At 56.7% G+C, this 115,343-nt stretch carries 93 protein-coding genes, 2 tRNA genes and 1 pseudogene (1 of these 96 running past the window's edge); 34 read left to right on the forward strand and 62 right to left on the reverse strand.

The features are described 5' to 3' along the window. Positions 1–363: 363 nt before the first annotated feature. The 15 genes from D7X94_RS02525 (at position 364) to D7X94_RS02595 (ending at position 11,187) form a co-directional block, all read left to right on the forward strand. A complete protein-coding gene (locus D7X94_RS02525; RefSeq protein ID WP_120426126.1) occupies positions 364–798 on the forward strand; it encodes a hypothetical protein in 435 nt (144 codons plus the stop codon). A 119-nt stretch (positions 799–917) separates the two neighbouring features. Beyond that, on the forward strand, positions 918–1,700 hold the full coding sequence (locus tag D7X94_RS02530; protein WP_120426127.1) for a nucleoside phosphorylase: 783 nt from the start codon (positions 918–920) through the stop codon (positions 1,698–1,700). 123 nt (positions 1,701–1,823) lie between these two features. Then, entirely contained in the window at positions 1,824–2,441 is a 618-nt protein-coding gene (locus tag D7X94_RS02535) for a cytidylate kinase-like family protein (RefSeq protein WP_120426128.1), read from the forward strand. Positions 2,442–2,446: 5 nt separating this feature from the next. Continuing rightward, complete coding sequence (locus D7X94_RS02540) at positions 2,447–3,526, forward strand: FAD:protein FMN transferase (RefSeq protein WP_120426129.1); 1,080 nt, start codon at positions 2,447–2,449, stop codon at positions 3,524–3,526. 38 nt (positions 3,527–3,564) lie between these two features. Continuing rightward, complete coding sequence (locus D7X94_RS02545; protein WP_158590860.1) at positions 3,565–3,966, forward strand: NusG domain II-containing protein; 402 nt, start codon at positions 3,565–3,567, stop codon at positions 3,964–3,966. Positions 3,967–4,023: 57 nt separating this feature from the next. Beyond that, positions 4,024–4,539, forward strand: coding sequence for a Gx transporter family protein (locus D7X94_RS02550; RefSeq protein WP_120426131.1), 516 nt, complete (start codon positions 4,024–4,026; stop codon positions 4,537–4,539). Between the two features lie 315 nt (positions 4,540–4,854). Continuing rightward, on the forward strand, positions 4,855–5,205 hold the full coding sequence (locus tag D7X94_RS02555; RefSeq protein WP_120426132.1) for an ArsR/SmtB family transcription factor: 351 nt from the start codon (positions 4,855–4,857) through the stop codon (positions 5,203–5,205). 14 nt (positions 5,206–5,219) lie between these two features. Next, positions 5,220–5,699, forward strand: a complete 480-nt coding sequence (locus D7X94_RS02560; RefSeq protein ID WP_199714992.1) for a GNAT family N-acetyltransferase — start codon at positions 5,220–5,222, stop codon at positions 5,697–5,699. 129 nt (positions 5,700–5,828) lie between these two features. Then, positions 5,829–6,041, forward strand: a complete 213-nt coding sequence (locus D7X94_RS02565) for a hypothetical protein (protein WP_147401645.1) — start codon at positions 5,829–5,831, stop codon at positions 6,039–6,041. Positions 6,042–6,114: 73 nt separating this feature from the next. Beyond that, positions 6,115–6,333: a cation transporter gene (locus D7X94_RS02570; RefSeq protein WP_120426135.1), complete on the forward strand. Its 219-nt coding sequence runs from the start codon at positions 6,115–6,117 to the stop codon at positions 6,331–6,333. Next, positions 6,330–6,707: a class I SAM-dependent methyltransferase gene (locus tag D7X94_RS02575; RefSeq protein WP_120426136.1), complete on the forward strand. Its 378-nt coding sequence runs from the start codon at positions 6,330–6,332 to the stop codon at positions 6,705–6,707. Before D7X94_RS02570 ends, D7X94_RS02575 begins: the two co-directional genes overlap by 4 nt. Before the next feature lie 3 nt (positions 6,708–6,710). After that, positions 6,711–6,938, forward strand: coding sequence for a hypothetical protein (locus D7X94_RS02580; RefSeq protein ID WP_120426137.1), 228 nt, complete (start codon positions 6,711–6,713; stop codon positions 6,936–6,938). Between the two features lie 24 nt (positions 6,939–6,962). After that, entirely contained in the window at positions 6,963–8,816 is a 1,854-nt protein-coding gene (locus tag D7X94_RS02585; protein WP_120426138.1) for a heavy metal translocating P-type ATPase, read from the forward strand. A 284-nt stretch (positions 8,817–9,100) separates the two neighbouring features. Beyond that, complete coding sequence (locus D7X94_RS02590; RefSeq protein ID WP_120426139.1) at positions 9,101–9,658, forward strand: RNA polymerase sigma factor; 558 nt, start codon at positions 9,101–9,103, stop codon at positions 9,656–9,658. Continuing rightward, positions 9,655–11,187, forward strand: coding sequence for a serpin family protein (locus tag D7X94_RS02595; protein WP_120426140.1), 1,533 nt, complete (start codon positions 9,655–9,657; stop codon positions 11,185–11,187). The genes D7X94_RS02590 and D7X94_RS02595 overlap by 4 nt, the downstream gene beginning before the upstream one ends. A gap of 170 nt (positions 11,188–11,357) precedes the next feature. On the opposite strand, the gene D7X94_RS02600 is transcribed toward D7X94_RS02595, so the two are convergent. Next, positions 11,358–13,208, reverse strand: a complete 1,851-nt coding sequence (locus tag D7X94_RS02600) for an S-layer homology domain-containing protein (RefSeq protein ID WP_120426141.1) — start codon at positions 13,206–13,208, stop codon at positions 11,358–11,360. A gap of 199 nt (positions 13,209–13,407) precedes the next feature. Here D7X94_RS02600 and D7X94_RS02605 point away from each other — a divergent pair, with 199 nt between their 5' ends. Both D7X94_RS02605 and D7X94_RS02610 read left to right on the forward strand, forming a co-directional pair. Further along, a complete protein-coding gene (locus tag D7X94_RS02605; RefSeq protein ID WP_120426142.1) occupies positions 13,408–14,256 on the forward strand; it encodes a sugar phosphate isomerase/epimerase family protein in 849 nt (282 codons plus the stop codon). Beyond that, positions 14,253–15,269: a Gfo/Idh/MocA family protein gene (locus tag D7X94_RS02610; RefSeq protein ID WP_120426143.1), complete on the forward strand. Its 1,017-nt coding sequence runs from the start codon at positions 14,253–14,255 to the stop codon at positions 15,267–15,269. The genes D7X94_RS02605 and D7X94_RS02610 overlap by 4 nt, the downstream gene beginning before the upstream one ends. Positions 15,270–15,464: 195 nt before the next feature. Here the strand turns inward: D7X94_RS02610 and D7X94_RS02615 are convergent, their stop codons facing one another. From D7X94_RS02615 to D7X94_RS02635, 5 genes are all read right to left on the reverse strand, one after another. Beyond that, entirely contained in the window at positions 15,465–17,285 is a 1,821-nt protein-coding gene (locus tag D7X94_RS02615; protein WP_120426144.1) for a S1C family serine protease, read from the reverse strand. Then, on the reverse strand, positions 17,278–18,819 hold the full coding sequence (locus D7X94_RS02620) for a HAMP domain-containing sensor histidine kinase (protein WP_120426145.1): 1,542 nt from the start codon (positions 18,817–18,819) through the stop codon (positions 17,278–17,280). The genes D7X94_RS02615 and D7X94_RS02620 overlap by 8 nt, the downstream gene beginning before the upstream one ends. Before the next feature lie 7 nt (positions 18,820–18,826). Further along, positions 18,827–19,522: a response regulator transcription factor gene (locus D7X94_RS02625; RefSeq protein ID WP_120426146.1), complete on the reverse strand. Its 696-nt coding sequence runs from the start codon at positions 19,520–19,522 to the stop codon at positions 18,827–18,829. A 156-nt stretch (positions 19,523–19,678) separates the two neighbouring features. Beyond that, entirely contained in the window at positions 19,679–20,491 is an 813-nt protein-coding gene (locus tag D7X94_RS02630) for a hypothetical protein (protein WP_120426147.1), read from the reverse strand. Then, positions 20,488–21,033, reverse strand: coding sequence for an RNA polymerase sigma factor (locus tag D7X94_RS02635; protein WP_120426148.1), 546 nt, complete (start codon positions 21,031–21,033; stop codon positions 20,488–20,490). The genes D7X94_RS02630 and D7X94_RS02635 overlap by 4 nt, the downstream gene beginning before the upstream one ends. A gap of 412 nt (positions 21,034–21,445) precedes the next feature. Here D7X94_RS02635 and D7X94_RS02640 point away from each other — a divergent pair, with 412 nt between their 5' ends. After that, positions 21,446–22,903: a sodium:solute symporter family protein gene (locus D7X94_RS02640; RefSeq protein ID WP_120426149.1), complete on the forward strand. Its 1,458-nt coding sequence runs from the start codon at positions 21,446–21,448 to the stop codon at positions 22,901–22,903. Between the two features lie 592 nt (positions 22,904–23,495). On the opposite strand, the gene D7X94_RS02645 is transcribed toward D7X94_RS02640, so the two are convergent. The 13 genes from D7X94_RS02645 to D7X94_RS02705 form a co-directional block, all read right to left on the reverse strand. Continuing rightward, positions 23,496–25,184: an extracellular solute-binding protein gene (locus tag D7X94_RS02645; protein ID WP_120426150.1), complete on the reverse strand. Its 1,689-nt coding sequence runs from the start codon at positions 25,182–25,184 to the stop codon at positions 23,496–23,498. Between the two features lie 417 nt (positions 25,185–25,601). Then, the gene (locus tag D7X94_RS02650; protein ID WP_120426151.1) at positions 25,602–26,531 is read right to left on the reverse strand and encodes a carbohydrate ABC transporter permease; all 930 of its coding nucleotides are present in this window, start codon (positions 26,529–26,531) and stop codon (positions 25,602–25,604) included. Positions 26,532–26,543: 12 nt separating this feature from the next. After that, entirely contained in the window at positions 26,544–27,494 is a 951-nt protein-coding gene (locus D7X94_RS02655) for an ABC transporter permease (protein ID WP_120426152.1), read from the reverse strand. A 310-nt stretch (positions 27,495–27,804) separates the two neighbouring features. After that, positions 27,805–28,797, reverse strand: a complete 993-nt coding sequence (locus D7X94_RS02660; RefSeq protein ID WP_158590861.1) for a helix-turn-helix transcriptional regulator — start codon at positions 28,795–28,797, stop codon at positions 27,805–27,807. Positions 28,798–29,215: 418 nt separating this feature from the next. Then, positions 29,216–31,384, reverse strand: a complete 2,169-nt coding sequence (locus D7X94_RS02665; RefSeq protein WP_120426154.1) for a Tex family protein — start codon at positions 31,382–31,384, stop codon at positions 29,216–29,218. A 487-nt stretch (positions 31,385–31,871) separates the two neighbouring features. Next, positions 31,872–33,320, reverse strand: a complete 1,449-nt coding sequence (locus D7X94_RS02670) for a rhamnulokinase (RefSeq protein WP_120426155.1) — start codon at positions 33,318–33,320, stop codon at positions 31,872–31,874. 113 nt (positions 33,321–33,433) lie between these two features. Further along, positions 33,434–34,402, reverse strand: coding sequence for a Gfo/Idh/MocA family protein (locus tag D7X94_RS02675; protein WP_158590862.1), 969 nt, complete (start codon positions 34,400–34,402; stop codon positions 33,434–33,436). 767 nt (positions 34,403–35,169) lie between these two features. Continuing rightward, a complete protein-coding gene (locus D7X94_RS02680) occupies positions 35,170–36,576 on the reverse strand; it encodes an MATE family efflux transporter (protein ID WP_120426157.1) in 1,407 nt (468 codons plus the stop codon). 334 nt (positions 36,577–36,910) lie between these two features. Continuing rightward, complete coding sequence (locus tag D7X94_RS02685) at positions 36,911–37,456, reverse strand: GNAT family N-acetyltransferase (RefSeq protein WP_120426158.1); 546 nt, start codon at positions 37,454–37,456, stop codon at positions 36,911–36,913. Between the two features lie 82 nt (positions 37,457–37,538). Continuing rightward, the gene (locus D7X94_RS02690) at positions 37,539–38,915 is read right to left on the reverse strand and encodes an NCS2 family permease (protein WP_120426159.1); all 1,377 of its coding nucleotides are present in this window, start codon (positions 38,913–38,915) and stop codon (positions 37,539–37,541) included. Between the two features lie 259 nt (positions 38,916–39,174). Next, positions 39,175–41,274, reverse strand: a complete 2,100-nt coding sequence (locus D7X94_RS02695; protein WP_158590863.1) for a ComEC/Rec2 family competence protein — start codon at positions 41,272–41,274, stop codon at positions 39,175–39,177. Between the two features lie 153 nt (positions 41,275–41,427). Continuing rightward, positions 41,428–41,964 (reverse strand): phosphoribosyltransferase family protein, encoded by a 537-nt coding sequence (locus D7X94_RS02700; RefSeq protein ID WP_120426161.1) that lies wholly within the window; start codon positions 41,962–41,964, stop codon positions 41,428–41,430. A gap of 103 nt (positions 41,965–42,067) precedes the next feature. Next, on the reverse strand, positions 42,068–45,814 hold the full coding sequence (locus tag D7X94_RS02705; protein WP_120426162.1) for a phosphoribosylformylglycinamidine synthase: 3,747 nt from the start codon (positions 45,812–45,814) through the stop codon (positions 42,068–42,070). Positions 45,815–46,183: 369 nt separating this feature from the next. On the opposite strand from D7X94_RS02705, the gene D7X94_RS02710 reads away from it, so the two are divergent. Next, a complete protein-coding gene (locus tag D7X94_RS02710; protein WP_158590864.1) occupies positions 46,184–47,437 on the forward strand; it encodes a glycosyltransferase family 2 protein in 1,254 nt (417 codons plus the stop codon). Positions 47,438–47,662: 225 nt separating this feature from the next. Here the strand turns inward: D7X94_RS02710 and D7X94_RS02715 are convergent, their stop codons facing one another. After that, entirely contained in the window at positions 47,663–48,322 is a 660-nt protein-coding gene (locus D7X94_RS02715) for a DUF2461 domain-containing protein (protein ID WP_120426164.1), read from the reverse strand. 302 nt (positions 48,323–48,624) lie between these two features. Here D7X94_RS02715 and D7X94_RS02720 point away from each other — a divergent pair, with 302 nt between their 5' ends. Further along, positions 48,625–51,207 (forward strand): FAD-dependent oxidoreductase, encoded by a 2,583-nt coding sequence (locus tag D7X94_RS02720; protein ID WP_120426165.1) that lies wholly within the window; start codon positions 48,625–48,627, stop codon positions 51,205–51,207. A gap of 484 nt (positions 51,208–51,691) precedes the next feature. On the opposite strand, the gene D7X94_RS02730 is transcribed toward D7X94_RS02720, so the two are convergent. Further along, positions 51,692–51,958: a helix-turn-helix domain-containing protein gene (locus tag D7X94_RS02730; RefSeq protein WP_120426167.1), complete on the reverse strand. Its 267-nt coding sequence runs from the start codon at positions 51,956–51,958 to the stop codon at positions 51,692–51,694. A 325-nt stretch (positions 51,959–52,283) separates the two neighbouring features. Then, complete coding sequence (locus D7X94_RS02735; protein ID WP_120426168.1) at positions 52,284–53,390, reverse strand: GDSL-type esterase/lipase family protein; 1,107 nt, start codon at positions 53,388–53,390, stop codon at positions 52,284–52,286. A 319-nt stretch (positions 53,391–53,709) separates the two neighbouring features. Here D7X94_RS02735 and D7X94_RS02740 point away from each other — a divergent pair, with 319 nt between their 5' ends. Together D7X94_RS02740 and feoB are read left to right on the forward strand one after the other, a co-directional pair. Beyond that, complete coding sequence (locus tag D7X94_RS02740) at positions 53,710–53,943, forward strand: FeoA family protein (RefSeq protein ID WP_120426169.1); 234 nt, start codon at positions 53,710–53,712, stop codon at positions 53,941–53,943. Further along, a complete protein-coding gene (gene feoB / locus D7X94_RS02745; protein ID WP_120426170.1) occupies positions 53,933–56,026 on the forward strand; it encodes a ferrous iron transport protein B in 2,094 nt (697 codons plus the stop codon). The genes D7X94_RS02740 and feoB overlap by 11 nt, the downstream gene beginning before the upstream one ends. A gap of 104 nt (positions 56,027–56,130) precedes the next feature. Here the strand turns inward: feoB and D7X94_RS02750 are convergent, their stop codons facing one another. The 11 genes from D7X94_RS02750 to D7X94_RS02800 all read right to left on the reverse strand — a co-directional run bounded on the left by D7X94_RS02750 (position 56,131) and on the right by D7X94_RS02800 (position 67,875). Beyond that, entirely contained in the window at positions 56,131–57,036 is a 906-nt protein-coding gene (locus D7X94_RS02750; RefSeq protein ID WP_147401646.1) for a hypothetical protein, read from the reverse strand. Positions 57,037–57,209: 173 nt separating this feature from the next. Further along, on the reverse strand, positions 57,210–57,413 hold the full coding sequence (locus D7X94_RS18290) for a hypothetical protein (protein ID WP_158590865.1): 204 nt from the start codon (positions 57,411–57,413) through the stop codon (positions 57,210–57,212). A 43-nt stretch (positions 57,414–57,456) separates the two neighbouring features. Further along, the gene (locus D7X94_RS02760) at positions 57,457–58,734 is read right to left on the reverse strand and encodes a methionine gamma-lyase family protein (protein ID WP_120426172.1); all 1,278 of its coding nucleotides are present in this window, start codon (positions 58,732–58,734) and stop codon (positions 57,457–57,459) included. Between the two features lie 464 nt (positions 58,735–59,198). Beyond that, a complete protein-coding gene (locus D7X94_RS02765; protein WP_120426173.1) occupies positions 59,199–59,981 on the reverse strand; it encodes a GNAT family N-acetyltransferase in 783 nt (260 codons plus the stop codon). Positions 59,982–60,042: 61 nt separating this feature from the next. Further along, positions 60,043–60,291: a preprotein translocase subunit SecG gene (gene secG / locus D7X94_RS02770; RefSeq protein ID WP_120426174.1), complete on the reverse strand. Its 249-nt coding sequence runs from the start codon at positions 60,289–60,291 to the stop codon at positions 60,043–60,045. A 350-nt stretch (positions 60,292–60,641) separates the two neighbouring features. Beyond that, positions 60,642–63,296, reverse strand: a complete 2,655-nt coding sequence (locus D7X94_RS02775) for a hybrid sensor histidine kinase/response regulator (RefSeq protein WP_120426255.1) — start codon at positions 63,294–63,296, stop codon at positions 60,642–60,644. 74 nt (positions 63,297–63,370) lie between these two features. Next, complete coding sequence (locus D7X94_RS02780) at positions 63,371–63,727, reverse strand: Hpt domain-containing protein (protein ID WP_120426175.1); 357 nt, start codon at positions 63,725–63,727, stop codon at positions 63,371–63,373. A gap of 355 nt (positions 63,728–64,082) precedes the next feature. Further along, a complete protein-coding gene (locus tag D7X94_RS02785; RefSeq protein ID WP_120426176.1) occupies positions 64,083–66,197 on the reverse strand; it encodes a diguanylate cyclase in 2,115 nt (704 codons plus the stop codon). Positions 66,198–66,409: 212 nt separating this feature from the next. After that, the gene (locus D7X94_RS02790) at positions 66,410–67,039 is read right to left on the reverse strand and encodes a hypothetical protein (RefSeq protein WP_147401647.1); all 630 of its coding nucleotides are present in this window, start codon (positions 67,037–67,039) and stop codon (positions 66,410–66,412) included. Positions 67,040–67,249: 210 nt separating this feature from the next. Then, the gene (locus D7X94_RS02795) at positions 67,250–67,492 is read right to left on the reverse strand and encodes a helix-turn-helix domain-containing protein (protein ID WP_120426178.1); all 243 of its coding nucleotides are present in this window, start codon (positions 67,490–67,492) and stop codon (positions 67,250–67,252) included. A gap of 140 nt (positions 67,493–67,632) precedes the next feature. Continuing rightward, positions 67,633–67,875, reverse strand: a complete 243-nt coding sequence (locus tag D7X94_RS02800; protein ID WP_120426179.1) for a helix-turn-helix domain-containing protein — start codon at positions 67,873–67,875, stop codon at positions 67,633–67,635. A gap of 170 nt (positions 67,876–68,045) precedes the next feature. Between D7X94_RS02800 and D7X94_RS02805 the strand changes: the two genes are divergently transcribed. Further along, complete coding sequence (locus D7X94_RS02805; RefSeq protein WP_120426180.1) at positions 68,046–68,312, forward strand: helix-turn-helix domain-containing protein; 267 nt, start codon at positions 68,046–68,048, stop codon at positions 68,310–68,312. Positions 68,313–68,353: 41 nt separating this feature from the next. On the opposite strand, the gene D7X94_RS02810 is transcribed toward D7X94_RS02805, so the two are convergent. Continuing rightward, complete coding sequence (locus D7X94_RS02810) at positions 68,354–69,205, reverse strand: hypothetical protein (protein ID WP_120426181.1); 852 nt, start codon at positions 69,203–69,205, stop codon at positions 68,354–68,356. A gap of 585 nt (positions 69,206–69,790) precedes the next feature. After that, a complete protein-coding gene (locus D7X94_RS02815; protein WP_120426182.1) occupies positions 69,791–70,492 on the reverse strand; it encodes a hypothetical protein in 702 nt (233 codons plus the stop codon). A gap of 765 nt (positions 70,493–71,257) precedes the next feature. On the opposite strand from D7X94_RS02815, the gene D7X94_RS02820 reads away from it, so the two are divergent. The 5 genes from D7X94_RS02820 (at position 71,258) to rhaD (ending at position 77,549) form a co-directional block, all read left to right on the forward strand. Further along, positions 71,258–72,832, forward strand: a complete 1,575-nt coding sequence (locus D7X94_RS02820; protein WP_120426183.1) for a glycoside hydrolase family 43 protein — start codon at positions 71,258–71,260, stop codon at positions 72,830–72,832. 63 nt (positions 72,833–72,895) lie between these two features. Next, positions 72,896–73,927, forward strand: a complete 1,032-nt coding sequence (locus tag D7X94_RS02825) for a 3-deoxy-7-phosphoheptulonate synthase (protein ID WP_120426184.1) — start codon at positions 72,896–72,898, stop codon at positions 73,925–73,927. A gap of 213 nt (positions 73,928–74,140) precedes the next feature. Next, a complete protein-coding gene (gene fucO, locus D7X94_RS02830) occupies positions 74,141–75,289 on the forward strand; it encodes a lactaldehyde reductase (protein WP_120426185.1) in 1,149 nt (382 codons plus the stop codon). Between the two features lie 10 nt (positions 75,290–75,299). Beyond that, the gene (locus tag D7X94_RS02835) at positions 75,300–76,718 is read left to right on the forward strand and encodes an arabinose isomerase (RefSeq protein WP_120426186.1); all 1,419 of its coding nucleotides are present in this window, start codon (positions 75,300–75,302) and stop codon (positions 76,716–76,718) included. Between the two features lie 18 nt (positions 76,719–76,736). Continuing rightward, positions 76,737–77,549, forward strand: coding sequence for a rhamnulose-1-phosphate aldolase (gene rhaD / locus D7X94_RS02840; RefSeq protein ID WP_120426187.1), 813 nt, complete (start codon positions 76,737–76,739; stop codon positions 77,547–77,549). Between the two features lie 335 nt (positions 77,550–77,884). Here the strand turns inward: rhaD and D7X94_RS02845 are convergent, their stop codons facing one another. From D7X94_RS02845 to alr, 12 genes and pseudogenes are all read right to left on the reverse strand, one after another. Continuing rightward, positions 77,885–80,614, reverse strand: coding sequence for a transglutaminase-like domain-containing protein (locus D7X94_RS02845; protein WP_120426188.1), 2,730 nt, complete (start codon positions 80,612–80,614; stop codon positions 77,885–77,887). Between the two features lie 45 nt (positions 80,615–80,659). Further along, positions 80,660–81,820 carry a DUF58 domain-containing protein gene (locus D7X94_RS02850; protein ID WP_120426189.1) on the reverse strand — a complete coding sequence of 387 codons (1,161 nt, stop codon included), beginning with the start codon at positions 81,818–81,820 and terminating at the stop codon, positions 80,660–80,662. Positions 81,821–81,847: 27 nt separating this feature from the next. After that, complete coding sequence (locus D7X94_RS02855; RefSeq protein WP_120426256.1) at positions 81,848–82,786, reverse strand: AAA family ATPase; 939 nt, start codon at positions 82,784–82,786, stop codon at positions 81,848–81,850. 218 nt (positions 82,787–83,004) lie between these two features. Then, positions 83,005–83,080: transfer RNA gene (locus D7X94_RS02860), tRNA-Gly, on the reverse strand. Between the two features lie 219 nt (positions 83,081–83,299). Beyond that, positions 83,300–83,446: a hypothetical protein gene (locus tag D7X94_RS18295; RefSeq protein WP_158590866.1), complete on the reverse strand. Its 147-nt coding sequence runs from the start codon at positions 83,444–83,446 to the stop codon at positions 83,300–83,302. A gap of 419 nt (positions 83,447–83,865) precedes the next feature. Continuing rightward, positions 83,866–83,947, reverse strand: a tRNA-Tyr gene (locus D7X94_RS18300). A gap of 114 nt (positions 83,948–84,061) precedes the next feature. Next, positions 84,062–85,642, reverse strand: coding sequence for an asparagine synthase B (gene asnB, locus D7X94_RS02870; RefSeq protein ID WP_120426191.1), 1,581 nt, complete (start codon positions 85,640–85,642; stop codon positions 84,062–84,064). A 38-nt stretch (positions 85,643–85,680) separates the two neighbouring features. Next, positions 85,681–85,818 carry a hypothetical protein gene (locus tag D7X94_RS18305; protein WP_158590867.1) on the reverse strand — a complete coding sequence of 46 codons (138 nt, stop codon included), beginning with the start codon at positions 85,816–85,818 and terminating at the stop codon, positions 85,681–85,683. Between the two features lie 106 nt (positions 85,819–85,924). Then, on the reverse strand, positions 85,925–87,601 hold the full coding sequence (locus tag D7X94_RS02875; RefSeq protein WP_120426192.1) for an ammonium transporter: 1,677 nt from the start codon (positions 87,599–87,601) through the stop codon (positions 85,925–85,927). A 496-nt stretch (positions 87,602–88,097) separates the two neighbouring features. After that, positions 88,098–88,281, reverse strand: a pseudogene (locus tag D7X94_RS19760) (hypothetical protein); the annotation flags it as partial. A gap of 594 nt (positions 88,282–88,875) precedes the next feature. Then, positions 88,876–89,352, reverse strand: coding sequence for an NUDIX domain-containing protein (locus D7X94_RS02890; RefSeq protein ID WP_120426194.1), 477 nt, complete (start codon positions 89,350–89,352; stop codon positions 88,876–88,878). 13 nt (positions 89,353–89,365) lie between these two features. Next, entirely contained in the window at positions 89,366–90,553 is a 1,188-nt protein-coding gene (alr, locus tag D7X94_RS02895; protein WP_120426195.1) for an alanine racemase, read from the reverse strand. Positions 90,554–91,018: 465 nt separating this feature from the next. On the opposite strand from alr, the gene D7X94_RS02900 reads away from it, so the two are divergent. From D7X94_RS02900 to D7X94_RS02920, 5 genes are all read left to right on the forward strand, one after another. Then, positions 91,019–91,843, forward strand: a complete 825-nt coding sequence (locus D7X94_RS02900) for a Nif3-like dinuclear metal center hexameric protein (protein ID WP_120426196.1) — start codon at positions 91,019–91,021, stop codon at positions 91,841–91,843. Between the two features lie 3 nt (positions 91,844–91,846). Then, a complete protein-coding gene (locus D7X94_RS02905) occupies positions 91,847–92,260 on the forward strand; it encodes an MmcQ/YjbR family DNA-binding protein (RefSeq protein ID WP_120426197.1) in 414 nt (137 codons plus the stop codon). Further along, positions 92,257–93,600, forward strand: a complete 1,344-nt coding sequence (locus D7X94_RS02910) for an MATE family efflux transporter (RefSeq protein ID WP_120426198.1) — start codon at positions 92,257–92,259, stop codon at positions 93,598–93,600. Before D7X94_RS02905 ends, D7X94_RS02910 begins: the two co-directional genes overlap by 4 nt. A 476-nt stretch (positions 93,601–94,076) precedes the next feature. Continuing rightward, positions 94,077–94,592 (forward strand): hypothetical protein, encoded by a 516-nt coding sequence (locus tag D7X94_RS02915; protein ID WP_120426199.1) that lies wholly within the window; start codon positions 94,077–94,079, stop codon positions 94,590–94,592. A gap of 424 nt (positions 94,593–95,016) precedes the next feature. Continuing rightward, positions 95,017–96,615: a xylulokinase gene (locus D7X94_RS02920; RefSeq protein ID WP_120426200.1), complete on the forward strand. Its 1,599-nt coding sequence runs from the start codon at positions 95,017–95,019 to the stop codon at positions 96,613–96,615. A gap of 421 nt (positions 96,616–97,036) precedes the next feature. Here the strand turns inward: D7X94_RS02920 and D7X94_RS18845 are convergent, their stop codons facing one another. Beyond that, the gene (locus D7X94_RS18845) at positions 97,037–97,252 is read right to left on the reverse strand and encodes a hypothetical protein (RefSeq protein ID WP_207667175.1); all 216 of its coding nucleotides are present in this window, start codon (positions 97,250–97,252) and stop codon (positions 97,037–97,039) included. A gap of 126 nt (positions 97,253–97,378) precedes the next feature. Between D7X94_RS18845 and D7X94_RS02930 the strand changes: the two genes are divergently transcribed. Next, positions 97,379–97,633, forward strand: a complete 255-nt coding sequence (locus tag D7X94_RS02930) for a sporulation transcriptional regulator SpoIIID (RefSeq protein WP_120426201.1) — start codon at positions 97,379–97,381, stop codon at positions 97,631–97,633. Positions 97,634–97,705: 72 nt separating this feature from the next. Here D7X94_RS02930 and D7X94_RS02935 read toward each other — a convergent pair whose 3' ends face one another. From D7X94_RS02935 to D7X94_RS03000, 14 genes are all read right to left on the reverse strand, one after another. Beyond that, positions 97,706–98,179 carry an S-layer homology domain-containing protein gene (locus tag D7X94_RS02935; RefSeq protein ID WP_158590868.1) on the reverse strand — a complete coding sequence of 158 codons (474 nt, stop codon included), beginning with the start codon at positions 98,177–98,179 and terminating at the stop codon, positions 97,706–97,708. Beyond that, positions 98,130–99,134: a leucine-rich repeat domain-containing protein gene (locus D7X94_RS02940; RefSeq protein ID WP_120426203.1), complete on the reverse strand. Its 1,005-nt coding sequence runs from the start codon at positions 99,132–99,134 to the stop codon at positions 98,130–98,132. The genes D7X94_RS02935 and D7X94_RS02940 overlap by 50 nt, the downstream gene beginning before the upstream one ends. A gap of 401 nt (positions 99,135–99,535) precedes the next feature. Continuing rightward, on the reverse strand, positions 99,536–100,450 hold the full coding sequence (locus tag D7X94_RS02945) for an AEC family transporter (RefSeq protein ID WP_158590869.1): 915 nt from the start codon (positions 100,448–100,450) through the stop codon (positions 99,536–99,538). 17 nt (positions 100,451–100,467) lie between these two features. Further along, positions 100,468–102,033, reverse strand: a complete 1,566-nt coding sequence (locus D7X94_RS02950) for a lipopolysaccharide biosynthesis protein (protein WP_120426205.1) — start codon at positions 102,031–102,033, stop codon at positions 100,468–100,470. A gap of 17 nt (positions 102,034–102,050) precedes the next feature. Then, entirely contained in the window at positions 102,051–103,370 is a 1,320-nt protein-coding gene (locus D7X94_RS02955; RefSeq protein ID WP_158590870.1) for a DUF4832 domain-containing protein, read from the reverse strand. Positions 103,371–103,470: 100 nt separating this feature from the next. Further along, entirely contained in the window at positions 103,471–105,744 is a 2,274-nt protein-coding gene (locus D7X94_RS02960; protein ID WP_120426207.1) for a hypothetical protein, read from the reverse strand. Positions 105,745–105,759: 15 nt separating this feature from the next. Further along, positions 105,760–106,533: a glycosyltransferase family 2 protein gene (locus tag D7X94_RS02965; RefSeq protein ID WP_120426208.1), complete on the reverse strand. Its 774-nt coding sequence runs from the start codon at positions 106,531–106,533 to the stop codon at positions 105,760–105,762. Between the two features lie 14 nt (positions 106,534–106,547). Next, positions 106,548–107,747: a glycosyltransferase gene (locus D7X94_RS02970; RefSeq protein WP_120426209.1), complete on the reverse strand. Its 1,200-nt coding sequence runs from the start codon at positions 107,745–107,747 to the stop codon at positions 106,548–106,550. Then, on the reverse strand, positions 107,722–108,159 hold the full coding sequence (locus D7X94_RS02975; protein WP_158590871.1) for a DUF2304 family protein: 438 nt from the start codon (positions 108,157–108,159) through the stop codon (positions 107,722–107,724). Before D7X94_RS02975 ends, D7X94_RS02970 begins: the two co-directional genes overlap by 26 nt. 21 nt (positions 108,160–108,180) lie before the next feature. After that, positions 108,181–109,629: an exopolysaccharide Pel transporter PelG gene (gene pelG / locus D7X94_RS02980; protein WP_120426211.1), complete on the reverse strand. Its 1,449-nt coding sequence runs from the start codon at positions 109,627–109,629 to the stop codon at positions 108,181–108,183. After that, positions 109,630–111,087 carry a GT4 family glycosyltransferase PelF gene (pelF, locus tag D7X94_RS02985; RefSeq protein ID WP_120426212.1) on the reverse strand — a complete coding sequence of 486 codons (1,458 nt, stop codon included), beginning with the start codon at positions 111,085–111,087 and terminating at the stop codon, positions 109,630–109,632. A gap of 14 nt (positions 111,088–111,101) precedes the next feature. Beyond that, entirely contained in the window at positions 111,102–112,910 is a 1,809-nt protein-coding gene (locus D7X94_RS02990; protein WP_120426213.1) for a DUF2194 domain-containing protein, read from the reverse strand. An 11-nt stretch (positions 112,911–112,921) separates the two neighbouring features. Next, on the reverse strand, positions 112,922–113,926 hold the full coding sequence (locus D7X94_RS02995; RefSeq protein WP_120426214.1) for a hypothetical protein: 1,005 nt from the start codon (positions 113,924–113,926) through the stop codon (positions 112,922–112,924). Then, positions 113,923–115,343, reverse strand: partial view of an NAD-dependent epimerase/dehydratase family protein gene (locus D7X94_RS03000; protein ID WP_120426215.1) — the 3' portion only. The gene runs 757 nt beyond the window's last position; only the last 1,421 of its 2,178 coding nucleotides appear in the window; the start codon falls outside the window, past its right edge; it ends in the stop codon at positions 113,923–113,925. The genes D7X94_RS02995 and D7X94_RS03000 overlap by 4 nt, the downstream gene beginning before the upstream one ends.

The following is a 115,343-nucleotide window of genomic DNA, read 5'->3' on the forward strand; positions in this document are numbered from 1 at the left end:
CTTGGTCTGCAATACTTGGCTTTGCCAAGTATCCGGCAGAGCGCTCACCTCCTCGACCCCCGCCACTTTTGAAAAAGTGGACAAAACTTTTACCCTGGTTGGCTTTACGCACTCAGCTAACCAGCGTAAAAGTTTCGTAGACTTCGCTCTGCGAAGTCTTAGCTTTCTTCAAAAGCTCGCAGGGTGTGCCTTAGCAGCGTCCCACGACTTTGCCATAGTCGGCGTCTCTGTGCCGACGAAGGCTTTCCATCACTCCCCAAAATTCACCATTTCCCACCTTACTGTTCTTGACACGCCCCTTCTCTTGTGATATGATATATATGCTCCGAAAAGATCATGTATATCATATAAGGAGGAGCTATCATGAAAGTATACAGCAGCAATCTCACGGAAAAAGTCTCTGTGAACATCAACACCTCCACCCTGGCGGCCATGGACCTGCTAGTGGACAACGGCTATTATTCCAACCGCAGCGATTTTATCAACCAAGCTCTTCGAGAGGCCATCCAGCGCAATGAGCCCAATATCCAGCGCTGCTCGGAGGAGGCGGGCCGCAAGCTCTCCTGTGGGGAGTGGTTTATGGGTGTGCGGGTACTCACCTTGCAAGAGGTAGAGGAATACCTGGTTCAGGGCCGCTCTGTAAGCATCACAGGATACGGTGTGCTGTGTGTGGGAAACGACATCCCGGCGGAAAAGCTCTTCCAGGCGGTAAGCTCCATCCAGGTCCGGGGCAAGGTGGCGGCTTGCCAGCCTATCTTGGAGCACTATAGCAAGCTAAGCGCACTTGAGAATCGCTAAATATCATTTTTCAAGCTGGGCGGATTAAGAGGTGGCATTCCTCCTATTTGGTTTAAAAAAGAGGTAGAATCCCCTTTTAAACTGCGTTAACTATACGGCCTGACCAAAGGAGGTATCATATGCAATGGTTTTACCAGGATGACCGCACCCTGCCGGTCTTTACGGCAGAACAGCACATCAACAGCAAGCACGTTTCCAGCCCGGGGATCCACCTGCCGGAGCGGGCCGTGACTTTCTGCCTGGGCCGGGGCCTTCCCCTTCTTGAGGAGCGGTTTGACACCCGCCTACTGATGAAACGTCTGCCCGGGTTTATCACCCATTCTCCTGTTCTGGAAATCCTGGGCCGGGAAGGCGTTTGCTTTCTGGATGGCGGACGGGGAGCGCCCCAGGCCGCCTGCACAGTAGAAACTCTCCATGCCATGGGGGTCAAGGAAATTCTGGTGGCAGGGCTATGCGGCGCTTTTGGAGAGGATATCGTGGTGGGAGACGTCCTCCTTCCAGAGCGGCTTCTCTGCGAGGAGGGGGCATCCCGCCATTATTTCCCGAACCCGGAATTCATCTGCCCTAATCCAGTCTTCTCGTCGGAAACCGCCGTCAAAGCCCTGGCCCGCCGGGGCTTCTCCGTAAAGCGCCGGGATACCGTTACCACCGACGCCCCCTACCGCCAAACCTACTATAAGGAGGCCCTCTGGCGGGAAAAGGGATGCGCGGGAGTGGATATGGAGACCTCCGCTATGGCCAGCCTGTGCAATTACTATGGTATGGGGTGCACGGTGCTGCTCATGGCCTCGGATAAGCACCCTCTGGCTCCGGATTCCCCTCCATGGAAATGGGGAGACGAGAACTTTGCCCACCGGCAGGATGACTTTATAATGGCTTGTGCCGAGTTGTCCTTCTCATAGATTTTCCGAAATTCCAGTTGACTTTTTCCGAAAAATAGGCTATAGTATATATAGGGAAATTATCTAGATTTCGCCTGAAATTTCCTCAGATTACTATACTATTGATATAAAGGAGGATTTTCTATGTTGCCTGTCATCACGATTTCCCGTCAATTTGGTAGCGGAGGCCATGAAGTGGGCGAAAAACTTGCCCGCCAGCTGGATGTACCCTTCTATGACAAGGCCCTGATTGCCATGGCGGCCAAGCAGAGCGGCCTCTCGGAGGAGGTGTTCGCTCACGCCGATGAAAAGGCTACCAGCAGCCTGCTCTATTCCATGGTTATGGGCAGCTACTCCTTTGGGGCCCGGGTCCCCGGCATCAACGAAATGCCCATCAACGACAAGCTGTTTATAATCCAATCCGACATTATCAAGAAAGCCGCCTCAGAGGGCCCGTGTGTGGTGGTGGGCCGTTGCGCGGACTACATCCTGCGGGAGCATGACAACTGTCTGAATGTGTTCGTCCATGCCAACAAGGAAACCCGCATCCGTCGCTCCATCGCCAAAAAGGACTGCGAGGAGAAAAAGGCGGCTGATTTTGTTACCAAAAAAGACAAGCAACGGGCCAATTACTATAATTTCTACTCCAATAAGCGGTGGGACGATCTGCAAAATTACGATATCACCATCGATACTTCCCGCTTTACCCTGGACGAAGCGGTGGAGCTGCTGATTGACGCCGCCAGGAAGCTGGATAAATAGGGCCCATGGCACAAAAAATAAAAGAAGCGAAGAAGGCCCGCCTGCCGGTCGGCAAGCGGGCCGGATATTTTTCCCTATGTCTAGGCGCCGCCCTCCTTTTGATCTTCTGGATAAATGCCCTACTTCATCATGCCGGAGAAAGTCAGCCCTATGAACTGACTACCTTTTCTATGGGAAGCTACGTCCGGCAGACCGTCTGGGGAACCCAGGAGGAGCAGGCGGCAAAGCTGGCGGTGCAGGCTGTAGACAGCCTGGAGTGGGAGATCTCCTGGCGGGACGCTCCCGAACTGGGCGGAGAAGGACGGTCCATCCTCCGGCTGAATCAATCTGCGGGAAGGGACGGCGCCACGATTTCCCCCGCCACAGGAGAATTACTGGAAACCGCCCTTGCCCTATGTGAAACCAGTTGCGGGGCCTTTGACATTACCCTGGGTCCGCTGACAAGGCTCTGGGACTTTGACGGCAGCCCTCGTCTGCCAAAACAGGAGGAACTGACGCGGGCCTTGGCGCTAACCGGCTGGCAGGACGTGTTGCTGGACGGAACCCGCGCCCGCCTGGCCCGACCGGGCATGGCGATAGATCTGGGGGCCATTGGCAAGGGCGCAGCCTGCGACAGGGCGGTGGATGTATATAGGCAGAACGACGTGACCGGCGCAGTTGTGGCCGTAGGGGGCAGCATAGGCCTCTATGGAAAAAAGCCTCAAGGGCAGTCTTGGCGGGTAAGCGTGCGGAACCCGGAGGGCGAGGGCAGTCTCGGCACGCTGGAGCTGGAAAGCGGTTTTGTGTCTACTTCCGGCAGCTATGAAAAATTCTTTCAACAGGATGGCAAAACCTACTGCCACCTGCTAGACCCCCGCACCGGCTATCCGGCAGAAAGCGGGCTGATCTCGGTTACAGTCTGGCATCCAGAGTCCGGGGCCCTCAGTGACGGCCTGTCCACCGCCTGCTTTGTGTTAGGACTAGAGGAAAGCCTTTCGCTGCTTCGGGAATACCAGGCTCAAGGGGTTTTTGTGGACCAGGACGGCACGGTTACGGTCACGGAGGGCTTCGAGGACCGTTTCATCCGGAACAACAGCGGGGACTAAGGCAAAAGCCACCTTGACTGGCAAAGATGGTGAAGAGATTGAATACAAAAGAAGTGCGGCTCTTCTCTCGACAGGAATGGCCCTTTTTCGTAATTATTGTTTTGGTAGCGGCGGGAATTTTCGCGCTTCAGTCTCAAGCCCCCAAAGGTATAATGGCAGTGGTGGAGGTGGAAGGACAAACAACGGTCCGGAGAGATCTGGCCCAAGTAGAGGGCGCAGAGTCCCTCCCCATCGCCGGGGCAGACGGCATCGCCCTCACAGTGGAGTTCAGTCGGGAAGGCGCCCGGGTGCTTTCCTCCACTTGTCCAGATAAAACCTGCCAGCGGACAGGCTTGCTCAGCCGTGCCGGAGAAAGCGCGGTCTGTCTGCCCGGAAGAGTAGTTCTCCGGCTGGAAGGAAAAGAGGACCGCTCCTTAGAAGCCGACGCGGTGACAGGCTGAGCGTGCGGACTGGCACGCTCAGCCGAAAATCCATTATTACATTAAAAGGAGGGGCCTATGGGAAAGTCCGGACGGATCGCACTCAGCGGAATGCTGGCCGCACTGGCTCTGGCCCTTTCCTTTCTGGAAGGACTTCTTCCCCCCCTTCCCGGTATGCCCCCGGGAGCAAAAATGGGTCTTTCCAACATTGCTGTCATGTATGCGGCGGGAAGCATCGGCCTACCCTGCGCTTTAGGCCTAGCTCTGGTAAAAGGAATCTTTGCCCTGCTCACTCGGGGATTTACCGCCGGACTTATGAGCCTTTCCGGAGGGCTTGTCAGCACTCTATGTATGTGGTTGCTCTTGAAAAAAAGCCCTGCCAGCCTCTCTCTCACTGGGGTATGCGGAGCCTTGACCCATAATTTCGCCCAGCTGGTTGTCGCTTACTGGATCACCGTTACTTCGGTGACCCTATATGTGCCGTTTCTGTTGATCTTCAGCCTGCTTACCGGCATACTTACCGGAAGTGTGCTAAAATTGACTTTGCCGCTACTGGAAAAGCTCAATATCGCAAACGCAGTCCAAAAGAGGTAAGTTCCCTCTTTTGAACCAGGGGACATAGCCGCCCAGCTTGAAAATCGATATATACCGATTTTCAAGTGCGTTTACTATAAAATCGCGAAATACCAATTTTAAAGCGCGCTTGTTATACCCTATCTTCTGGGAAAACAGGAATGCCCTTTCGAGGGGTTCCTGTTTTTTTATGGACCTTTTTTGCCCCCTGCTCTGCAACGGGCAAAAAAAGCCAAAAAATTTGCCGTTTCATTTCTAATCTTTCCCTTGACATTTTCCGTTTTTCATCATATAATACATATGAACAATCGCTCATATGAAAGGCTGATCGATACTATGGAACAGCAAACCACTGGATATATCCACGTACACGAAGAAACGGTACACCGGGTTAACGAAATCATGCCCGGCGAAGAAGAGCTCTTTGACTTGGCAGAGCTCTTCAAGATCTTTGGAGACTCCACCCGCATCCGCATCCTCTACGTGCTGTTTGAGTCAGATATGTGCGTGTGCGGCATCGCGGAGCTGCTGGGCATGACCCAGTCCGCCATTTCCCACCAGCTCCAAGTGCTGAAAAAGGCCAAGCTGGTGAAATACCGCCGGGAGGGCAAGACCATCTTCTACTCCCTGGCCGACGGCCATGTCCGGACCATTCTGGACCAGGGCATGGAGCACATCACAGAATGAAGGGAGCACTGCTTTTGGAACACACACAGGATATCTTTCTGGAGCATTTTCAGGACCCACGATTTCAGAAGGCCTTCCAGCAATATTTCTCCTTTCTGGGGGTGAAGGTCCGGGACTGGGAGGGGCTGTTCCGGGAAATGGACCAAGATGGCCGGGGAAACCGAGCTTATTTGCGCCTGAACGCTGCCGGAGAGACCGTCGGGTTCATCCAGTTCTGCCCCATGGAGCTCAGCGGCTGGTTCTTCCAGAAAAGGCTGGGGTTCATCCGGGAGTTCTGGGTCGCCCCCGCCTGCCAGGGACAGGGCCACGGCTCGGCCCTGCTGGCTTTGGCGGAGGGATGGTTCCGGGAACAGGGCTTCTCCGGGAGCATCCTCACCACCGACACCGCCCCGGGCTTTTATGAAAAACACGGCTACCGGCTGGATCCGGGATTTACCGCCAAAAATGGCGACCCGGCCTATGTCAAAGACCTTGGGAACGCTCTGACCCCTTAAGACCTTGGAGGCTCTGCCTCCAAACCTCCGCCACCTTTGAAAAGGTGGACGAAACTTTTACCCACTCCTCGCTTTGCTCGTCGTGAACGTTTTTAAAGTTTTTTGCTCAGCTGACCAGGGTAAAAGTTTTTGATCAAACTTTTTTCAAAAAGTTTGCGTGGTGTGGAGCAGAGCTCCACGGTCTTGCCCTTGACCTTAACACCTGAGAAGCGCATTTTTGCGGGTGAATTTGCGCATGAAATGCGCAAAGAGGGGGCTTTTTACAAGAGAAAAAGCCCCCTGGAAACCGGAACCAGCTATCTGAGCGCACAGGCGTACCAGCCAAAAGGCGCTCTCAGCTAGCTGGAATCTGGACGCGCCCACGGGCCCTCTTAGCCCCCACTTCAAAAAAACATACAGAAAGGACTTGATCTCTATGACAAAACGTTTCAAGCTCATCGACCTGGACTGCGCCAACTGCGCCGCGAAAATGGAGAACGCCATCAAAAAAATCGACGGGGTGGAGGACGCCGCCGTCAGCTTTCTGACCCAGAAGCTCACCGTCCAGGCGGAGGAGGACCGCTTTGAGGAGATCATGGATCAGGTGGTCAAGGCCTGCCGCAAGGTGGAGCCCGACTGCCGGATCGTAAGATGAACGGCTTTTGGGACCGGGTATCCGGAGTATATGACCTCATTCGGCTGACGAACCGCCGGGCGAACCTTGCCATGGAACAGGAGACGGCCCTGTGGGTGCCGCCGGGAAGCCGGGTGCTGGACTGCGCGGCGGGGACTGTCGCTCTGTCCCTGGCGGCGGCAAAGCGGGCCGGGTATGTACTCTGCACCGACCTCTCCGCCGCCATGCTGGCCCGGGCGAAAAGCAAGACAAAGCGGGCGGGTATGGCGAACATGGGATTTGCCCGGCGTGAGATCTTCGCCCCGCCGTCGGAGAAACCCTTCGATGCCGTTATCGCCGGGAACGTTCTGCACCTGCTTGAAGAGCCCGAGAGGGCTCTTCACTGCTTGCTATGATGCGTGGGCCCCGGCGGGCGGCTGATCCTGCCCACATACTTGCAGGGCGAGACCGGACTTGGCTTCAAAGCGGCCATCGGGGCCTATCAGGCCCTAGGGTTCCGGACCAGAGAGAGGTATACCCTTGAGGGCTACCGGACGCTTCTGGAGAGCTGCGGGGCGGAGGTGCTCTGCCTGAAGCGGCTGGAAGGACGGCTGCCGGTGGCATTTGGGGTGCTGAAAAGGCTTTGAAAATGGGAAAGAGGGTTTCTAATTATGACGAAAAAACAAAAGCTCATGCTCCTGCGGATTCTGCTCAGCGCCGGGCTGCTGGCCGCCGCTGTTCTGATCCCCTATCACGGTCCCTGGCGGTTCCTGCTCTTTCTGCCCGCCTATTTCACCATCGGCTGGGACGTGCTCTGGCGGGCCACCGTGAATATCGCCCACGGGCAGGTGTTCGATGAAAACTTCCTCATGGCCCTGGCCACGGTGGGGGCCTTCTGCACCGGCTTCTTCGGGGAGGGCGAGTACCCCGAGGCCGTGTTCGTCATGCTCTTCTATCAGGTGGGAGAGCTGTTCCAGGGCTATGCCGTGGGCAAATCCCGGAAATCCATCGCCTCCCTCATGGACCTGCGCCCGGACTACGCCAATGTGGAGCGGGAGGGCCAGCTGGTCCAGGCGGACCCGGAGGACGTGGCCGTTGGGGACGTGATCACCGTGAAGCCCGGGGAGAAGGTCCCCCTGGACGGCCGGATCATCCAGGGCAGCACCACCCTGAACACCGCCGCCCTCACCGGGGAGTCCCTGCCCCGGTCCGTTGGAGTAGGGGACAACGTTCCCAGCGGCTGCGTGAATCTGTCCGGACTGATCCGCCTGGAAGTGAAAAAAGCCTTTGAGGAGTCCACTGTGGCTAAGATACTTGACCTGGTGGAAAACGCCGCCAGCAAGAAGGCCCAGGCGGAAAATTTCATCACTCGCTTTGCCCGGTACTACACGCCGGTTGTGGTTCTGTCCGCCGTGGCTCTGGCTGTGCTTCCCCCTCTGTTTCTGGGGGGCTGGGCCGATTGGCTCCGGCGTGCCCTTACCTTCCTTGTGGTGTCCTGCCCCTGCGCCCTGGTGATTTCCGTGCCTCTGAGCTTCTTTGGAGGAATCGGTGGCGCGTCCCGGCAGGGGATCCTCATCAAGGGCGGCAACTATATGGAGGCCCTGGCGGCGGCAGGCACGGTGGTGTTCGACAAAACCGGCACTCTCACCCAAGGCGTGTTCCAGGTGACAGAGCTGCATCCCGACGAAATCTCAGAATCCCAACTGCTAGAGTTGGCTGCTCTGGCTGAAAGTTACTCCGACCACCCCATCTCCCGCTCCCTGCGGGAGGCCTGGGGGCAGGAGCTGGATTCCAGCCGGGTGTCCCAGGCGGAGGAGCTGTCTGGCCGGGGCGTCCGGGTGCGGATAGATGGCAAAACTGTCTGCGCCGGAAACCGGAAGCTCATGAAGGAGGCCGGTGTCTCCTGCCCGGCGGACCCCGCCTCCGGCACGGTGGTCCATGTGGCGGTGGAGGGCCGCTACGCCGGGCACATTGTCATCGCTGACCGGCTGAAGCCTGACGCCAAGGAGGCTGTCTCCCGGCTGAACGCCTGGGGGATTCAGACTGTGATGCTCACCGGGGACTCCAAGGCCGCCGGGGAGGCCGCTGCCAGGGAGCTGGGCATCCGGCAGGTATGGACAGGGCTCATGCCTGGAGATAAGGTGGACAAAGTAGAGGCGCTCCTTGCCGCCCAGACGGGAAAGTCCAGGCTGGCCTTCGTGGGGGACGGCATCAACGACGCCCCGGTACTCTCCCGGGCGGACGTGGGCATTGCCATGGGGGCGCTGGGCTCCGATGCTGCCATCGAGGCGGCGGACGTGGTCCTGATGGACGACAGACCCTCCAAGCTGGCCCAGGCCATCCGAATTTCCCGGCGCACGCTGGGTATCGTCCGGCAGAACATTGTGTTCGCTTTGGGGGTGAAGGCGGCAGTGCTGGTTCTCAGTGCTCTGGGCCTGACGGGAATGTGGCTGGCGGTTTTCGCCGACGTGGGCGTGATGATTCTGGCGGTGCTGAACGCCTCCCGGGCGCTGCGCCTGGGGTAGGTCGTGAGGCTCCACCTCACACCCCGCCGCCTTTGAGAAAGGAAAGACTTCGTTTCACGAAGTCTACGAATCTTTTACCCTGGCTGGCTAAGCACGTCAAAGCTGACCAGGGTAAAAGTTTTTGATCCAAACTTTTTACAAAAAGTTTGGTGGGTTCTTAGGGCGAAGCCCTAAGCCGCCGGAGGCCAAACACTTTCCTTTTGCGAGAAATTTTTCTTCTTCCCGCAATATTCCGGCAAAAACGGCGACTATCCCTATAGAAGGGCCTTTGGGGAGGGTGGAGAATGGAGGACGAACGGATCATTCAGCTCTACAACCAGCGGGACGAGGGGGCGGTCCAGGCCACCAGGGAGAAATACGGGGGCCTCTGCTTCCGCATCGCCCTCAACCTGCTCAGCGTGCGGGAGGACGCGGAGGAGTGCGTCAACGACGTCTACTTCGCCGCCTGGAGGCAGATTCCGCCCCTGCTGCCCGCTTCCCTGGGGGCCTTTCTGGGCCGGGTCACCCGGAATCTGGCCATCAGCCGCTACCGGGCCTCCACCGCCCAAAAACGGGACCGGGGCGTGGGCCTGCTCCTCTCCGAGCTGGAGGAATGCCTGCCCGACGGGAACAGCTTGGACGCCCAGGTGGACTCCCGGGCCCTCTCCCGGCTGGTCTCCCGCTGGCTGGACACCCTCTCCCCCGAGGATCGGACCCTGTTCGTCCGCCGGTACTGGTACGGGGACAGCCTCCCGGAGATCTCCCGCCAGACCGGAACCGCCCCCGAAGCCCTCTCCCAGCGGACCTTCCGGCTTCGGAAAAAGCTGAAGCAACAGCTTACAAAGGAGGGATATTCCCCATGAAACCAGAGGATATTTTTGACGCCATCACCCACATTCGGGACGGCCAGACCCAACTGGAGGAGCCGCCCCGAAAAAAGCGCCGCTGGCCCTGGATTGCCGCCGCAGCGGCGCTGGCCCTCACGGCCGGGATCTTCCTGCTGAACCGTACCCCCGTCCCCTTGCACACCGGAACCGCCCAGCTGGCCTCTGCCCGCTACCCGGAAGCCGACAGCCGGATGGAGGACATCCACTATACCCTCTTTGAGAGGGAGCTGGGCCCCTTCGGGGATGAAAGCGCCTCCCCCAGCCCGGACCAGGATGACGGCAGCGCCTACTACAGCGCCCGGCGGCTTCTGAAAAACTGGGACGAAGCCCTCCCCCTCTTCCAGCAGTTCTGCAAAAGCAGCGCCCGGGAGTTCCTCTCCGCCGGAGACCCCGGGGACGCGCTGGAGGCGGTGGAATCCGTCCAGAATCCCAACAGAATCTACTCCCCCCTGAACCTCTACCTAGCCCTGAGCATGGCGGCGGAGATCACAGAGGGGGACACCCGCCAGCAGATTCTGGACCTGCTCCAGAGCTCCGGCATGGAGGAGCTGCGGGACCAGACCAAGGGCCTCTGGACCCTGTGCTGCCAGGAACAGGATGGCGCCTACTGCCGGGCCTACAACTCCCTATGGCTGAGCAACCGGGTGGACTACCAGCAGCCCACCCTGGACCTGCTGGCGGAGGAGCACTTCGCCGACAGCTTCCGGGGGAGCCCGGGCACGCAGGAATACGACCAGCTCCTGCAGAACTGGGTGAACGAGCACACCGGGGGCCTTTTGGAGGAGCAGGCCGGCGGGCTGCACATGGACGAGGACATGGCCGTCACCCTGATGAGCACCCTGGAATACTACTCCCCCTGGAGTATGCCCTTTAACTCGGAGGGGAACACCCAGGCAGTTTTCCACAGCCCGGACGGGGACGTGAAGCAGGAGTTCATGAATTCCACTGGCACGAACACCTACTACCGGGGCGAACATTTCGGGGCGACGGCCAAGTCTTTGAACCATCCGGAGCAGATGGTTTTCATCCTGCCGGACGAGGGCTATTCCCCAGAGGATCTTCTCGCGGAGGACAGCGACCTGTGGGATTTCCTGGACGCCGTGGGCCGGGAAACCGCCGCCCCTTGGCATGAGCACTGGGAGAACAACGAATGGGTGAAGCTCCACCTCAGCGTGCCCAAGTTCGACGTCTCCTCCAACCTGGACCTGACCGGCGGACTGAAGGCCCTGGGCGTCACCCGAGCCTTTGATCTGGAGGAGAGCGACTTCTCCCCCCTCACCACCCGGTACCCAGTGGCCATCAACAAGGCCAGCCACGCCTGCCGGGTGATGATCGACGAGGAGGGCTGCACCGGGGCCAGCTTTGTGGAGCTGGGAGCATTTTGCGGCGCGGAGGAGAAGGAGCCCCGGGACCTGTATTTCACCCTGGACCGGCCCTTCCTGTTCGTGATTTACAACCGCTATGTGCCCCTGTATATGGGCGTGGTGAACCAGCCGTATAGTTAATTAAGTTCAAAAGAATCTTTTTGAACTAGGCGGCAGAGCCGCCGAACTTAAGAACCGGCTTTGTCAGTTCTTAAGCTAGTTTACTATAAACGCGGGGAGGCAAAATTAACTATAGCAAAAAAGGATCCGGCTCTGAAGCCAGATCCTTTTTTGGTAATTCCAGGAAATCTTTAATGGCAGCCCCGCTCCCGGCAGAGATAGTAGGCTGTGGGATCGGTAGGATCCCAGCTGTGGCCGGCGGGGAGCTTCAGCCCGGCGGGCTTGGAGAGGGGTCCGCTGGTTTCCGTAGGTGAGATATATACATGGGTGCCCAAAGCGCAGTTATCGTAGATCCACTTGGAATCTTCACAGTTCAGGCGGATGCATCCCAACGAACGGGTAGTTCCCAAATTATTGTACTCGTTCACCCACATGGTATAATTATTCTTCCAGTCGTTGGGCACCGAATGGAACAGATAGCTGTCCTGAATCTGGGTGCACCACTGGGCCCAGCTGCCGCCCACCATCTGTAGCCAGCGGTAACGGGCGGGAGTATAGAAATTGCCGGTGGGAGTCGGGTTGCCGCAGGACACCAGCATAGAGCGCACAGGAATGTTATACTTGCCGTCGTCCCCCTTGGCGAAGATAATCAGGTAGTTGGCGGGCTTGTATACTTTGATATAGTAAGGGCCCTTCACTACGCCCAGGCCGGAGATATCGTTCTGGAGCTCGCCATTTTTAAAGTACCGTTTCCAGCTCCCCTGCATGAAGAATCCTGTAGCCGCCGCGCCGGTGGAGTCGAACTGATACTTCTTGCCGTCAATGGTCTGGGCTCCCCGGAGGAATTTGCCATTCTTGCCCACGTAATAGCGTTTGCCGCTGTCCTTCACCCAACCGGTCTTGATGGGCCGGGTATCTTTTGTATAGCTGGTCCACTGCTCACCGCCCGCCTCCAAGAAAGTATAGCTATGGGCGGTAGAGGCCTCCACAATGTGTCCATAGGCCCAATTCTCGGGAAACACATCATAGAAATTGGTAACACCGGTCTTGGACTTTACTCCCGCCTCCGGCGTTCTGCCCAGCATACAGTTGAGGATCTTCACCGCCTGAGCCCGGGTGAGCTTCTCTGAAGGATTGAAATTGCCCTCAGGATCGCCGGAAATCCATCCCTTGGCAGCAGCGAAAGCCACATAAGGCTCCTCCCAGGAGCCGGGCTTCACATCCGGGAAGGGGCAGGAACACTCCTCCATCTCCGCACAGGAAACCGCCATCTTGATGAATTCCGCCTTGGTGATCTTCTGGTTGGGCCGGAATGTGCCATCGTCATAGCCCTTTGCCAGGCCCACGCCGCAGATAGTCCCAATAGCCTCCGCATACCACTCATCAGGCTTCACGTCGGAGAACTCCGCCTCCATCTGGTTCTTCTCCCGCAGCAGGTTATAAAAGAGCTTCACCGCTTCTGCCCGGGTCACCTGGCCCTCGGGCTTGAACATTCCGTTAGAATAGCCGCCGATATAGGCGCCGTGAGTGTCCGTGTCGAAAAGAACGGAAAGCTCCTTCCTCCACTTGGCAGTAAACACCGTGTCCTGGGTGAAGGCCATTTCCTCCAGATTCTCTACCGGCTGACCGTCCTCGTCCAGCCAGCTCTCCAGAACGATGCCCTTCCACCGGAAGCTCTTCCCGTTTGGAATATCATCCGGCTGAAGGGTTTCCCCATAAGGCACGGTGGTGCTCACGTCCGTGTCTTCGTCGAGCACAAACTGTACGGTTACTTCCTCCGGGTGGGGTTCGGGACTTTCGCCGGGCTCAGGCGTGCCGTCCGGATCTGGGGTAACGTCAGGCTGGGGAGTCGCGGCTTCATCACTGTCCGAACCGGCATCTGTCTCCCCGCTGTCAGGGAAAAAAGCGGTATCTTCTCCTGAAACGGGCTCGTCCGCGCTGGAAGCCGGCATGGCCAAACAACCAGTCATCAGCAGGCAGCACAGCAAAAGGGAAAGAATTTGCCGGAATTTGGAATGGGGCCTGAAAGCGGGCGTTCTCATTGTATCATTGCTCCTTACTCGTTAGTCTCAAGGGCCTCCATATATACGGAAGCCAATTGGTATAATTATACTATATATTATAAAAAAAGGGAAGGGACTGGAAAGCATTTTTTAAAAAAGTATGGTTGACTTTCCCCCCTCATTTGCTATAATGAACTCAGAAATCCCTTTATTTCATGAATTCATCAGGAGGATCGTTATGGGCCACATCATTATCACCGGTTTTTCCGACGAGATCGCTCCCGGTTTTGACGCCCAGTTGGAAGCCCTTCGGGAGTTCGGCCTTGATCATTTGGAGCTCCGTGCCGCCGATGGCATCAATGTCTCCGACTTCTCTTTGGAAAAGCTCTTGGAAGTAAAAGAAAAGCTCCATGCCGCAGGGATGGCTGTATCGTCCATCGGGTCGCCCATCGGCAAAATCTCCATTGAGGAGCCCTTTGCCCCCCATATGGAAAAACTCAAGCGCACCCTGGAAATCCAGAAGGGGCTGGAGGCCCCCTATCTGCGCCTATTCAGCTTCTATATACCCCAGGGCCAGGACCCAGCCCAGTACCGTTCCCAGGTATTGGAACGGCTCAGCGCCATGGCGGAGGAGGCCCGCCGGTGGGATTCAGTCCTGCTCCACGAAAACGAAAAGGGTATCTATGGCGATACCGCTCCCCGCTGCCTGGATCTGATGGAACAGCTTTCCGGCCCCAACTTCCGGGCCGTGTTTGACTTCGCCAACTTCGTGGAGGTAGGCCAACCTACCCCGGAGGCTTTCCAGATGCTCCGTCCCTACATCGAATACATCCATGTGAAGGACGCCACCGCCGAAAAGAAAATTGTTCCCGCGGGTCAGGGTGTGGGCCAGGTGAAAGAGCTCCTCTTCCAGCTGTTTTCCGGCGGCTGGAAAGGCTATCTCTCTCTGGAGCCCCATCTCACCGACTTTTCCGGCCTGTCCGCGCTGGAGCAGGGCCCCCGGAAGCGGGATTCCGCCCTGGACGGCAAGAGCGCCTGGGCGCTGGCTCTGACCGCGCTGAGAGAAATTTTGGAGGAATTAGAATGAAAAGACTTTGCTGCGCAATCGTGGGCTGCGGGGGCATTGCCCAGCGCCACGGACAGGTGCTGCAAGGGCTGGAGGTTGCCCAGCTTCTGGCTTGTGCGGACATCCTTCCGGAGCGTGCCCAGGCCCTTCGGGAAAAATACTGTGAACCCAGCGCGCGGGCTTACCCCAGCCTGGAGGAGCTTCTGGACCAGGAGGAAATCGATGTGCTCCATATCTGCACCCCCCATTATCTCCACGTTCCCATGGCACAGGCTGCGGCCAGCCGGGGCGTCCATGTGTTTATGGAAAAGCCCCCGGTAATCGACCTCGGCCAGTGGGAGGCCCTACAGGCCCTTCAGGGGCAGGTACGGGTGGGGGTGTGTTTCCAGAACCGGTACAACCCCAGCGTGGCCTTCTGCCGGAAGCTCCTGGCCGAGGGGAAGCCTGGGAAGATTCTGGGGGCCCGGGCCTTTGTCACCTGGCACAGAGAGGCACCCTATTATGTAGAAAGCGGCTGGCGGGGATTCCTGGATACCGAGGGCGGCGGCGTGCTCATCAATCAGGCCGTCCACACCCTGGACCTGCTCACCCAGTTTCTGGGCCACGGGCGAGTGCTGGGAGCCAGCCTTGCCAACCGTCATCTCCAGCGGTTGATCGAAGTGGAGGACACTTTAGAGGCTACCCTGGACTTCTCCGGAGTTCGAGCGCTTTTCTACGCCACCACCGCCTATTGTCAAGATGCCCCAGTGCTGGTGGAGCTGGCCTGCGAGCATGGGGTTCTTCGCATAGAGGGAGAGGAAGTCACCGTGCATTGGGAGGACGGCTCCCTCTACCGCAAGGACTTCGCCCAAGAGGAAAGGATCGATGGCAAGGACTACTGGGGGAACAGTCACCGGCGCTGCATTGAGGCGTTTTACCACTCTGTGCTCTCGGGAGAGCCCTTCCCCAACGATATTCCCGGTGTGGCGGATACCGCAGAACTGATGCTGGAGGTCTATGCTGCGGCTAGGAAAGATTGTACCCCGCGTTCCTAAATTTGTCTGGTCAAAAGACTTGACTTTGCCAAATCTTTTGTGGAGAAAGCCGCCACATACTCTCACCACAAATACTATACTTTATTAGGCCAGCCTCTATCCTTCGCCAACAGAACAATCCCCCGACGGAAGCTCTCCGTTCGGGGGATTGTATATTGGAATCCGTTCTCACGAAGCCTTAGCATAGGCTCTCATTTAGTTTTGGGTTTCTCCCTTGTCCTCCAGCAAGACGATCGTCACCTCAATCTCTTGGCCCTCCATCATAAAGTTCTCATTGGGCCGGTAAAGGGTAACTGTTACCTCGTCTCCGGGAGCGTACCGCAGCAACAGATTAGACACGTCCCGCAGGCTTTCCACCGTCTCACCCTCAATGGCCACGATCACGTCTCCCACCTGGGCTTCGGTATCCTGGAAGGAGCTGTCCTCGTTAAACTCCGTAATGCGCAGGCCTCTCGGGATGCCATACATGCCCGCCATGGCTTGGTTCACTTCCGTGCATAGGATGCCCAACCGGGTTCGGCCCTTGATATAGCCGCCAGAAAGAAGCTCGTTGATGATAGGCTGGGCCCGGCTGACAGGAATGGCAAAGCCCATGCCCTCGTACCCATCCGTGATGATCTTGGAGGAGTTGATCCCCACCACCTGGCCATACATATTCACCAGAGGACCGCCGGAGTTGCCTGGGTTGATGGCCGCGTCGGTCTGGATGTAAGTCATGCCTTCCTGGCTGTACTTGCCCACCTCCCGGTTCAGACCGGAAATGATTCCCCGGGTCAAGGAGCTGGAAAACCGCGCTCCGCCCGGATTGCCGATGGCCAGCACCCACTCGCCCACGGAGAGCTCTCCCGCGTCGCCGAACTCCGCAGGGGTGAAATTGTGGTCGTTGGTTTTCAGCACCGCCAAATCCGTGGTGCGGTCCACGCCTACTACTACTGCGTCATATTCCTGGCCGTCATAGGCAGTCACCTTTACCACCGTATTTTTGGAGTTGAGCACCACATGAGAATTGGTGATAATATACCCATCGCTGGTGGCAATGATGCCCGTGCCAGTGCTCTCACTGGAATTCCCCTCTCGAGTCAGGGTAGCGGATACCGTCACAGTAGAGGGCACTACCCGATTGTATACCCCCTCCGCGTCCAACGTCTCTCCACCGGGTCTCTCCGTAATGTGAATTCCGTCCGTGTTGGGAGTTACGTCTACTTGAGGGCGTTCCGGCTGCTCTTCCTCTTCATCGCCGCCCTCGTTCTCAGAAGGCTTCCGGGGCTCCTCCTCGTCCTCTCTGGGATCGGGAATGTCGTAGCCAAAGGATGGCCGCCGGTTCTCCTCCGCAGCGTGGACCGCCGCCAGAGCCAGATAGACTCCCCCGCCGATGATGGCAATGACCGAAAGAACCCCGGTAATCCAGAGGAAAATCTTCAGGCCCCGGCTCATTTTCTTTTTCGGCGGCTGGACCGGCCGGGGCTGGAATCCATTATAGCCGCCATAATAGACAGGTGCCGGATAGTAAGGCTGGGGAACCTGCACCCGCTGCTCTCCATAAGGGCCATATCCATAGGGGGGATATCCCGGCTGAGGCTGCTGAACGGGCTGGCCAGGCCAGGGCTGCGGGTAAGGCTGCTGATATCCCTGGGACGGTTGGGGATAAACCGGATAGTACGGCTGCTGGGGAGGATAAGGTTGGCCGGGCCACGGAGCTGGCTGGGGCTGCGCCGGGGGCTCCTGGTCCCCCACTCCTCTGGAGTTCTCCATCTCTTCTTTGCTTCTCTGAGGGATTTCTGGCTCGTCACCCTCTGGGAGGACCGGCTCTATGGGTTCTGCCTGCCCTGACGGGAGCGGCTCCTGGGAGAATTCCTCCTGGAGAGGCTCCTCTCGCTTCTCTGCCGCCTCCGGATCCGGCTGAATCTCCTGGTTCTCCACCGCCTCTCGGGAAAGTTCCCCGCCGCTTTCGCTGGGAGTCCCCTCCTGTTCCCTCTCCTCTTCCGGCATGTTGTCCCCATTCCAGAATTCACTCATCTTCCTTACTCCTTTCGCTTTCCGTCTTCTTCGGCTTCTTGGCCCTGGGCTCCTTGAGCCGGGGCGAACCGCCCTGCTGGCTTTCTTTCAGCTTCGGCGCTTCCTGAGGCTTGGGCAGGTAAAATTCAAACCGGCAGAACTGCCCCTGCACAGAGGTCACCTGGATATTTCCCCCGTGGAGCTGTAAGATTGTGCGTACCAGATACAGCCCCAGGCCCATGCCGTTTTTATCCCGGCTGCGGGATTTATCCCCTTTATAAAACCGGTCGAACACCATGGGCAGGTCCTCAGAGGCAATCCCGGGCCCGGTATTCTCAATCATCACCGTAGTGCGGTCAATACTGTCTGCGGTCAGAACCTTGATCGCACCTCCCTGATTGGTAAATTTTACCGCGTTTTCCACTAAATTATACACAACCTGGTGTAAAAGGTCCTGATCCCCATAGACCTGGATGGGCGCGGCCTCTTCCAGGCCCTGAATCTCAATCTGTTTTTCATCAATGCCTTGCTCAAAGGTAAGCAGTGTGGCCACCAGGGTATGGGTGATGTCAAAATAGCTGGGATGGATCTTCATCTCCCCGCTGTCGATACGGGACAGATCCAGCATGGATTTCACCAGCCGGGACAGGCGCTTCACCTCGTCGGACACAATGTGAAGGTATTTGTCCTGTTCCTCCTTCGGAATGGTGCTGTCCAGTATGCCGTCGATAAATCCGGCGATGGTGGTCATAGGCGTTTTCAGCTCATGGGACACATTGGCGATAAAGCTGCGGCGCATCCCTTCAGAATTGGAGAGGGAGTCCGCCATATTGTTGAAGGACACGGCCAGCTGGCCCAACTCGTCCTCCCGGGTGACGGGTACCCGCAGGGAAAAGTCTCCCGCGCCAAAGCTCCTGGCCGCCAGAGACATCAGCCGCAGCGGCTTTACCAGCCGGTATACGAAAGCCCCCACCACGCAGAAGGTCACTGCCAGAGCCGCCACCGCCGCCAAAAGAAAGATCTTTAGCGCCTCTATCATCATGGCATTGATTGTGGCCGGGCTGGTGGCAGCGAATACCACGCCCACGCAGGGGCCCTCTTCCGGAGCGGAAACCGGTACTCCGATGATGTAGTAGCTGTCCCGGTACAGACCGTCGAGGCTGCTGCGGCCCTCATACATGCCCGCTGCCGCCTGATCCACATAATAGCTGGGGGCCTTCTCCAGCTTCTCCAACTTACTGTTGGCAAAGCTGCCCAAAAGCACCCTGCCCTCTAGGTCCGTAATAAAGATGTCCGCGTCGATGCTGGTGGAAAAGCTACTCAAAAACCCCCGTAAGGCATCGGTTCGCAACTCATATTTTCCAGGGCTTTTCTCTGTCAGAAACTGGCTCGCCATGGCGGAGATAGAGGAAGCGTTCTGGGTGAGCAGTTCCTTCTTCTCCCCCCGCCAATACTGGCCAAAGAACACCATCATCGCTCCCCCCAGCATCACAAAGCTGAGGAAGATAATCGCCATAGTAATGCTCAGGTATCGACTAAAAATGCTTCTCTGCATAGGGGGCTCAGTCCTTTGCCTCAAACTTATAGCCCACGCCCCAAACTGTTTTCAGCGTCCATTTGTCTGAGACGCCCTCCAGCTTCTCCCGCAGACGCTTGATATGCACGTCCACCGTTCGGCTATCTCCATAATAGTCGAATCCCCAGACCTCGTCCAGCAGCTGGTCCCGGGTAAAGACCCGGTTGGGGTTGGAGGCCAGGTGGTAGATGAGCTCCATCTCCTTAGGCGGAGTGTCCACCTGCACACCCTTTACCTTCAGCTCATAGTTAGTCAAATTGATGACCAGATTATCATAAGAAACCTCTTTGCTGTCGTCCTGACGGCCGCCGCTTTTCCCGCTGCGCCGGAGCACGGCGTTGATCCTGGCCACCACTTCTTTGGTTTCAAAGGGCTTCACCACATAGTCGTCCGCCCCCAGCTCCAGGCCCAGCACTTTGTCAAACACCTCTCCTTTGGCGGTGAGCATGATGATAGGGCAAGAGGACTTCTTTCGGATCTCCCGGCACACCTGCCAGCCGTCCAGGCCAGGAAGCATAATGTCCAGGAGGATCAGGTCTGGGGCAGTCCCGTCAAACTTCTTCAGGGCGCTCTCCCCATCGTTGGCTATGCAGGTTTCAAAGCCCTCCTTTTCCATGTACAGCCGCAACAGCTCGCATATATTCTTGTCATCGTCCACAATCAGGATTTTCCCGGAAGCCATGAACTCACTCCTTCTCTATATTGGCCAGCATCCTTCATCCACGCAATCTTCCCGTTCAAGCCTTTTCTTCCATTTTTAACTATTTTAACCCCTAACTGTGGCAAAAGCAAGAAAAACAAGTGAATATTGCGTGAATAAACCCAGGGCCTTTTCGCGTTACTCGCTGTCATCCATAGAGGTAATCTTTCTGCTTGCCAGGTCTAGCAGGAACGAATCCACAAATTCGAAATCATACTTGGAGCTTCCGTCCCCTGTCAGGCGGCTGATCTCCAGTCTGGCCTCTCCTACCAGATACTTCTGGTCCCACAAAAAGCTGACCTCCACCCTGCCGCTGGCGTTGGTCCGGCCGGAGCATTCCAGCGCTTCCCCAGATTCCGCGTTATAGGCGGCTATCTCGAAACGCCCGATTTCCGCCACGCTCATTCCCGAGAATCGTAAGTCGACGGTAAACCCTCCGTCTCCTATGGAAAGCTCTTCCGCGCTGATCTCTCCGGACTCTCCCGCCGAAGGCGTGGGGAACGGGGGATAGGGAGTGTGACCAGTAACCTCCGCCGGAACGAACACCCCGTCTGTCTCGGAACTGCCGCTGGACAGGGAATAGGGCGTCCCACCCCCCAGCCCCTTTTCCGCCGGACCGGGCTCCCGGGTTCCAAAGCCTAGGTTGCTGGCCAGCCAGGGGCCCCAGCTGACGGCGCAGGCGACCACCAGGCAGGCCGCCACTGCCCAACCGGTCCAGCTCATCCACCGATGCTTCACAGTCTCAGGGGGAACCTCTACCCACTTTTTCTCCTGTATCTTTCCATGGTCTTTCTTGAGAAGCGTCGGTCCCTCCCGGACACGGCCTGGAGCGTCCAGACCCAGCTTTTCCAGGGTGCGGGCGAAAACTGCATCCTCGTCTACGGAGACGGGCTCTACGTTTCTCAGCTCATCGGGAAACGCCCGGTTTACCAGCTTATCAATTTCACTCATAGCAGGCAGTCCTCCTTCATCAAAACTTTTCGCAGCTTTTCTCTTCCCCTGGCCAGCCGGCTCTTAATGGCGGACTGGTTTTTCTCCATTTCACTGGCAATCTGGCTTACCGGCTGATGCCAGAAATAGTGCCGCAGAAAAACCTCCCGGTCCACGGATTCCATACTGTCCACTGCGCTTCTCACCAGCCGTATTCTCTCTTCTTTTTCCAAACGCCCCTGGGGTGAGCTGCTGTCGAAAATCAGGTTCTCCTCCAGCATCTCAGTGTATTGATGCGCTCTCTGGCATTTCAAGGCGGCGTTTCTCGCCACCACCGCCAGCCAATATTTCAAGTCGCTGTCGTCCCGAAGTCTCTCCGCGTTTTCCCACAGGGCCACAAAAGCGTCCGAACTCAGCTCCTCCACGTCCTGTGGCGTACCCGCGTTCCCAAGGGTTTTCTGGATGACCGCCGCCACATATCTGGCATAGCGGCGGATGGCTATTTCCAGGGCGGACTGTTCCTTCCGCCGTATTTGAATAAGAATGTCATAATCCCCTCTCATGCACTGTCACTCCGCTCTTTTCTTTCTATCTATAAGAATCCCTTTGGCAAGGGATTGGTTGCATGAAAAAATATTTTTCTCAAATTTTTCTGTTTTGCCTTGCGAATCCCCGCTGGAGAGTATATCATGTAACTATGGAGTGCGCTTCGGCCCCACCACCTTTGAAAAGGTGGACGAAACTTTTCCCCTGGACAGTTTTGACCGGTCCAGCTGGTCGAAACTTGGCAACGCCAAGTTTACAGCTAGTCAGGGGTCTGAGGTGCTGGTCCTCGGTGGGGACCGTCAAGCACCGACCGAACCGGCAGGTGAGAAGATCCCCCCCAGCTGCCGGAGGCCAAAACATACTCTCAATAAAGTATACTTTTGGAGAGACAAGTATGCAATAGCAGGAACAAAGATAAGGAGGAATTTTATGGACAAGCAGTTGACCATTTGGACCGTCATTGGCATTTATGCCCTCTTTATGCTGGTGATTGGCATTCTCTACTCCCGCAAAGGTGCCGATATGGCATCTTTCACTGTGGGCGGACGCAGCGCCGGGGCCTGGATCTCGGCCCTCTCCTATGGCACCGCCTATTTTTCCGCCGTGATGTTCATCGGATACTCCGGCGGCTCCGGCTGGAGCTACGGCCTGTGGAGCGTGCTGGTGGGCATTGGCAACGCAGTGTTCGGCTCCCTGCTGGCATGGCTGGTTCTTGCCAACCGCACCCGGGAGTATACCCGCCGCCACGACATCAAATCCATGCCCCAGCTCTTTGAAAAGCGCTTCCAGAGCCCGGCCATGCGCCTGTTCGCCTGCGTGGTGATCTTTCTGTTCCTGATCCCCTACTCCGCCTCGGTGTACAAAGGGCTCACCAGCGTCTGTGCGGTGATTCTGGGCATCGACGAGCAGGTCTGCATGATTATCATCGCCATTGCCTCGGCCCTGCTGCTGATCCTAGGGGGCTACATCGCCACCCTCAAGGCGGACTTCTTCCAGGGCTTCGTCATGATGATCGGCGTGAGCGCCCTCATTGTGCTGGTGGTACTCTCCCCCCAGGTGGGCGGGCTCTCCACAGGCCTTGGGAACATGATGGAGTACATGAAGTCCCACGAGATGGCCCCCCTCTCCGGGAAATCTACCGTGGCGCTGGTCTCCACCATCCTGATGACCAGCTTCGGCACCTGGGGCCTGCCCCAGATGGTGCACAAATACTACGGCATCCGGGACGCCCAGGAGGTCCGGCGGGGCACGGTGATCTCCACCATATTCGCCCTGCTGGTGGCGGGAGGCGGCTACTTCATCGGCTCCTTCTCCCATCTCTTCTTCGGGGAGACCATGCCCGAGGGCGGCAAAGACTTTCTGGTGCCCCTGATGCTGGACAGCGCCGGCCTGCCTAACCTGCTCATCGGCGTGATTCTGGTGCTGCTGATCTCCGCCTCGGTGTCCACCCTGTCCAGCATCACCCTGACGGCCTGCTCCACCGTGTCCATGGACCTGGTGAAGCCCACCCTGGCCAAGAATATAGATGACAAAAATCTAGCGGCCCTCACCAGGATTCTCTGCCTGTGCTTTGTGGTGCTCAGCTATTTCATCGCCAACTACCCCACGCCCATTCTGGAGATGATGTCCTACTCCTGGGGGATTATCTCCGGGTCCTTCCTGGCGCCCTACCTGCTCTCCCTGTACTGGAAGGGCATCAACCGCACCGGGGCCTGGGCGGGGATGCTGGGCGGCTTCCTGACGGCCTTCGTGCCCGCGGCGGCCTCCGGGTTCACCACGCCGGACGGCCCCCTCTACGCCTGCTGCGCCATGGTGGTCTCCTTTGTGCTGTGCTTCGTGGGCAGTAAGATCGGCGCGCGCGGCGCTGCAAATGGCGAAAAAGCATAGCTAAGATTTCATTTTGGGTTGAGCTGAGCGAACTAACGCCAAACACATTGACCGGTCCAGCTGGTCAGCTGGCGGTTCCGATTTCCAGGGGACGCTTTTTCTCAGTTGCAAAAGAGTTCATCTTGTTTCACAAGATGAACTCTCCGCGTCCCCTCTTAAGAGTTTTGCTTTGCAAAACTCGGACAGTTAATCAAGTGAAACGATGATTAACTGTTATTCACCACCCTGGCAAAAATGCGCTTCTCAGGTGTTAAGGTCAAGAGCTAAGACCGTGGGACGTTGCTAAGGCACACCCTACCAGGGGCCTAGATGCCTGAGACTTGGCTTCGCCAAGTCTTGGACCGCATAATGTGTTGGGGCTATGCGAAAAACGTTAAAACGTTCACGACGAGCAAAGCGAGGAGTGGGTAAAAGTTTGTGGGATTTGGGGGTAAGCGTTCTGCCGGATACTTGGCAAAGCCAAGTATTGCAGACAACGCCGCGAACCGACCAAGCCGACAGGCGAGACCCAACGCCCCAAGGTCTCCAAAAAGAGAATGGAGGAAGCCTCGGCTTCCCCCATTCTTTTTGCTTTCAGCAGGCTGGCTGCTACTTACTTCTGGTTGGTCTTGTTGCTCATATACTCATCCATCCGCGCGGCCTGGGCGTCGTAGATCTCCTGGGCCTCGGCAACAGCCTCTTCCAGGCCATAGCCGTTCAGAGTGGCAATGTAGTTGTCCCAGTTGTCCAGAGAATCCTGGCCGCCGATGACATTCCACATGTACTCGTTCTTGGTGTCGGTAACGTCGGTGCTGATGTCAACCCAGGTGGTCAGGTCGGCGGGGTTCCGCCACTCGATCAGGTGGGCGGCCATGTCGCGGCTGGCATCGCCGGATTTCTTGAACAGCGCGGTGGTCTCGGGAATGTTGGAGATCAGGCCCTCGTCCTTGCGGTTGAACAGGTTGTTGAACAGGTTCAGGCCGATGTTCTGGGTGTTGTTCTCCTCTCCCTCGGGAGCGATGATGGGATTGTAGATGCCGTCCTCAATGGTGTAGTCCTCGCCCTCGACACCGTAGCGGCGCTCGATGTAGTTCTCCAGGCCGCACATGTCGTCATACATGGCGTACAGGCGCTCGGGATCCGTAGCGGTATCGGTGATGCCGAAGTGAGCCCAGGCGGCGCTGGTGGCAGGATCTTCCTGGGGATTGCCGTTCTCGCCCTTCACCATGTCGATGGGAACCCACTTGGCGTCGGGATTGTTGGCGTAGAAGCTCATCATGGTGCCGGAATCAGGGTTGTTGTAGGCGCACCAGCTATAGGTCACGCCGAAGCCGCCGTTGGCCATCTCCTCGTCGCGGTCGGTGTCGGTGGTGATGCTGGGCACAATGTAGCCCTTCTTATAGAGCTCGGCCACGTCACCCCACCACTTCTTGGTGTTCTCGGTGGTAGGACCAAAGGCCACCTTGCCGTTGTCGTCCACAACCCAGCGGTCATAGTGGGTGTAGTCATAGGCCTGAATCCAGGGCCAGAAGGAGCGGGGGTCGTAGCCGTCGCCGCCCAGGCCGTAGGTGTCGTCCTTGCCGTTCTTGTCGGGGTCGTCCTCGGTAAAGGCGCGCATGATCTCTTCCAGCTCGTCAATGGTGGTGGGGGCCTTCAGGTTCAGATTGTCCAGCCAGTCCTGACGGATCCACAGGCACTCACAGGAGGGCTCGGACACGTCGCCGGGGATGCGGTAGATGGCGCCGTCGTCCTCAGTGACATAGAACAGGGTCTTGGGGTCCATCTTGTTGTAGTAGTCCCGGATGTTGGTGTACTTGTTCATGTAGCCGGAGACGTCCACCAGCTTGCCGGCGGCCTTCCATTGCAGGAACTCGTTGTCCATGCTCCACCACCACATCATGTTAGGGGTGTCGTCGGAGGCCATCATCAGGTTGATCTGAGAGGGGGCGTCGGACCAGCCGGGAAGCACAACCAGCTCGATGTTCACGTTGTACTTCTCTTCCAGCATCTTCTCCACGCGGCTCTCGGTCTGGGTGAAGCCGGTCATGATGGCGATGGAAACGTCCATGGTCTCCTCGCAGGCTGTGGGATCGATCTTGTCGCCGGTGGCGGTGTTGCCGTCCTCGGCCTCGCTGCTCTCATCGCCGCCGTCCTCGTTCTGGGCGGAGCTGGTCTCAGAGCTGCTTCCTTCGGTCTTGGAGCTGCTGGAATCGCCGCCGTTGCTGCCGCACGCGGCGAACAGGCTGACGCACATGGCCAGAACCAGCAGGTAGCACAGGACCTGTTTCACTAGCTTTTTCAATTTGGTTTCCTCCTTGCATAAAATGCATTTTATAATGGATTATCAGCCGCCCCGGAGAGCGGCCGGTAATCGATGAAATTTGGGCGGGATCTCGAAAGTGTCCAAAACACGCGCTTTTAGGACGACATTTTGGCCTTCGGCGGTTTAGGGGCTCTGCCCCTAAAAACCCCGCAACCTTTGAAAAGGTTGACGAAACTTTTTCCCTGGTCAGCTTTAACCGGTCCAGCTGGTCAAAACTTGGCAATGCCAAGTTTATAGCTGGCGCGGGTGTGGGGTGAGCGTCTGCCAGTGGCAGACAAGCCGCGAACCGACCGAACCGGCAGGTGAGACCCGCGCAGGCCCACGACCTTGCCGTAGGGCGTGACCTGTACGCCCGAAGGCCTCCCATCACTTCAAAAAGCATTCAATCTGGACATCTTATCCCTTCACGCCGCCGATCATGACGCCCTTCACGAAGTGCTTCTGCACGAAGGGATACACGATCAGGATGGGCACCGTGGCAACCACGATGGAGGCCGCCTTGATGGTGACGGCGTTGGCGTCGCTCTGCTGGCGCACGTTCACGCCCGCCTGCTGCATGGCCTGCTGGGTGTTGGTGAGCATCTGGCGCAGCACGGTCTGCAGGGGCCACTTATCCACGTCCCGGATGTACAGAACGGCAGAGAAGTAGTCGTTCCAGTACATGACCGCGTTGAAGAGCATGATGGTGGCGATGGTGGCCTTGGACAGGGGCAGGATGATGCTGAAGAAGATGCGCATATCGTTGGCGCCATCGATGCGGGCGGACTCCTCCAGAGCCTCTGGAATGGAGAGGAAGAAATTCTTCATCAGAATGCAGTTATAGGCGCTGACCATGCCGGGCAGAATCAGGGCCCAGCGGCTGTCATACAGGCCCAGGCTGCGGATCAGCAGGTAGTTGGGGATCATGCCGGCGCTGAAGATCATGGTGAACAACACCAGGAACATGATAATTTTGCTGCCCCGCAGACGGCTTTTACTCAGGGGATAGGCAGTCATGGCCGTGAGTAGGGTGCCCAGGGTAGAGCCGATGGCCGTGACGAAGATGGTGGTGGCGAAGCCGTTATAGATCTGGGGGTTCTTGAACACGGACTGATAGGTGCCGATGCTGAAATCCTTGGGGTACAGGAAGATGCCTCCCCGCAGAGCCTGCTCCGTAGAGCTCAAGGACTGCATCAGCACATGCCAGAAGGGATAGAGCATAATCAGGCACAGCAGGGTAAAGAAGGTATAGTTAAAGACAGTGAAGCATTTCTCCCCCACAGAGGTCTTGATTCTGTTCTCGCGCTGGATCTCGCCGGCCGCGATGTCAATCGTAGGTTTTGCCATGAATATCCCTCCTTACCAAACGCCTTCGTTGCCGGATTTTTTCGCCACAAAGTTCACGGAGACGATGAGAATCAGGGCAATGACAGATTTGAACATACCGGCGGCAGTACTGAAGGAATAGCTGGTCTTTTGAATGCCGAGGCGGTATACGTAAGTATCGATGATGTCGGCCACCTCGTAAACAGGGGCGGAGTAGAGCATGAAGATCTGGTCGAAGCCGGCGTTCAGGATGTTGTTGCAGTTGAGAATCAGCATGATGATCACCGTGGGCATAATGGCCGGGATGGTCACATGCAACAGCTGCTTGAACCGCTTGGCGCCGTCGATGGAGGCCGCCTCGTAGAGCTGGGGGTCCACGCCGGAGAGGGCCGCGAAATAGATGATGGTGCCCCAGCCCATGCCCTTATAGATATCGCTGATGACCAGCATGGGCACAAACGCGCCTTTATCCGTGAGCACCTGCATATCCTGCCCGGTAATCCCCTTAAGCAGGCTGGTGATGATGCCGTTGGTTGGATCCAGGAAGTTCATGATCAGGCCGGCCATAATAACCCAGGAGATGAAGTAGGGCAGGTACAGAAGGGTCTGGGCCACTTTCTTGAACTTTAGATTGCGCATTTCATTCATCATCAGCGCCAGAATAATGGGAATGGGGAAGCCGATGACCATTTTCAGAATCGCAATGTAAAGCGTGTTTCCCAGAACCTGCCCAAATTTTGGCTTGGTGAACAGGTCGATAAACTGGCCGAACCCTACCCATTCGCTCTCAGCGGGTGCAAAGGCATTGTACTCCATAAACGCGATGCGCAAGTCGTACATAGGGATGTAGCGGAAGATGAAGATTAATGCAATGCCGGGAAGCATCAGCAGATACAGCCATCTATCCCGCAGGATGTCGGCAAGCAGTTTGCCCCAGTAACCGTATTGCTTCGGCGCTTTCGGCGTTGCGCTGGCGGTTGCCATAGCGAGCCCTCCTCTTATGGATAATGATAGGATTGCATTCCGTTTAAATAACGGAATGCGGCGAAGGGGCGCCCCTTCGCGAAGTCATGGGTATATTATAGCAAATCTACTAGGAATTGTAAACAGTATTTCGTGATTGTTACTAAACTGTAACCTTTTTGTCAAGAGAAGCGCCCTGCTGAAGCTATCTTTTAGAGATTTTGACCGTCCCCTTCCCTTGGAAAGCCCAGGCAAAACCGCCAATTTCTGCCTTTCAAACCAAGGGCCCCGCCGGATCCGGATGCTTCCGGACCGGCAGAGCCGTCATATTTCAGCAGAAATCTCCGTTCTCGTTTTGTGAGGAGGCCGCTGGGGTCGCTCCGATCCGCTCCCTGACCTTTGCCTCAAAATATTCGTTGAGCCCCGCCTGTGGCAGCAAAGACCGCAGCCGCTCCTTTACTCTTGCCAGTTCTTCCCCCTCGTACACGTTCAGCAGACACAGGAGGAAGTCCACCTCATCCTGCTTGCCGCACACCTCCAGAACCTGCGGCAGATGCTGTTCGATGAGGCCCCTTTCCCCCGTCTCGGCGGCCGCATGGATCAGCTCCAGCCAGATGGGCAAATTTCCTGTGGCGGGCGGGAACAGCATCTCTCTGGCCGGGCCCTCTGCCGCTTCCAGAATCTCCTCATAGTCCTGCCGGTTCCCCAGCATGGCGAAATAGCGCAGCAGGGAGGTCTGGCTGGGGCGCTCCATAAAATCTGCTCTGCGCTGCGCCACGGCCTCCCGGCCCCGGCCAATATTGTCGCACAGCTGGTCCCTTTGCAATCTCATCTTCAGATACCAGGGATGTTCCGGATCCCCTTCTGTTTTTTCCGCAAAGCGGTCCGCGATGGCAAAGGCGCGCTGAAAGGCCTCCCGCCCCAGCTGGATCCACATATGGGTCTTTTCCGCCTCCAGCTGGTCCCGCTCTTCTTCCAACTCGGTAAGATCTCCCCCGCCGTTTTTCAAAAGGGCGTCAATGGATTGGATCTGGGAATCAATAAATCCCATGGCCTCCCGAAAAGAACGGCCATCCCGGAGCACCGAGTATTTTGCCACCAGATCCTCTGTGCGCGTCCGGGAGGTCGCCCCGAACAGCTCGTCGATGCTGACCCCGAAAAAGGCGGCGATCCTGGGCAGCAGTGTGATTTCCGGCGCGCCGTTGCCCACCTCCCACCGGGACACGGTCTGAGGGGCCAGAAAGAGATATTCCGCCAACTGTGTCTGGGTGATGTTCCTTTCCTGCCGCAGCAGGGCGATTTTTTCTCCGATTGCCAAATTCATAACCATTCCTCCATGCTTTCATGCTTTGATTGGGCCTTCCGACCTGCTTCAACTATAACATGGGGGAAGCCCGGTGTCCAGCAAGCCTCCATTGCAAATTCCGCAACAAAAAGTGGAGCTGGACATTCTCTGGGAATTTCTGGGGTATCCGGCTCCATTTTGTTCATGCATTTTTATATGGGCGCGTGGGTGCTCGCGCTGGCTGATTGCGGCACACGGCGCAAAGAATGGCGAAAGGAGATAGGGAAGTTTCGCCGTGTGACATGAGTTTTGCAAAGCAAAACTCGGATAGTTAACCGAGCGCAGCGAGTGTTAACCTATTATTCACCACCCTGGCAAAAATGCGCTTCTCAGGTGTTTAAGGTCCAGAGAAAAGACCTTGGAGGCGCTGAGACAACCCCACGCCCTTAACCTTGCCTCACCCCTTCTCCTGGCGCTTCATGCTCAGGGAGATGCGCTTTTTCTTCTCGTCCACCTCCAACACCGTCACGTCCACCACGTCCCCCACGGTGACCACCTCGCTGGGGCGGCGCACAAACCGGTCGCTGAGCTGGGACACATGCACCAGCCCGTCCTGGTGCACCCCGATGTCCACAAAGGCGCCGAAGTCCACCACATTCCGCACTGTGCCCGTCAGCTTCATTCCTGGCTTCAGATCAGAGATGTCCATTACATCCGTGCGCAGAAGGGGTGGGGGCAGCTGGTCCCGGGGATCCCGGCCAGGCTTTTGCAGCTCGGCGGCAATATCCCGCAAGGTAGGCAGACCCACTCCGCAGTCCTCCGCCGCTTTCTCCAGGCCGAATTCCTTTAACCGGCTGTCCAGTTCCGAAAGCTGCCCCACATCCACCAAAGTATACCCGCACAATCCCAAGAGCTTCTCCGCCGCTTTATAGGATTCCGGGTGCACAGCGGTGTGGTCCAACACATTTTTGCTTTCCGGCACCCGCAGAAATCCCGCGCACTGTTCAAAAGCCTTGGGGCCCAGCTTTGGCACCTTCAAAAGCTCCCGGCGGGTTTGAAAGCTGCCGTTTTCCTCCCGGTATACCGTCACATTCTGGGCCACCGTGGGGCTGATCCCCGCCACCCGCCGCAAAAGGGAGGGCGACGCGGTGTTCAGATCCACCCCCACTGCGTTCACGCAGTCCTCCACCACGCCGTCCAGAGTTTCTGAGAGCCGGGCTCCCGGCATGTCGTGCTGATACTGGCCCACGCCGATCGCCTTGGGATCAATCTTCACCAGCTCTGCCAGAGGGTCCTGCAAGCGTCGGGCAATGGACACCGCAGACCGCAGGGACACGTCATAGTCCGGAAACTCCTGGGCTCCCAGCTTGGAGGCGGAGTACACCGAAGCCCCCGCCTCGCTCACTACGGCATAGGACACATCCTTCCCGTATTCCTGGATGAACTGGCTGACGAACAGCTCCGACTCCCGTCCGGCAGTACCGTTACCGATAGCGATACAGGTGATCCCATGGCGGTCGCAGAGCCCCCGCAGCACCTTCTTGGACTCCTCCACCTTGTTGTGGGGCTTGGTGGGATAGATCACAGCAGTTTCCAGCACCTTGCCCGTCTCGTCCACCACCGCCAGCTTGCATCCAGTACGGTAGGCCGGGTCAAACCCCAGGGTTACCTTCCCCCGCACAGGGGGCTGCATGAGCAAGGGGCGAAGGTTCAGGGCAAAGGTGTGAATGGCCTGTTCACAGGCATCCCCGGTGAGGTTTTTCCGCACCTCCCGTTCCAGGGACGGAAAGATGAGCCTGTCCCAGGCGTCCTCCGCTACTTCCCCCAGCAAGTCCAGAAAGGGATGCCGGGGGTCCAATTCCCGAAGGATCATCCGCGCCGGCCCCCAATCTCCCGGCTCTACGGAGACTCTCAGAATTCCCTCCCGCTCGCCCCGGTCCATGGCCAGAATCTGATGGCTTTGCAAACGGCGTAGGGATTCTTGGAACTCATAATACAGCCGGTAGACGGTATCCTCCTCTGTGTTGGCGGTGCTGCGCAGGCTCCCCCTCCGGGCGATGTTTTCCCGCAGGCGCTTGCGGATTTCCGCGCTGTCGGAGAAATCCTCAGCCACAATGTCCTTCGCGCCCTGGAGAGCGGCGGCCGCGTCCGGCAAGTCCTTTTCCGGATCCGCCAGGGCCTCCGCCATAGCTTGCAGGCCGGAGAGAGTCAGCCTTTTGCCGGAAGCGTCTTTCCCGGTGAAAAGGGCCTGGGCCAAAGGCTCCAGCCCTCGCTCTCTGGCCACACTGGCCCGGGTTTTCCGCTTGGGGCGGTAGGGACGGTACAGGTCCTCCACCTCGGCCATGGTTTTAGCCGATGCCACCGCCGACTCCAGTTCCGGAGTGAGCTTTTCCTGGGCGGCCACAGCCGCCAGCACCTCGGCCTTCCGCTGCTCCAGGCCCCGCAAGTATTGCAGGCGGTCCGCCAGCAGGCGGATGGCCTGGTCATCCATAGCGCCGTGCTGTTCTTTGCGGTAGCGGGCAATAAAGGGCACGGTGTTGCCCTGGTCCAGAAGGTCTGCCACGGCCTGGGCGTGGTCCGGCCGGACATTCAATTCCTGGGCCAGGGTTTCGATCATATTATCCATAAGTCACCTCAGTTCTTTATTTGACTGCTTTCAGCGGGGAGGGGGGCGGCGTGTCCGAAGTCTAGAGCATACTCAATCGTATACTTGTAATTAAGTATACTTTTCTAGAGTAATACTGTGTGGCCTCCGCCGCCACAGATCGGCGGCTACGGCAAGGTCGTGGGCCTACGCGGGTCTCACCTGCCGGTTCGGTCGGTTCGCAGCTTATCTGCCACTGGCAGATGCTCACCCCACACCCGCGCCAGCTTAAGACCAGCTGAACCGGTCAAAGCTAACCAGGGTAAAAGTTTTTGATCCAAACTTTTTTCAAAAAGTTTGGTCCAGTCCAGGGTGAAACCCTGGCTGCCAGGGGCCAAAACATACTCCCCCAAAGTTATACTTTCTGAGAATATGTTTTATTATAGCACAATCTTCCTCCCTGTGCAAACAAAAAGCTGGAGCTTCCTTTTCAGAGAGTCCCAGCCCTTGCCTTATAGTTAACGCATCTCTACCCGCGGACTTCCTTTATCTCAAAGCTCTCACGGATACTGTCCCGGGCTTCCCGCAGGCTTGCAAATTCGCCCCCATGTATCATCTGCACCAGAAGATTCCCGATAGCGGTCCCCTCTACCGGCCCGGCGAATACCGGAAGGCCAGTTGCCCGGGCGGTCAGTTCGTTCAAATAGGAGTCCTGGCACCCGCCGCCCACAATGTTCACACTGGTGTAGGCCTTGCCGGTAAGGCCCGACAGCTTTTCAACTGCATTCCTATAGCATTTTGCCAGGCTTCTGTACACGCACTGCATCAGCTGGCCTACCGTCTCCGGCGCTGGTTGGGCGGTATCCCGGCAGGCTTGTTTCACCGCCTCCGTCATGCTGTCCGGCGAGAGGAAGCGCTCCTGGTTCACGTCTACCACAGAGGGAAAATCCGCCGCTTCTCGGGCTGCCTGTCCCAGCTCTGGGAAACTCCATTTCTTTTCACCAGCGGCGCGGCTTTCCCTGCCCTCCACATAGGCAACGCCGTTCAGCTCACGTCGGATGGACTGAATCATCCACAGCCCCATGATATTTTGCAGATACCGGAACCGCCCCCATGCCCCCCCTTCGTTGGTGAAACCGGCCAGGCGGGAAGCCTCGCCGGAAAGGGGCGCGCCGTTCTCCACGCCTAAAAGAGACCAGGTGCCGCTGGAGATGTATACGGCCTTATCGTCCCGGGCGGGAACAGCCAAAAAGGCGGATCCGGTGTCATGGGAGGCGGGCAAGACCACCATGGCATCAAAACCTACAAGCTCCTGAATCCCTGGCCGCAGGCTTCCCACCATCGTGCCGGGCATGGAGAGCTCTCCAAACAGTCTTTCCGGCAGCCCCAGCCGGGCAATCAACTCTTTATCCCAGGCCTTTTTCTCCGCGTTTACCAGACCGCTGGTTGTTGCCTCAGTATATTCCTGGCGCTTCTCTCCTGTAAGCAGGAAGCCCAGGTAATCGGGAATCATCAAAAGGCTTTCCGCCCGCTCCAGCTGCTCCGGATGATCCCGCTTCAAGGCCATAAGCTGATACACAGTGTTGAAGCTCTGCTTCTGGATTCCCGTGCGGGCGTACAGCTCCTCCTGAGAAATCAGGGCTTCCACCAGCCGGTCGGCCCCCTGGGTGCGGAGATCCCGGTAGGCCACAGCGCTGCCCAGCAAATTATCCCGGCCGTCCAGCAATGCAAAGTCCACGCCCCAGGTATCCAGGCCCACTGTGGTTGGAATTTTCCCCTGATCCCCGCAAGACTTGAGCCCGGCGAGGATGCCCTGCCACAGGTTATCCATGTCCCAGCAGTCGCAGCCGTTCTGATGGATCTGCCGGTTTTCGAACCGGTAGACCTCCTCCAAAATGATCCTTCCCGCCTGCACATGTCCCAGAATATGCCGCCCCGAGGACGCCCCCACGTCGATTGCCAAATAGTATTTACGCATAGCCGCCTCCTTAAACCCGGGGAGTCCTCCCCTCTCTTCACTCTATTTTGAAAAGGACGCTGGCCTTTCGGGAAAGCCAGCGAGCCTTTTCTTTATAATAAATCCTTTTTGTCTTAGAAGAGCACTTTTTTCCCGGTACGCTGGGCTTCGTAGGCCCCTACCATGAATTTAGTCAGCGCCACCGCGTCGTCAATGCCATTGGGAGCCTCGCCCACGCCGTCCACCGCGTCGATCCAGGCATCGATGGGCATAGTAGAGGCCTCGGGCAGGTCCTCCATCATCACCGGCTTGCCTTCGGTCTCCTTGCAGCTGTACTCTAGGGTGTTGTTGTGTACCAGCAGAGAGCCCTCGGTGCCGCTCATTTCCAGAATGTAGGAATTGCCTGTGGTGACGAAGCCCGTCTCCGACACGCCCACAGCCCCGTCCGCGAACTCGATCACGGACACCGCATTGTCCTCTACGCCCTTGCCCGTCACCTGGGTAAACATAGATACAATGGACTTGGGCTCGCCCATAAACCAATGCAGCGTATACATGGGATGGGCGCCCAGATCGATCATAGCCCCGCCGCCGGTCTGAGCGGCATCAAAGAAATGGGGGGGCAGCCAGCCGGCGGAGCTGCCATTGTGGGCGTCCCGAACCCGGGCATATGTAATTTTCCCCAGCTTACCTCTTTCTACCAGGGCTTTGGCAGCCTTCAGCGTAGGCCAGGTCTTGTGGGGGTAGGAGATGGTAAATTTCACCCCGCTGTCCCGCACGGCCTGGGCGATCTCCTCCGCCTCCTCGTTGGTAAAGGCCAGCACTTTTTCGGTGAAAATATGCTTGCCTGCTTTTGCCGCAGCTTTGAGTACCTCTGTGTGCTGATACGTGGCAGTAGTAATCTGAACCGCCTCGATAGAGCTGTCCGCCCAGATAGCCTCCAGATCCGGTTGGAAGGGAACCCCCAGCTTTTCCGCCACAGCCTGGCCCCGCTGGACGTCGTCATCCCAGATGCAGCACAGCTCCGCCTTAGGGTTTTTCTGAATAGCAGTGGCATACTCCATGGTATGGACATGCCATGCGCCAATAGTTGCTATTTTCATAATCAAACGCATCCTCTCTTTATTTTTCCGGCAGGCTTCCGCCGTTTGATGTAATTGTACACGCTTTTTACTAAAACCGCAATAGCTTTCCGCATTTCCTTGAAATTTCTTTTTCATCCCGAAAGTGGGAAAGGCCCCCGCAGTTTGACAGTAAAGGGGGAAATATAGTAAAGGTACTTGAAAATCGGTAAATGCGGTTTTCAAGCTGGGCGGTGATTTATGCTCTAAGAGATTTGTTTATCTGATTTTTTGGTAAAGAAGTAGAAGCTCTTAAAGCATTTTACATTGAAGGAGGACGTGCCAATGCTGAAAAGAGTTTTGTCCCTTTTGACGCGCAGATAGATGGAAATGAGCTTTCCCGAGTTCAGGAAAGCGGGTATGCGTCCATGGGCTTCATGGAGTTATAGTTAATTATGTTCAAAAGAATCAAAGGATTCTTTTGAACCAGGCGGGGAGGAAATACCTCCTGAGCTGCCTAAGAAGCCATACCAATAGGCGTTTGTATTCCCCTTTCCGGCAAATTCAGCCGGGAAGGGGCGTTGTGAAAACTTGCCAATCGCCAGATTGCTTCTCTCCACTGAATTTGCTCAAAAATCGGAACACAAATCCTATCGGTACAGCTTCTAACTTTAGAACAGGCTTTGCCAGTTATAAAGTTAATTTACTATATAACAAACGCGCCTGAGAGTCTGGCGGATGAAAAAAGGATGGCCTCTATGGAAGCCATCCCTTTTCTATGCGGTTATATTACATATAATATGCTAGGATCATTCATTTCCGGCGGCCTTGGTAATGGCCTTTTTCTTCCATTTGCCCCGGAGATAGGCTACCACCGTCAGAAGCGCGCCCACCACCCAGGAGATCAGCAGGGACAGGAACAGGGGGTCCGGCGTACCGGAACCCATAGCGCCGCCCTCGGGCCTGGTAAGGAACTCTAATCCATAGGCCACGGGCACCCGCACCACCACCGTGGTGATAATAGAAATCCACATGGGGGTCATGGTATCCCCGGCGCCCCGCATCACGCCGGAAAGGATTTGGGTCACGGACATGGCTATGTAGCCCACGGCCAGGGTGTTCAGCATCCGTTGGCCCAGGTCAATGACCTCCGGCGTACTGGTAAACATCATCATCAGGTACTTGCCGAAAATCAGAATCAGCCCTACCAACACCACAGATACAGACACGCCCATAATCATTCCGGACTTCGCGCCTTTTTCTGTGCGGTCCAGTCTGCCCGCACCCATGTTCTGGCCGGTATAGGTGGTCATGGCGGAGCCAAAGGTGAAATTGGGCATCATGGCGAAGCCATCCACCCGCATGACCACCGTATTGGCCGCCAGAACTGCTGTGCCAAAGGAGTTGGTCAGATTCTGCACAATAATCATGGCAAAGGAAAAGATAGCCTGGGTCAAGCCGCTGGGCAGGCCTAGCTTGGACAGCCGCTTCACAAATATAGACTTGGGCCAGAGGCTGCGCCAGGTCAGGGTGAAGTGCTCCTTCATCCGCAGCAGACGGATCATGCACAGCACTCCGGAGATAAACTGAGAGAGAATGGTTGCCCAGGCTGCGCCGGCCACACCCATCTGAAATCCTGCCACAAACCATACGTCTAGGCCGATGTTCAGGAAACAGGCCACTAATAGGAAAACCAGGGGCATGATAGCGTCTCCTAAGCCCCGGAGCACGCCGGAGATCACGTTATAAAAGGCGCTACCCAAAAAGCCGATAAACAGAATCAGCATATATTCACAGGCCATGTCTAAAATGTCTGTGGGAGTATCCAGCATAGTCAGCACTGGCCGGGTGATAATAGGGCCCAGAACCATAACAAAAATTGTGCAGGCCAAGGTGGCGGTGATGGTAGTGCCAATGGTGTCCGCCAGGTTGTCCCGTTCTTTGGCCCCGAAATACTGGGAGGCCATGACGCTGGCCCCCACGGAGACGCCCATGAACAGCACCAACAGTAGGTTGATAACCGGGCCGCTGGCGCCGATGGCCGCCAGCGCGCCGTCGCCCACGTAGTTGCCCACCACGATGGAGTCCACCGTGCTATAAAGCTGCTGGGCCATGTTGCCAATAAGCAGGGGAACCGAGAACCGGATCAGATTCCGGGTAGGGCTGCCCACAGTCATATCCTGCGCTTCAAACAGCGAGGAGAGCTTGCTTGCCATAGAAATACATCCTTCCTTCCCTTAAAAAGCCGCGTATTGAGTTGATATAGTTCGGACGCGAACAAACCTTTCTTCTATTATATCATAACCCATGGTTTCCCACAAGCTGGGTGAAGTGCTGAATTTGTTGATATTCTTGGAAGAACTTTGGCGTTTTTAACGGAAGAAGTTCGTTCGCCGTAGGAACTTTTAGAGAAGGTATTGCTATAGTTAACGCAGTTCAAAAGAGGTATACCTCTTTTGAACCAGGCGGCGCAGCAACTGTTGTGCCGCCTAGCTTGAAAATCGGTATATACCGATTTTCAAGTGCGTTTACTATAAAACAGGGGAAAACCTAATCGCAAACTGGTTTATGATACTCCATCTGAACATCGCAAGGTTCCCGTTCTACATGATAGGGGTCATACTCCAGGGCTTCCACGCAGCCCATATCCCGGTAGAAGGCTTGGGACTCCTCTGCGGACATGGCGGAAATATATAACTTCTCGGCTCCAAAATTCCAGGCGCTCTCTGCGGCCAGCATAAACAGTTTCCGGCCCAGGCCCCGGCGGCGCATGTCCTCTGAGACATGGAGTTCCGCCAGCACCGCATACTGTTTCCGGCTGCCGATGAGCCGTGCCTCCACGCTGGAAAATCCTTTTAAACTCCCGTCGGAAAAGGCCCCCCAGACGGCGCCTCCTTCTGCCAAAACCTTCCGGAGTTGACCACAGACCCGCCGGTGGTCAGCTTCATCCCAATCATCAACAAAGGAGATATCTTTTAGCACCCATACTCCCTCAATCTTTCGCCAGCATTTTTCCACTTTTTGAAAGCGGCGGAAATGAGAAAACAGGACTGGGGAAATTTCCTCTTCAGTGAGCCGGCGATATATCAAGTCCATGAGATCCCTCCTGAAAAGTATAGTAAAGGAAAGAGGACCCCCGAAGGGCCCCCTCCTGTGAATAGCTGTGCATGATATGGCTTTACACGGGTATGACCAAGGTGATAATGCGCAGAGCGAACAGGCCGAAAGCGACCCACATGACCGGATGAATTTCCTTCACCTTGCCGGTGCAGACTTTTAGGATAACCCAGGCCAGAATACCGAACATGATGCCGTTTGCAATGGAATAGGTAAAGGGCATCATCACCAGAGCCAGGAAACCGCCCAGCACGTCTGCGATGTCCCCGTCGAACTTCATCTTCAGCACGGACTTCATCATCAGCAGGCCTACAAACAGCAAGGCGGGAGTGGTGGCGAAGCTGGGAATTGCCAGGAAGATGGGGGAGAGGAATAGAGCCAGCACAAACATCACCGCGCTGGAAACAGCGGTCAGGCCGGTACGGCCGCCCTCCGCCACGCCGGCGGTGGATTCCACATAACTGGTAACAGTGGAAGTGCCCAGCACAGACCCTACCACGGTGCCGATGGCATCGCTCATCAGGGCGGGACCTGCGTTGGGCAGTTCGCCCTTCTCGTTCAGCAGATTGCCCTGATCCGCCACGCCAATGAGGGTGCCAACAGTATCGAACAAGTCCACGAACAGGAAAGCAAACACAATCGCCGCAAAATTGATGAAGTGGGCGCCGATAAAGCTGAAATCAAACTGGAAGAAGGTGGGGGCCAAAGAGGGAGGCAGAATGCCGCTGGAGAAGTTGGGGATCAAAGAGTAAACCTCAGCCTCCACATTGACCACATACCAGCCGGACAGCTGGGCCAGAATGCCCAGAACCCAGGTGGCAAGGATGCCCCACAGAATGGCGCCCTTGACCTTGAAATGCCACATGATACCAATGAGAATCAGGCCTACGAAAGCCAGCACAACCTGGGGAGAGCCGAGGTTGCCCATGGTAACCAAGGTGGAGGGGTCTGCGGAAACGATACCAGCGCCCTTGAGGCCCACGATAGAGATGAACAGGCCGATTCCGGCGGAGATGCCATATTTCAAATTGGCGGGAACGGCGTTGACCAGGGCCTCCCGGAACTTAAAGATGGACAAGATGATGAAGATGACGCCTTCCACCAGAATGGCGGTCAGAGCAACCTTCCAAGGGTCGGTGACGCCCATGCCGGCCACCATGGGGCAGACGGTAAAGGCAAAGTAGGCGTTCAACCCCATACCGGAAGCCAGAGCCACCGGATAGTTGGCGAAGAACCCCATAATCAGCGTGGCGATGGCGGCGGATACCGCTGTAGCGGTAAAGACAGCGCCCCGATCCATGCCGGAAGCGGCAAGCATGGTGGGGTTCACGGCCAGAATGTAAGCCATGGAAAGGAACGTGGTGATACCGGCAATGACTTCTGTTCTTGTATCAGTGCCATGTTCCTTGAGCTTAAAATAAGCCAGCAGTTTTTCCAAAATTTTCACCCTCCTAAAAATTGAATAGTTCCTGCGGAAGAATCAGTGGGCAGGAACTTTGTCGATATAAGTATACCCCCCCGGAAACAGAAAATCAACTGTTTTGTCACAATTTATTCATAAATTTCCTAAAAATTTCTTTCACGGCGGCAGAGCCGCCGAACTTAAGAACCAGCTTTGTCGGTTCTTAAGTTCATTTACTATACTAAACTGCTGCGGTACAACAGACATGAACGCGCTTTCGATAATTTACCTGTACTTACCGGTCCAGTGGATAGGCGGCGATTCTTACTTGGCCGTCAGGATAGATATCCGCGTAGACAGGAGTGTCTTTTTGGATAAGCCAATACTGGGAGGCGTTTGTCAGCTCCTCCGACAGGGGCCACTCTGGTTGAAGCAGAAAAGTAACGCTGGCCTGTACCAGAGAATCCGGCTGGTGGGTGATGAGCAGATCGCACCGGCCGGATGACTTGCCGTTCAAGTCCAGGATTACGGTTCTCCCGTTCAAACCCAACGTCAGTTGCCCTCCTTCTTGGGAGACTGCAGCCTCTACTCCTGGCAAGAGGGAAATGGTCTGCTCCTCCCGGCGAAGGAACTGGATTGGCGTTTGGGATAGCCGCAGCTCCTGGCCTACATATTGGTCGGAGAACAACAGGAGCTTCCCAGGGGAGCGGATAGAGAAGAGATTCCGGGCCATTTCCCGGGCTTGCCAGCTATGCTGGGGCACAAAGACAGCGTCCAGAGAGCATATGTTTCGCCGGGAAAGCAGTTCCTCCGCCGCGTCGCTGTCAGAACCACCTAGACTGAGGACGGCGGCGTGGCCATTCTGTATGGCGATCACACAGGAGGTGTCCCTGTCTCCGGAAATCGCCAGAGTAATGACGTCTTTCCAGTGGAGATGGTGCAGGACGCCGCCGGACCCTGAGATCAAAAGGATAACCGCAAAAGCAGCGCAGAAATGCCGACGTTTGGGGGCGGACATCACCAGTGGAATCGCCGCAGTAGTCAGGCATAGCCCCAGGATTAGCAGCCAGAGAGGGTCTTTCAAAGTGATATAGCCCCAGGGAATGGAGGCCAGCCGTTCCGCCAGCCAGAGTTCCAGCCGGGCCAGCCCGCCGCAGCACAGAGCCAAGGGCTCTACAGCAGCAGTGGGAAACTGGATACTGACCGCCATAATAAAGGGAAGGGAACAGAGGAGGAGCGCCGTGAGCAGCGGCAACATGAGGAGATTAGCCAGCAAGGTCAGCAGAGGGAATCCGCCGTAGACAGAAATCTGCACCGGCAGGCTGAACAGCACAGCGGAAAGAGTGACAGCGACGGCGGAAACTGTTGGACGAAGAAAACGGCGGAGCCGGGGGAACCGGCGCAGAGGCTTGATAAGAGTTTGATGCAAAGGGCGGCTGGCCGTCACAATACCTAGAGTGGCAAGGACAGAGAGGGAAAAGCCCAAGTCCCCGCCGGAAAAAGGATTCGTCAGGCAGATCACCAGCACTGCCACGCCAAGGGAATTCAAACTGTCTGGACGCCGGCCCAGGCTGTTGGCCAAAAGATACAGAAAGAACATGACGTAGCTTCGGATGGCCGAAGGGGGAAAGCCGGTGAGCATCAGGTAGAAAAAGAGGGGAACAGCACAGCCCAGATTCCGGACCGCCTTGGGCAGGGGCAGCCGAGAGAGCAGAAGCGTGAAGAACGCGGCTATCACCGACATGTGCAGGCCGGAAACAGCCAGCATATGGGAACAACCGATCCGGCTGAAGTGGGCATAGACAGAAGGGGTGAGCTTGGAGCGGTTGCCAGTGAGAAGGGCTTGAACCAAGCCGGACTCCTGCCTGGGCAGATAGCCGGAAATTGCCCGTTCCAGCAGGGAGCGGATTGCGGGCAGCATACTTTCCCCAGGGTAGAAGGCTCTGGGCACTGTGGAGACCTCATAGCCGGAGCAATACGCACCCAGCACGTTGCCATCGGCCAGCTGGGCGTTGCGGGTGGAGTATAATCCTTCTGAGGGAAAGCGGTAGAATAGGACCTCCGTCTCCGCGATGTCATAAGGAACGCAGTAAAATGCTTCACCACAGGACAGGCGGATGAGGAAAGGCTCCACCTCCTGATCGTTGATTTCTAGGACTCGGGCCGGATAATAGTAGCGGTTATAGCGGGCCTGGGGACGGTCCAAAATCTCCATGCGTACCTGTGCCTGTACGCCATCCAGGTGCTGCGCCGCTTCGGCTACACGATACCAACGATGGCAGTAAAGACCGAGTACAAGCCCGGCAGTGAGCAGGGCGATGGCGCAAGAGGCCAGAGCGGGTTTGATTCGAGGATCCAGATTGCGGGAGGCTTTTCCACCCGTTCGTTTATCCAAGACCAGAATCCATAGGCCAAACCCCAGGACATAAAAACCCAAGACCCCGCAGGCAGGGGCGGAAATTCCGGCCATACGGGGTCCGAAGCAGGCGGCGAACAGCGCTGCGGCAAAGGCAAAAAGGCCAGAAACCGCAAAGGGGCGGATCGGCATTTATTTAAAGAAAAGAGGCAGGGGCTCCAGGAAAAGGATATCGTCCCGGTCTTTGGCATCGCCCTCCGCCAGCACGCAGGCCTTGCCCACCACCTGTCCGCCGATGGTATGGAGAAGCTCTTCGATAGCGGCCAAGGACTCGCCGGTGGAGATTACGTCATCCACGATCAGAATGCGTTTACCCTTGAGATTTTCGCAGTCAGCTTTGGAAAGATAGAGCTTCTGCACATGGTCGGTGGTGATAGACTTCACCTCTACATGGATGGGGTCCTCCATATAGGCCTTGACGCCCTTGCGGGCTACTACGTAGTTCCGGCAGCCGATGCGGGCCATTTCGTAGGCCAGGGGGATGCCCTTGCTCTCGGCAGTGACGATGACGTCATGTTCCGGGCACTTCTCCAGCAGGGCGGCTGCGGTGCACTCCGTAACCTCCACATCGCCGAACATAACGAAACCCGCGATGTCCATGTGTTCGTTAATAGGGCAGATGGGCAGATTCCGTTCACAGCCCGCAATGTTGATTTTATACACACTCATGCCTTGATCTCTCCTTTTAGATTTTATATAATTATACTTTTTAAGAGTGTTACAAGGGCACTATTGCCGGTTTGAGCTATTCCCTGGCGCACTCATTAGGTTTTCACTTGAAGTACTCCACGCCGGAGCGGAACAGTCCCTGGTCCTTCTCGCCAGGCACATTCTTATAGAGATCCCTTCCCTGGCGCTCAGAGTGACCCATCTTGCCCAGAATCCGACCGTCCGGGCTGGTAATGCCCTCAATCCCGCACACGGAGCCGTTGGGGTTCCACAGAATGTCGCCGCTGACGGCCCCGTCCGGGTCCACATACTGGGTGGCGATCTGGCCGTTCTCAATCATCCGCTCCAGAGCCTCCTGGCTGGCCACAAAACGGCCCTCGCCGTGGGAAATAGGAATGGCGTGGACGTCCCCGACATTCGCCCCCCGGAGCCAAGGAGACTTCACGCTGGTCACCCGGGTGTATACCATACGGGAGGCGTGACGGCCGATGGAGTTGAAGGTAAGGGTGGGCGACTGGGAAGTGAGGGGCGTGATCTTTCCATAGGGCAACAGTCCCAGCTTGACGAGAGCCTGGAAGCCGTTGCAGATGCCCAACATCAGGCCGTCCCGGCGCTCTAAAAGCTCTGTCACCGCTTCGGAGATCCGGGGATTCCGGAACGTGGTGGCAATAAATTTACCCGAGCCCTCCGGCTCATCGCCGCCGGAGAATCCGCCGGGCAGCATAACAATCTGGCTCTCCCGGATGGCTTTCTCCAGACGGCGAATCGTCTCTTCAATATCACTAGGGGCCAGGTTTCGCACCACAAGAACCTGGGCTTCCGCTCCAGCCTTCTCAAAGGCCCGGGCGGAATCCACCTCGCAGTTGGTGCCGGGGAACGCCGGAATCACCACTCGGGGCCGGGCGGTTTTGATGGCGGGGGCCGCCGCGCTCCGCTGAGTATAGAGAGGCACATCCGCGAGCATGGGGGCGGCGGGTGCCCGGTTGGGGAATACTTTCTCCAGAGTGCCGTTCCAGGCGTCGATCAGCGCGTCGATGGAGACCTTGTCTCCGTCCAGCTCCACCTGGCCGCTACTGTTTGTGCGGCCCAGAGTAATACCTCCCTCTAACGGAGCCTTATCGGAGAGCGCTACAACCAGGGCCCCTTCCATGGGGGCAAACAGAATCTCCTGAGACAGACCGGGCTGGAACTTCAGGCCCAGCCGGTTGCCGAAGCACATCCGCAGGGCGCAGGCGGCGCTGCCGCCCTCCCGTACCACCCCGGCGGCGATAATCTCCCCGGACTGAATCTGTTTGGAGACAAGGCGGTACAACTCCTTCAGCCGGTCCCAGTCAGGCATATTCTGGGCGTCCCGGGGGATGGGCAACAGGGCCAGTCGGGCCCCAGGACGCTCCACACAGGCGGAGAGAGTGCCGCTGGCCTTGGTCATGGACACCGCGAAGCTCACCAGAGTGGGGGGCACGTCCAGGTCCTCAAAGGAGCCGGACATGCTGTCCTTGCCGCCGATGGAGGGCAGGCCCATGCCCAGCTGGGCCGAGAGAGCCCCCAGAAGGGCGGCGGCGGGCTGGCCCCAGCGCCTGGGGTCCTCGTGGAGCCGGGGGAAATACTCCTGGAAGGTAAGCCGGGCTTTCAGTGGATCCGCCCCTACGGCCGCCAGCTTGGAGAGGCTCTCCACCACCGCGTAGGCCGCGCCCAGATAGGGGGACCACCGGGAAACGGCGGGGATGTAGCCGTAGGCCATGGCCGTGGCGTCGTCGGTGTCTCCGGAGAGCACCGGGACCTTTGCCACCATGGCCTCTTCCGGGGTGAGCTGGTACGTCCCGGCAAAGGGCATGAGCACCGTGGCCGCGCCGATGCTGGAGTCGAACCGCTCCGAGAGGCCCTTCTGGCCACAGACCTCCAGCCGGGCCATATTGACCAGCAGGGCCTCCCCGCCAGTCTTGCCCGCTAGGGACTGGGGCACGGCATCCAGGGCACAGGGGCCCTGGGGGGCGGCGATCTCCGCCTCCGCGTTCTGGGTGACGCCGTTGGTGTCCAGGAAGGCCCGGGACAGATCCACGATGCCGTCCCCCCGCCACCGCATCTTCAGCCGGGGATTCTCCGTGACCACCGCCACGCTCTGGGCGTCCAGATTCTCCTCCGCCGCCAGGGCCCGGAAGGCCTCCACATCCTCAGGGGCCAGCACCACGGCCATGCGCTCCTGGCTTTCGGAGATAGCCAGCTCCGTGCCGTCCAGGCCCTCGTACTTCTTGGGAACTTTGTCCAGGTCGATCTCCAGGCCCGGGGCCAGCTCTCCGATGGCCACGCACACGCCTCCCGCGCCGAAGTCGTTGCATCGCTTGATGAGCCGGGCGGCCTTGGGGTTCCGGAAGAGCCGCTGGATCTTCCGCTCGGTGGGGGGATTGCCCTTCTGGACCTGGGCCCCGCACACCTCCACAGACTTCTCCGTGTGGGCCATGCTGGATCCCGTGGCCCCGCCGATGCCGTCCCGGCCGGTGGCCCCGCCCAGCAGCACAATCACGTCCCCAGGCACGGGCTCCTCCCGGCGGACGTTCTCCTTGGGAGACGCGCCGATCACCGCGCCGATCTCCAGGCGCTTGGCCACAAATCCAGGGTCATAGAGCTCGGTGACCTGCCCGGTGGCAAGGCCCACCTGGTTGCCGTAGCTGGAATACCCGGCGGCGGCCCCGGTGGTGATCTTCCGGGTGGGGAGCTTGCCGGGCAGGGCGGCGCTCAGGGGCAGGGTGGGGTCCCCGGACCCGGTGACCCGCATGGCCTGGTACACATAGGCCCGGCCGGAAAGGGGATCTCGAATGGCTCCGCCCAGGCAGGTGGCCGCACCGCCGAAGGGCTCGATCTCTGTGGGGTGGTTGTGGGTTTCGTTCTTGAACTGGATCAGCCAGGTCTCGGTCTTGCCGTCAATGGTGACGGGGGCCTCGATAGAGCAGGCGTTGATCTCGTCGCTCACGTCCAGATCGGGCACAAGGCCCTTTTTCCGCAGGTATTTCCCGCCGATGGTGGCCATGTCCATCAGGGAGACCGGGCGGTCGGCGTCCTTTCCGTAGAGCTCGTCCCGCAGGGCCAGATAGTCCTTGAGGGTCTGCTCCACGGCGGATTTCAGGGGCCCCTCCTGGGCGGCCACGGAGTGGAGCCGGGTAAGAAAGGTGGTGTGGCGGCAATGATCGCTCCAATAGGTGTCGATCACCCGCAGCTCGGTGACAGAGGGATCCCGATGCTCCTGGTCCCGGAAATAGTCCTGGCAGAAGAGCAGGTCCGAAAGGGTCATGGCAAACCCCATGGAGGCGTAGAATTCCTTCATTTTTGCCCTGTCCCAGCCGGTAAACCCGGCGATCCGCGCCACGTCCGCCGGGGCGGGGGAGCGCAGCTCCAGAGAGTCCGGCTTTTCCATGGAGGCCTCCCTGGCCTCCACAGGGTTAATCAGATAGGTTTTTGCCTGGGTAAACTCCTGGTCGGAGATTCCTCCAAAGAGGCAGATCACCTTGGCGGAGAGCAGAGCGGGGCGCTCCCCCTGGGTGAGCAGCTGGACGCACTGGGCGGCGGAATCCGCCCGCTGGTCATACTGGCCGGGAAGGAACTCCATTGCAAACGCCCGGCAGTCTGAGGGCAGAGGAAAAGTCTCGGGATACACCGCGTCCATATTGGCCTCGGACAAAATGGTCTTTGCCGCCAGGTCAAACTGCTCTGGGGTGAGGCCGTCCACATCATAACGGTTCAAGATGCGCACCCTTGAGAGGCCTCCGAGGCCCAAATTGTCCCTGAGATCTGCCAGAAGGTGCTGGGCCTCCACATCGAAGCCCGGATTCTTTTCTACAAAAACTCTCGTAACCATATAAAGCCCTCCGTTTTTATGAACTTCCCACTAGAGTGTGTTTTAAAACTTCAAACTGTATGCTTCGCGTCCATTATAGCACAAATCCAAAGGGAGTTTTCTCCGGATTTTGCAAAGCAAAACGAGCGCTTCGCGCGATGAGAGAAAACTCATGAGACACAACGAAGCCGGGCTTTCCCCTTGCGCTCCCTTGGCGTTGTGTCCATTATAGCACAACTTGCCGGGGAATGAAAAGGGGGTTCTTTCCTTTCCCCCTGCCAGCCTTAACAGTCGTAAGAAATTCGTAAGAAATTCATCGCGTTGTACTTAATCTGTTCATATTATTCTAAAAACCAGGATGAGCTCCATCCCTGAAAGGACGGAATGCAGATGAAAACCCTCTCTTATATAAACCTTATTATGGCGGCGCTGATCGGCGCCTGTTGCTGTTATCAGGCTCTCTATACCCTGGTGCGGCTGCGGGGCCGGAGCCGGCGGTTCACAGAGAAGTCCCTTTCCCGCTTTGCCGTGCTCATCGCCGCCAGAAATGAGGCCGCTGTCATCGGTCAGCTAATCGACAGCATCAAAGCTCAGGACTATCCCTCCTCTCTGGTGGATATTTTTGTGGTGGCGGATAACTGCACGGACAATACCGCCCAGATTGCCGCTCTTCATGGCGCTACGGTCTATCAACGGCGGAACCAGACTCAGATCGGCAAGGGCTACGCTTTGAATTTTCTTCTGACAAAAATCGCCCAGGAGCATCCCAAAGCAGCATACGACGGCTTCTTTGTCTTTGACGCGGACAATCTGCTGGATCCCGGCTACATCCGCGAGATGAACAAGGTGTTTTCCAACGGTTGTCCGGTGGTAACCGGCTACCGCAACGCCAAAAACTTTGGGGACAACTGGATTACCGCTGGCTATGGCCTGTATTTTCTTCGGGAGTCGGAGTATCTGAACCGGCCCCGGGACTATCTGGGCACCAGCTGCGCGGTATCCGGTACCGGCTTCCTGTTCTCGGCGGAGCTGTTGGAAAAGCTGGGGGGCTGGAATTATTTCGCTCTCACCGAGGATCTGGAGTTCAGCCTGGACTTGATCTGTCGGGGAGAAAAGATTGCCTACTGCGGCCAGGCCGTGCTCTACGATGAGCAGCCCACGGGCTTCAAGCAATCGGTGGTACAGCGGGCCCGGTGGATGAAGGGCCTCATGCAGATCTTAAGCAAAAACGGCGGCACAATCCTCAAGGCCATAGTAGGAGGGGGAAGTTTCGCCTGCTATGATATGCTCATCAATTCTATGGCTGCGGTGCTCATGGGCTTGTGCGTAATTCTGAACGTGGTAATGTTCGGGGTGGGTTTGGCAAATCCCAACCAGGCCGTGGCTCCGGTAATCCTCACCGCGCTTCTGGCCCTGGGCGGCTCCTATTTGGGGCTCTATTTTACCGGACTCCTCACCCTGATAACAGAGTGGCGGCGGATTCCCTGCTCCAGCCATCGGAAGATCCTGCTCGGCTTTACTTATCCCTTCTTCATGCTCAGCTTTATGGCCTCCTTGGCGGTGGCCATGTCCGGCGGGACAGAATGGAAGCCCATCCGTCACACCGTCGCGGTAAGTATTGGCGAACTGGACGGGAAACGATAGAATTCCATTCTATAAAGGTCTATAAAGAATCAGTATTCATCCCAGGAAAATCGCTCACGCGTAGGGTCTGTCCGCGATGAATACTGGTTTCTAAGTATATGCTGTAACGTAGTGAAAAGCGCAGGGCGGTGGCTCTGCGCTTTTCCTATATTTAAGAGGAGGCCTTTCGGAAGAGGGGCAGACGCACACGCGGGGTCTCTCTCCGTCCATTTCTTCTTGGAGTCATTACCGGCTCTGCCAGGCCCCCAAATAGAACTGGTACAGGGGCATAAGTCCGCCAAAAGACTCTGTCAGCAGCTGGGGGAGCTGTGGAGAAAACAAGTCTTGGCCAAAGAAATCTTCCCATCCGGCGCTGACCTCTCTGCGGTTGTACCAGGGGGCGATCACCGGGCCAAAGCTGCCCTTGGGGCGCTTGTACTCCTGTCCCCACAGGCGCAGCCTGTCCTGATGGGGCAGGGACAGAATCAGTTCCTCAAAGCCTGCTGGATCTGCCGCGATTCTTTTCCGGAAAAGCTCCCACTGTGCTCCGGTGGCCTCCCAGCATCCCACGCCGTGAGACGTGCCGTCCTTTCCCATCTCAAACCAGAACATGGGGCCCCGGGCTTGGTGATCTCCCCGCTGCAAAGAAAACCAGAGATGATCTTGATAGGGGCCCTTGCCATAGAGCCTGCGGGCGTCCCGATAAATCCGGGAGATATGAAGCTGAAAGCCCCGCTGGGGCCATTGCTCCCGCATTCGTTCCAGAGTTTCATGGGCAAGATCCTGAAAGGGCCGCTGCACAACCTGCTGAAACTCCTCCTTGTGCTCCTGAAACCACGGCCGCTGGTTGTTGAGCGCCAGCTCCCAGAAAAAATCAATACTCTCCTGGGGAATACTCTGAAACATAAGGCTCTCTCCTTTTCATCCATATTCTAAAAGTCCCGCCTTAAGTCGAGCGGATTTCCACCTGAGGGCCGGCCCCTTTCCCGCGTCTCGAATAGCACGGCGCCGCAGTTTCCCGCCCAGGCTTTGAGGTATACAGTCTTTACGCCCTAACTTTACCACATTTTATAGAGAGAAGCAAGGGAATTCGACACTTTCAGTCACTCCCCGGCAGGAGCTTTCGATTGACTTCCCACAGCAGATGAATTATAATGGACATAGAGAAAATCGGTCTGGGCCCTCCGGCCGAGAAAGGATTGAGACGTATGAAATTACTGGTAATCGGCGGGGTGGCCGCCGGTACAAAAGTTGCCGCCAAATTCAAACGGGAGGACCGTTCTACCCAGGTTACCCTGCTCTCTAAGAGCGGAGATATTTCCTATGCCGGGTGCGGGCTTCCCTATTACGTGGGCGGCGCTATCCCTGACCGGGATGGGCTGATTGTCAACACGCCCCAAAAGTTCCAGGGTCTGACCGGCGTTCAGGTTCTCACCCGGCGGGAGGCCGTGAAGGTGGACCCCTCCAAAAAACAGGTGGAGGCCAAAAATCTTGCCACCGGCGAGACGGAAAGCTACAGCTATGACGCCCTGGTGATTGCCACTGGCGCGTCTCCGGTAGTCCCCCCGGTGGAGGGTGTGGATCTGCCCGGCGTGTTCCAGATGCGCACCCCGGAGGACGCGGTGTCCATGCGGGACTATCTGGAGCAAAACAGCGTAAAAAGGGCCGTGGTTGTGGGCGGCGGGTTCATCGGCCTGGAAATGGCAGAAAACCTGCTTTCCAAGGGAGTCTCTCCCACCGTGGTGGAATTCACCTCTCAGATTATGCCCGGGGTGCTTGACCCAGAGATGGCGGCCTATGTAAAAAAACATCTCCAGGCTTCCGGCGTGCGGGTTCTCACCGGGGCGAAGGCTGAGGCAGTATTGGGCAAGAGTCAGGTAGAAGGCGTAAAAACCTCCGCCGGAACCATCCCCTGCGGCGCGGTGGTCCTCTCAGTAGGCGTGCGGCCCAACACCCAGTTCCTGGAGGGTTCCGGCATTGCGTTAGAGCGGGGCGCCATTGTGGTGGACGAAAAGCTGCGCACCAATCTGCCGGACATCTATGCCGCCGGGGACTGCGCTCTGGTGAAAAACTGCCTCACCGGCAAACCTCAATGGTCGCCTATGGGCTCCTCTGCCAATCTGGAGGGCCGGACCCTCTCCCAGGCTCTGGCGGGAGAGGACAAGAGCTTCCCAGGCGTGCTGGGCACTGCCGTGTGCCGGCTTCCGGGCTTGAACGTGGGCAAGACCGGCCTTACCGAGCAGGCCGCCAAAGACGGCGGCTACGATGTGGAAACCGCCCTGATGGTCACCGACGACAAGGCCCATTACTATCCGGACTCCGCCTACTTCATCATCAAGCTCATCGCCGACAAGGCCAGCCGGAGGCTACTGGGCGTACAGACTCTGGGGCCTGGCGCGGTGGATAAGATCACGGACCTGGGTGTGCTGGGCATGTCTATGGGGGCCAAGCTCTCCCACTATGAAAACCTGGACCTGAGCTACGCGCCGCCCTTCTCCACGGCCATTCACCCCTTTGTCCAGGCGGTTTACGTGCTGGAGAACAAGCTGGACGGCATTCTTGACAGCATGACTCCCGCCCAGTACGCTGCCGGCGCCGCTGAGGACTACACCATCGTGGACGTGAATCCGGCCCCTGCCATCCGGGGGGCAAAGTTCGTGGATCTTGCCTCGGTGGACAGTCCCATCGAAGGCCTTGGCAAGGATGAGAAGCTCCTGTTGGTGTGCGCCAGGGGCAAGCGGGCCTATTTCCTCCAGAACCGGCTGAAGAGTCTGGGCTATACCAACACTCTGGTACTGGAGGGGGCCAGCTTCTTCAACGATGTGCGGGTGAAGTCTCCCGGAGCGACGGTGCCCCCGGAAGAGGTCACCCGGGTAAAGGGGCTGGGTTTCCTCTGGGATAAGCGCACCCCAGACTGCTTTAACGGCCGGGTCATCACCCGCAACGGCAAGATCACCGCAGAGGAGATGCGGGCCATCACAGAGGCGGCGGAGAAGTACGGCAGCGGCGAAGTAACCATGACCTCCCGGCTAACCCTGGAGATCCAGCATGTGCCCTTTGACAACATCGAGCCCCTGCGGGAGGACCTGCGGGCGGCGGGCCTGGAAACCGGCGGCACAGGCAGCAAGGTTCGCCCGGTGGTCTCCTGCAAGGGAACCACTTGCCAGTATGGCCTGATCGACACTTTCGCCTTATCCGAGGAGATCCACGAGCGGTTCTTCCACGGCTACGCGGGGGTCAAGCTGCCCCACAAGTTCAAGATCGCCGTGGGCGGCTGCCCCAACAATTGCGTCAAGCCCGACCTAAATGATCTGGGCGTCATCGGCCAGAAGGTCCCCCTGATCGATCTGGAGAAGTGCCGGGGCTGCAAGGTCTGCCAGGTGGAGAAATCCTGCCCCATCCAGGTGCCCGTGCTGAACGAGGGCAAAGTGGTCATCGATGATTCCGCCTGCAACCACTGTGGGCGCTGCGTGGGTAAATGTCCTTTTAAGGCCGTGGAGGGCTTTGTGCCCGGGTACCGGGTCTATATTGGAGGCCGCTGGGGCAAGAAGGCGGCCCGGGGCCGCTACCTGGACAAGGTATTCACGGACAAGGACGAGGTGCTGGACGTGATCGAAAAGGCGATTCTGCTGTTCCGGGAACAGGGAATTACCGGCGAGCGCTTCGCGGACACCATCGCCCGGCTGGGCTTTGAGAACGTACAGGAGCAGCTCTTGTCCGACGGGCTTCTGAGCCGCAAGGAGGAAAACCTCAGCGCCCAGAAGCATATGAAAGGCGGCGCAACCTGCTGACAACTGCTTTTGCTTAAAAAACACGAATAGGAGGGGCGGCATTTTGCCGCCCCTTTCTTAAACTTAGGCAGAACAGCTGATTCCCATATCTCCTCTATTTCATCTGGCAGGCCTGGCCATGCCGCCTGCTGGAAAAGCCGGCAAATATCGTTCACCAGCGCGTTTGCCTCTATTCTTAAGTGGAAGTCCTTTTTGGAGAAAAGGGAGTGCGTCAGTCCTACAAAACAAAAAATTCAGAACTGGAAAACTGAAGCCCCCCAGTAGAGTCTTTCGTAAAACAGCACTCTTCAAAAAAGAGGAACAACCTGAGATCATCGTGGACAAAGCGGGGGATGGCAAAATAGCGGCGGTTAACTACCCAAGAGGCGTCTTCAAAGATATCCCGGTCTATCAGAGGGAAATATAGAAGCTGCTTCTGGGGCAAGGGCGTACCGCCATCCAGCCAGCAGGAGGTACGCGGCATAGAGCTGGTCCGCCGTCATCCCTAAAGCCCCTCTTTTTTCTCAGAATTGGCTGTCAACGACGAAAATCCGCGGATGGTTTCTAGGATCTTGTCGTGGGAAAGCATCGCCAGAAAAAGAATAAGCGTAACTGCGGAAAAACCAGACTTTCCCCTTTCCAGATCACAGTAGGAACGGGTAGACATGTGCAGCAAAGCTGCTACCCGTTCCTGCGTTAGATTTTTCTCTTGGCGGGAAATCGTGAGGACGTTCCGCAGATAAGATTTGAGTAGATTTTGGAACTTTCGCATAGGCAAGACCCCCTAAAAAATTCTTACAGGGAAATCTTATCAGAGGAGGAAATACACTTCCACGATGCATACATCAGATCTTGTTGAAACCAGGAAAGATGTGTAATAACTACCAGAAGCCGGGTGGCGGCCCTGCTTCTCCGCCGCCTTTTTCTAACACAGACCAGTATTGATTTCCATTATCCGCCCTTCTGCATTGCAGAAAGCAAGTTAAGGCAAGTTTTAACAAGCGCCGAATTCCGGCCAAATAAAATTCCTCACTGTAATAAATAGTATGAGAGGCTCACGGTAGAACAGAGCGGGTTGCAGAGATTTACAGAAGGCGTCAACCCTCCAGATGTAAAATTGATTGGATCGAATCGCTGAGCACTGCGGCCGCCTGGGCATGAGCGGCTTTTCCTGAGTGCTGACGGGAGCCGAACGTCTCCTCCGTAGTGTCCGGCAAAAGCAGGAAAGCCGCCCGCCGGTCTCCGGTTTCCACCTGATACCGGGCCACCGCCTCCCGGATGGACGCCGCCATCTCCCGGCCCAGCATTCCATAGGCCCACAAAAGGTAAGCGCCGGGATTTTTGGCCCGCAGCAGCTTGAGGAAGTTCACTGCTGCGTTCTGGAAGGACTCCCGCCCCTTTGCGTCCCTGGCCTGCCGAAAGCTCTCTCCAGTAGCCGGGTCCTGCCAGGGGGGCTGGTTTAACGCTCCGCCATCATTGGTGCCCAGATTCACCACCACCACATCCGGCTGCCACGCGGCAAAGTCATTTTCCTCATATGCTCCCAAGGCTCCGTTTGCCTCCCCTTCCAAAGGACCGCAAATCTGGGTGTAAACCCGGGGCAGTACATTATAAGGGTTATTGTCCCAGCTGGAAAGCACCCCCCAGCCGCTTTGGGACACCGTCCGGTATTCCGCGCCACAGGCTTCGGCGGTTAACATCGGGTAGCCATAAGCGGAAGAGAAGAACATGGGGATCCAGTCCTCCTCTCCTCTGGCCCCGATGAGCCCTTCTCCGGAAGTAATGCTGTCCCCAATGAACTCCAGCTTATAAGGCAGCCGAGACACAGGCAGTAGTTGGCCGTCCACCTTGAGGGCGTGAATCTGCATTCTGGCTTCTGGGTCATTGGGCATAGCCTGTACCTCTTTGAGGAAACGCACATTTTTGGGTCTGTCTGGATCCATTCCCCGGAACAGGCAGATCCAATGCCTTCCCTTCTCTAACATATGACGGCTGATCAGCGCGCCATTTATCAAGAGGGCCGCCCACTGCTCCAAGATGGAGTAGCTGGTTTCCACCTCCACCCAGAGCTCTCCTCCCTGGACGTTCAGCTCCAGACCGCTGCCAGTCCAGAACAGGGTAAGGGGTGAGCGGGACGAGGTGGTGCGTCCCCAGACCCGGCAGTTCCCGGCGGGGATTTCTGAAATTTTGTACTCGTTCAGCATAGGGATTCTCCTTTTTTGAGTATTAATAGCCTCTGGCAGCTCAGGGGCTCCAAGTCTCGCCTGCCGGCTCGGTCGGCGACGGACAATCGCCACTGGCGATTGTCGCCCCCTAAGAACCCCGCCACCTTTCTTCAAAATCTCGTGAGAATTTGAGGGGCGAGTGTTCTGGCAGACGGGAAGTCCTTGGGCTCCGGAACCAGCCAGCTCTATACGCCCTAGGGAGGCCCCCCTATTATAGCACAAAATCTCCCGCCGCGCATTGACATCGTCCCCGATTCGTATTAAAATTTTATATGGAGAAAATTTGGGAGGGGTTGCTATGAATTTGCTGGAAGGATCCCCCGGTTCCGTCTATCGGGTAGACGGCCTGAACCTGCCTTTGGAATTAGCCCGCCGCCTGGAGGCCCTGGGTCTCTTCCCTGGCAGCCAGGTAACAATTTTGCGGAAAAAGCGCCGGGGAGCCATGATTATCACTGTTCGCGGCACCCGCTTTGCCCTAGGCATGGACATTGCGGAGCATATTGCCGTAAGGGGGGAAAGCTATGCCTCGTGAACTTACTATCGGCTTTGCCGGAAACCCTAACTGCGGCAAAACCACCTTGTTCAACGCCTACACCGGCGCCAACCTGAAAGTCGCCAACTGGCCCGGCGTCACCGTGGAGAAAAAGGAGGGCCGCTTCCAATTCCACAACAGCGACTACCGCCTGGTGGACCTGCCTGGAGCCTACAGCCTCACCTGCTATACCATGGAGGAGCAGGTCACCCGACAGTATATCCTCAGTGACGATGTGGACGTCATTATCGATGTGGCCGACGCCTCGGCCCTACAGCGGAACCTCTACCTGACATTGCAGCTCATTGAGCTGGGCAAGCCGGTGATCCTGGCCCTCAACATGATGGATATTGTGGAAAAGCGCGGCATGGAGATCGACACTCACCGTCTGCCAGAGATGCTGGGGGTCCCCGTGATTCCCGTGTCCGCCCGGCGGAAAACCGGCCTGGACATCCTGATGCATGCCGCCGCCCACCACGCGGGTCATCCCTCGGATACACCTCTGATACACCACCACGGGAGAGGGGCGTCCTCTATGACCAAGAGCACCCGCCCCGCAAAGGAAGGACACAAGCATCAGCATCACGCGGAATACGCTATGGTTTACAGCGACCTGATCGAGGACAAAATCGACCAACTGATAGACGAACTCCAAGCTCGCTATCCCGGCCTGCAAAACTACCGCTGGCACGCCATCAAGCTCCTGGAGGGGGACCGGGAGCTGCTGGAAAAATATCCGCTGAGCCGCCCGGATATCCTGGACCGCAGTTATGAACAGGACATCATCAACCAGAAGTACGACTTCATCGATGAAATCATCCAAGAGGTGGTAGTGAACCGGGAAGAACGCTCCGCCGTCACCGACAGGGCGGACGCCCTGCTCACTCACCGGTTTTGGGGGCTGCCCATCTTCCTCTTGATTATGGCCCTGGTGTTCTTCCTTACCTTCACCATCGGCGACTGGCTGAAGGGATATTTCCAGATGGGGTTGGACTGGTTCTCCCAGGGCGCCCTCGGGTGGCTTCAGGCCCTTCAGGTGGCTCCGCCTCTGATCTCGCTGATTGTGGACGGCATCATTACTGGCGTGGGGGGCGTGCTCACCTTTCTGCCCAATATCATCATTCTCTTTCTGGCCCTGGCCTTTTTGGAGGACAGCGGATACATGTCCCGGGTGGCCTATGTGATGGATGGCATTATGGGCAGGCTGGGGCTTTCCGGGCGGGCGTTCATCCCCATGATTTTAGGCTTTGGATGCAGCGTGCCCGCCATCATGGCCTCCCGGGCTCTGGAGAACAAGCGGGATCGGTACAAGACCATGCTCATCACGCCCTTTATGTCCTGTAGCGCCCGGCTGCCTATCTACGTACTCTTCTCCCAGATGTTCTTCCCGGAGCACGCCATGCTTGCCGCCTACTCCATGTACCTGCTGGGCCTTGTGGTAGCGGTGCTCTGCGCCTTTCTCATGCATATTTTTGAACGGGGAAAGACCTCCAGGGACCGGGCATCCAACTCCCTGCTCATTGAGCTGCCGGAGTATAAATCCCCCAGCGCCCACACCATTTTCATCTACGTATGGGAGAAGGTGAAAGACTATCTCACCCGGGCGGGTACGGTAATTTTCGCGGCCTCCATCATCATGTGGGTGCTACTGAACTTCGGCCCTTCCGGCTATTCCACAGAGATGGACGAAACCTTCGGCTCTTTGCTGGGAAAATGGCTGGTGCCCTTCTTCGCTCCGGTGGGCCTGGGATACTGGCAGATTGTAGTGGCGCTGATCGCGGGAATCTCCGCCAAAGAGGTAGTGGTCTCCAGCTGCGCGGTGCTGTTCAGCGTGGGCAATGTGAACTCTGCGGCAGGGATGGCCAGCCTTTCGGCTATTTTAGGCGGCATGGGCTTTGGCCCGGCGAACGCCTTGGCCTTGATGACCTTTTCCCTTTTGTACGTCCCCTGTGCGGCCACTCTGGCAACCATTAAGAAGGAAGCCGGCAGTTGGCGCTGGACTGCTTTCGCCGCCGCATTTCAGATCGGTGTTGCCTGGCTGGTGAGCTTCCTCATGTACCGCCTGGCTTTGCTGGTGTTGTGAGTATAGTTTCTGATAGCCAGCGGCTGCGCCCGCTATCTCTCAAAAAAAGCACAGAAGGAGGGAGGGCCTCCGCGACCCTCCCTCCTTAAGATTGGCAGTTATCCCTAAGTGCTCGCCAGTTCGCGACCGACAAACATTTGAGCATAACCAGCTGTTGTATGGGTGCTTACCCTTACATGCACCTCTGTTGTCATAGTACCATTTACCTTCTTCCTAAAGCCTACACCGATCGGCGTTTTGTTCACATAGCCTAACGATCCTCCCCTATTATCAGAATAACCAATATTTACGCTAGTCAACCCCGACTGATACGATTTAGTTGCGGAAGAATATACATAAGTGTCACGAGCCTGCGATGTAGCAACCGAGCAAAAGGAAGGAGAGTCTCCGCTGCCACTAACAAATTTTCTTATGTACATTTTCTGATTAAAAGGCATGGGAGTAGATCGTGTAACAGAGTACATAACGCATTCAGCAAATTCCTCTGACATTGCCAGCATGGCTTCTGCAGTCTCTTCTTCCGATGGGACAGTCTCTTCTGGCACAGCACACTCTACCAGCCCTGCGGGAACTTCCCAGTCTACGGGAAATAGTTCCTGAAAAGTAGGCGGAGCGGCAAATTCTTTCTTAACAGGGTCCACCAGCCAGCCGTCTCCAGCCCCCCAAGTGGTATCCGCGATAATCGCGTTGCGGGCGGCCAGAATGGCCTCCTTTTCCTCCTCGGTGGCAGCAGCTTCCAGGTCTCGGTAGGCCAGTTCCTCTGTCTCCGGGTCAACGCTATGGGAGGCGGTCAGCAGGTCGTTGGAGGTATCTTTCCATCCAGCTTTCACATAGGCTTGGCGCAGAGCTTCCAAATACTCATTGCCTTCCAGGCTGGAATCCACCGTGCTTTCAATCGCGGCCATCTCGTCTAGACTGGCTCGAAGGCTGTCCTCATCTGCCGCCGAAGCGGACAGCGCGAGAAGGGACACCAGCAGAATAGCCGCCAGAACCGTCAAAACTTTTTTCACAATAAAACACCTCACTTCTGAAATTTTGGCGCCGGCTCTGAACCGCCCTCCTTTCCGCCGGAAATCTCCGCCGCTATTTTATTATAGATCAAACCTGGAGTTGAATAATGCTTATATGGAAAATCTGACTTATTAAATTCTATTTACAAATTAAAACTTGGCGAATAGCACAATTAGCGGCTCAGAGCTTCCGGTAAATCACCTGCCACATGGTGAGAAAGCGGGCCAGCCCGCCAATGGCGTTGGAGATGGGCTCCACCAGGAATACCCTCGCGCGCCGAAGCCCAGGCTTGGCAGACAAGCGCGGATTTGGCTTTTGCTGCCTGAATGATCCGGCGGTTGCGTTCACGAAGATCATTTGTGATGCTTTGATTCATGTATTCATCTCCCTTCAGCGGCTCCTTATGTGAGCCGCTCTGCCTATAACCGGATGACGCCCTCGCGCGCCATCTCCTGAGCGGCCATCAGCACTCCCAGCTGGCCGCTGGGATAGTTGAGTCCCCCCTGCATCCATACCGCGAAAGGCTCCCGGAGTGGTCCGTCCGCCGAGAGCTCAATGGAGGATCCCAGGGTGAAAGCCCCCGCCGCCATAATCACATCGCTGTCGTATCCTGGCATGGGGCTGGGCTCCGGCGCCACAAAGGAATCCACCGGCGAAGCCTTCTGGATCCCCCGGCAGAAAGCGATAAGCCCCTCCGCCGTGCGCAGCTCAATGGCCTGAATGATGTCCGTGCGGGCCTCCTCCGGCCTGGGTGTCACCCCATATCCCAGCCTCTGGAACAGCGCCGCCGCGAACACCGCCGTTTTCAGGGCCTCTCCGGTAGCATAGGGCGCATGGAAGGCTCCCAAAAACAGCTCCCGACTGTGGCCCAGGGTGCAACCTAGCTCCCGGCCCGTGCCTGGAGTGGTAAGCCGGTAGGCGCACAGCTCCACCAGGTCACGCCGCCCGGCGATATAGCCCCCTGTGGGCGCGATGCCTCCTCCCGGGTTCTTGATCAGGGACCCAGCCATCAGGTCAGCACCATGGGCCACAGGCTCTTCCCGCTCTACGAACTCTCCGTAGCAATTGTCCACCATCACCACGCAACGGGGCGCCTTGCGCTTGGCCAGAGCCGCCAGTCTCTCAATCTCAGCCACAGTGAGGGAGGGGCGCAGGCTGTAGCCCCGGGACCGCTGGATGTACACCATCCGCACGCTCTCATCAATCTCCCGCTCCAGCTCCTGATAGTCAGGCGTGCCGTCCGGCAGCAGGTCCACCTGTTCGTAGACCACGCCGAAGTCCTTCAGGCAGCCGGACTCCTCCCGTCCGGGCAAGCCAAAGACTCCCTGGATGGTGTCATAGGGGGTTCCGGTGGCGCAGAGCACTGTGTCGCCGGGACGCAGGATACCAAAAAGAGCCACAGTGAGGGCGTGGGTGCCGCTGACAAAGTTATAGCGTACCAGAGCATCTTCTGCCCCAAAGGCATAAGCATATACCTGGTCCAGAAGATCCCGCCCCCGGTCGCCATAGCCATACCCTGTACTGGCAGCAAAGGCGCTCTCGCTTACCCGGGACTGCTGAAAGGCGGCCAGCATCTTCTGCTGGTTCCACCGCTGGTTCTCCTCGATCCGTCGGAACTGCACTCCCGCGTCCCGCTCTGCCTCCTCCGCCAGCGCCATAAGCGCGGGCCGGACCTCAAAATAGGGAAAATTCTCCATTACGATCTTCCTTTCATAAAGTTAGTAATATTTTTGCTTTTTGATTTATATGGGGGCCTGCCGGGCCCGGTGGCACGTCCAGATTTCAGCGGGCAAGGCGCGCTCCCGGCCGGTACGCTCGTGCGCTCAGATAGCTGGTTCCGGGACTAGGGGACGCTTTTTCTCAATTGCAAAAGAGTTTCATCTCGTTATACGAGATGAAACTCTCCGCGTCCCCTCTTAAGAGTTTTGCTTTGCAAAACTCGGATAGTTAACCGAGCGCAGCGAGTGTTAACCTATTATTCACCACCCCTGGCAAAAATGCGCTTCTCAGGTGTTTAAGGGCAAGACCTTGGAGGCGCTGCGTCTCAGCTACCGCTTCGGTCGGCGACGGGAAATCGCCGCAGGCGATTGGCGCCCTCCAAACCACCGCGAGCTTTTCAAAGGTTGCTGGGTGTGGGGGCGCTGGTCCCCAGTGGGGACCGTCAAGCGCCGACCGAGCCGGCAGGCGAGACAGCCCCACGACCTTGCCAGCGCCCCAAGGTCTTGCCCTCTGCCCAGCGGTCCTCTTCCCGGTAGCCCAGCCGCCGGTAGAACTCCCGGTTCCGCCCCGTCTGCCGGAGAACATAGAGCTTTCGCCCAGCCAGGGCGGTCTCCATCCTGGCCACAAGGCGGCTTCCCATCCCTTGGCCGCGAAATTCCTCCTCCACCGCCAGAGCAGAGAGCAGGGCTTCCTCCCCGGCCAACAGCGCCAGAGCGCAGCCAGCCAGCCGCCCCTCCCGATACTCTCTCAGTACCAAAGCTCCGTCGTGGCGCAGCCTGTGGGACAGGTCCAGGTAAAAAGGCTCCCAAGGGCCTGCCATTCCACACTGAACCAGCAGACGATGTACAAGTTCCAGCCGGAGCGGCTCCTGAGAAACGACGGCACCGGAGCCAGATTTACCTGACAATTCCTTCCCCAACACAGGACCCTGATTTTTTATCCTGAGCCCTAGAGGACTGGCAAAGTCCTCCCGGCAGCATAGGAGCTCTGGCCCCAAGGAGCCGAGAAAGGCCTGAACTTCCGCCCAATCCACTGGATGCCCCGTTAGCACAAGGGCTCCGTCAAGCAGTCCAAAAGCACAGCCAGAACCCAACCAGAACCGGGCAAAGGGCAACTGGAAGCCATAGGCTCCGGCACAGGCGGCCAGCTTACAGCCAAAGGCCGAGCCCCGGCACAGGTCAAAAAACATCTCTTCCGCCTGTGAGCCCTCTACGAGTTGAATCACCCAGCCACCTCCTTTTCAAAAGAAAAAGCCCCGCTAAAAGCGGAGCGTCTCTCTTTTCAGCTCATTTCACGAAATACATCACCGCGTTTGCCACGATTACCAGAACAAAAAAGCCGATGGCGATCACCTTTGTCCAGCGGGACAGAAAGGCGTCCACTGACCTGGCCTTACTCTTGGAGAGAAATGAATCGGCTACGCCGGTCACAGCGCCCACATTTTTCTGGTTGCCCTCCTGAAGCAGCACCACCAAAATAATGGCGATGGAAAAAAGCAACAGGGCAATGGCAAAAATAATTTCAAACACCGTCATGCAGTTGTCCTCCTTGAATCATTCCATGCAAGTAGCTTCTTGCATTTTATAAGAAAATTTCCAAATACAAATCTGGTTAATATTCTACCATATCTCCCAGTGGTTTGCAAGAGGCAGAAAACGAAAATCCCAAAAAACTCTGATATTTTTGAAAAGCGTGCATATTCTCTCTGGGGCCGGGCAGGATAGTAACAGCGGCACGGAAGCGTTTGCGTGCCCGGCGTTACGGTATCGCCCAATCGGGCCGGAGTCCAGCCATGCGCGAACTCTGAGAAATATCGAAACAGTCTGGGCTCCGGCTGCTTGCCCTCCGGGAAGGAGCAAAACTCCTTGCCGGAGGGCTAATTTTTTTACCGCTGATCCCTCCGCTCTCCAATAATCTTGGCCAGCATCCGGGTTACTTCCCGCACGTCAATGGGCTTCGCAATGTGGGCGTTCATCCCCGCGTCCAGGCACTTTTGTACGTCCTCAGAAAACGCATCCGCCGTCATGGCAATGATAGGCAGATCCTTGTCCGGATGGTTCATCGCCCGAATCTCTCGAGCCGCCTCATACCCTGTCATCACGGGCATCCGGATATCCATCAGCACGGCGGAATAATACCCTGGTTTCGCGCGCTCCAGCATCTCCACACAAATCTGACCGTTTTCCGCCCAATCCAGCTCCATCCCATATTCAGAGAGCAGTTCGTTGGCGATCTCCCAGTTCAGCTCATTATCCTCTGCCACCAACACCCGGATGCCGGTAAAGTCCATCCGGCAGTTCTCCTCTTCAGAGGGCCCTTTCTCTGGCAGGGCTTCTTTTACGTCAGCATAATGCCGCAGGCCATAGAACAGGGTGGACTTGAACAGGGGCTTCGAGATAAATCCGTTCACACCCGCCGCTTTGGCCTCGCTCTCAATCTCGCTCCAGTCATAGGCTGAAATCAGCAGAATGGGAATATTTTCTCCCATACGCCGGCGCAGCTCCCGGGCTGTGGCAATGCCATCCATACCAGGCAGCTTCCAGTCCAGCAGGATAATGTGGTAGCCGTCTTGTTTCTGCTGCCGCTCCTCCACCATCTGGACAGCCCGCTCACCGGAGTGCGTCCATTCGGCGTTCACCCCGATGGATTGCAGCGACGCCACTGCGCTTTCGCACAGCTGGCGGTCGTCGTCCACCACCAGCATATTCCAGTTGGGCAGAGTCATGTCCTCCTCAAAGGTATCCGCCCGCTCCATATCCAGCGTTAGGAAGAACTCCGTCCCCTTTCCCTGCTCGCTGTTTACCTCCATAGTTCCTTTCATGGCGTCCACAATATATTTTGTGATCGTCATGCCCAGGCCTGTTCCTTCGGTGCGGTGCACCCTGGTATTGTCCTCCCGGGCAAAGGAGTCAAACATATGGGCCCTGAACTCTTCCGACATACCGATGCCATTGTCCTTTACCCACAGTAGCACCCGCACATATTCCTCACCCTTGGGGGAATCCTCTTCCCGCATGGTGACCTGGATGCTTCCCTCCTCCGGCGTGAACTTGATGGCGTTGGAAAGCAGGTTCAGCATCACTTGATTCAGGCGCACGCTGTCTGTAAGTACATTCTCGGCTGAGATATCCCGAATCGAAACACCAAAGTTCTGGCGTTTGGCTTTCACCTGGGGCTGCACAATGCTTACAATGCTCTCCATCATCTCCCGCAGGGAAACCCTGTCATAGCTGAGGGTCATTTTGCCGCTTTCAATTTTGGACATGTCCAGGACATCGTTAATCAGGCCCAACAGATGACGACTGGAATTGGTGATCTTCTGAAGGCAGTTCTGCACCTGCTGCGTATTGTCAATATTGGCCGTGGCAATGGCCGTCATGCCCACAATGGCGTTCATCGGCGTGCGGATGTCGTGGCTCATATTGGAGAGGAACTCGCTCTTGGCCTTACTGGCCTGTTCCGCCTCCGACTGCGCCCGCTCTGCCTCCCGGCGGGCCTCCACGGCCAGGGTCAGAGCGTTTTCAGCTGCCTCGCGCGCCTCCTCCACTTCCTCCAACTGCCTGTGGTTGATCTTGTAGTATCCCATAAAGATAAAAAGCAGCACGCCAAAGATGATTCCACACAGAACCAGGCTGGCCCCCAACAGCTCCTGGCTCAGATGGTCAATGCTCTGGTTGATGGTGCCGTAAGGCATAAAGGTGAGCAGATACCACTCGCAATAAGCCAGTTTGGTGCCGAAAAGCCTGCGGCGCTCCCCCTCTATCGTGAACTCGCCGGAATAGTCCCTGCCCTCCCACATGGCCGCTGAAAGCTCCTCAATATACTGCCGGGGCGTTTTTCCGTCCACATCGGCGTAGAGCTCCTCCACGCGTTCAAAATAGCTGTCGCGATAAGCGTTGCCGGTGCGGATCACAAAGCTGCCGTCCTCCCGAATCACAAAAGAGTATACCATGGAGTCGTTTGCTTCCAAAGAGAGGGTATCCGTAATATAGTCTACATCCACCGCTCCCACCAAGGCCAAAGCGGTGGTTTTTCCATCAGACAGCGTGTAGTCCACAGGCACGCCCAGCAGCACCACATTATTCCCCTGCTTATCCGTGCCCACTGCCGCTTTCATCTCCCCCTCCTGCAAGGACTCAATAAAAGGCTTTGGGTCCGTGATCTCCAGCTGCTCTCCCTGAAGCATCTCAAATCTTCCGTCATAAGAAAGCAAGCCTAGCTGCCGGAATCCTCTGGCCCGGCTGCTTTCTCGGAGCTCGTCCACCACCTCCTCCCGAGTGGTTTCTATCTCTCTCTCCACACCAGGTCGGATGTTCTCCACGATACTCTCCATCTGATCCAGCCGCAGGTTGATGGTGGTTTGGAAATGCATGGCGATCTGTTCGCTTAAATTCTGCATATAGATCTTGCCCACCTGGCTGATGGTATCGCCGCTGCAATCCTCCATAAAATGGGACAGCAGAAAGAACGCGCCAAATGTAATAATCGTCAGCGCGATAAAGCTGCCTACCAGGAACCGGTTGGGGTTTTGCTTGTTCATTTTGGCTTCCTCGCTTTCCTCCCGCTTGCTCTCAACCCACAAGCTAGCCAAAGTAATCCGCCCGCCAGGGGGAGTTAAAGTCCGGCCTTATATTCCCGGATAGCCGCCAAGGCCCGGTCGTAATCTTCCATGGTCTTGGGATACAGCTCCTCCGCCTCTGGGCTTTTGCCGTTTCGCAGAGCCTCTGTCAAGGCAGAGCTGGACTTTTCCAGCACAGTGAAGCTCAAATTCTGACACATTCCCTTCACCGTGTGGGCGGCCCGGAAGGCCTCCTCCCAGTTCTCGTCCCGCCAGGAGTCCACCAAAAGGCTGTAGGTTTTATCATCCAAAAATTTCAGCACGAATTTCTGAATAAATTTCTCGCTGGGCAGCCGGGCGCTTACCTCTGAATAATTCCCGCCCAGCGCCTCATAGCATTCCTGCAACGTCATAAGGGTCTCCTCCTTTAATTGGTTTTGAATATCTTGTGGAAGTGGTGCTCGTTTCGCTGCGCTTGGCCTCCGGCGGCTTAGGGCCTCGAGTCTCAGCTGCCGCTTCGGGCAGCGGCAGGAAATCGTCACTGGCGATCGTCGCCCCTAAAAACCCACCAAACTTTTACCCTGGTTAGCTGAGTGCGCCAAACCCAAACACATTGCCAGGTTCAGGGGCGGAAAACTTGTCTTTGCCAGGTTTCGGCCCCATGGCGTGGTGTGGGAGAGTTTACGAAGCGAAACTCTTCTGTGCAGACGGAGGCCACACAGTATTACATAAAAATGTAAAGACACAAAATTTGAAACTGCGGCGCCTCTACTCCTCGTCGAATTCGATGATCTCGGACTGGTTGGTATAGACGCTGTTTCCGGACTCCGCCAGAGATGTCTCCGTACCGTCATAAAACCGGTACTGGCCCCGGCCGCTCTGCTTCACAGCATAGAGGGCTTTGTCCGCCGCGCCCATCAGGGCGGTAAAGTCCAGGCCCACCTGCTCTGTGGTGGCAACGCCCATACTGATGGAGATGGCGAAACCGCCGAAATCCTCCCCGTTCAGGGAAGAGTGCATCCGGTTGATGATGGGTTCCAGCTCCTGATGATACTGGAAGAAAATGATGTACTCGTCTCCGCCTACCCGGGACACAATGTCTCCGCTGCGAATACTCTGCCGGAGTCTGCCGGCGATATGCACCAGCAAATTGTTCCCAAACAGGTGTCCATAGGTATTATTCGCATCTTTGAAGCGGTCGCAATCGAAGAAGGCCAGGGCGTAGTTGCCGTCCGGGCTCTCCTTGAGCCGGGCCTCCGCCTGCCTTTGGGCGCTGGTCAGGTTCAAAAGCCCCGTAAGCTGGTCGGTAGAAGCCTGGCGCTCCAGGTTTTCCAGATAGCTGCGGCTGCTGTGAATGTCCACCGCCTTGCCAATGGCTCCCTTCAGTTCCGGCCGTTCCTGGGGGGCGTCCTCAGACCAAAGAGCCTGCAGCACATACCGGAACCACTTTCTCTCCCCCGCACAGTTCATTTTGCTCTCCAGGGTAACAATCGGTTCTTCCGGCGTGGCGGAGCACAGGGCGTTCCGAAGTTTTTCTCCCAGACCTCCGTCTAAATACTCCCGTACCTTCTCGTTCTCCAGGGGGTCCATCACCACTTCTTCCAAGCCCAGCTTCCGAGCCCCCCAAGCATTCAGAGTCACCATGGAAGGATCCATGGAATATTCGAACTGAATCTCCTTGCTCATGGCCGCAAAGAAGCTGTACTTCATCCGCTCGTGCTCCAGAAGGCGCAGCGTGCGGTTGGAGGCGCTAAGTTCCGTGTGCTGAGAGATCCTCTCCACAATATTGTTGAGGCTCTCTCCTCTCTGCTCCTGGTTTTTTCTGCTTCCGCTGGTGAGTTCCTCTTTCAGCGTGCCGGAAGCCTCCTGCAAGCACTCCAACAACAGCGGATTGAACGTTCCGCACTCGCCGTTGAGAATCATGCTCACCGCCTGCTCATGAGAGAACGCCGCTTTATACACCCGCTCGCTGGTAAGGGCGTCATACACGTCTGCCATGGCCACCACCTGGGCACCAATGGGAATCTCCTCCCCCTTGAGGCCGTCTGGATATCCCCGGCCGTCCCAACGCTCATGATGCCAGCGGCAGATCTGGTAGGCCACCTTTACCAGCGGCTCCCCCTGATGGACAGAGAGGCCGTCCAGCATCTGGGCCCCAGCCATGGAGTGGGTTTTCATGATTTGGAATTCCTCATCGGTCAGCCTGCCAGGCTTATTGAGAATCTTGCCATCAATCGCGATTTTGCCGATGTCGTGCAAAGCAGAGGCCTCACTGATCAGGGCGATGTCGCTCTGGTCCAGGCCATAGGCGTCGGTTTTGGAGATCAGCCGTTCCAAAAGAATCTCCGTCAGGCGGCGCACATGCACCACATGCAGGCCGCTCTCTCCGTTTCTGAACTCCACAATATGGCTGAGGATATCGATCATCAAGAGGCTGTTCTGCTCTTTTTCGTAGATCTGCTCGGCTACCAGGGCCTCTAGCTCTTGCTGCTTGGCAGAGCTTAAAAGAGTGTTCACCACCCGGCGGCGGATAACCCGGGCGTCGAAGGGGCGGCGGATAAAGTCGGTCACTCCCATGGCCAGGGCCTGGTCGATTCGGTCCGAAGTGGTCTCGGCAGAGATCATGATCACAGGGATAGACTCGATCCACCGCCGCTGGTTCATCACAGCCAGCACCCCGAAGCCGTCCATTTCTGGCATGACGATGTCCAGCATCACCAGGGAGATATCCGCAGCCTGCTTTTGCAGCTCATTCACGGCCATGAGACCGTTTTCCACCTCAATGGTGTCGTATTCTTTTCCCAGCATATCCACCAGAATGGAACGGTTCATCTCCGAATCGTCCACAATCAGAATCTTCTGTCTGCGCTTATGGCCATCCATCCAGGAGTACTCCTTTCTTTCAAAGGGAATTCATTTTGGCCGATATTATTTTTCATTATAACTGATTTCGGCTGAAATAGCAAGTAAAATTAAGCGCCGCAGGGAATACTTTGGGCAGAATATTTTTCCGGCGCGGCGGGGCGGGGAAAGAGCCCCCGGAACGCGCAGGCTCCGGGGGCTCTCTTTACTTATCAGGTGGATGCTTGGCTCCATTAAATCGTGGGGAAATCCCGGGAGGGGTCGTGGATAAACTGATAGTGCAGCCAAATTCCCACCTCCCCCGGGTCAGTGTGAAACATCTGAAGGAAAAACCAGGTTTTCTCCCCGACATCCCAGTATTCCTTCGGCATATTTTTCCAATCTCTGTTTTCCTCCTGAAGCAAATACGAAATCCGATTCTCCGGAGACCGCACATCGTTGAACTCCCGGTCCGGTTCCCCATAGACCGTGCAGCACTCATGATAGAGTTTTTCAATGATTTCCCAGGCCTCGTCCTCCGACCAGGTGCCATACACAAACCGAAGGGTGACCAAAAGGCTTCCCGTGTCCTCCGAGCTAAAGCCCAGAAGCTCTATAAAGTCCTCCCCCACGATTTTCCGCCGCTTCTTCACGGTGGCCTCGAATTTCCAGTCGCTTTCCCATTCCACGTCCTCTTCCGAGAGGCCCAGCTCCGCCAGCACGCTCTCACGGCCCGCCGCGCAGATGCTCTCATATTTTTCCACCTCTTTCAGGCTGGGGACGCTGGCCTTCTCCCCCGAACAGGCGGACAGGAGAAGCAGGAGGGCCAGCAGCAGGCAGAGGGCGGCTGTGTAAAATTTGCGAAACAGTTTCGTTCTTTTCATAAGGCTCTCCGTTTCTGGCAAAAAAGCGATTTTCTCCATTTTCAAAAACGATTTCTTCTACCAACTGCATCGGTATCGCCCTCTTTATAATGAAGATTTTATGTTTTTAATTCATTTAGAGCATGAAACAATGTGCTCCCCTTTGCCTTGCCATTAGTATACGATATAAATTTAACTTTGTAAATAGAAATTGAGCATTTTATCCATTTCTCACTGAATCTCCTGTTCTAACTGATCAAATACCGGCGCGGAGAAAAATTCTCCCAGAGTGATTTCCAGCCCGTCGCAGAGCTTCTTTATCGTAACAGTTCCAGGGTTTTTGCTCTCCCCATTGAGAATGCTTTTCACAGTCGCCTGAGGAACTGCGGCCAAATTGCTGAGCCCGTTGGGAGTGATTCCTCTTTCCTTGCAGAGTTGAAGGATACGGGCGGCAACAGCTTCCTGTGTGTTCATAGGGATACCTCCTTGAAGTTTATCCCTATGATAGGTCAATAGAAAAAATATGTTAGTGATACTTCACTAACGCAAAAAAATTATGATATACTCTATAGTAGACTTCCCGCGAAAATAAAATTAAGTGTTTTCTCCATCTCTTACTGAATCTCCTGCTCCAGCTGATCGAATACCGGCGCGGAGAAAAATTCTCCCAGAGTGATTTCCAGCCCATCGCAGAGCTTCTTAATCACGGTAATGGATACATCCCGCCTTCGCTTGTCGATCATGCTATAAACCGTAGACGGCGTAACCCCTGAACGAGTGGCCAACTCATTCCGCTTGATCTGCCTTTCCGCACACAATTCCAAAAACCGGTCTGCTACAGCGTCTTTTACATACATGCAATCACCTCAAAGCCATTGTAGGCAAAGGTTCGCGTTGGCGTATACGCACTTGCGTATTCTTGCCGAAGGTGATATACTGTATGCCTATATAGTCCAGGCAGTTCAAACGAGATGGATACCAATTTCCCAGCGGGTTTTCTATCTAGCCTGTTCAGGAGGTAATTGAAATGCCAAACTACGAGAATGATCTGGGATCTCTTCTGCGCCGCGTCCGCCGCTTTTATGGCTATACCCAAAACGCCGTTGCAAAGCAGTTAGGAATCAGCCGCACCGCATATACCTACTACGAAACCGGCAAATCTCTTCCCAACATCATCACTTTGAAAAAGCTAGCCGAGATCTTCCAGCTCCCTCCACAGGCGCTTTTCTGCCCGGAAAAGCTGCTGGAAGATGAGTCTTTCTGGGTGGAATTCCTCTCAAAAGGCCAAAAATAGCAAAGCCCCCGGAGAAGTCCTCCGAGGGCAAAACACATATCTTATCCGAACGCCGCCTGGTTCTGGTTGGGGCTGGACCGCTTCTCCATATCCGGGAATCGGTGCTCAATGGCCGCCAGGGAAATCTCGATGTCCTCTTCCGCCTCATCCGCAGAGAAGGCTCCTACAGTCACCATATCCTTGGCCCGGATGGCGTTCCAGCTGAAGGTGAGACCCACATAGGGGCTGCACCGCCCCGCCGCCATGGACTTAATGGTCATCACCGGCTTCTTGGCGTTGTGGATAATGGACGCCACCGTCTCAATCTCCACCTGCATCAGGAAGCCCATGCAGTTGAAAATCTGGATGTAGGTCTGCACATCATAGCCGTTTTTATCAGAGTAGACGATCAGTTCCGGCATGTGAGCGGAGAGCCCTGGCACCATGCCCGCGTCCCGGATCATCTTGGTGTAGTCGTCCAGGCGGACAATCTCCCCCTGGTTTTTGTTCACCAGCTCCTCTGCCTTAGAGTGGTGGATCAGACACAGCTTGGCACCCCGTTTGGCTGCGTCTTTCACAATCTGTTCCGACTCTCTGCGGCCCTCGGGGGTGTCGTCAACATTCAGATGAGGAGTGTCCACCATGATGATCTCCCGGCCCATGTGCTGCTCTGTCTCTTTGACCGCCCGAGTCAGCTCCGGGGACAGGGCAAAGGGGGCCATGATGGTATCTATCCCATGGCGCAGGTAGGCCTCCAGCACGGGCTTGAAAGCCTGGGCACTGTCATAGCGGCGCTTGATCATCTCGTCGGCGGAAACACTGGTGTGGCTCCACCCCAAAAGCCAGTTGGTGCCGATAATCATCCGGGAGAGGGAAACCCCGTCCACTTCCGTGCGGGGAAACTGCTGAATCATAAAAATCCTCCTTTTTGATAAGACCTTGGGGCGTTGTGTCTCGCCTGCCGGCTCGGTCGGCGACGGGAAATCGCCACCGGCGATTATCGCCCCCAAAACCCACAAACTTTTGCCCTGCTTCCTCACTACGTTCGTAGCAGACGATTCGCGTTTTTAGCTCAGCTAACCAGGGTAAAATGTTTCGTAGACTTCGTTCCACGAAGTCTTACCTTTCTCAAAGGTTGCAGGGTGTGGGGTGAGCGTCCGCCGGGGGCGGACACGCCGCGAACCGACCGAAGTGACAGCCGAGATCGGAGTCCCACGGTCTTGACCTTGATAGTCTAAGAAGCACAATTTTTGCGGGTGGTGAATCATAGTTAATCTCGCTGTGCTCGGTTAACTATCCGAGTTTTGCTCCGCAAAACATCGGCAAGAGGGGTGCGGAGAGTTCATCTCGTTACACGAGATGAACTCTTTTGCAACTGAATAAAAAGCATCCCTGGAAACCGGAACCAGCCAGCTATGAGCGTCTCGCACCCCGCCCGCTCATTTCTCCTCGCTGGGCGCGGTGTGCCGGAGGCCCCCTACTACTTCAAAAAACTGGCTTTATTCCACCGAAACCTCCGCACTCTCGGCCACGGCGGCCTCTCCTCCGCTGGGGGCTATATCCGCCGCCGAAATCTCTGTTCCCGCGCTGGCGGCTCCTTGGACCGCAGAAGCGCCCTCCGCCAAACCGGCCAGTTCTTCGCCGTTCTCCCTCTGCTGCTCCTCGTCTTTGAGCTCTGACTTTACCCGCTTCTTGTCCTTCTGCTCCTCCAGCATCCGCAGAGCCATGGCCATCATATAGGCCTTGGGGTCGTTTTCCAGGAGATACTTCTCGTCCTTGGGAGGCACCTTATGCCCCTTGCCGATATTCCTGGCGATGCGGGCGCAGCGCTTCATCTTGTCCAGGGATTCCTTCAGCGCGTCAGCCTGCTTTTTGCTCTGCTCCTTGATCTGCTCGCTTTGCTCCCGGAACACCTGGAACATCTGGGCGGCGGTTTTCATCTTCTGTTCCCGTTGGGCCTGGCGCTTTTCCTGGGGAGTCATAGGTTCGGCTCTGCCAAAGTCCTCCTCCTCTGTGTTTTCCTGGTTCTGCAAAAATTCCAGGGCTTCCTTGGATACTTCCAGCGTATCCGAGGTTTTCTTATTTGGGGCGGCGGATGAAGCCTCTTCCGCCGGGGAAGGGGTACGCCGCTGCGTTTCCCTTCCGGCCTGAACGCCTTGGGCCCGTTGCCAGCCCCCGTTTCCGGTTACCTTCCATTCCATAATCTCGCCCTCCTTTTTCTTATAGTCGGCAGAACCTCTGTGAAAAATAAGGCGGCGGAAGAAGTTTTGCGCGGCTCCTTTTTTGCAAGCATTACACTTAAAAGCCGTACCAATCGGCGTTTGTATTCCCCTTTCCGGTAAATTCAGCCGGGAAGCGGCGTTGCGAAAATTTGCCAATCTCCCCAGATTGCCGGCGTTTTCACGCCTTGCTCTCCCCTGAATTTGCTTAAAAATCGTATAGTTAACGCAGTTCAAAAGAGATATACCTCTTTTGAACCAGGCGGCGCAGCAACTGCTGTGCCGCCTAGCTTGAAAATCGGTATATACCGATTTTCAAGTGTATTTACTATAAACACAAATCCTATCAGTACAGTTTCTTAGGTTACATAAGGTCGAACGACCGATGTAAGCTATTTTTATTATTCCTTATATCTGGTATCTGGGCCAAAAAATTCTGGGAGGATCTCCAAAAGTATGGCGGGCCAAGACTGCGAAATTGACCTTGCAGAAAAGCACAGAATATCATACGGCAATCAGGGATAAAATCAAAGCAGGCAGCTTGATCCCCTGGCTTAAAAAGAGGGAGAGCGCCGAAAATGTCTGTTGAAAATTCTGTTACATCGTGGTATCATAACCATAAAGTATGCGGATAGATGCGGCGTTCGCCTTGTGCCCCCTTCCCGGGAACCCGGCAGATGAGACCGGCGCAGTCCCTGGAGGCCGCTCTGTGTCACGCTCAAACACAAATTTTCAGGAGGTTTCGCCATGAAATACCGCAATCCCATCATCCCCGGCTTTTACCCTGATCCCAGTATCTGCCGGGCGGGGGATGACTTTTATCTGGTCAACAGCAGTTTCGAGTTCTTCCCCGGCGTACCCCTCTACCACAGCCGGGATCTGGTCTGCTGGGAACAGCTGGGCTCTGTGCTCACCCGGAAGAGCCAGCTCCCCCTCTCTGGCTGCGGCACCTCTGGCGGTATTTTCGCCCCTACCATCCGGGAGCACAACGGCCGCTTTTATATGATTACGACTAACGTGAACAAGTCCTCCCGGGGCTTCGCCACAGCCAATTTTATCGTACACACCGATGATATCCGGGGGGAGTGGAGCGACCCCGCCTTTCTGGACCACGAGGGCATTGACCCCTCCCTGTTCTGGGACGATGACGGAAACTGCTATTATGTGGGTACCCACTTCGGGGAAAAGGGCCAGTGCATCGGCCAGTTCCAGCTGAATCCGGACACCGGCGAACATCTCTCCGAGACGCGCCCCCTCTGGTATGGCACCGGCGGAAGGTGCCCCGAAGGTCCTCATATGTACAAAAAGGACGGATGGTACTACCTGATGATCGCCGAAGGCGGTACCGAATACGGCCATATGGAAACCATTGCCCGTTCCCGCAGCGTGTGGGGGCCTTTCGAGAGCTGTCCCCACAATCCTATTCTCACGCACCGGGACTTGATGCTCAGCTTTGAAACCATGGCCAATCCCAACTATGTGGAGTTTGAGGGCACGGGTCATGCCGATCTGGTAGACGATAAGGACGGCGGCTGGTGGCTGGTATTTCACGCCGTACGTCCCTCAAAGAGCCAGCTGCACCATATCGGTCGGGAAACAATGCTGGTCCCGGTGGAATGGGTGGACGGTTGGCCGGTGGTTAATGGAGGCCGGGCAGTGGAGGCTCTGATGGAAACCCGGGACACTCCCGGTGTGCAATTGGCTGACGGCCTCGCAGAGCAGGGGGATTTCTCCTTAGAGGAGGATTTCACCCAAATGCAGAAGCTGTCCCCCTCCTGGGCCTATCTGCGGAATCCTCATGAAGAAAGCTACCGCTTTGACCGGGGCCTGGTCCTCACCGCCGGGCCGGACTGCTTGGACGGCATGGGCTCGCCCAGCTTTGTCGGGATCCGCCAGCGGCAGTTCCGTGCTTTGGTAGAAGCGGAGCTGGAGCCCGCGTCTCAGGATAGAGCTCAGTCGGGACTCACCGTGTTCCATACCAACGAACATCACTATGACCTGATGGTCACCGGCAGCGGAGATGAACGGAACGTCATTCTGCGTAAACGGGTCTGCGACATGGTGACGGAAAGCACCCCGGTAGCCCTGCCCGGCAGCGGCCCGGTGGCGCTAAAAATTCAGTCTCATAAATGGGGATACGAGTTTTTTGCCGGGACGCCGGGAGAGACGCTCCGGCCCGTAGGCCAGGGGCTCAGCCAGCTGCTCTCCACCGAGGTTATGGCCGGGACCTTTACCGGATGCTTTTTCGGGTTATTCTGCCAGGGTTCGGAAGAGGCGCGGGCCAGGTTCTCCCGGTTCCGCTGCCAATATATAACTTTCTGAAAGAAAGTGGCTTCGCACTCTTGTCTTTCAATAAAGTATTCTTTTCAAGAAAGCGTGATTCTCATGTCTATGCAGTTCAACCGCCAGCTTCCCCTGCCGGCAGACTTGAAGGCCCAATACCCACTGTCTCCCGCCGTACGGAAAATCAAGGCCGCCCGGGACCAGGAAATCCGAGCGGTGTTTGAGGGCAAGTCGGATAAATTTATTGTGATCGTGGGGCCCTGCTCTGCGGACAACCAGGATGCTGTGCTGGAATACGTCCACCGGCTGGCAGAGATCAACGAGGCGGTGAAGGACCGTTTACTGCTCATCCCCCGGGTCTATACCAACAAGCCCCGCACCACCGGCCAGGGCTACAAGGGGATGCTTCACCAGCCCTCTCCCGACAAGGCGCCGGATCTTTTGGAAGGCATTATCGCCATCCGGCGGATGCACATCCGGGTGATGGAAGAGTGTGGCCTCACAGCCGCCGATGAAATGCTCTACCCGGAGAACCGCAGCTATCTGGACGACGTGCTCTGTTATGAGGCTGTGGGGGCTCGGTCGGTGGAGAATCAGCAGCACCGGCTAACTGCCAGCGGCATGGACATCCCTGTAGGCATGAAGAACCCTACCAGCGGGGACCTGTCGGTAATGCTCAATTCTATTCAGGCGGCCCAGAGCTCTCACAATTTCCTGTACCGGGGCTGGGACGCCACCACCACTGGAAACCCTCTGGCCCATGCCATTCTTCGAGGCGGCGTGGACAAATATGGCACCTGCGTGCCCAACTACCACTATGAGGACCTGATGCGCCTGTGTGAACTCTATGCCAGCCGGGATCTGCAAAATCCGGCGGTAATTGTGGACGTGAACCACTCGAATTCCGACAAGAAATACAAGGAGCAGATCCGCATTGTCAGCGAGGTGCTCCACAGCCGGGGATGCAGCGGGACACTGCGAAAGCTGGTAAAAGGCGTCATGGTGGAAAGCTATCTGGAAGAGGGCTGCCAGCCTATTGGGGGCGAGAGGATCTATGGGAAATCCATTACAGATCCCTGCCTAGGCTGGGCGGATACCAGAAGCCTCATTTTTAACATTGCCCAGCGGGCCTGATTGACCTTTACGTCCGAAATTTCTACAATGGCATTTATTTATAGTAAACGTACTTGAAAATTAGTATGGACCCGTTTTCAAACAGGAAAGCCAACGCTAAAACACCGGAGTGTGAAATCGGACGGAGAGCGCCCGTTCCCTGACGGGGATACCGAGGAACCGATATAGCAAAAACTCTGTAAGCTGTAAAATTAACATAAGGAGAGAGCAAATATGTCCAATCGCATCGTACTGAATACCATTTCCCACCATGGGGCCGGAGCCATTGAGAACATCGTACCCGAGCTTACTGCCAGGGGCTTCAAAAAGGCTTTCGTCTGTACCGACCCAGACCTGCTGAAATTTGGCGTCCCTCAGAAAGTGACAGACCTCTTGGACAAGTCTGACTTTGCCTATGAGATTTTCAGCGATGTAAAGGCCAACCCTACCATCGAGAATGTGCAAAGCGGCGTGAAGGCCTACCTGGGCAGCTGCGCGGACTGCATGGTAGCCATTGGGGGTGGATCGGCTATGGACACAGCCAAGGCCATCGGTATCATCATAAATAACCCCGAGTTCGCTGACGTGCGCTCCTTAGAGGGCGTGGCCCCCACTAAGAACCACGCGGTCTTTACCATCGCCGTGCCTACTACCGCCGGAACTGCCGCAGAAGTAACCATCAACTATGTGATCACCGACGTGGAGAAGAAACGCAAGTTTGTGTGCGTGGACGTAAACGACATTCCCGAGATCGCCGTGGTGGACCCGGACATGATGTCCTCCATGCCTAAGAGCCTTACCGCCGCCACTGGCATGGATGCCCTGACCCACGCCATTGAGGGCTATATCACCAAGGGCGCCTGCGCCATCTCCGACATGTTCCACCTGGAAGCCATCCGGCTGATTTCCGCCAATCTCCGCGCCGCCGTCAACAATGAACCTGCTGGACGTGAGGGCATGGCCCTGGGACAGTACATCGCGGGCATGGGTTTCTCCAACGTGGGGCTGGGCATTGTCCACAGCATGGCCCACGGGCTCTCCGCGCTTTATGACACGCCGCATGGTGTGGCCTGTGCCATCATTCTACCCACGGGCCTGGAGTATAACAAAACTGTGGCCGGGGCTCGCTACCGCGCTGTGGGCAAGGCCATGGGTGTTGGCGGCATTGACAGCATGCCAGAGGAAGAGGCAATTGAGGCCACCATCGCCGCCGTGAAGCAGCTCTCCGCAGATGTGGGCATTCCCGCTAACCTCCAGGGCATTTTGAAGGAGGAGGACGTGCAGTTCCTGTCCGAGAGCGCTTTCGCCGATGCCTGCTGCCCGGGCAATCCCCGGGACACCAGCGTGGAGGAGATCGCCGCCCTGTACCGGGGCCTGATGTGAGGTGCGGCCCATGCTAGTGGAAACCAAAGCCCGGGTGGGCGTGTTTGCCATCGCCCTGGGGGCCTACCTGCCCCAGTTCCCCAGCCTTGTGCCGGAATTTCAGGGCCAGTACGCCGATTTTAAGGAGACCCTGCCGGACACGGCGGAGCTCATCGACGGAGGCATCGTCACCACAAAGGAGCAGGCCATGGAGGCCGGGGACAAGTTCCGGGCCGCAGACGTGGACCTGGTGATCTTGCAGCTGTTGACCTATGCCACGTCCTATAATATGCTCCCCGCCGTTCGGGACCTGGATGTGCCGGTTGTGCTGGTCAACCTACAAAAGAAGAGGGCTCCCGACTACGCCAGCACCGACACCGCTACCTGGCTGGGTGAGCTCTACGCCTGCGGGGCGGTGGGGGAGATGGCCGCCGACCTGAACCGGGCGGGCAAGCGCCACGCGGTCATTACCGGTGTAGTGGAGGGCGGCGACCCCACGACCCTGTCAGAGATAGAGGACTGGATTCGCGCCGCCCAGGTGCGCCGCCGCTTCCGGGACACCAATCTGGCCCAGATCGGCCGGCCCTATCCGGGTATGATGGATCTATATATTGACGAGACAAATCTATATCACCGCATGTTCTTGTATACCAAGCAGTTTGATTGGGAGAAGATGTGGGCCATCGCCGACAATATCACCGATCAGGACGCTATTCGCGTCAAGGCCCAAGACATTCTGGACACCTTCGAGATTGAGGGCGGCGGGACCGTTGAGAAGGTCTGGGACATGGCCAAGTACGTGGTGGCCTTCGAACAGTGGGTGAAGGACGAGCGTATCGCCCTCATCGCCTCCCACTATGACGGCTTCGCCAAAGGCCAGGCCGGCGTGCTGGACAGCATGCTGATCCCCGCCTTTTCCATGCTCATCAAGCAGGGGGTGGCCTGCGCGGTGGAAGGGGACATCAAGGTGGCCATGGCCATGAGCATCCTCAAAACCATTGCCGGCACGGGCCAGCTCTCAGAGATGTACTCCATTGATTTCAACGAGGATCTGTGCATCATCGGCCATAGCGGCTCCGGGGACGCGGATATCTCCGCAAAAAAGCCCGCCATGAAGATCGTGCCCGTGTTCCACGGTAAGACCGGCGGCGGGTATCTCACCCAGTTCTATCCCCATCTGGGGCCGGTGACATACCTTGCTGTCACCCAGGACCGGGACGGCCATTTCAAGTTTGTGGCCGCGGAGGGCGTAAACGAGCCCGGGCCTATCTTCCAGTTTGGAGACACCAATATACGCACCCGGTTCACCTGCGGGGCCAGGGCGTTCTGCGACAGGTGGAGCGAGGCCGGGCCCACCCACCATATGGCTGCTGCTTCCGGACGGCATATTGACACCATTCTCAAGGTGGCAAAAATTTTCAACATGCCGGTGGACGTCATCACCCGCTGAGGGGAAAGGAAAGACATTATGAAAACTATACTGGACGCGCCTTTTCTCACCGAAATGCGCAAGACCACCGCCAACATGTACCGCCTGGGATGGGACGAGCGCAACGGCGGCAACATCAGCTGCCTGCTGGACGAAAACGAGGCCACCGAATTTCTGGACGTGAATCATGTGATCCGGGAGATCCCCATCGGTTTTGAGGCCCAGCCCTTGGCCGGCAAAATCTTCATCGTCACCGGCACGGGGAAATATTTCAAGAATGTGGAGGGGGATCCGGAGAACAACCTGGGCATTATCAAAATCGCCCCGGATGGCCAGACGGCCCAGCTCCTCTGGGGCTACAAGGACGGCGGCAAGTTCACCAGCGAATTGCCCGCCCACCTGATGAGCCACATGGCCCGGCTTTCGGTTGACCCGCAAAACAGAGTGGTCATGCACTGCCACCCCACCCACACACTGGCCATGAATTTCGTCCACGAGCTGGACGAGAAAAAATTCACCCACACCCTGTGGGAAATGTGCACGGAATGCATTGTGGTGTTCCCGGACGGCATTGGCGTGCTGCCCTGGATGCTCTGCGGCACCAACGAGATCGGGGAAGCTACGGCGGAGAAGATGCGGGAATTCCGGCTGGTGGTCTGGGGGATGCACGGGATTTACGGCGCGGGCAAGACCCTGGACGAAACCTTCGGCTTGATTGAGACAGTGGAGAAAGCCGCGCAGATCTATATGCTTACTGCCCACCTGCCCCGAATCAACACCATAAAGGACAGCGAAATGAAAAAGCTGGCAGAGTTCTTTGGCGTGGACTATCGGAAGGATTTCTTGGATTGAGCGGTATGCTGATTAGGCGTCTGGGCGCTTTTCTTGCCACGTGACATGCGGAAACTTCCGTTGAATGAAAAAATCCGCTTGGAGATCCACGGATGTTGGTTTCCAAACGGATAGTAGGAATGTTGTGCGGCTCAAAGGGATCCGTTGGATTCTTCTGAGCCGCATTCCTTTTCTTTATTTTATATATAGAGAGAATATTTTTGGGGATCTCCCCTGCCGCCTCGGTCGGGTCAGAGCAATTGCCACAGGCAATCTTTCCCCTCCAATGTCCAGGGCCTCACTCTGGACTGGATTGAAAAGTTTCTATCTGGTTAGCCGGGCGCCTCATTAGAAGCCTATATCCACCCTGCCAGCCAGCACTTCACCCGCTGGAATCTGGGTAGCTGGGTCCGCAGCTTCTTCTGAAGGGCTTCGCTGTCGGCGATCAACAGGTCCAGTTCCTCCCGGGAGAGCATGTCCCGGCCGAACCGGGCCTTTTCCGCCAGCGCCTTCCAGTGTTCCGGTGGATCCTGCCTCTGGCCGCAGAGTGCCTCCCATTCATAGAGTTTCAGCAGGCAGGCATAGGCCTTGAGTCCCGCCAAATTTCGGTCCCGCTGGACGAAGTCCCGCCGCCGGGTTCGAATCCGTATCTGCCTGCCCGTCAGCAGCGCTAGTCCGGCCAAACACAGAATTCCCGGGCAGAGGATCAACGTCCACATGGGAACGCCGCCTCCACTCTGGCCCTGTCCTCCGCTTCCGCCATTGTGACCGGGAACCGGGAGGGAGGTGGGCCGGGGCGCCATGGTCTGGTTTGGGAGCTCGTCCTCCTCCAAAGGCCCAGGCGTTCTTCTGGGCGGCATGGTGGGACGTTCCTCTTCCGGCAAAGGCGTGGCCATATGCTCCTCTGGGTTCTCCGGCATAACGGCGTTATAGTAGGCCGAGGGATTGTCTGCGGAGGTGGGGGTCACCTCCATCGGAATCCATCCCAGACCCCCGCAGTACACCTCCACCCAGGCGTGGGCGTTATAGTCCGGCACATCTACCCAGCCCTCCTGCCCAGAAGGCACCGCGTATCCCTCGGCGTACCGGGCGGGATACCCGGCGGAACGAAGCAGCAGTACCGCCGCCGTGGCGAAATGCACGCAGTAGCCCTCGTGGGACTGGTCCAGGAAAAACTCCACAAAGTCCTGGCCCCGCTCCGGCACAGGCGGGTTGAGGGAATACTTGTAGTAGTTCTGGAAAACTTCCGCAATCTGCCTGGCGAAGAGGGCTGCCTGCACCTTGGTGGCCGGATTGTATTCCTCCCAGTTGGAGCTCAGGTGATAGGCCTCCCGGAAAAAGTTCAGAAACTCCTCCAGCTCCTCCGGCACCTGGGTGTAGTGGTCATAGACAAACCGATTGTACGCCTCCGCCTGGGGGAGCAGGTCCTTGGCCTCTTGGGAAAAGAGGGCGGTGAACCCCTCCGGCATTGTCCAGAGGTCCTCGGTCCAACCCTCCCCGCCGGCATCCTTCTGGTCCCACAGGCTGTCCACTATGTTTCTCCACAGGGGAAAATCATCCACGCTGCTGAGGGTATAGGAGCGGGAGCCGTAGCCTCTCTGGTCCAGCAGAACGCCTCCCGCTCCCTCGAAGGTCCCTGTAAAATCGCCGTAGTTTTCGAGAAACACAAACTGCCTGGGCTCGTATTCCAGCAAGCTGGCGTAGGCGGAGACCCGGTCGAAGTAGCTGGAGCTTCCCTCCCCCGGATATCTATACCCCACCCCGCTCAGGGAATAGGTCTTTGTGCCGGAGAGAAGGCTTCCGGATTTGGCGTAGCTGCCGTCTACCATTTCGATTTCCTGGTCCGCCAGCTCCTCCTCAGAGCTCTCCAGGGTGGTGGGGATGTAGACGCACCGGGGGTTGGCCCCCAGATTTTCCACAGAGAGGGTGTAGGACGCAGGGGAGTCGATGAAGCTCACCGGCATAATCTCCCGGTACAGGGCGTTTAGGTTCTGAGGAGAAAAATCCAGGGCCTCCAGCTGCTGGCGGTCGTCCAGGTCTAGGCGCTCCCAGCTCTTCCCGGTGTACACGCTGCCCACAAAGCTGTGCAAATACTCCTTGACCCGGTTGACGCTGGAATCCTCCCAGACGGGGGCGTCCCAGTCGAACTTCACCCGCAGCATGGTTTCGCCGGTATAGCTTCTGCCGCCCATGGCGTTCAGGTCCACCTGCTTGTTGCTGTTGCCCTGTCCTCCCCGGAGATAGGAGGCCGAGCCAAAGCCATCCTGCAGGCTGGCCCGGAGGCCATCCACCAGGGGAGGCCGGGTATATTCTGCCGGTGGAATATAGAGATAGATCGCCGCCATACACAAAAGGACCGCCGGCAAAAGCAAAAGTGTCCCTGGCCGGGCGGAAGCCGAGCCAGAGGCCCGATATCGCCGCTTTTGGCTTCTAAGTCCCTCCCGGCCGCCCAATATAGGAGCAATCAGGAGCAGCGCGCTCCAAAACAGCAGCAGGGCCGCAAAGGCCCAGCCTGCCGGCAAAATGGAGAAGCTCATAGGCAACAGGAGCAAAAGGCCTGTCAAAGCAAAGGGTCCCAGAGAATTCCGCCGGCGCACCAGCATACGGCCTAACGCCCAGGAAAACGGGTAAAACAGGAAGAGTAGAAATACGCTGCATTCTTTGGCTGGGACGGGACGGGGCTGGTTGGGAAGATAGGGCAGAGAGAGCACCGGCAGGTCGTAGTTCAGCTTGCTTCCGTAGGCGTCCAGCATCATGTTGACAACGCGCACCGCTCCGTGAATAGCCTGGTCAAACAGGAACACCAGCAGTACCAGCCAGACCGCCCAACCGGCAAGGGACACAACCCGCCAGCGCTTTCGGCCATCCAGCATCCGCCACACAGAAAACCCGCAGAATCCCAGCCCCATCACCGCCAGGAACGCCTCCCAAACAGGTAGCCGGAAGGCGGTTATAAAGCATCCCCAGGCGCCCAGATTCGCTAGAACCAGCAGCGCGGTGTAAAAAATTCCCCGGCGGAGCTCTCCGCCCTCTGGCAGCAGAAGCCGGGGCCTGTCCAGCTGCAAATTCTGGGAAAACTTATCCATAGGGATCACCTCCTTCCTGATGCTTACCCTCTCCTTCGCAAAAGCCTAGAGCAGAAGGCCGTCCAGATCCTCCGGCACATGCCCGGGACGAATCCGTACCTCCTGGGCTTCCAGCGGCAGGCCGGACTTCCCTTCCAATGGCAGAAGGTGCAAAAGCAGCCGCCGCGCCGCTGGATATAGTTCTTCCAGCAGGCCGACCACCGCCGGGTCCGGACCAGAACACAGGTAAATGGTACGGGAAATTCCGGCCGGAGGGGAATCCGGCCGAACCGCGGGCAGAAGGCTGCGGCTGGCAAAGCACAGCACCAGCTCGATGGCAGGCGCGACATCCTCTGGGATGGAAACCTCCAGAAAGCGCCAGGCGCCCTCCTGGCAGAAGCCAATCACATGTCCGGTCTCTTGCTGAATGAGAAAATCAGAAAGCGTAGCCAGCGTGTCCATCAGAGCGTCGGCCTCCGGCCCGCTGGTGACCAGGTCTACCAGCAGCAGAACCCGGTCGGTAACCGGCAGACTGGATTCCTTTACCATCAGGCCGCCTGTTTTTTGGGAGAGCTTCCAGTCCACTCGGTTCAGCCGGTCTCCCAGACGATATTCCCGCAGGCCAAACAGTTCTGTGGGATCCCCGCCGGGCTTGCTGGCGGAATACCGCTCTCCACCGCCATACGGCGAACACTGTGGGTTCACCCCCAGTGCCGGGCGGAAAACATTGGGCTGGACGATAATCTTACAGAGGGACTCCGGCCGGGCTTTTACAGGTAGGCAAAAAAGGCCCAGCAGGTCGTAAGCCCGGGCCTTGACTAGTTGACAGGTAACCGCACCGCAGGTGCTGGAGCTCAAAGTGTGTTCCATAACCTGGGGCAGACGGCTGGGGGAAAATTCCATCTGCTCCCAGCGGCTTTCATCTGTAAAAGTATTGGTGATAACCAGTCTGGCCCTGGTCCGGCCGGCCGGTACAACCCAGGCGGTAACCGCCTGAACATGCAGCAGGATGGGGGCAGACTTTTGCGCCCGGGCGGGCTCCTCCTGCCCTGGCACAAAGACGGCAAGCTTCAGGGTGAGCATTCCCGGAAGAGAAATCAGCAGGGAAAGCACTGGAAGCGCCAGGGAAAGGGCAAAGACATAGGCAGAGTAGTAGCCGTTAAAGCATACGAAGAAGAGAGCCGTGCAGAAGAGAATCAACAGATAGCACAACCGGTTTTTCAGCACCCGTTTGCACCTTCCCTCACACAGAGTTTATTTGATGAGCTTGGGCGCGGGCACCCGCCCCATCACGCCCTCCAGAACAGAGCGCGGATCCCGACCGCTCATTTTTGCCTGGGGCTCCAGTACCACCCGATGAGCCATCACGTCGTAAAACAGCAAGTGGATGTCTGCGGGAACCACATAGTCCCTGCCTCCCATCCAGGCGGAGGCCCGACAGGCACGAACCAGGGCCCCTCCTGCCCGGGGGCTGACGCCCAACCGTAAGGCGGGATCCTCCCGGGTTGCCACACAGAGATCCGCCACATAACGGTACAAATCGTCAGCCACATAAATTCCAGCGGCTTCCCGGCGCATCTGAACCACCTCGTCCAGACTAGCGGCGGGTTGAATCAGATTCAAAGGTCGCTGGCCTTCGGTCTGTTTGAGGATCCCCACTTCCTGCTCCGCCGAGGGATACCCAATGCTCAGGCGCAGCATGAACCGGTCCAACTGAGACTCAGGCAGAGGCTGAGTTCCCGCTGTCCCCAGAGGGTTCTGGGTGGCGATGACCGTATAGGGCCGGGGCAGCTGACGGCTTACACCGTCCACGGTAACCTGTCCCTCCTCCATGGCTTCCAGCAACGCGCTTTGCGTCTTTGCACTGGTGCGGTTGATCTCGTCTGCCAGAAATAGATTGCACAACAAAGCACCTGGCCGGTATTCCAGCCGCCCGGTATCTTGATTGACGATGGAATAGCCGATTACGTCGCTGGGCATGGTTTCTGGGGTGAACTGCACCCGGCTGAAACTCATGCTCATGGCCCGGGAAAAGGCCAGCGCCATGGTGGTTTTTCCCACGCCGGGATTATCTTCCAATAAAATATGGCCTCCGGCGATGATGGCCATCAAAGTTTTGCATACAACCGTATCTTTTCCAATGATAGCCTTACGTACTTCGTTAATTATGGCTAACGCTTTGGGCTGAGTCATCCGCTTTCCCGCTTCCATTTTCATTTTAACTGTCCAAATCCGCACCGGGTGCATGCCCAGTCTGCTTTCCCCAAAATATTGAGGACGGCGGGGATTTCCTGGGAAAGGCCGGTCTTTGGAAAAACTCAAACCGCGGACAGTCCTCTCCGGTTATCCCAGAAAGCAAAATAGGGAAGTTTTCACTTCTCTATTTCCATATCTACACTATTCGAATGTAATGGAGCGGACGACGAGGCTCGAACTCGCTACCTCCACCTTGGCAAGGTGGCGCTCTACCAGATGAGCTACGCCCGCAAGAATAAATTCATTATATACCAAGCAGAAGAAAATGTCAATGCTTTTTTCTCTCATGTCAGAGGTATTATTTCCTTGCGGGGATAAATGACTTGCATTTTCATGGCGAGTTTCGCCGCCGTTTTTGCCGAAAACTGTGCTTTCTGCGTCTTATTAAGTACGCGGTTTGGTTTTATCTTCACCCAGCGTTTTGGGATGGTGCAGCTATAGTCGCGGGTTTCAAGCCAGGACGCACTCTTGGGGCCATTTTTGGGCCAGTTGGCTCAATTTCTGCCGCAAGGCCGGGTTATACGTGTAAACGCTGGTGGTCTCATCTTCGTTAAAGCTGATGATGGTCTCCTGTTCGTACTTGGTTAGCCACGTCATTTTGCTACTCTCCTTTCTCGATGATCTCTGTCACGAGCATCCCTGAACCTTTGGCCAGCTTTCCGGCGGTTTTGAAAAGTACGTCATGGCTTCTGCGTATTCTTGCCAGGGTCTGCGGCGAGATTTCCGCGTGCAAGTCCGAAACAAACTTGCTCTTCTTGTCGATGCACTTGTGTGAACACGACCCAGCCACAGTTCTTCTCAGAGAGAAACCCTGGAACTGACCGAGGAGCAGCAACATTATTCGCAAAGTGGAGTTCTCTCACTGACCGTCAGAAAAGCCTACTTCTTGAATTGATGGACACAATGTAAAACCCCGCTAATTCTAATGGAAAGAATCAACGGGATTTATTGTTTGTGTCAGCTCTCCACCTCGATGCCATTTTGGAATCTGACTTCCAACCGTTCATCAAACTCAGTGAGGAAGAGCGAATTCGAACCGCTGAAGTCGCCAACAACAGATCTACAGTCTGCCCCTTTTGGACAGTCGGGAACTCCCCCATAAACTATGCAATTTTGTAGGCACCGCCAAGTCGGCCAGTCAGCTCGGCCATAGGCATAGAGCGGCACTCCAGCAGCCCGAAGGTCGCTCTCCCGGTGGCAAAAAATACTTAGTCATACTCCGCTATCCCCATAGTTAGCCAGCACCCGTGCTGAGGGATCATCCACGTTACAGCCATCCCAATCCCTGTTGGGCATCCAGAACCCGGTCACCATGCTATCCTGGCCGGGATAGTATTTCTCAAACAGTTCCCGGTAGAGCAGGGATTCCTTCGTGAAGGGGCGAGCGTGATCGTATTTCTGTCGCAGCACCTCAAACTCCCCGTCGGAGTAGCAGCTCTCGGCATACTCTTTCAGATCGTCCACCAGGGAGTGGCCCACTGCGTCGGAAAACGCTGCTTTCTCCCGCCATAGAATCCCATCGGGCAGCCAATCTCCCTCGAAGGCTTTTCTAAGCAGATACTTGCCCTTGCCATAAGTATTTAGCTTTTTCTCCGGGTCTATGGACATGATGTACTCCACGAACTCCAAATCTCCGAAGGGCACTCTGGCCTCCAGGGAGTTTACCGAGATGCACCGGTCCGCCCGGAGTACGTCGTACATATGCAGCTCCTGAATACGCTTGGCCGCTTCATCCTGGAACGCCTGGGCGGACGGGGCGTAGTCGGTATATTTATAACCAAATAACTCGTCAGAGATCTCCCCGGTGAGAATCACCCGGATGTCCGTCCACTCGTGGATGGCCTTGCAAACCAGGTACATCCCCACACTGGCCCGGATGGTGGTGATGTCGTAGGTGCCCAACAGCTCCACCACCGTCTCCAGGCTATCCAGTACATCCTGTTTCGTGATGATGACCTCGGTGTGGTCGCTGCCGATGTGCTCCGCTGCTTGGCGGGCGTATTTCAGGTCGATGGCGTCAACGTCCATACCAATGGCGAAGGTGCGGATGGGAGCTATGCTCTTTTTTGCGGCGACGGCACATACCAGCGAGGAGTCCAGCCCGCCGGACAGCAGAAAGCCCACCTTGGCGTCGGCTACCAGCCGCTTCTCCACCCCGGCCACCAGTTTTTCCCGGATATGGGTGCAGATAACCTCTAAATCATCGAAACACACTTGCTCCACCCGGGTGACGTCTCGGTAGCACACGAATGTATCGTCCTTATAGTAATGTCCCGGCGGGAAGGGTACGATTTCTCCCACCACGCCCACCAGATTTTTCGGCTCGCTGGCAAAGACGATGGTCCCGGCGCGGTCGTAACCGTAGTACAGGGGCCGGATGCCAATAGGGTCCCGAGCGGCAACGAACTCCCCTGTTGTACCGTCATAGAGGACGCAGGCAAACTCCGCGTCCAGCATTGCGAACATTCTGGCTCCATACTCCCGGTACAGGGGGAGCAGGATCTCGCAATCGGATCCACTGTGGAATAGATAGCCCTTTCCCTCTAATTCCTGTTTGAGCTTTTCAAAGCCATAAATTTCGCCGTTACACACACAATAGCTGCCGTCCAGCTCAAAAGGCTGCATCCCCTCTGGAGACAAGCCCATAATGGACAGCCGGTGGAAACCCAGCAAACCCTCCCCGGCCGGAAGAACCCGGCTGTCATCCGGGCCCCGGCTGACGGTGCGCTGGAACCCATGCTGGAATGCTTCCTTATTCGTCACTGGACCACAAAAACCAATTATGGAACACATGATTTGCCTCTTTCCGCCCGTTTTCTTGGGCTTGATTTTCAGCCTGGAACGGGATAGTTCTCCGTAAAGCATCCGTTGCAAAAGCCACAGGCCGCGTCTGGCATGACTTTATGCAGAGCGTCCAGGTTCAGGAAATCCAGGCTGTCCGCCCCGGTCTGCCGCCGGATGCCCTCCAAAGAGAGTACCGGCAGGCGACGAGATCCTTTTTGTCCGGGATATCGGCCGCACTCCTTTTGCCAATACCCACAGGGCAAGGGATGTGCCCTTGCCCTGTGGCTGATCTTATTCCTCACCCTGGAGAGCGTCATAGCCCCTCTCGTTAGTGCGGACCTTGACAGCCTGCTCTACGCCATAGACGAAGATCTTGCCGTCGCCGATATGGCCGGTGTACAGCGCTTTCCGGGCAGTGTCCACCACCTGGGCCACGGGAACCTTGGACACCACCATGTCCACCTGGAGCTTGGGCAGCAGGTTCATGGACAGGGGCACCCCGCGGTAATACTCCGTGCGACCTTTCTGGATGCCGCAGCCCAGCACCTGGGTGACGGTCATGCCTGTGACGCCGATGTCGTTCATGGCGGCCTTAAGCTGCTCGAACTTGGCCTGATTGCACACCACCGTCACCTTGGACAGCCTTACATCAGACGCGGGTAGGGGGGCGGACATGACCTGGACGGGCACAGCCTCGTCCACGCCCTTGCCCTTTTGAGCCGCCACCGGCTCGGGGAAGGCGTTTGCCCCCGGCATGGCGGTTAAGGTGGTGGTGGGCATGAAGTCTGCGTAAGCGGATGGTAGGCCATGCTCGGTGGGATCCATGCCGGTGATCTCCTCCTCGGCGGATACCCGCAGGCCGTTGACGGCTTTGATGATTTGAAATACAATGGTCATGGCGACCGCCGTGTAGGCGGCGATGGCCAGCACCCCAAGGCACTGCACGCCCAGCTGGCGAAACCCGCCGCCGTAGAGCAGACCGCCATCAGTGGCCAGAAGGCCGGTCAAAATCGTGCCTGTCAGACCACAGCTTCCGTGGACCGCCACCGCGCCCACAGGGTCGTCGATATGGAGCTTCGTATCCACCGTCTCTACCACGACCACCACCAAAATGCCCGTGACTACGCCCACCACGGCGGAACCCAGCGCGTCCATACTGGCACATCCGGCGGTGATGCCCACCAGCCCCGCCAGCGGCGCGTTCAGGCACATACCCACGTCCGGCTTGCCGTTTTTAATCCAGGTGAACAGCATACAGGCCACGGTGGCTACAGCAGGAGCAATGGTGGTGTTGGCCAGGATCTGGGCCAGCTGGGCGGTGCCCGACGCGGCCGCGCCGTTGAACCCATACCAGCAGAACCACAGAATGAAGGTACCCATAGCCGCCAGGGGGATGTTGTGCCCCAGGATCGCCCGGGAATTGCCCTTTTCATCATACTTGCCGATGCGGGCCCCCAGCAGGATGGCCCCAATGAGCCCAGAGATGCCGCCTACCATGTGAATGACAGCGGAGCCGGCGAAATCGATGAAACCCAGTTTGGCCAGCCAGCCCTGGGCATTCCACACCCAACCGGCCTCAATGGGGTACACCACAGCGGAAATGACAGCGGAATAGATGCAATAGCTGGAGAATTTGGTGCGTTCCGCCATGGCTCCGGAGACGATGGTGGCGGCGGTAGCGCAGAACACCAGTTGGAAGAAGAAGTTTGGCCAGTCGAAACTGTAGAAATCGGTGAACATCTGATATTCCGGCATTCCGATAAGGCCAAAGAAGTAGTTCTCGCTGTTCATGATGCCATAGCCCAGGGCCACGAACACCACCGTGCCGATACAGAAATCCATTAGGTTCTTCATGATAATGTTACCCGCGTTTTTTGCCCGGGTGAAACCTGCCTCCACGGCGGCGAAGCCGCACTGCATGAAGAATACCAGGATCGCGCCGACCAGATACCATACTGACATATCCATACTTATTTCCCCCTTGAAAATATACCGGGCGCGTGTGCATAATCTGCACACACGCCCCATTGCGTAAATCAAAAAAGGTGCCGGGAGATAGTAACACTCCGGCGCCTTTGCCTGATGCAAGTAGTATAGCACCACACTTGCAGGATGTCAAGGTGTATGTTTCATTTTTGGAGGGAATCACAAATTCCCCCCACGATATATGAAAGATTAAAGAGTTTGTCATGCATTTCCATGATCTTAAAGCGCCTATTATGATGAAAACAATTCCGGCTGCTGTATCCTAAATAAAGGCATTCGTCTCTTAGCAATGAAGCGCATAACGTTGACCACATCTTCCGGCTTGTCCCGAAAGCGCAGCTGGACAGGGACGCCACATAGATGCCGCCATCCGACTGTTTGAACACCCGCCGGACCACATAGAGCTTTCGGTTAAACTCCAGTCCCCGCGTCGCGCTGTCCGGGCTCCTTATACCCCTCTGTTGGATGCGGGACATTTTCGCCAGCGCGTCGTCCACCGTCCGGTGGCTTTTGCGGCCTTTAATGTCCACCACCGCGCCGATGCCGCAGGCGTCGTGCTCAAACCAGGTGTCGTACAGCGGGGCATTAGGCCGTGTTTCATTGAAAACCAGCTCGGTGATAAACTTTGTGCCCAAGTGGCCCAGAGGGAACCAGTGTTCCATGTGGGTACGCAGGGCTTATCCTGTTTTTCGGCGCTGTCTAGGGATTGCCGTATGCTTAAAAAAGACGAACCAGAAGGCGGTGAGGGTGATGATGCTCTTTCCAAGACCGCACTCGAGAAAGATAGCGGAGGCGGGGTGCATCAATTTGAAAGCCGCCTAGCAGGATCGCCGTTTTTATATAAGACCTCCTGTTGCGTTGGTGCTGAAGCTCATCCGCAATATGCATCGACGGAACCCAGACCTAGGTCTGGTGGAGTTTTGGAGCAGACTGAGGGATCACGGCTATACCTGCCGACCCGAGAGTCTATTTCGTGTCATACGCAAGCTGGGGCTGTTTCCCAAGAAAAATAAGCCCTATACCCCAAAACACAACGGTAAAGTCGAACGCAGTCGCCGTGAGGGCCAGAAGCACTTCTATAATTTCCATTCTTTTTTCGCTCTTGCTGATTTTGAGAAACAGATTGTTAACCACAACCGCCTCTCCAACAACCTACCGATAAGGCCTCTCAACTGGCTTTCTCCCTCCAGCGGCTGGGGCGGAAACGGAAAAGAGATAGGCCGAACCGCACGAGTATCTACCTTTTGACACTACCGCTACATACACACCTCGTCCCGGCGAAGGGATCCCAGATAGACCGGCCCCGAAGAGGCCAGCAGTTCCCGGACCCTTCCCCGTAGCTGCAGGGGCACCAGGGGAAGGGCCTCCGCCTCCACCGGCGCGACCCATCGGCTGCCGGTCTGTTGGAAGTCCGGCTCGGCAATGGTCCCCGGTTCGCCGGGCAGAACCCGCACCAGAAAGATGTGCATGGTCCGGTGGCAGTATTCCGGAAAACGGCGGCGCATGTCCTCGTTGGTGAAGATCTCCTCGGCCAGGGCTAGAAACCGCACTGGTTCTACCGTAAGACCGGTCTCCTCCCGCACCTCCCGGACCACCGCCTCTTCCATAGTCTCATAGGGGTGCTGGCCCCCGCCGGGCAGGTCGAAATACTCCCCGCCGGCGCTGTCCCGGTGGCTGTTCAGCAGCAGCCTGCTGCCGTCCCAGACAAAGGCCTTAGCGGAATTGCGGATCATGACGCTCCCCTCCTCAAATCAATTGGTTGTAGATGCTGTCCACCCTGCCGCCCTTCAGGTACACCCGAGGAACCCGCTTGGACAGGGCGCAGACCACTTCATAGTTGATGGTGCCCTCCCAGGACGCCACTTCTCCGGCGGTAATCTCCTCCTCCCCGTCCCGACCGATCAGGGTAACCCGGTCGCCGATGGAGATCCCCTCCAGATCTGTGACATCAGCCATGAGCTGGTCCATGCAGATGCGCCCCAGCACCGGACAGCGCCGGCCGTGGATGAGCACCTGGGCCCCACCCTGAGCCAACGCCCGGGGGTAGCCGTCGGCGTAGCCCACAGGTACGGTGGCTACCCGCATTTCCCGGCTGGCGGTGAACATCCGGCCATAGCTGACCGTGGCCCCCGGCTGGATGGTCTTTATATGGGACACCACGGACCGCAGGGAGAGCACGGACCTCAGCTCCGGCTGGGCCCGCAACTGGGCGGAGGGGTACAGGCCGTAGAGCACCACCCCGGCCCGCACCATGTCCAGATGGGAGAGGGGATAGTCGAACACAGCGGCGGAGTTGGCGCAATGGCGCAGGGGAATCCGAAGGCCCCGGCGCGTCAGGGCCTCGGACATCTCCTTGAAGCAGCCGAACTGGCGCATGGTGAAGAGATCCCCTTCCGCGCCCTCGTCGGACACGGCGAAATGGGAGAAGATTCCCTGGGGAATCAGCCCCGGCAGGGTACAGGCGGCCAAGACCTCGTCAATGGCCCCCTCGTCCCGGTTGATATCCTGATAGTAGAAGCCCAGGCGGCTCATGCCGGTGTCGATCTTGGCATGGATGTTCACCTGTACTCCGGCGGCCTGGGCATGGTGGGAGAGCTCCTGGGCGTAAGCGGTGGAGTAGACGCACTGGGAGATATTCTCCCGGGCCAGAACCGCCGCCTCCTCCGCCGGGGTGAAGCCCAGCACAAGGATCGGCTTTCGAACTCCTCCCTGGCGAAGCTGGAGGGCCTCTTCCAGATTGGACACCGCGAACCACCCGGCCCCCAGGCGCTCCAGCTCCGCGGCCACCCGCAGGGCCCCGTGGCCGTAGCCGTCGGCCTTGACCACGCAGCAGACCTGGGCCTTTGGGCTGGCCGCCAGGCGCACCTGGCGGTAGTTCTCCGCCAGGGCGTCCAGGTCGATCTCCGCCCAGGTCCTCCGGATAATTTCTTTCATAGAAAACAGCCTCCTTCCAGCTTCCGACTTTCCCAATTATACCAGCATCCGGAAAATTTGGCAAGGGCCCCATTTCCCGCTACCCAAATTTGCAAAAACGTGATATAATATTTTTTATGGGGGCTCTGCGCACACCGCTGACGAGTTCCGGTTTCTAGGAAACTTTTTTCTCTTGCAAAAAGTTTCCTCTTGGCGCTACGCGCCAATTCACCTTCAAAAAATGCGCTTCTCAGGAGTTAAGGTCAAGAGAAAAGAACTTGAGGGCGTTGCCCTCAAACTCCCACGAGCTTTTGAAAAAGCTCGTGCAAAACTTTCACGTTGGCCAGCTGAGCGCGACAAAACCGACTAGGGTAAAAGTTTCGTCCACCTTTTCAAAGGTGGTGGGGGTGGAGGGGGCAAAGCCCCTCCCCGCCGGAGGCCATCACATACGCCCCAAGAACTTATTATACGAAAGGAGCAGAAAAAATGACAATCAGAGAAATCGTGGAAAAAATGGAGGCCCATCACGCCCCGCTGGAGGCCGGGCGGCGCACCTGCGACGGCATCATCACCGGCGACCCGGACAAGGCCTGCACCGGCGTGGCCCTCACCTGCTGCCCCACCGCAGCGGTGATCCAGAAGGCGGCGGACCAGGGCTGCAACTTCATCATCTGCCACGAGCCCACCTTCTTTGGCGGCTGGGACGAGACCGACTGGCTTCAGGAGAACCAGGTCTATCTGGCCAAAAAGGAGCTGCTGGACCGCACGGGCATGGTCATCTACCGCAACCACGACCACCTCCACGGCGACACCCCGGACGGCATCTTCACCGGCCTCACCCGGCTACTGGGCTGGGAGGAATACGCCATGGCCCCGGGCTACATGCCGGGAGCCTGCTTCCAGCTGCCCGAGACCACCGTGGGGGCTGTCGCCCGGCATCTGGCCCAGGTGATGCACATCGACGGAATGCGCATCGTGGGCGACCCGGACATGAAAATCTCACGGGCCGGGTTCACCTTCCACTTCCTGGGCGGCGACATGGACAAGGCCTCCCTGGATTTCATCGAGAAAAACGACATGCAGGTGATCATCCCCGGCGAGACGGTGGACTGGACCATCGTGGAGTACGTCCAGGACGCCATCGCCCTGGGGAAGAAGCGCGCCCTGCTGGTCCCCGGCCACTTCAACTGGGAGGAGCCCGGCATGGAGTACATGGCCGGGTGGCTGCCGGATGTGATCGGGACCGAGGTTCCGGTAACCTTTATCCAGTCCGGCAACCAGTACCGCTGGCTGGATTTCCAGGGGAAGTAAGGCGTGGGCGCACCGGGGAAATCCCAGCGGGAGCGGGTGGCGGACTACGCCCTGGAGGTCTACGGCACAGAGCCGGAGTATCTGTGGGAGAACGACCCCTCCGGGGTGTTCCGGCACCCGGCCAGCAAAAAATGGTACAGCATCGTCATGAACGTCTCCCGGGAGCGGCTGGGCCTGGAGGGCCCTGGGTCCGTGGAGATCCTGAACGTGAAATGCGGCCCCCTTCTGGCCGGGTCCCTGCTGGAGCAGAAGGGATTTCTGCCCGCCTACCACATGAGCAAGGGGAACTGGGTCTCCGTCCTGCTGGACGGCACCCTGGAGGACGGGGAGATCTTCCCCCTGCTGGATCTGAGCTATGAGAACGTGTCGCCCAAGGCAAGGCGGCGGTCGAAGAAGGAGGATGCTGAAGAGAGATGAGCGGAGGAGAAAGAGACTTTTCCAAGGGCTCCGTCAAGAGGCAGATCATCGCCCAGGCGGTGCCCCTGACCGTGGCCCAAGTGGTCCAGCTGCTCTATAATGTGGTGGACCGGATCTACATCGGCCACCTGGAGGGGATCGGGGACGTGGCGCTGACGGGCCTGGGGGTCACCTTCCCGGTGATCGTGCTCATCGCCGCGTTCACCAGCCTGTTCGGCAGCGGGGGCACGGCGCTGTTCTCCATCGCCAGGGGACGGCGGGACGAGGAGGAGGCCGAAAGGATTCTCGGGAACGTGTTCGCCCTGCTGCTCCTCTCCTCCGGGATTCTCTTTGTCCTGTGCTACCTGTTCCGGCGGCCGGTTCTGCTCCTCTTCGGGGCCAGTCCGGTCTCGGTGGAGTACGCGGACCAGTACCTGCGGATTTACCTGTTCGGCACGGCCTTCTCCATGCTGGCTACAGGCCTGAACGGCTACATCAACGCCCAGGGCTTCCCGAAAACCGGGATGCTCACCACCATCCTGGGCGCGGCGGTGAACATCGTGCTGGACCCGGTGTTCATCTTCGCCTTCGGGATGGGAGTGCGGGGCGCGGCCCTGGCCACGGTGCTCAGCCAGGGCATCTCCGCCGTCTGGGTGCTGCGGTTCCTCACGGGGAAAAAGGCCATCCTGCGGATCCGGCCGGGGAAGGTACGCATCAGCCTCAGACGGACCAGGGCCATCGCGGCCATCGGCCTGCCCGGCTTTGTGATGCAGGGCACCAACAGTCTGGTTCAAATCGTGTGCAACAACCAGCTCCAGGCCTTTGGGGGCGACCTGTACGTGGGGATCATGACGGTGCTGGGCTCGGTGCGGGAGATCCTCTCCCTGCCGGTGATGGGCGTGAGCAACGGGTCCCAGCCGGTGCTGGGCTTCAACTATGGGGCCCGGGAGAACCAGCGGGTCAAGGAGGGAATCCGGTTCACCTCGGTGCTGGGGGTGCTCTACACCCTCTGCGCCTGGATTGTGGTGATGCTGGTCCCCCGGCAGATGATGGGGATTTTCTCCAGCGACCCGGCCGTAGTGGAAAAGGGCGCTGAGATGCTGAACATCTACTTCTTCGGCTTTGTGTTCATGGCCTTCCAGTTTGTGGGCCAGACCGCTTTTCAGGGGCTGGGCAAGGCGAAGCAGGCAATCTTCTTCTCCCTGTTCCGCAAGGCCGTCATCGTGGTGCCCCTCACCCTTCTGCTGCCCGGCCTGGGCTTCGGCGTGCGGGGGGTGTTCCTGGCGGAGCCCATCTCCAACGCCATCGGTGGGCTGGCCTGCTTCCTCACCATGTGGCAGGTGATCTACCGGAAACTCTAAGCTGGTGACATCCGCCGAAGTTTAATTTGCACAAGGAGTATAATATGCCAGATTTTCTGTATAAACATTATTCTGCTCATCTTTTGTTCTATACGGGAATTGCGGTGGAGACTTCCGGCGGAAGGGAGACGGTTCAGAGGTTGAGGAGTGTCCAAACCGTGCGTTTTAGGACGATATTTTGGAGTCTCGCCTGCCGGCTCGGTCGGCTCAGAACAGTCTCCACCGGAGACTTTCCCTCTCCGGCGGTTTAGAGTTGCTCCAAATCAAAGATTTGGTCAACTCTTGGGCTCAAGAGTTCGTTAGACTTCATCTTACGAACTCTGCCCCTAAAAAACCCGTAACCTTTGAAAGGGTCGACGAGACTTTTACTGTTCGCCTATTGGAAGTTTTCCATTAACGCTTGGCTCTGGGCAGTCCCAGAGTTTGCAGCCCGGCGCCACTATTTCAAAAGGAAGGAGCTCGCTTGGGAAAAAGTTTTGACGGTTCTGGCGGCTATTCTGCTGGTGTCCCTTCTCGCGCTGTCCGCTTCGGCGGCGACTACCGAGAACGCGGAGGCAATCGCGGAAGCAAAGGAAGGGCAGGAGGAGATGCGTCAGGACTACCTGAAGGCCGGGTGGACGGACATCACCAACGAGCTCCAGGCAGAGGCCCAGGCGGAGGAAATCGACCCGGAAACCTGGGAGCTCGCCAATCGGGACTTGGAGGCGGCAGCCACCGAGGGGAAAAGGGCGGCCATTCTGGCCGCCCGCAATGAGATCACCTATAGCTATAGCTGGTCAATCGACGAGGTCTCCAGCTATGTTCTGGACCCGGAAGAGCAGGAGTTTGGGTTTGTGCCCTCTTTCTCAGAGCTTTTCCTAGAGGATTGGGACGTCCCCTGCCAACCAATCACAGAGGAAGAGAGAAAAGCTCTGGAAGAAGAAATGGCAAAAACCATGCTGGCAGTGTCGGAAGAATTTGCCGCACAGGCCAAAGACATCGTAACGGTATGATAGGATTTATGCCGGTTAGAAAAAAGCCCGAGCAAAACTTTTCCCTTGGTCAACTTTTGCGCACTCAACCAGTCAGGTTAAAAGTTTTTGAGACTTACCGAAGGTAATGTCTTAAACTTCTTTTCAAAAAGTTTGCTCCACTCCAGGGTGAAACCCCAGACCCCTGGTCAGCTTAAGACCTGCTGGGCCGGTCAGAATTGTCCAGGGAAAAAGTTTCATCCACCTTTTCAAAGGTGGTAGGGTTCTCAGGGGGCGACAATCGCCACTGGCGATTGTCGCCGACCGAGGCAGCAGCCGGGATTCAACGCCCCTGAGTCGCCGGAGGCCAAAACATACTCCCCAAAAGAATACTTTATTGAGAGATCGCGTGCGTAGCCGCTTGTCTCTCAGAAAGTATAGAATCTTTGAAAAGAGGTATCATCTTATGGAGAAACAGCAAGTCATTTCAGCGGTCCAATCCGGCGAAACCGCTTTAGGCATAGAACTGGGTTCCACCCGTATCAAGGCCGTGCTCATCGGTCCCAACCACCAGCCCATTGCCACGGGAGCCCATGACTGGGAAAACCGCCTGGAAAACGGTCTATGGACCTATCGCCTGGAGGACGTCTGGAAGGGAATTCAGCACGCCTACCGGCAGCTCGCTGAAACCCTGGCCGACAGCTATGGCGCCTCTCTCGAACGGCTGGGAGCCTTGGGCGTATCCGCCATGATGCACGGCTATCTTCCTTTTGACGCGGAAGGCCGACAGCTGTGCGAATTCCGTACCTGGCGCAATACCGTTACCGAAGAGGAGTCTGCCCTGCTTACCGAACAGTTCCAGTTTAATATCCCCCAGCGGTGGAGCATTGCCCATCTTTACCGGGCCATCCGGAAAAAGGAGGCTCATGTGCCCCGTCTGGCTTTCTTGACCACCCTGGCCGGATATGTCCACTGGATGCTTACCGGCCGCAAGGTAGTGGGCGTGGGCGAAGCTGCGGGCATGTTCCCGGTGGACAGCGCCAGCGGGACCTTCCATGAGGGCATGATCCGGCAATTCGATGAAATCCTGGCCTCGGAGAGCCTCCCCTGGCGTCTGGAGGACGTGCTGCCCCAGGTACTCCCCGCCGGGGCCCAAGCCGGAACCCTCACCTCTGAGGGGGCAAGGCTATTGGATCCCACAGGAACACTGAAGCCCGGTGTGCCCCTCTGCCCTCCTGAGGGAGACGCCGGAACCGGTATGACCGCCACCAATAGTGTGGCTCCCCGCACCGGAAACGTGTCTGCCGGCACTTCGATTTTTGCCATGGTGGTGCTGGAACGGCCTCTTTCCCGGGTCTATCCAGAGCTGGACATGGTAGCTACCCCCACCGGCCGTCCCGTAGCCATGGTCCATTGCAACACCTGCACCTCGGACCTGGACGCCTGGGTTCAGCTCTTTGCCCAGGTGTTGGAGCAGGCGGGACACGTCCTGCCCAAATCCCGGCTCTACGACATGCTCTATCATCAGGCCCTTTCTGGCGCGGCAGATTGCGGGGGCGTAGTCAGCTATAACTGTTATTCCGGCGAACCGGTCATCGGCCTCTCAGAAGGCCGGCCTCTGCTCACCCGCCAGCCGGAGGCACCTATGTCCCTGGGAAATTTCATGCGCGCCCAGCTCTATGCGGCCATGGCTCCGCTGAAAATGGGCATGGACCTTCTTCTGGACCAGGAAAAGGCGGCGCTGGATCGCCTGTATGGCCACGGCGGACTGTTCAAAACCCCAAACGTGGGCCAGCGGCTCATGGCTGGGGCCCTGAACGTGCCCGTTTCCGTGATGGAAACTGCCGGAGAGGGCGGGCCCTGGGGTATGGCAATCCTGGCCTTGTACAGCGTCCGGGGGCAGGGCAGCACTCTGGAGGACTACCTTGCGCGGGAAGTTTTCGCCCAGGCAAAGGGCTCCTGCGTCCAGCCGCTTCCTGAAGATTCCGCCGGGTTCCAGCAATTTCTGGCACGATACAAGGCAGGCTTGCCTATTGAACGGTTAGCCGCTGCCACCCAGATTTAATTTACCCTTTTTGAACCTGGTTGTCAAGGTGTTTGAAGCAATGGTTAAGATAGGAAGGCCGGTACACACTGTATTGGCCTTCTCTCCCATTTAAGGGGTAATTCTATACTCCAATACATAACTAAGCAGTTTTGTGGGGCAGCGCCTCGTTCACTGTGAACATTGGATCCAAACACATATGCCGCAGAGAGTATGCCTTTTGAGATCAAAATATAGCAATTCAAGATAAAATCCCAATTGTAGGAGCACTTCCGAAGGTGCTTTCTCACTCCCCCTATCCCAGAGACATAAGCCCCTCTCCTCCGGCCCTGGCTTTCCGGCAGGCTGTTCAGCGCGTTCCACAGACGGCAGAACCTCGTCCTGGGGGTCCCAGGAGTAAAAGTCGCGCAAGTTGATAATCGTCATGGTAGCATTCCATGGATTAGCCCTGCTGGCTGATCAGGTTATAATGATTTTTCATCTCATATGGTGCCAAGAATATAACTAAATTGGGTTTGGAGAAATCTTCTGCCAGACTGATGCCATCTGGTACACAGCGATTTGTTGCTTTGGGGGATTTAAGAAGTTTTCCCATTCCCACTAAAGAAGAGCCGTCTCTACTCTCCCCGACGCCGGTGAGGAACCGAACCGCTGCCAAGGGCTCTCCGCACAACGCGACAGAAAACCCGCTGGAGGTACTGGTTATGTTCTGGCCTCTCCAAACCTGCCGCATACTCCCCCACTGCGCCGCATACATATAGAACACCGAAAGAAGGTGCCCTATATGTCAAACAATGTGATCGACGACCGCGCAACCAAGTTAGGGGAATATATTGTGGAAAACAAGGCCACCGTCCGCTGCGCCGCCAAACAGTTTGGGGTAAGCAAGAGTACGGTACATAAGGATGTGTCGCAGCGTTTGAAGTATATCGACCGGGGTCTATACCGCGACGTAAAGAATGTCCTGGCCGTAAACAAGGCCCAGCGGCACATCCGCGGGGGTATGGCAACCAAAAAGAAGTATGAATCCCTAAAATGAAGCAGTGCCCGCCGCCGGAATCTCCGGGGCGGGCCTGATTTTTATTCTGTGGGCGGAGGCAGGGCCGGACGGCTAGCATCTCCCGTCTGTAACCGGTGGAGAATGGTGGCCGTCTGGGCCCGTATGGCCATTTAGCCTGCCACTGGAGCCCGTGATCAGCCCGACATCCGTCGCCCACTGCAAGGGCACTTGGGCATAGGCGTCCACCTGACTCTTATCCGGGAACTCGTCCAGAGACCGGCCCCGGTCCACGTCATAATTCTTGTAGTCCGCGTAGCGGTAGAAGATCGCGGCGAATTCCTGCCGGCTGATCTCCCGGTTGGGCTGGAAGCTACCGTCGGCGTAGCCCCGGACAATGCCATTTTCCGCCGCCCACTGTACCTGGGACGCGAACCGGCTTCCGGCTTTCACGTCTGTGAAGGAGGGGCTCTCCTGGGGCGCGGGCTTTCCCTCCAGGCGGTGGAGGATCGTCACCAGCTCTGCCCGAGTGGTGGCCTTATTGGGCAGAAAGCGGTCCCCCACGCCCTCCATCAGACCGTTCTCCACGGCATACCGTACCTCCCCGGCAAACCACATCCATAAAGCCGCCCACCGGAGCCGGCGTGGCGGTGGGCACCGGCGTGGGAGCCGGGATAGACGAGGGTGTCGCCGTGGGGCCGGGGGTAGGCGTGGGCATGGTGGCGTTGAAGTGGATGTTCGACATCTTCAGGACATCCCTCTCATAAACGAAATTGATCTTCTCCCAGTCCTCCTTTGAGCCTGTGTAGTACACATTTTCCAGAGGAAGGCCTGCGTTAAAGGCCGAAACCTCCATGCGCGCCACAGTATCCGGGATGATGATGCTGGAAAATCTCTCCGGCTTGTCCACCGCCATGTGCCATATTTTTGTCACGCCATAGGGAATCACCAGATCTCCCGTCTGGGCAAGGGGAGAAAAGACCAGCTCCTTCTTGTCCTTGGTGAGGACCAGATTGCCCACGTCCGTAAACTTGCTGTTCTCGGGGTCAATCGAGATCGTAGCCCGGTTTCCACAGGTGTTGAAGGGGAATTTTGTCTCCACAATGCTATAGCTCTTGGGCAGAGTGACTTTCACAATTTTCTCGCACTGGTCAAAAGCGCTGAGGGAAACCCTTGTGATCCCTTCCGGAACCGCGTACTCGCTGCCCTTCCCGCAGGGATAGGCCAGAAGAGCCTTTTTGTCCTTTGTACACAGGACCCCGTCAATATCGCAATAGCTGCCGTTCTCCGGGTCCACATGGATGCTCCTGAGGTCGGTGCAGGCCGCGAAGGGGGCGAAGTCCAGGGATTTCACCCCGACCGGTATGGTCACCTCGGTAAGCCCCGTGCAGCCCTCGAACACGCTGGCCCCTATGACGGTCAGGCTTTCCGGCCGGGTAACGCCGGTGATCTTCCGGCACCACCGGAAAGCGTCCTCAAAGATAGTCTCCACGCCCTCGGGGATGACCACATCCTTGTCCGTGCCCTTGGAGGCGGTGAGCACGCCGTTCTCGATGACGAAATCCCCCCGCTTCCCGCCGCCGCGCCCATGGGGAAGGCCAGTACCAGCAGGCAGAGAGCCAATAGAGCCGCTAACAGTCTTTTTTCATTTCTTTCCCTCCAATTCTTTTTCCTAATTTTGGAGTGTCCAAAGCCCATGTTTTTAGGACGATATTTTGGAGTCTCGCCTACCGGGTCGGGTCGGAACAGTCTCCACCGGAGACTTTCCCCCTCCGGCGGGGAGGGGCTTTGCCCCCTCCACCCCCACCACTTTTGAAAAAGTGGACAAAACTTTTTCAGTTCCTTTGCGATACTCTTTCTCTTAACCTCCTGGACTTGGACTCTCCCCATTCTTTCCGCATCTGTTTTTATGAGAGCATCCCCCTTTATCCGTGCAAAACTGTATCAGAATACCAGCCCGGCCACGGCCACCGCCACAGGCAGGGTCAGAATAGAGAGCACCGTGCTCAGAGCAACGGTCTGGCAGGCGTAGGGGTAGTCCTGGTTATACAGCTGGGCATAGACCGCCACGTTGGCCCCCACAGGAGCCGCAGCCGCCACCAGAATCACAAACTTTACCGTGGCCTCCACGGGCAGAAAGATCAGGGGCAGCAGGGTCAGGGCGGGAATTAACAGCAGCCGCACCCCGCTGAGGGCATAGAGCCTAGGGGAGAGGAAGGTTCTCCGCAGCTCCGTCTGGGCCAGGTAGATGCCCAAAACGATCATGGCTACCGGAGAATTCAAACCCGCTACGCCGCTGACAGCTCCCCGGGCAAAGCTGGGCAGTCGGCTTCCCAGCCCGGTTAGGAACAGCAGCAGCCCGATCCCCGTGCCGATGGCGATGGGATTGAGCAGCAGGGCCTTGGGGCTCATCCCCACCTTCTCGCCCCGGAGCAGGCCTGCGCCATAGGTCCACTGCATCAGGTTCAGCAGCACCACGAAACCCACCAGAAGGAATACCGCCTCGTCTCCGAACCCCGCCCGTACCAGGGGGATCCCCATAAAGCCGCAGTTGGAGAAGGAGGCGGCGAAATTGTCAATGGGCCTTTTGGGATAGATCAGCCGGGAAACCAGGATGGAGACTGCCAGCGCCCCCGCGGCCAGGAGGGCGCTGATTCCCAGCTGGGACAGCTTGTCTATAGAGAAGGGCACACAGAAGCTGTCCACAATTACAGTGGGAATCACCAGCCAGACCAGCACATTGGCCAAGGATTTGCTGCCCTCTTTCGTAATTTTCCCCGTCTTGAACAGGGCAAATCCCAAAAACATGTAGATTGCCATGGTCAGGGTCTGCCGGAATACAATGAGTGCCGGTTCCATTCTAGAAAACTCCTTTTCTACTGTTTCTTCTCTCTTTTTATAAACAGGGACAACACCCATCTTGCGGTTTTGAATTCCTCCCGCCAGAAATGGGCCGCCAAAAGCAATCCGTTCCCTACCCCTCCGCAGATCAGGAGCCGCAGCGCCAGCGTTTCTATCAGCCCGCCGGTTATCTGTCCGCAAAGAATGTCTATGATCCACCAGACGCCAGACAAAACCACAAAATACCCGGCGCATGTTCGGAAAAAGGAGCCTACCGGCCTTTTCAGGCAATGGCGGAACAGCAGGCAAGGCTCTATCCACAGGGGCACCAGCAGAGTACTGACCAGTGTACCGGCAAACACGCCCAGCATCCCCCAGTATTGCACCAGAATCAGAGACGCGATCAGGTTCACCAGGGCTTCTCCCAGGGCCTTATACCGGTCGATCCAGAACATTCCCATGGAGTTCCAGACGGTCAGTCCCGGGCCCCGGATTCCGATAAGGAAGAAATTCAGGCACAAAACCAAAAGCACCGGCCTGTCCAGCACATATTGTGGGCCGAAGCTCAGCTCCACAAAGGTGGGCAGGAGCTCATACAGGCAGATTGCCGAAAAGCCATAAAGCCATTGAGAGATAAAGAAGGCTGTGCGGAAAACCGCGTAGAGCGCCTCGGAGTCCTCCGTGGCCGCCAGATTCCCTACGCTGGCGGTAATTCCGTTAAAGGCTTTGGCAATTATCTGCCGCACCGAGCCAATGATGAGGTTGTTGTTGGAGTATGCCCCCACGCTGGAAATCCCTACAAAGGAGGAGATCAGCAGGCTGTCCGTATTCTTTGTGGTGACCTCCCCAACCTTGTGCAGAGCCATGGCCTTGACATCCCGGACAATTTTGGCCTTTTCCTCTTCAGGCAGCCTTTTTGTGGATTTCTCCCGCAGATAGGGATACATTCTCTCTGCCTGCCGGGTAATACAGAGACTGCACAAGACGCTGCTCACCATCCCCAAAGTCAGATACGCGATGAAATCTCCCGTGGTCACGAGAACCGCGATTTGAAGGCTGATGGTTACAACCTGAAACACCGTGCGGTAGATGATGGGAATATATTCCTTCTGGTGAGCCACGATTAGACTGTGTTTATAGGTAAGCAGATAGGAGCTGGCTGAATTACAGAGATACAGAAGATAGATGAGATAGAGATGCTCCACATCTGAGATATTCCCTGTGAAGTTCTGCAAAAAGGGCAGCAGCGCCAGCCCAAAGACCAGAATGCAGGCAGCGATCCCCTGATACAACCGTTTCCGCACCCGCAGCAGCACCTGTTGCATGGAAATATCCCCCTGGGCCACAGGGCGGTACATGTCGTAATTCATAATCATCCCGATTCCCATTTCAGACAGGGAGAGAATGCCCAGAATATCCCCAAACAGCCCGTTGATCCCTACATAGCTCTCGCTGAGGGTACGAGTGAATACCATCCGCCCAATATAGCCCATCAGAATGGAAACAGCCTGGGCAACCATGCCCACCGTGGCGTTAATCGCTGAATATTCCGCTCTGGTCTTTTGCTGCGGAGGAGCCTGTCCGTTCTTTTGGCTTTTCATTCCGCCAGCCTTCCCCCTTACTCTTCATAGGCTTTCGGTCCGTACTTTATCTCTACGCTGCCCAACCGGTAGCCATAGTTTCCCAGATCCTGGGTATTTGCCAACTGGATGGGTGTTTCTGAAGATGGATCCATGAGGGACAGATAGATCGTGTAATTTCCTCTGGGCAGGTCCTCTAGGGGAATCTCCAGCTGGGCCGTGGATTTCCCGGCGGCATGGCCCCCTGTCAGCGCCCGCAAATTGCAGTCCAGCGGGTAAGACTTTCCATATCTGGCGGCTTCATCCCAAAAGGTCACGGTGGCCCTAGGCTCTGCATAGATGGGGGCAAACCCCACATTCTGGAAGCTCACCGATAGGGATACCCAATTTTGAAAGGCTTTCTTTCCCGCACTCACGTTCTGAATCAACAGCCGGCACCCCAAATGGCGCTGGATGTAGTTGAGCCCGTCCATCCCCTGAAAACAGCCTTTCTCCGCCACTGTTGCTCTGGCCCATTTATCCAGCACTTCCTGGTCATAATCCTGATTCAAATAGCTGACATGCATGGTTGCCAAATCCTTGACGGCATTCTCAAAGTCATTGTAGGGGTTCTCCACCACAACTTCTCCCCCGTTGGGAACACTGGCGCAGATTTCCTCCTGGAATGCCAGCTCCTGGGACCGCCGGCGGCGCTCCTCGCCCTGTTCTTCCAGGTCATAGGTACCAAGGTCGTTCTCACTGCCCAGTATGCCGTCGTTAAACAGGCCGAGCCTGGCCGCCAAAGCCTGGTCCTCTCCTCGAAGGGTCACCACCCGCCACTGAGCTGGCGTGCGCACGGCAAGATAAGTGGACTCGTCTGTTATGCTGGCAAGTTTCTGGGCCAGGGCCCGCAAGTCCTCGTCCGAATCATACTTCGTACCGTGCATTTCGCCCCAGTTCCCCACGAAAAGGCCCTGCATAGTGAAGATACAGTCTTTATATCCCTGCAGGATTTCCTCCAGCTGCTCCATATGCTTCAGAATGATCTCCAGGTTCCGGGGCTCATGAATCAGGCTCTTCCCCTCCAGGTCGTAGAGAAAGCGCACAATCAGCCGCTTTTCTCCCCCTTTCAGGGCCCGAAACAGCGCTTCGATATTCTTCAGCCCCGCCTGGGAAATCTCGCCCTCCCGGTAATTCTGCAGATTGATTTCCACAAGGGCAATCGTGGTGTCCGGATCATTCTGATACAGGCCCTCCACCTGAGCCCAGTAGTCTTCTTCCCCATCGCTGATGGTAAAGCCATAGATCTTATAAAAGCCCTGATTGGGATTGCTTAGCTGCCTTGCAGATTCCCGGAAGGTTTCCGTGGTGATATTCACTTTTGACAATTCCATCCACACCCCACAGGCAAAGAGAAATATCATTAACCCAGCCAGCAACATCGCATATGTTCCGGCGCGTCTAGGCCTTCTATACCGTCTACTCATAGTCAATCGCCAAATTGTAGGGAGAATGGGGCTCCTGCTGGAAATAGTAGCAGACAAAAACCTCGTCCTCATAATATATTTTCATCTCGCTGGGGTAGAGCTCCGAGAACCGCTGGCACCAGTAGTAAGCCTTGGACTCGATGATAGTGCGGGTGTCAAGGTCTTTGTACAGGCTAAATAAGTTGGCTCTTTTGGGAATCGCTTTTTGGGCTGCTTCCTGAGAAATCACAGCCAATCCTCCCTCTTTCCATATGGTAACATCTCCTTCGCTTTCCTGAGCCAGCCACGCCGGTCCCTGAAATGTATGCCAGTTTGAATACCGCAGCGGCTTCTTCTCCACGAAAATGAAAATGTGCTCTGAGGGTAACGTGTACCGCTCTTCCCTTACTCCCTCCACAAATTTCTGCAACTCCTCATGCCACCCATATCCACTCACCTGCCAGATATCATCCGTAGGCGCTACTATTGTGTAAGCTTTTCGCTCATACTGATTGATGATAGATGTTAGTGTTTCCACTTCGGTAGGATATCTGCTGGGAAAATAGTAGAGAAAGAAATGATAATTTCCGGTTCCTACCACAATCGCCATAATGGCTCCCATACATAGGTAAGATACTGCCTGCTGGATTTCATCCTCACAAAACGTTGAGGCAAGGGTTAGCATGATGTCAAGGGGAATCACAATGACTGCGGCAGAAAGCATCTCTTCTGTCACACAAAGCCTGACAGAATCTACCAGTTCCATCAATCCAATGCTTTTTGCCGCCTGGGCCAGCAGGCAAAGCATTGCAGCGGAAAGCATAGGGAGGTAGCCCTGAATAGAGACAGTTCCAATCCTTGTTTCCTCAATCCGGCCTCTGCACCAGGCCGGAAGTCGGGGCAGAATCAGCCATGTCAGCAGGCAGAACGCCAAGACCGCCGCACAGGTTTTGAAGAACACCTCTCCAACTTTTGCTCCATATAGTCCGGTATATCTAAAATAGACATTCTGCATTTTTGCCCAGCATTTCTGCAAAACATCTTTTGCGGTTTCCAGAATTCCCGGCTGCTCCTCGATTTCCCCTTCCTGGGGAGGTGTTTCGGCCTCTTCCCCTTTCATCACATTCAGCGCCCAGCCAATAGAGCCTTGAAAAGGAACTCCCGATGCCAAGGCCCCCAGCATGGGCGCCGTAGCGAGAAATAGACCACAGAGTACCGCACCGGCCAGCGGGAAAAATTTCTCTCTGGAAAAGATCTTTTTTAGATAGAAGATTCCAATGCCCAGGCACAGATAGAAAGCCATAATAGTAGCATAGAAGTGGGCGGTAATTGTCTGGGCCAAAGCCATGATGAAAAGGAAAAGCTCTGGATTCACAAACCGCCGGGGAATCGTCCCCTCTTCTCTTGGGTCGTAAGAACATTTCACGTATTTCATTACAAAGAGAGGGCATAGGAACAGGCCTGTCATCCCAAATTCTTGGGGCAAGGTCCATTGCAGACGGGAAACCCCTGCCATTGCATCGCCTACCGGTGTCTTTATAATAAGAAAGAGGAGAAGCGCAAAAATAGGCGAATACTTCCAGCGGAACAGTTCCCGGAACAGGGCATAGGCCGCCAGCAAAATCGCTCCTGTATGGATGCTTCCAAAGAACAGCATGATGCTGTGGATGGGGGTTCCAAACAACATATTCTGGCAATAGATAAAGCAATGCATGGCCTCTGGATATATGCCGTCAACAAAGGGCTTTCCCTCTATCAGCCCGTTGACCCATGAGTGGTGGACGTACATATCACTGGTGCCATATCCGGGGCTGTGAAAAGCTCCCCAGGAAAAATAGAGCATGGCATACAGAAGCAGCGCCCCCAAAGCCAGATACTCCAAAAGATGAGGGCGAGCCTCTGTCCACAGCCGCTTCAGTCCATTCCTTGCCCAGCGGCCAACCCGAACAACCAGGGGCCTTATGCCTCCGGCAACCATCCAGTCGTGGAAGGAAAGCACTTTGCGTCCGCTGAGCTTGCTCCTCCGGTAGAGCACGGCCGCTAGAATGCCGTAGAAAAAGGCGCAGACCGTCCACCGGTTCAAAATGTGAATCAGCCCAAAGCCCAGAACCACCGTGTTCACCAGCACCGGCTGCGCCACCGCGCAGAAGCTGAACCGGTAAATTTTTGACTTTCCCCTCAAATGCCCGGCAAACACCACCATCGGCCACAGAAACATGAGAAAGAAATAGCCGAACAGCACCTGCATGTATTCAGAAACCCAGTATGGAGTATTGACAATATCCAAGCCCGTCCCTCTTTCCTATATCTTCAATGTTTCCGCCTTTTTAGAACCCATTTTCAGCAGTTTGATCCGGAAAACCACAGCCAATATGCTGAACAGCATCCGTATCATATACCAGACCGGTTTGAGCCCGGAATGGATGCTCTTTCCCGCCGTTCTGGGGTGCATCACCGCCGGAACCTCCATGACTTGAAAGTCCAGCAGAACCATCTGCAAAAGCATGTTGGCGTCCGGATACCGGATATCGAAATTATCATACTCCGCATAGCAGGAAAAGGCCCGGCGGCTCAGCCCCTGCAAGCCTGTGGTAGGATCGGAAATGATATATCCCGTCATCAGACGGATCACGAAACGGAACAAGCGGTGAGCTCCCCGTTTTGCCAGAGAAAGGGGAAAGCTCTGGCTGCCCTTCAGATATCTTGTGCCCAGAACAATATCCGGACAGATTCCCAGATTGTCCCGGCGTCGCAGGGCCTGATAGATCACCGGGACATTACAGGCGTCGTGCTGCCCGTCCCCGTCCATCTGGATCACGTACCGGTAGCCCCCCCGCACCGCGTATTTATAGCCCACCTGTATCGCGCCCCCATACCCCAGCCGAAACACATTTGTCACCATTCTATAGTGGCGAAGATTCACGATCTCCGGCGTGGCGTCCTCAGAAGCATCGTTGATAATCAGCACGTCCCCCAGAAAAAGGGCCCCGCTGCGCTCTAGCTGATCCAAGACGCCCGGCAGATTCTCCGCCTCATTGCAGGCCGGTATGATAATTAAAAGTTCCTTGTTCTCCATGGCACAGTGCTCTCCTATTCCAACAATTCCAATAATTTGCCCAGATCCTCCGCAGGCACTTTTTTTGCCCGGGCCCCATCGCCCAATGCCCGCCGTCTGCCTTCGTCTCCCAGCAGCTCTTCGATTACTCCCGCCAGAGCCTCCGCTTCCAAGGGACAGAGCAGTCCATCTACTCCAGGCGTAATCTGCTGGCGGTTGCCATTGCAGTCGGAAGCGACTACCGGCCGTCCCAGCGTCTGAGCCTCTTGTATGGCGATACTCCGTCCCTCAAACCGGGTGGCATGAACATACACATCCGTCTGGGCGTAATAGGGGTAGGGATTTTCCACCGCGCCCAAAAGCCGGAAGTCATTTTCCAATCCCAGCACCTTGATTTGTCTCTCCAAAGTCCCCCGCAGCTCTCCTTCTCCCAGCACATACCATCTTGCGGAAACGCTTCGGTCCTTCAGCAGCTTCATGGCATCTATACCCACATCAATAGCTTTTTGGTAAGTGAGCCGTCCCACCGTAAGCAGCCGAAAGCCGGGATAATCATCTGAAAAGCCCCCGGGCTCTTGTGCCCTCAACCGGATCTCCTCCTGATCCACGATGTTATGGATCACACCGGTCTTTTCCGCATATTCCGGATATACCTTCAAAAAATGAGTCTGGGCCTCCTCTGAAACGGCAAAGATCCGGTCAAATTTTTCCCAGCAGTTCTCATCCATCTCTCTGGTATATCCAGCGTTCTCATAGTCAATATGGATAAAGGCCGCCTTTTTCTTGGCGCGGACATGCTCTGCCACATAGTAGGCCGAGCCCCCCTCAATCCAGGCCACCGCCAAGTCGTAGGTTTCTGAAAACCGCTCCGCTCCGCCAGCTACAGTCCGCCACAGGAGTTTATCTGTCTGCACTCTGCCTTTTTTTACCATCCTGACAAAGTTTTCCCCTATGTAGGCCAACTTTCCTAAGCATCCGCCGTTTCGAAAAAAGCCCCTGGCTACCGCGCCCGCCATGGCCCGCCGTCCGGCGCCGTTAAGCACCGAACCGCTGCTGAGCTCCCGGTTCAGCACCTGCACATGGCCGGGGATCTTTTCCGCCAGCTCTCCCCGGCCCAGCAGCACGTAAAGGCTTAGCTGGTACTCCCGGCTGTCCAACCGCGCCAGAAGCCCCAACAAAGCCTTTTCCGCTCCGCCTATTCCCAGGGTGTTAATGACAAGCAATATCTTTTTCATCGTCCAGATCCAGCCCTTCCTCCCTGTTTTTCTTGGCACTGGCCAGACCGGACTCCTCTTCTCTCTCCTCTAGTTTTGCTAAAATCCTCCGGTTCTCTTCCAATAGCAGCGACACCTGCATGGCGAGCTCCTGATTCTGGGTGAGCAGCTGGGAGATCAGCAGACAGATTTGGAAGGCCCCCCATAGGCAGGCCGCCCCTACCCCAAACAAGGCCAGCCCCGTCCAGCCGGAAATCCGGTTGATCCAGGCGGAAAGGGCCGGAACCAGCCCCACCACCACCATCACCAGGCCCAACAGACACCAGACCACCGCCAGATCAGAGGTCATTTTCTTTATCGAATGGAACCAGAAGCTGGACAGCATAATCGCGATGCCCATAAAAATGATTCCATATTTTATGATATCTGCCATTCCCATATTCCACCTCCGCCGTCAGTCGCTGAGCGCCTTTTCGTATACCTTGCTGGAGGGTTGGAGTCCTTTTCCGTGCTCAATCAAGTTGCCTTTGCAGAACACCTGGGAATCCAGATGCCGTTCCACCCAGCGCAGCCGTCCATAACCAATACACCACCCTACAAAGGAACCCGCTACGACCCCCAGGCCATACCAGATCTCCGGCAAGTGGGTAGACAGAATGCTTCCCAAAAAGGTTACCACGCAGAAGCTCACTGCCGTGAGCACAGCGCCCCGCATGTCGTTAAAATAGTAAAGGAACAGAATCCCCGCATACATCAAAAACAGGATGAAATAGCCCGCCGCCAGGCAGGGATAAATGCGCATCACCATGCCCGCAAAGCCATACCGAGGCAGGATCACCACAAACCCCAGATAGACTACCACGGAGATGATAAACTGAATCCGGGCCAAGTCCAGCAGCTCTCCCGCGATCTCCCGGAACATCTTTCGTTTGGCGCTTTGAATGTCCGCCAATTTGCCGCCGATTACGGCCTCGGAGTAGGCCTTATACTTTTCATGGAAATGCATCTCTATCCGGGCGATAAAAATCACCGTGGCGGAAATATTGGTGAACATGGCAAGACAGGTGGCCATGTCGTAGGGCTGGTTGCAGACGAAAGAATCGGCTACTACCATGCGCATGTCCGTGGTCCAGAACACGAAATTGTGAATGTACAGCCCCAGGATATAGAAAAAGTTGATGGCAACCAAATGCCAATACTTTTTAAAGTAGCGGAGCACCGGCCAGAAGCGATTGCTGTTCTTGGCAAAATACCGCCGGATAGAACCGTATTCCAGCACCGCGATCAGAAAAAAACCGATTGTCAGGGAAAAGAGCATACTCTCCGTAATTCCCCATCCCGCCCGGAACCGCAGCAGCAGAGCCAGGCCAAAGGTGACTCCCATGCCCACCAGGAAGAACAGGGAAATTCTGCCGTAGTCCTTGCAGATGGAAAGATAGATCATGGAATAGAACACCATCACCAGAGAGACATATCCGCAAAAGCCCGTAAACACATAGGCCACGCCCACCCCGCCCACAAAGTGCTCCCACAGGCAGAAGGGAATGCCCAGCAGACAGCTGAGGGACAAGTTCATCACAAGGCCCAGATAGTAGCAGGGCAGAATGTCCTGGTAGCGCTCTTCAAAGATGGCGTCCTGCATATACTTGGAGAGTACCGCGTTAAAGGGCGCGGCAGACAGCAGCGCAAAAATGAAGGTATACAGCACAGTGCAGGAGAAGAGCTCCCGGGCATAGTATCCCAATGTATCAAAGCCCAGCAGCCACTCCATCAACAGAATGACGCCAATTACCAGCACCATAGGCGCTACCGTGATGCAGGATCCATAGACAAAGCCCACCAGGCTGGCGGCGATGGACTGCTTCTCAAAAATTCGGTTTAATCTGACGCCAATGCCCGCCATTTACTCCACCCCCTCTTGGTTGTTCTCTAAAGCCTCCCCGCTCTCTGGGGAGGCGCCGCTTTCGGCAAAGCTGTTGTAAATGCTCTGATAGGTGTCGCGCATCTGCTCGATCCTGTAACGGGCCATGACGCGCTGGTAACCGTTTTCCCCCATTCGCTTCCGTTCTTCCGGATGATGGGCAAGGTACACGATGGCCTGGGAAATCTCTTCCAAATTCATAATATGCGTGATAAGCCCCGCCTGGCCAAATTCATCCTCTTCTCCCATGACAAGCCCCCGGCAGTTTCCCACATCTGTGGCAATAACCGGCCTGTGGGCGGCAAAGCTCTCTAAAATCGTCAGGGGCTGTCCCTCGCTGATGCTGGTGAGAATCGTCATATCCATCCGCCCCAGATATTCCTTTACATTGATCCGGCCGGTAAACTCCACGTCTTTCAGGCCCAGATCCTCCACCGCCTCAAAGCACTCTCGGGCGTAATCCTCGTCCGCGTCCCAGGGGCCCATCACCCACAGCTTTAAGGCGGGCTCCCTCTCTTTTGCAAAGGCAAACGCCTGGATCAGGGTTTTCACATCTTTGATGGGCGTTATCCGCAGAACTGCCCCCAGGTTGATGAAGTTCTGATCCTCCTGGCTTTTTCCCGGCAAATCCTGAAAGTCCTCCACATGGATCCCGTTGGGCGTCACCATGGTTTTGCGCTCGGGACAGTCCAGCTCCAGCTGGAGCTCTCTGGCATGTTCATACAGGCTGGTCACCAGGTCCGCCCGGTTATAAGCCAGCCGGGACATTTTCCGAAATTGGTTGATCCAGATATTTTTGTAGATTCCCTGGACCCATTTGGCCTTTACCAGTTCCTCCTCCCGCTCCCGAGTGTAGATGCCATGTTCCGAAATCATCAGCCTGGTGCCATAGAGATGCTTTGCCATACTGCCCAGGACCCCCGCGTAGCCGGTACACAGACAATGGTACAGGTCGGCTTTTGGCAGCCGCATCTTCAGGGTATGAAACAGTGGGAGATAGATAGACCGCATCATCCACAGAAAGTCAGAAAACACCATCTGGCTGTAGTTCAGCCGGTAGCACTCGGCCACCGCGTGGTAAAAGTCCTCCCCCATGAGCAGACCGTTCAGAGAGCAGGAGCCCTCTTGAAAATAGTTAAACAGCGTTTCCCAGTCCACCTGCTGGTCCAAAAGCAGGCTGCGCAGAGCGTTGTATTCCACCCGGCTCATCCGTTTGCGCCGCCTGCTTCCCCAGTCCACATCATTTAAGTAGAGCTCATGGACCTCCGTAACATTGTCCGGCAGGGTATACACGAATTTCCCCCGCAGGGAGCGGTCCGCCACAATGGCCACTACCACAAATTCCTGTTTGGGAAAAGAGCTGATCAGGCTGTGCACCCAACTGGACACGCCGCCCACCACATAGGGGTAGCAGCCCTCCACTATCATACAAATCCGCATCCTGCCGCCCTCCTTTAGTCCAAATACGCTCCGCTGATCCTGAACGTGACCTCTTTTTCCTGTGCCTCAATCAGGTACACCCCGTCCTCTATCCGCCGGCAGCTGCCTCCGACCGCATCTCCGGCAGAGCCATGATTGACCCGCAGGATAAACCAGGTTGGGCCCTCTCCGGTATGCTTCAAGGTAACTGTTTCCCCCTGGCGGCTGTGAGCGTAGTCCAGTGTTAGAAAATTTCTAATTCTGCCATCGCTTTCCGACAAGGTTGTGCCAGAAAAAGCCGGAAAAAGCTCCTTAAGCCGGGGAACATTTGAGGAAAAGCCAGCAGACAGTTTTTCCCAGGTATCCTCCTGGCTTTCGGGATAGGCCAGCCGGGCCATATCCACCAGCACATTATTATATGCCAGGGCCGTCTCCACGCTGCGCACCCGGAAATCTCCCCGATAAGTATGGTTCAATCCGTCCGCCACAGCCTGCTGCCGGGTAACTGTTTCCGTCTGGTAGCCGATCAGTTCGCTCTCCCCTTCCCAGGGAGTCACTACCGTGCGCACAGAATCCAGTTCCATCCAGCCCAGCGCCGCCGCAATCTGGGCGGCCTCCAGCCCTCCAACATAAAAAGAAGTGAACTGGTACTTCAACTCGTTCTCCCTCATAAAACTAAAATCCTGGGTCAGCTTATCCGCTATGTCCGTCTGAGATACGGAAAATCCGGAAAGCCCCGCCTCGGCATCCAGCTCGTTGAGGGACTTCATATAAAAGATGAATTGCACCCGGTCCGGCAGATTGGCATCGTTATAGTCCAGTTGAGGCGCCATCATACAGGTAAGCCCCAGATTGCTCTGGCGGAAAACCGTGGTAAGGGCCGGCCACAAAATGTCCCGGAATACCCCCCGCATGGATTGGCTGTAATACTCCACCATCTGCCCGCTGTTTTCCAGGGCCAGCGCGGGATAATTGGCCAGCACCAGATTCTGAGCGTTCACCACCGGGTAAATCGTATATGTACTCATTTCAGCCGCCATGGCCGACAAAATGCCCAGCCCGGTGGAATCCTCCATATAATCGCCGTTTACAGCGAACACATAGGCTCCGCCCAGGCTTTTCCGCCAGATCACAGCCGGATGGTCCTCCACTTCCGCCTTCTCTGAGGGGATCCCCTTCATATAGGTTTTCGTGCCGGAGGCCAGCACATACCAAGGCATTTCCAGCTCCATATCCTGGCGTTTTTCGTTCTCTTCCTCGTCCTTTCCCTGATAGATCATCTCGCCGCCCAGAAGGAATCCCTTATAAAGATGAATTCCTTTCACCTTTGTACCCTCCTGGCGCACCTCTTGAATGCCCAGAAGGTCCATCAGCTCCCGATTGCTTTGAATTACCTCGGGTTCCGGCAGGCTGGCAAACACCAGGGACGTTCCTTCCGCAGTATAGGTCTTCAGCGTCTGACAAAGGCCGCTGCCGCTCCAATCCAGAGCGGCGGCATCAAGAACTATCATCTCTCTGGGCGTTTCTCCCAGAGAGATGAGCTCCAGCCTGGAGCTGGCAACAAAGCTCCGCTTGGTATAGGCAGCCCAGCTGCGCACCATCCGGCCGACAGCGCTGGCCTCATCCCCCACATAGGCCACTTGAGGGCGGGCGGTTTTCCAAAGGCCGTCTCCCCCGTCCAGGGTATAGGCGGCGCTTTTTGCCGCAAGGCTGTTTACATCCACAGCGCTTTGATTTTCTTCATAGTCATTCCACTGTTCCAAAGCCACGTTGGAAAACTGGAACAGGAAAAACACCACCAGCATAATTGCCGCAATGGATAAAAAGTTCCGGCGCGATACCATTGTGTCCCTCCTTATAGCCCATGAGGGCTTGTAATTCCTTTCCAAGGGCCATTTTGGCCGAACACCCTCACCAGCTCCAGAGTTTCCCGGTCGATGACAATATCCGACGCTTTCAGCGCCGCCAGAGTGGCGAAAAAGGCCTCTCGGTTTTTTAAGGAAAAGTACAGCTTCAGCCTGCACGTATAGGCAGGCAGACAGTCTGGATACTGTTCCGCCAGGCGCAGGCACCAGGTCTCCGCTTTCCCATAGTCCTCCTGTTCCAAAAGCCGCAGGCAGACATCCTCATAATGCTTCTCCGTAAGCTGAGAAGCATCCTTGGAATGCAGAGAGGCCGCAGCGGCCTCCATCATTTCCACCAGTTTTTTCTGCTCCAGCTCAGTAAACACCCTTTGCTTGAGGACCTTGTCCATATAGTCCAAGAGCTGAAGCTCATACTCTGTTTCCTCCGTGGACTCCTGAGCAATTGCCCTGTACATTTTCTGGGCGTTGGACCGGAACTCGTTCAGCTCGCTGCTCAGCACCGAAGCCGCATAATGGGCGGCCTCAGAGTCCTTGCTGTTCAGCGCCAGCACAAAGGCGCCCAGAGAGTTCTGGAAATCCCCCCGCAGGGTGTTCATCATTACCATACGCAGGTCTTTGTTCTCGTTGAGGAACACCGCTTCCTCTAGCGGCACGATGTCCCGCTCCCGTTCCTCATCGGCCCTCAGCTGGGTTTTCACCCTCTCCTTGCTGAACACCACATCCTCCAGGTTCGGCTGGAGCCACAGAGGCAGCCGGAACAAAATATAGGAAAGGATAAAAAACAGCGGCCCCACCACCGGGCACAGCACCATTACCACAAAACGCAGCAGATAGGTCCGCCGGTTGTCATGCTGCACCTCCAGGTCCTGCCGCCGCTCTTTCTCGGTACGGGCCGGGGAGATCACCAAGATGCCCAGCAACAGGTAGACCACCGCCACCAGCAGGTTCAGCAGCCATATCACAACAAATGTCCGCTCTTCCCAGGTAAGGTTCACAGAGAGCCCCCCTTCATCAGGCGGCTCTCATAGCCCGCAGTGCGGAAACGGTTTATTACAAAGCTCGCGCTTTCGCTCCCCGTATTGGAGAGCAGTACATAGAGCTTGTTTTTCTCTACCGCGCCCATATAGTCTGTCTGCCGGAGATTGCCATCCAAAACCGCAGCGGCGCCCACACAGTCTCCGCCAGGCACAGGCACCTCCAGAAGCGTACACTCTGTAAGCCCCTGATCCTGCGCCCGGAAGAAAGCCTTTGCCAGCTGCAAAAACGCCTCTTTTGCCAGCAGGCGGCTACCGCCCACATATCTCTGGCTGTGCAGGGCCTCCAGGTATTGATTGGCCCGTACCACCGCAGACTGCACCAGCTGGCCGATGATCGCCAGCCGGTTGGCCTCGGACAGGTTCATCCGCTGCCAGGGAATCCCCCACAGCATAAATATCAGCGCTATTTCCCCGTCATTGTAGACAGCGCTGGCCATCAGAGGCAGCTTATCCGCCATATTTCGGTTGATATAGACCCGGCGCTCTTTAAGTTCACGGTACATTTCGTCCATATCCGTATACTTAATGGATCCTCCCAGGCTTCTGGATTCCAGGGAAGTGGAGGAAAACAGCCGGGCATAGTTTTGGTTCGCAACGGTATATACCGCCACATCGCCGCAATCCATCAGCTCCGAGAGAATCCGCGCGGCGGAAAACAACACTTCCTCCGGAGCTTGGCTCTCCAGGCCAGAGGTAATCTCATAAATCTTGCCCAGGCTGTCTCTCTGGTTTACCAGCTGCGTCTCGAAGTTCTCCTTCATCCGCACATTGCTGTCGTTGATATCCATAATGTCCGACAGCTTTCCTTCCAGATAGGCAATCTCGTCCCGGTCCTCCTGTTTTACGGTGCGCAGCTGATCCTTTATATAGCCTACCACCAGGCCCACAATGAACAGCTGGGCCATCCACACATAAGTATTGTAGTCCAGCAACACCTCAAAGCCTGTGCGGGAGTACATCTGTTGCAGGCAGTATCCCCCCACAGCCAAAAGGCCGGAGAGCACCGCCTGTTTCTGGCCGTGGATCACCGCGAAAAGCAGCACATACAAAAGGAAGAAGTCCAGCCGGGCCACATATCCGCTGCCCGCCGCCAGATTATTCAGAAAGAAAAACAGGAAAAAGCAGGTTATGTTTTCTATGTAGGGCACCAGAGTGGTGAAAACCACCTTTACCCCATGCCAGAACCGGCCCATCCGGCTACCGCCCGCGTCCTCCGCGTGAATGAAGGACTCGCTGTGCCGCTTCATATACTGGGCGACCTGGGTCACGCCGTCCTGATAGCTGGTGAGGATTTTCTGTCCCAGTTCCTTTTGAAAGGCGCTGCCATCCAGAATCACCCGGTGATACTCCCCCACCGAGTCGTCCACCAGTTCAA

This window comes from Acutalibacter sp. 1XD8-33 (assembly GCF_003612555.1).
Lineage (GTDB): Bacteria > Bacillota > Clostridia > Oscillospirales > Acutalibacteraceae > Acutalibacter.

What these genes read in the sequence shown, in the direction of transcription:
- D7X94_RS02900 (WP_120426196.1), top strand. Translation starts at nt 91,019, where the DNA reads ATGACAATCAGAGAAATCGTGGAAAAAATGGAGGCCCATCACGCCCCG.
- D7X94_RS02700 (WP_120426161.1), bottom strand. Translation starts at nt 41,964, where the DNA reads ATGAGTGTGTATAAAATCAACATTGCGGGCTGTGAACGGAATCTGCCC.
- D7X94_RS02950 (WP_120426205.1), bottom strand. Translation starts at nt 102,033, where the DNA reads ATGAAAAGCCAAAAGAACGGACAGGCTCCTCCGCAGCAAAAGACCAGA.
- D7X94_RS02675 (WP_158590862.1), bottom strand. Translation starts at nt 34,402, where the DNA reads ATGAAAATAGCAACTATTGGCGCATGGCATGTCCATACCATGGAGTAT.
- fucO (WP_120426185.1), top strand. Translation starts at nt 74,141, where the DNA reads ATGTCCAATCGCATCGTACTGAATACCATTTCCCACCATGGGGCCGGA.
- D7X94_RS02555 (WP_120426132.1), top strand. Translation starts at nt 4,855, where the DNA reads ATGGAACAGCAAACCACTGGATATATCCACGTACACGAAGAAACGGTA.
- D7X94_RS02810 (WP_120426181.1), bottom strand. Translation starts at nt 69,205, where the DNA reads ATGATTCAGCAGTTTCCCCGCACGGAAGTGGACGGGGTTTCCCTCTCC.
- D7X94_RS02965 (WP_120426208.1), bottom strand. Translation starts at nt 106,533, where the DNA reads ATGGAGAACAAGGAACTTTTAATTATCATACCGGCCTGCAATGAGGCG.
- asnB (WP_120426191.1), bottom strand. Translation starts at nt 85,642, where the DNA reads ATGTGTTCCATAATTGGTTTTTGTGGTCCAGTGACGAATAAGGAAGCA.
- D7X94_RS02605 (WP_120426142.1), top strand. Translation starts at nt 13,408, where the DNA reads ATGGGCCACATCATTATCACCGGTTTTTCCGACGAGATCGCTCCCGGT.
- rhaD (WP_120426187.1), top strand. Translation starts at nt 76,737, where the DNA reads ATGAAAACTATACTGGACGCGCCTTTTCTCACCGAAATGCGCAAGACC.
- D7X94_RS18295 (WP_158590866.1), bottom strand. Translation starts at nt 83,446, where the DNA reads ATGACGTGGCTAACCAAGTACGAACAGGAGACCATCATCAGCTTTAAC.
- D7X94_RS02680 (WP_120426157.1), bottom strand. Translation starts at nt 36,576, where the DNA reads ATGGCAAGCAAGCTCTCCTCGCTGTTTGAAGCGCAGGATATGACTGTG.
- D7X94_RS02835 (WP_120426186.1), top strand. Translation starts at nt 75,300, where the DNA reads ATGCTAGTGGAAACCAAAGCCCGGGTGGGCGTGTTTGCCATCGCCCTG.
- D7X94_RS02550 (WP_120426131.1), top strand. Translation starts at nt 4,024, where the DNA reads ATGGGAAAGTCCGGACGGATCGCACTCAGCGGAATGCTGGCCGCACTG.
- D7X94_RS02910 (WP_120426198.1), top strand. Translation starts at nt 92,257, where the DNA reads ATGAGCGGAGGAGAAAGAGACTTTTCCAAGGGCTCCGTCAAGAGGCAG.
- D7X94_RS02530 (WP_120426127.1), top strand. Translation starts at nt 918, where the DNA reads ATGCAATGGTTTTACCAGGATGACCGCACCCTGCCGGTCTTTACGGCA.
- D7X94_RS02875 (WP_120426192.1), bottom strand. Translation starts at nt 87,601, where the DNA reads ATGGATATGTCAGTATGGTATCTGGTCGGCGCGATCCTGGTATTCTTC.
- D7X94_RS02825 (WP_120426184.1), top strand. Translation starts at nt 72,896, where the DNA reads ATGTCTATGCAGTTCAACCGCCAGCTTCCCCTGCCGGCAGACTTGAAG.
- D7X94_RS02595 (WP_120426140.1), top strand. Translation starts at nt 9,655, where the DNA reads ATGAAACCAGAGGATATTTTTGACGCCATCACCCACATTCGGGACGGC.
- D7X94_RS02620 (WP_120426145.1), bottom strand. Translation starts at nt 18,819, where the DNA reads ATGCAGAGAAGCATTTTTAGTCGATACCTGAGCATTACTATGGCGATT.
- D7X94_RS02920 (WP_120426200.1), top strand. Translation starts at nt 95,017, where the DNA reads ATGGAGAAACAGCAAGTCATTTCAGCGGTCCAATCCGGCGAAACCGCT.
- D7X94_RS02610 (WP_120426143.1), top strand. Translation starts at nt 14,253, where the DNA reads ATGAAAAGACTTTGCTGCGCAATCGTGGGCTGCGGGGGCATTGCCCAG.
- D7X94_RS02990 (WP_120426213.1), bottom strand. Translation starts at nt 112,910, where the DNA reads ATGGTATCGCGCCGGAACTTTTTATCCATTGCGGCAATTATGCTGGTG.
- D7X94_RS02800 (WP_120426179.1), bottom strand. Translation starts at nt 67,875, where the DNA reads ATGTATGTAAAAGACGCTGTAGCAGACCGGTTTTTGGAATTGTGTGCG.
- D7X94_RS02820 (WP_120426183.1), top strand. Translation starts at nt 71,258, where the DNA reads ATGAAATACCGCAATCCCATCATCCCCGGCTTTTACCCTGATCCCAGT.
- D7X94_RS02525 (WP_120426126.1), top strand. Translation starts at nt 364, where the DNA reads ATGAAAGTATACAGCAGCAATCTCACGGAAAAAGTCTCTGTGAACATC.
- D7X94_RS02615 (WP_120426144.1), bottom strand. Translation starts at nt 17,285, where the DNA reads ATGAGTGAATTCTGGAATGGGGACAACATGCCGGAAGAGGAGAGGGAA.
- D7X94_RS02575 (WP_120426136.1), top strand. Translation starts at nt 6,330, where the DNA reads ATGAACGGCTTTTGGGACCGGGTATCCGGAGTATATGACCTCATTCGG.
- D7X94_RS02720 (WP_120426165.1), top strand. Translation starts at nt 48,625, where the DNA reads ATGAAATTACTGGTAATCGGCGGGGTGGCCGCCGGTACAAAAGTTGCC.
- D7X94_RS02600 (WP_120426141.1), bottom strand. Translation starts at nt 13,208, where the DNA reads ATGAGAACGCCCGCTTTCAGGCCCCATTCCAAATTCCGGCAAATTCTT.
- D7X94_RS02635 (WP_120426148.1), bottom strand. Translation starts at nt 21,033, where the DNA reads ATGAGAGGGGATTATGACATTCTTATTCAAATACGGCGGAAGGAACAG.
- D7X94_RS02780 (WP_120426175.1), bottom strand. Translation starts at nt 63,727, where the DNA reads ATGACGTTGCAGGAATGCTATGAGGCGCTGGGCGGGAATTATTCAGAG.
- D7X94_RS02785 (WP_120426176.1), bottom strand. Translation starts at nt 66,197, where the DNA reads ATGGATGGCCATAAGCGCAGACAGAAGATTCTGATTGTGGACGATTCG.
- D7X94_RS02970 (WP_120426209.1), bottom strand. Translation starts at nt 107,747, where the DNA reads ATGAAAAAGATATTGCTTGTCATTAACACCCTGGGAATAGGCGGAGCG.
- D7X94_RS02650 (WP_120426151.1), bottom strand. Translation starts at nt 26,531, where the DNA reads ATGGCAAAACCTACGATTGACATCGCGGCCGGCGAGATCCAGCGCGAG.
- D7X94_RS02685 (WP_120426158.1), bottom strand. Translation starts at nt 37,456, where the DNA reads ATGGACTTGATATATCGCCGGCTCACTGAAGAGGAAATTTCCCCAGTC.
- D7X94_RS02795 (WP_120426178.1), bottom strand. Translation starts at nt 67,492, where the DNA reads ATGAACACACAGGAAGCTGTTGCCGCCCGTATCCTTCAACTCTGCAAG.
- D7X94_RS02735 (WP_120426168.1), bottom strand. Translation starts at nt 53,390, where the DNA reads ATGCTGAACGAGTACAAAATTTCAGAAATCCCCGCCGGGAACTGCCGG.
- D7X94_RS02710 (WP_158590864.1), top strand. Translation starts at nt 46,184, where the DNA reads ATGAAAACCCTCTCTTATATAAACCTTATTATGGCGGCGCTGATCGGC.
- D7X94_RS02590 (WP_120426139.1), top strand. Translation starts at nt 9,101, where the DNA reads ATGGAGGACGAACGGATCATTCAGCTCTACAACCAGCGGGACGAGGGG.
- D7X94_RS02730 (WP_120426167.1), bottom strand. Translation starts at nt 51,958, where the DNA reads ATGCGAAAGTTCCAAAATCTACTCAAATCTTATCTGCGGAACGTCCTC.
- D7X94_RS02715 (WP_120426164.1), bottom strand. Translation starts at nt 48,322, where the DNA reads ATGTTTCAGAGTATTCCCCAGGAGAGTATTGATTTTTTCTGGGAGCTG.
- pelF (WP_120426212.1), bottom strand. Translation starts at nt 111,087, where the DNA reads ATGCGGATTTGTATGATAGTGGAGGGCTGCTACCCCTATGTGGTGGGC.
- D7X94_RS02660 (WP_158590861.1), bottom strand. Translation starts at nt 28,797, where the DNA reads ATGAATTTGGCAATCGGAGAAAAAATCGCCCTGCTGCGGCAGGAAAGG.
- D7X94_RS02945 (WP_158590869.1), bottom strand. Translation starts at nt 100,450, where the DNA reads ATGGAACCGGCACTCATTGTATTCCGGCAGACCCTGACCATGGCAATC.
- D7X94_RS02585 (WP_120426138.1), top strand. Translation starts at nt 6,963, where the DNA reads ATGACGAAAAAACAAAAGCTCATGCTCCTGCGGATTCTGCTCAGCGCC.
- secG (WP_120426174.1), bottom strand. Translation starts at nt 60,291, where the DNA reads ATGACGGTGTTTGAAATTATTTTTGCCATTGCCCTGTTGCTTTTTTCC.
- D7X94_RS02705 (WP_120426162.1), bottom strand. Translation starts at nt 45,814, where the DNA reads ATGGTTACGAGAGTTTTTGTAGAAAAGAATCCGGGCTTCGATGTGGAG.
- D7X94_RS02535 (WP_120426128.1), top strand. Translation starts at nt 1,824, where the DNA reads ATGTTGCCTGTCATCACGATTTCCCGTCAATTTGGTAGCGGAGGCCAT.
- D7X94_RS02540 (WP_120426129.1), top strand. Translation starts at nt 2,447, where the DNA reads ATGGCACAAAAAATAAAAGAAGCGAAGAAGGCCCGCCTGCCGGTCGGC.
- D7X94_RS02630 (WP_120426147.1), bottom strand. Translation starts at nt 20,491, where the DNA reads ATGAGTGAAATTGATAAGCTGGTAAACCGGGCGTTTCCCGATGAGCTG.
- D7X94_RS02790 (WP_147401647.1), bottom strand. Translation starts at nt 67,039, where the DNA reads ATGAAAAGAACGAAACTGTTTCGCAAATTTTACACAGCCGCCCTCTGC.
- pelG (WP_120426211.1), bottom strand. Translation starts at nt 109,629, where the DNA reads ATGGCGGGCATTGGCGTCAGATTAAACCGAATTTTTGAGAAGCAGTCC.
- D7X94_RS02975 (WP_158590871.1), bottom strand. Translation starts at nt 108,159, where the DNA reads ATGGCAGATATCATAAAATATGGAATCATTTTTATGGGCATCGCGATT.
- D7X94_RS02670 (WP_120426155.1), bottom strand. Translation starts at nt 33,320, where the DNA reads ATGCGTAAATACTATTTGGCAATCGACGTGGGGGCGTCCTCGGGGCGG.
- D7X94_RS02640 (WP_120426149.1), top strand. Translation starts at nt 21,446, where the DNA reads ATGGACAAGCAGTTGACCATTTGGACCGTCATTGGCATTTATGCCCTC.
- D7X94_RS02625 (WP_120426146.1), bottom strand. Translation starts at nt 19,522, where the DNA reads ATGGCTTCCGGGAAAATCCTGATTGTGGACGATGACAAGAATATATGC.
- D7X94_RS02665 (WP_120426154.1), bottom strand. Translation starts at nt 31,384, where the DNA reads ATGGATAATATGATCGAAACCCTGGCCCAGGAATTGAATGTCCGGCCG.
- D7X94_RS02805 (WP_120426180.1), top strand. Translation starts at nt 68,046, where the DNA reads ATGCCAAACTACGAGAATGATCTGGGATCTCTTCTGCGCCGCGTCCGC.
- D7X94_RS02760 (WP_120426172.1), bottom strand. Translation starts at nt 58,734, where the DNA reads ATGGAGAATTTTCCCTATTTTGAGGTCCGGCCCGCGCTTATGGCGCTG.
- D7X94_RS02740 (WP_120426169.1), top strand. Translation starts at nt 53,710, where the DNA reads ATGAATTTGCTGGAAGGATCCCCCGGTTCCGTCTATCGGGTAGACGGC.
- D7X94_RS02855 (WP_120426256.1), bottom strand. Translation starts at nt 82,786, where the DNA reads ATGACTCAGCCCAAAGCGTTAGCCATAATTAACGAAGTACGTAAGGCT.
- D7X94_RS02570 (WP_120426135.1), top strand. Translation starts at nt 6,115, where the DNA reads ATGACAAAACGTTTCAAGCTCATCGACCTGGACTGCGCCAACTGCGCC.
- D7X94_RS02815 (WP_120426182.1), bottom strand. Translation starts at nt 70,492, where the DNA reads ATGGAATGGAAGGTAACCGGAAACGGGGGCTGGCAACGGGCCCAAGGC.
- D7X94_RS02930 (WP_120426201.1), top strand. Translation starts at nt 97,379, where the DNA reads ATGTCAAACAATGTGATCGACGACCGCGCAACCAAGTTAGGGGAATAT.
- D7X94_RS02890 (WP_120426194.1), bottom strand. Translation starts at nt 89,352, where the DNA reads ATGATCCGCAATTCCGCTAAGGCCTTTGTCTGGGACGGCAGCAGGCTG.
- feoB (WP_120426170.1), top strand. Translation starts at nt 53,933, where the DNA reads ATGCCTCGTGAACTTACTATCGGCTTTGCCGGAAACCCTAACTGCGGC.
- D7X94_RS02655 (WP_120426152.1), bottom strand. Translation starts at nt 27,494, where the DNA reads ATGGCAACCGCCAGCGCAACGCCGAAAGCGCCGAAGCAATACGGTTAC.
- D7X94_RS02845 (WP_120426188.1), bottom strand. Translation starts at nt 80,614, where the DNA reads ATGGATAAGTTTTCCCAGAATTTGCAGCTGGACAGGCCCCGGCTTCTG.
- D7X94_RS18290 (WP_158590865.1), bottom strand. Translation starts at nt 57,413, where the DNA reads ATGAATCAAAGCATCACAAATGATCTTCGTGAACGCAACCGCCGGATC.
- alr (WP_120426195.1), bottom strand. Translation starts at nt 90,553, where the DNA reads ATGAAAGAAATTATCCGGAGGACCTGGGCGGAGATCGACCTGGACGCC.
- D7X94_RS02775 (WP_120426255.1), bottom strand. Translation starts at nt 63,296, where the DNA reads ATGAACAAGCAAAACCCCAACCGGTTCCTGGTAGGCAGCTTTATCGCG.